Origin of the sequence: Pseudomonas sp. BT-42-2 (genome assembly GCF_025847435.2) — a bacterium.
Lineage (GTDB): Bacteria > Pseudomonadota > Gammaproteobacteria > Pseudomonadales > Pseudomonadaceae > Aquipseudomonas > Aquipseudomonas urmiensis.
The window spans coordinates 287,207-373,394 of record NZ_JAOYTM010000009.1; the positions used below are offsets into that span (position 1 = coordinate 287,207).

At 61.5% G+C, this 86,188-nt stretch carries 80 protein-coding genes and 5 tRNA genes (1 of these 85 only partly in view); 27 read left to right on the forward strand and 58 right to left on the reverse strand.

Features of this window, described 5'->3' with window-relative positions; all coding sequences use genetic code 11:
* From OIU19_RS11355 to OIU19_RS11425, 15 genes are all read right to left on the reverse strand, one after another.
* Positions 1-2,409, reverse strand: the 5' portion of a protein-coding gene (locus OIU19_RS11355) for a glycosyltransferase (RefSeq protein ID WP_264235070.1). It extends 1,161 nt beyond the left edge of the window; only the first 2,409 of its 3,570 coding nucleotides appear in the window; the start codon lies at positions 2,407-2,409; its stop codon lies off the left edge, out of view.
* 76 nt (positions 2,410-2,485) lie between these two features.
* Entirely contained in the window at positions 2,486-4,084 is a 1,599-nt protein-coding gene (locus OIU19_RS11360) for a flagellar hook-associated protein 3 (RefSeq protein WP_264235071.1), read from the reverse strand.
* Between the two features lie 13 nt (positions 4,085-4,097).
* On the reverse strand, positions 4,098-6,131 hold the full coding sequence (gene flgK / locus OIU19_RS11365; protein WP_264235072.1) for a flagellar hook-associated protein FlgK: 2,034 nt from the start codon (positions 6,129-6,131) through the stop codon (positions 4,098-4,100).
* Between the two features lie 12 nt (positions 6,132-6,143).
* Positions 6,144-7,340, reverse strand: coding sequence for a flagellar assembly peptidoglycan hydrolase FlgJ (gene flgJ, locus OIU19_RS11370; protein WP_264235073.1), 1,197 nt, complete (start codon positions 7,338-7,340; stop codon positions 6,144-6,146).
* A gap of 9 nt (positions 7,341-7,349) precedes the next feature.
* Positions 7,350-8,459, reverse strand: coding sequence for a flagellar basal body P-ring protein FlgI (locus OIU19_RS11375; protein ID WP_186555949.1), 1,110 nt, complete (start codon positions 8,457-8,459; stop codon positions 7,350-7,352).
* A gap of 12 nt (positions 8,460-8,471) precedes the next feature.
* Complete coding sequence (gene flgH / locus OIU19_RS11380) at positions 8,472-9,167, reverse strand: flagellar basal body L-ring protein FlgH (RefSeq protein ID WP_186555948.1); 696 nt, start codon at positions 9,165-9,167, stop codon at positions 8,472-8,474.
* 47 nt (positions 9,168-9,214) lie between these two features.
* Positions 9,215-10,000, reverse strand: a complete 786-nt coding sequence (gene flgG / locus OIU19_RS11385) for a flagellar basal-body rod protein FlgG (RefSeq protein ID WP_186555947.1) — start codon at positions 9,998-10,000, stop codon at positions 9,215-9,217.
* Between the two features lie 48 nt (positions 10,001-10,048).
* Positions 10,049-10,789, reverse strand: a complete 741-nt coding sequence (locus OIU19_RS11390; protein ID WP_186555946.1) for a flagellar basal body rod protein FlgF — start codon at positions 10,787-10,789, stop codon at positions 10,049-10,051.
* A gap of 181 nt (positions 10,790-10,970) precedes the next feature.
* Positions 10,971-11,156 (reverse strand): hypothetical protein, encoded by a 186-nt coding sequence (locus OIU19_RS11395; RefSeq protein WP_264235074.1) that lies wholly within the window; start codon positions 11,154-11,156, stop codon positions 10,971-10,973.
* Between the two features lie 57 nt (positions 11,157-11,213).
* On the reverse strand, positions 11,214-12,581 hold the full coding sequence (gene flgE / locus OIU19_RS11400) for a flagellar hook protein FlgE (RefSeq protein ID WP_264235075.1): 1,368 nt from the start codon (positions 12,579-12,581) through the stop codon (positions 11,214-11,216).
* Positions 12,582-12,612: 31 nt separating this feature from the next.
* Entirely contained in the window at positions 12,613-13,323 is a 711-nt protein-coding gene (flgD, locus tag OIU19_RS11405; protein WP_186555943.1) for a flagellar hook assembly protein FlgD, read from the reverse strand.
* A 15-nt stretch (positions 13,324-13,338) separates the two neighbouring features.
* Positions 13,339-13,782 carry a flagellar basal body rod protein FlgC gene (flgC, locus tag OIU19_RS11410; protein ID WP_186555942.1) on the reverse strand — a complete coding sequence of 148 codons (444 nt, stop codon included), beginning with the start codon at positions 13,780-13,782 and terminating at the stop codon, positions 13,339-13,341.
* A gap of 2 nt (positions 13,783-13,784) precedes the next feature.
* Positions 13,785-14,192 carry a flagellar basal body rod protein FlgB gene (flgB, locus tag OIU19_RS11415; protein ID WP_264235076.1) on the reverse strand — a complete coding sequence of 136 codons (408 nt, stop codon included), beginning with the start codon at positions 14,190-14,192 and terminating at the stop codon, positions 13,785-13,787.
* A 304-nt stretch (positions 14,193-14,496) separates the two neighbouring features.
* Positions 14,497-15,324, reverse strand: coding sequence for a protein-glutamate O-methyltransferase CheR (gene cheR, locus OIU19_RS11420; RefSeq protein ID WP_186555939.1), 828 nt, complete (start codon positions 15,322-15,324; stop codon positions 14,497-14,499).
* Between the two features lie 50 nt (positions 15,325-15,374).
* Entirely contained in the window at positions 15,375-16,304 is a 930-nt protein-coding gene (locus OIU19_RS11425) for a chemotaxis protein CheV (RefSeq protein WP_264235077.1), read from the reverse strand.
* A gap of 65 nt (positions 16,305-16,369) precedes the next feature.
* On the opposite strand from OIU19_RS11425, the gene flgA reads away from it, so the two are divergent.
* From flgA to OIU19_RS11445, 4 genes are all read left to right on the forward strand, one after another.
* Positions 16,370-17,122, forward strand: coding sequence for a flagellar basal body P-ring formation chaperone FlgA (flgA, locus tag OIU19_RS11430; protein ID WP_264235078.1), 753 nt, complete (start codon positions 16,370-16,372; stop codon positions 17,120-17,122).
* A gap of 152 nt (positions 17,123-17,274) precedes the next feature.
* Positions 17,275-17,589 (forward strand): flagellar biosynthesis anti-sigma factor FlgM, encoded by a 315-nt coding sequence (flgM, locus tag OIU19_RS11435; protein WP_264235079.1) that lies wholly within the window; start codon positions 17,275-17,277, stop codon positions 17,587-17,589.
* A gap of 47 nt (positions 17,590-17,636) precedes the next feature.
* On the forward strand, positions 17,637-18,104 hold the full coding sequence (locus OIU19_RS11440) for a flagella synthesis protein FlgN (protein ID WP_264235080.1): 468 nt from the start codon (positions 17,637-17,639) through the stop codon (positions 18,102-18,104).
* 80 nt (positions 18,105-18,184) lie between these two features.
* A complete protein-coding gene (locus tag OIU19_RS11445) occupies positions 18,185-18,928 on the forward strand; it encodes a flagellar brake protein (protein WP_264235081.1) in 744 nt (247 codons plus the stop codon).
* Positions 18,929-19,174: 246 nt separating this feature from the next.
* Here the strand turns inward: OIU19_RS11445 and OIU19_RS11450 are convergent, their stop codons facing one another.
* The 3 genes from OIU19_RS11450 to bkdR form a co-directional block, all read right to left on the reverse strand.
* Positions 19,175-20,506 carry an MFS transporter gene (locus OIU19_RS11450; protein ID WP_264235082.1) on the reverse strand — a complete coding sequence of 444 codons (1,332 nt, stop codon included), beginning with the start codon at positions 20,504-20,506 and terminating at the stop codon, positions 19,175-19,177.
* A gap of 128 nt (positions 20,507-20,634) precedes the next feature.
* Positions 20,635-21,876 (reverse strand): glutamine synthetase family protein, encoded by a 1,242-nt coding sequence (locus OIU19_RS11455; RefSeq protein ID WP_264235137.1) that lies wholly within the window; start codon positions 21,874-21,876, stop codon positions 20,635-20,637.
* A 229-nt stretch (positions 21,877-22,105) separates the two neighbouring features.
* On the reverse strand, positions 22,106-22,591 hold the full coding sequence (bkdR, locus tag OIU19_RS11460; protein WP_027593063.1) for a Bkd operon transcriptional regulator BkdR: 486 nt from the start codon (positions 22,589-22,591) through the stop codon (positions 22,106-22,108).
* 197 nt (positions 22,592-22,788) lie between these two features.
* Between bkdR and OIU19_RS11465 the strand changes: the two genes are divergently transcribed.
* The 4 genes from OIU19_RS11465 to lpdA are packed head-to-tail and all read left to right on the forward strand — an operon-like array spanning position 22,789 to position 27,738.
* Positions 22,789-24,021 (forward strand): 3-methyl-2-oxobutanoate dehydrogenase (2-methylpropanoyl-transferring) subunit alpha, encoded by a 1,233-nt coding sequence (locus OIU19_RS11465; RefSeq protein WP_264235084.1) that lies wholly within the window; start codon positions 22,789-22,791, stop codon positions 24,019-24,021.
* A gap of 1 nt (position 24,022) precedes the next feature.
* On the forward strand, positions 24,023-25,081 hold the full coding sequence (locus tag OIU19_RS11470; protein ID WP_264235085.1) for an alpha-ketoacid dehydrogenase subunit beta: 1,059 nt from the start codon (positions 24,023-24,025) through the stop codon (positions 25,079-25,081).
* Positions 25,082-26,356: a dihydrolipoamide acetyltransferase family protein gene (locus tag OIU19_RS11475; protein WP_264235086.1), complete on the forward strand. Its 1,275-nt coding sequence runs from the start codon at positions 25,082-25,084 to the stop codon at positions 26,354-26,356.
* Between the two features lie 2 nt (positions 26,357-26,358).
* On the forward strand, positions 26,359-27,738 hold the full coding sequence (gene lpdA / locus OIU19_RS11480; protein WP_264235087.1) for a dihydrolipoyl dehydrogenase: 1,380 nt from the start codon (positions 26,359-26,361) through the stop codon (positions 27,736-27,738).
* Between the two features lie 58 nt (positions 27,739-27,796).
* On the opposite strand, the gene OIU19_RS11485 is transcribed toward lpdA, so the two are convergent.
* Positions 27,797-28,795, reverse strand: a complete 999-nt coding sequence (locus tag OIU19_RS11485) for a sensor domain-containing diguanylate cyclase (protein ID WP_264235088.1) — start codon at positions 28,793-28,795, stop codon at positions 27,797-27,799.
* Positions 28,796-29,014: 219 nt separating this feature from the next.
* On the opposite strand from OIU19_RS11485, the gene OIU19_RS11490 reads away from it, so the two are divergent.
* Positions 29,015-29,575, forward strand: coding sequence for a hypothetical protein (locus OIU19_RS11490; RefSeq protein WP_264235089.1), 561 nt, complete (start codon positions 29,015-29,017; stop codon positions 29,573-29,575).
* Positions 29,576-29,627: 52 nt separating this feature from the next.
* Here OIU19_RS11490 and ppk2 read toward each other — a convergent pair whose 3' ends face one another.
* The 6 genes from ppk2 to phnN all read right to left on the reverse strand — a co-directional run bounded on the left by ppk2 (position 29,628) and on the right by phnN (position 33,317).
* Positions 29,628-30,437 (reverse strand): polyphosphate kinase 2, encoded by an 810-nt coding sequence (gene ppk2, locus OIU19_RS11495; RefSeq protein ID WP_264235090.1) that lies wholly within the window; start codon positions 30,435-30,437, stop codon positions 29,628-29,630.
* 48 nt (positions 30,438-30,485) lie between these two features.
* A complete protein-coding gene (locus OIU19_RS11500) occupies positions 30,486-30,935 on the reverse strand; it encodes a YMGG-like glycine zipper-containing protein (RefSeq protein ID WP_186555926.1) in 450 nt (149 codons plus the stop codon).
* Between the two features lie 122 nt (positions 30,936-31,057).
* Complete coding sequence (locus tag OIU19_RS11505) at positions 31,058-32,017, reverse strand: HlyD family secretion protein (RefSeq protein ID WP_264235091.1); 960 nt, start codon at positions 32,015-32,017, stop codon at positions 31,058-31,060.
* A gap of 3 nt (positions 32,018-32,020) precedes the next feature.
* On the reverse strand, positions 32,021-32,392 hold the full coding sequence (locus OIU19_RS11510; protein WP_186555924.1) for a DUF3302 domain-containing protein: 372 nt from the start codon (positions 32,390-32,392) through the stop codon (positions 32,021-32,023).
* Positions 32,393-32,515: 123 nt separating this feature from the next.
* Positions 32,516-32,592 (reverse strand) — tRNA-Arg (locus tag OIU19_RS11515).
* A gap of 113 nt (positions 32,593-32,705) precedes the next feature.
* The gene (gene phnN, locus OIU19_RS11520) at positions 32,706-33,317 is read right to left on the reverse strand and encodes a phosphonate metabolism protein/1,5-bisphosphokinase (PRPP-forming) PhnN (protein ID WP_264235092.1); all 612 of its coding nucleotides are present in this window, start codon (positions 33,315-33,317) and stop codon (positions 32,706-32,708) included.
* A 345-nt stretch (positions 33,318-33,662) separates the two neighbouring features.
* Here phnN and OIU19_RS11525 point away from each other — a divergent pair, with 345 nt between their 5' ends.
* Entirely contained in the window at positions 33,663-33,989 is a 327-nt protein-coding gene (locus tag OIU19_RS11525; protein ID WP_003254499.1) for an Arc family DNA-binding protein, read from the forward strand.
* A 65-nt stretch (positions 33,990-34,054) separates the two neighbouring features.
* On the opposite strand, the gene mgtE is transcribed toward OIU19_RS11525, so the two are convergent.
* From mgtE to acs, 21 genes are all read right to left on the reverse strand, one after another.
* Positions 34,055-35,497, reverse strand: coding sequence for a magnesium transporter (gene mgtE / locus OIU19_RS11530; RefSeq protein WP_186555922.1), 1,443 nt, complete (start codon positions 35,495-35,497; stop codon positions 34,055-34,057).
* Positions 35,498-35,909: 412 nt separating this feature from the next.
* Positions 35,910-35,986 (reverse strand) — tRNA-Arg (locus OIU19_RS11535).
* 73 nt (positions 35,987-36,059) lie between these two features.
* Positions 36,060-36,136: transfer RNA gene (locus OIU19_RS11540), tRNA-Arg, on the reverse strand.
* A 72-nt stretch (positions 36,137-36,208) separates the two neighbouring features.
* Positions 36,209-36,285: transfer RNA gene (locus tag OIU19_RS11545), tRNA-Arg, on the reverse strand.
* Between the two features lie 107 nt (positions 36,286-36,392).
* Positions 36,393-36,483, reverse strand: a tRNA-Ser gene (locus tag OIU19_RS11550).
* A 72-nt stretch (positions 36,484-36,555) separates the two neighbouring features.
* The gene (csrA, locus tag OIU19_RS11555; protein ID WP_003254503.1) at positions 36,556-36,744 is read right to left on the reverse strand and encodes a carbon storage regulator CsrA; all 189 of its coding nucleotides are present in this window, start codon (positions 36,742-36,744) and stop codon (positions 36,556-36,558) included.
* A 170-nt stretch (positions 36,745-36,914) separates the two neighbouring features.
* Positions 36,915-38,150, reverse strand: a complete 1,236-nt coding sequence (locus OIU19_RS11560) for an aspartate kinase (protein ID WP_264235094.1) — start codon at positions 38,148-38,150, stop codon at positions 36,915-36,917.
* 85 nt (positions 38,151-38,235) lie between these two features.
* Positions 38,236-40,860, reverse strand: coding sequence for an alanine--tRNA ligase (alaS, locus tag OIU19_RS11565; RefSeq protein WP_264235095.1), 2,625 nt, complete (start codon positions 40,858-40,860; stop codon positions 38,236-38,238).
* Between the two features lie 383 nt (positions 40,861-41,243).
* The gene (gene astE, locus OIU19_RS11570) at positions 41,244-42,251 is read right to left on the reverse strand and encodes a succinylglutamate desuccinylase (protein WP_264235096.1); all 1,008 of its coding nucleotides are present in this window, start codon (positions 42,249-42,251) and stop codon (positions 41,244-41,246) included.
* A 10-nt stretch (positions 42,252-42,261) separates the two neighbouring features.
* Positions 42,262-42,552 carry a topoisomerase II gene (locus tag OIU19_RS11575; RefSeq protein ID WP_264235097.1) on the reverse strand — a complete coding sequence of 97 codons (291 nt, stop codon included), beginning with the start codon at positions 42,550-42,552 and terminating at the stop codon, positions 42,262-42,264.
* Positions 42,553-42,565: 13 nt separating this feature from the next.
* A complete protein-coding gene (gene astB, locus OIU19_RS11580) occupies positions 42,566-43,915 on the reverse strand; it encodes an N-succinylarginine dihydrolase (RefSeq protein ID WP_264235098.1) in 1,350 nt (449 codons plus the stop codon).
* A 23-nt stretch (positions 43,916-43,938) separates the two neighbouring features.
* Positions 43,939-45,402, reverse strand: coding sequence for a succinylglutamate-semialdehyde dehydrogenase (gene astD, locus OIU19_RS11585; protein ID WP_264235100.1), 1,464 nt, complete (start codon positions 45,400-45,402; stop codon positions 43,939-43,941).
* Complete coding sequence (gene astA, locus OIU19_RS11590; protein WP_186557425.1) at positions 45,402-46,430, reverse strand: arginine N-succinyltransferase; 1,029 nt, start codon at positions 46,428-46,430, stop codon at positions 45,402-45,404. The genes astD and astA overlap by 1 nt, the downstream gene beginning before the upstream one ends.
* An 80-nt stretch (positions 46,431-46,510) precedes the next feature.
* Complete coding sequence (aruF, locus tag OIU19_RS11595; RefSeq protein WP_264235101.1) at positions 46,511-47,530, reverse strand: arginine/ornithine succinyltransferase subunit alpha; 1,020 nt, start codon at positions 47,528-47,530, stop codon at positions 46,511-46,513.
* Positions 47,531-47,671: 141 nt separating this feature from the next.
* Positions 47,672-48,880: an aspartate aminotransferase family protein gene (locus OIU19_RS11600; protein ID WP_264235102.1), complete on the reverse strand. Its 1,209-nt coding sequence runs from the start codon at positions 48,878-48,880 to the stop codon at positions 47,672-47,674.
* A 351-nt stretch (positions 48,881-49,231) separates the two neighbouring features.
* On the reverse strand, positions 49,232-50,212 hold the full coding sequence (argR, locus tag OIU19_RS11605; protein WP_264235103.1) for a transcriptional regulator ArgR: 981 nt from the start codon (positions 50,210-50,212) through the stop codon (positions 49,232-49,234).
* 99 nt (positions 50,213-50,311) lie between these two features.
* Entirely contained in the window at positions 50,312-51,076 is a 765-nt protein-coding gene (locus OIU19_RS11610) for an ABC transporter ATP-binding protein (RefSeq protein WP_186557421.1), read from the reverse strand.
* 22 nt (positions 51,077-51,098) lie between these two features.
* Positions 51,099-51,797: an ABC transporter permease gene (locus tag OIU19_RS11615; RefSeq protein WP_264235104.1), complete on the reverse strand. Its 699-nt coding sequence runs from the start codon at positions 51,795-51,797 to the stop codon at positions 51,099-51,101.
* Complete coding sequence (locus OIU19_RS11620) at positions 51,794-52,483, reverse strand: ABC transporter permease (RefSeq protein ID WP_186557419.1); 690 nt, start codon at positions 52,481-52,483, stop codon at positions 51,794-51,796. The genes OIU19_RS11615 and OIU19_RS11620 overlap by 4 nt, the downstream gene beginning before the upstream one ends.
* A 92-nt stretch (positions 52,484-52,575) precedes the next feature.
* Positions 52,576-53,361: an ABC transporter substrate-binding protein gene (locus OIU19_RS11625; RefSeq protein WP_264235105.1), complete on the reverse strand. Its 786-nt coding sequence runs from the start codon at positions 53,359-53,361 to the stop codon at positions 52,576-52,578.
* A 483-nt stretch (positions 53,362-53,844) separates the two neighbouring features.
* Positions 53,845-55,806, reverse strand: a complete 1,962-nt coding sequence (gene acs / locus OIU19_RS11630; RefSeq protein WP_186557417.1) for an acetate--CoA ligase — start codon at positions 55,804-55,806, stop codon at positions 53,845-53,847.
* A 406-nt stretch (positions 55,807-56,212) separates the two neighbouring features.
* Here acs and OIU19_RS11635 point away from each other — a divergent pair, with 406 nt between their 5' ends.
* Positions 56,213-56,470: a DUF2790 domain-containing protein gene (locus tag OIU19_RS11635; protein WP_264235106.1), complete on the forward strand. Its 258-nt coding sequence runs from the start codon at positions 56,213-56,215 to the stop codon at positions 56,468-56,470.
* Positions 56,471-56,509: 39 nt separating this feature from the next.
* Here the strand turns inward: OIU19_RS11635 and OIU19_RS11640 are convergent, their stop codons facing one another.
* The gene (locus tag OIU19_RS11640) at positions 56,510-58,069 is read right to left on the reverse strand and encodes a sigma-54-dependent transcriptional regulator (protein ID WP_186557415.1); all 1,560 of its coding nucleotides are present in this window, start codon (positions 58,067-58,069) and stop codon (positions 56,510-56,512) included.
* A gap of 260 nt (positions 58,070-58,329) precedes the next feature.
* Here OIU19_RS11640 and phhA point away from each other — a divergent pair, with 260 nt between their 5' ends.
* The 4 genes from phhA (at position 58,330) to OIU19_RS11660 (ending at position 61,182) form a co-directional block, all read left to right on the forward strand.
* Entirely contained in the window at positions 58,330-59,118 is a 789-nt protein-coding gene (gene phhA / locus OIU19_RS11645) for a phenylalanine 4-monooxygenase (RefSeq protein WP_186557414.1), read from the forward strand.
* 38 nt (positions 59,119-59,156) lie between these two features.
* The gene (locus tag OIU19_RS11650) at positions 59,157-59,513 is read left to right on the forward strand and encodes a 4a-hydroxytetrahydrobiopterin dehydratase (protein WP_264235107.1); all 357 of its coding nucleotides are present in this window, start codon (positions 59,157-59,159) and stop codon (positions 59,511-59,513) included.
* A 259-nt stretch (positions 59,514-59,772) separates the two neighbouring features.
* A complete protein-coding gene (locus OIU19_RS11655; RefSeq protein ID WP_264082843.1) occupies positions 59,773-59,901 on the forward strand; it encodes a hypothetical protein in 129 nt (42 codons plus the stop codon).
* Positions 59,902-59,994: 93 nt separating this feature from the next.
* Positions 59,995-61,182 carry an MFS transporter gene (locus tag OIU19_RS11660; RefSeq protein ID WP_264235108.1) on the forward strand — a complete coding sequence of 396 codons (1,188 nt, stop codon included), beginning with the start codon at positions 59,995-59,997 and terminating at the stop codon, positions 61,180-61,182.
* Between the two features lie 71 nt (positions 61,183-61,253).
* Here the strand turns inward: OIU19_RS11660 and OIU19_RS11665 are convergent, their stop codons facing one another.
* A complete protein-coding gene (locus OIU19_RS11665; RefSeq protein WP_264235109.1) occupies positions 61,254-64,274 on the reverse strand; it encodes an FAD-binding and (Fe-S)-binding domain-containing protein in 3,021 nt (1,006 codons plus the stop codon).
* Between the two features lie 151 nt (positions 64,275-64,425).
* Here OIU19_RS11665 and OIU19_RS11670 point away from each other — a divergent pair, with 151 nt between their 5' ends.
* Positions 64,426-65,310 carry a LysR substrate-binding domain-containing protein gene (locus tag OIU19_RS11670; RefSeq protein ID WP_186557410.1) on the forward strand — a complete coding sequence of 295 codons (885 nt, stop codon included), beginning with the start codon at positions 64,426-64,428 and terminating at the stop codon, positions 65,308-65,310.
* Between the two features lie 181 nt (positions 65,311-65,491).
* Here OIU19_RS11670 and OIU19_RS11675 read toward each other — a convergent pair whose 3' ends face one another.
* From OIU19_RS11675 to OIU19_RS11700, 6 genes are all read right to left on the reverse strand, one after another.
* Entirely contained in the window at positions 65,492-66,910 is a 1,419-nt protein-coding gene (locus tag OIU19_RS11675) for an amino acid permease (protein WP_264235111.1), read from the reverse strand.
* Between the two features lie 854 nt (positions 66,911-67,764).
* Positions 67,765-68,847 (reverse strand): 23S rRNA pseudouridine(2605) synthase RluB, encoded by a 1,083-nt coding sequence (gene rluB, locus OIU19_RS11680; RefSeq protein WP_264235112.1) that lies wholly within the window; start codon positions 68,845-68,847, stop codon positions 67,765-67,767.
* Between the two features lie 279 nt (positions 68,848-69,126).
* Positions 69,127-69,915 carry an SMC-Scp complex subunit ScpB gene (gene scpB, locus OIU19_RS11685; RefSeq protein WP_264235113.1) on the reverse strand — a complete coding sequence of 263 codons (789 nt, stop codon included), beginning with the start codon at positions 69,913-69,915 and terminating at the stop codon, positions 69,127-69,129.
* 21 nt (positions 69,916-69,936) lie between these two features.
* Positions 69,937-70,635: a ScpA family protein gene (locus tag OIU19_RS11690; RefSeq protein WP_186557432.1), complete on the reverse strand. Its 699-nt coding sequence runs from the start codon at positions 70,633-70,635 to the stop codon at positions 69,937-69,939.
* A gap of 125 nt (positions 70,636-70,760) precedes the next feature.
* Positions 70,761-71,390, reverse strand: coding sequence for an L-threonylcarbamoyladenylate synthase (locus tag OIU19_RS11695; RefSeq protein WP_264235114.1), 630 nt, complete (start codon positions 71,388-71,390; stop codon positions 70,761-70,763).
* Between the two features lie 13 nt (positions 71,391-71,403).
* Positions 71,404-72,264, reverse strand: a complete 861-nt coding sequence (locus OIU19_RS11700; protein WP_264235115.1) for a PHP domain-containing protein — start codon at positions 72,262-72,264, stop codon at positions 71,404-71,406.
* 67 nt (positions 72,265-72,331) lie between these two features.
* On the opposite strand from OIU19_RS11700, the gene OIU19_RS11705 reads away from it, so the two are divergent.
* The 6 genes from OIU19_RS11705 to OIU19_RS11730 all read left to right on the forward strand — a co-directional run bounded on the left by OIU19_RS11705 (position 72,332) and on the right by OIU19_RS11730 (position 76,530).
* The gene (locus tag OIU19_RS11705) at positions 72,332-72,928 is read left to right on the forward strand and encodes a septation protein A (protein ID WP_186557404.1); all 597 of its coding nucleotides are present in this window, start codon (positions 72,332-72,334) and stop codon (positions 72,926-72,928) included.
* Position 72,929: 1 nt separating this feature from the next.
* Positions 72,930-73,229 (forward strand): YciI family protein, encoded by a 300-nt coding sequence (locus tag OIU19_RS11710; RefSeq protein ID WP_186522506.1) that lies wholly within the window; start codon positions 72,930-72,932, stop codon positions 73,227-73,229.
* A gap of 221 nt (positions 73,230-73,450) precedes the next feature.
* Entirely contained in the window at positions 73,451-73,837 is a 387-nt protein-coding gene (locus tag OIU19_RS11715) for a translation initiation factor 2 (RefSeq protein ID WP_264235116.1), read from the forward strand.
* 7 nt (positions 73,838-73,844) lie between these two features.
* Positions 73,845-74,522, forward strand: coding sequence for a response regulator transcription factor (locus tag OIU19_RS11720; protein ID WP_264235117.1), 678 nt, complete (start codon positions 73,845-73,847; stop codon positions 74,520-74,522).
* A 187-nt stretch (positions 74,523-74,709) separates the two neighbouring features.
* Entirely contained in the window at positions 74,710-75,126 is a 417-nt protein-coding gene (locus OIU19_RS11725; protein WP_264235119.1) for a Spy/CpxP family protein refolding chaperone, read from the forward strand.
* A 69-nt stretch (positions 75,127-75,195) separates the two neighbouring features.
* Complete coding sequence (locus OIU19_RS11730) at positions 75,196-76,530, forward strand: HAMP domain-containing sensor histidine kinase (protein WP_264235120.1); 1,335 nt, start codon at positions 75,196-75,198, stop codon at positions 76,528-76,530.
* A 31-nt stretch (positions 76,531-76,561) separates the two neighbouring features.
* Here OIU19_RS11730 and OIU19_RS11735 read toward each other — a convergent pair whose 3' ends face one another.
* Positions 76,562-77,116, reverse strand: coding sequence for a nitroreductase family protein (locus tag OIU19_RS11735; RefSeq protein ID WP_264235121.1), 555 nt, complete (start codon positions 77,114-77,116; stop codon positions 76,562-76,564).
* Between the two features lie 184 nt (positions 77,117-77,300).
* Between OIU19_RS11735 and OIU19_RS11740 the strand changes: the two genes are divergently transcribed.
* Positions 77,301-78,755 (forward strand): TrkH family potassium uptake protein, encoded by a 1,455-nt coding sequence (locus OIU19_RS11740; protein ID WP_264235122.1) that lies wholly within the window; start codon positions 77,301-77,303, stop codon positions 78,753-78,755.
* On the opposite strand, the gene OIU19_RS11745 is transcribed toward OIU19_RS11740, so the two are convergent.
* Positions 78,712-79,767, reverse strand: a complete 1,056-nt coding sequence (locus OIU19_RS11745; RefSeq protein WP_264235123.1) for an AraC family transcriptional regulator — start codon at positions 79,765-79,767, stop codon at positions 78,712-78,714. The genes OIU19_RS11740 and OIU19_RS11745 overlap by 44 nt on opposite strands.
* 156 nt (positions 79,768-79,923) lie before the next feature.
* Here OIU19_RS11745 and OIU19_RS11750 point away from each other — a divergent pair, with 156 nt between their 5' ends.
* Positions 79,924-80,235: a DUF962 domain-containing protein gene (locus tag OIU19_RS11750; protein WP_186557396.1), complete on the forward strand. Its 312-nt coding sequence runs from the start codon at positions 79,924-79,926 to the stop codon at positions 80,233-80,235.
* Positions 80,236-80,291: 56 nt separating this feature from the next.
* On the opposite strand, the gene OIU19_RS11755 is transcribed toward OIU19_RS11750, so the two are convergent.
* Positions 80,292-81,092 (reverse strand): UDP-2,3-diacylglucosamine diphosphatase, encoded by an 801-nt coding sequence (locus OIU19_RS11755; RefSeq protein ID WP_264235125.1) that lies wholly within the window; start codon positions 81,090-81,092, stop codon positions 80,292-80,294.
* A 150-nt stretch (positions 81,093-81,242) separates the two neighbouring features.
* Here OIU19_RS11755 and OIU19_RS11760 point away from each other — a divergent pair, with 150 nt between their 5' ends.
* Together OIU19_RS11760 and OIU19_RS11765 are read left to right on the forward strand one after the other, a co-directional pair.
* Positions 81,243-82,007 (forward strand): AraC family transcriptional regulator, encoded by a 765-nt coding sequence (locus OIU19_RS11760; RefSeq protein WP_264235126.1) that lies wholly within the window; start codon positions 81,243-81,245, stop codon positions 82,005-82,007.
* 233 nt (positions 82,008-82,240) lie between these two features.
* Positions 82,241-83,131, forward strand: a complete 891-nt coding sequence (locus tag OIU19_RS11765) for a DMT family transporter (protein ID WP_264235127.1) — start codon at positions 82,241-82,243, stop codon at positions 83,129-83,131.
* Here the strand turns inward: OIU19_RS11765 and OIU19_RS11770 are convergent, their stop codons facing one another.
* A complete protein-coding gene (locus OIU19_RS11770) occupies positions 83,132-83,413 on the reverse strand; it encodes a SelT/SelW/SelH family protein (protein ID WP_264235128.1) in 282 nt (93 codons plus the stop codon). It abuts the gene before it with no gap.
* A gap of 67 nt (positions 83,414-83,480) precedes the next feature.
* On the opposite strand from OIU19_RS11770, the gene OIU19_RS11775 reads away from it, so the two are divergent.
* Positions 83,481-85,667: a patatin-like phospholipase family protein gene (locus tag OIU19_RS11775; protein WP_264235130.1), complete on the forward strand. Its 2,187-nt coding sequence runs from the start codon at positions 83,481-83,483 to the stop codon at positions 85,665-85,667.
* Positions 85,668-86,188: the final 521 nt, after the last annotated feature.

Here is an 86,188-nt window from a genome sequence, read left to right on the forward strand (position 1 = left end):
TTCACTGGGTAACGCGCGCATGTGCACGTAAGGTGTCCACACCACCAGGTAGCCTTCGCCAGTGACCCTCAGGCACAGGTCAAGCTCACACAAGCCTACGGAGAACTGTTGCGAACGCAAGCCGCCCAGGTCCTGCCACAACGATTTGCGAATGAGCAGGCAGTCGCCGCTGACTGCGCTCCAGTTCTGCACTGACTGCAAGCGCTGCAGATAGCCCCGGGCGTGGGCATCCTCCCCGGCGAACGCCGGGCCTGCGGCCTGACCGACACCCAGCACCCTGCCCGCCTCAAGCACTTGGTCGAAGCGGTCGATGATCTTGGCGCCTACCACACCCACTTCGGGGCGTTGCGCATGTTGGAGCATTTCATCCAGCCAGTCAGGCTGGGTCACACGCAATTGCGCCGATAGCCTGAGCAAGTACTCACCGCCAACTTGCCGGGCTGCACGGTCGAACAGCGCGCACTCGTCACCGCGCATGGGTAAGCGCAGCACCCGTAGGATACCGCCGCCGATATCGGCCATCGCTGCCAGCCAGGCCGCTGTGGCGGGGTCGACTTCGCCCCCGGCAACTACGACCACCTCGTACCGCGGATAGGTGGTTTGCTCAATGATGCTCTGCACACACTGCTGCAGACTTCCAAGGTCGTCCGCGCAAGCCACGACAATCGACACCAAAGGTTTTTCGGCATGCAGATACTGCACGCGGTTGAGCAGCGCCAACGCGCCTTGGTGGAGCTGATGCTCGATGCCAAGACGTGTCAGGTGGGCCTGCACGACCGGGCCGTTGTGCTCCAGCACCACCGCCGAGGACATCCATTGCGCGTAGCCGAACGCGGACTGCACCTGCACTTCGGCAATGTGGCCGATCACCTGGGGACCGCGAGCCTCCATCAAGCGCCAGAGCAGATCATGAGGGGCCAGCTCGGCGAATGCCGGGTCGAATCCGTCCAACGCTTTAAGTGCCGAACAAGAAAATGCCAAGGTGCGCCCCACATAGGGGTAGCTGCGGAACAGGTCGATATTGAAGTCCGGCTTGAACACCGGCTCTTGCGATTGGCCGTCGTGCCAGGTGGCCTCGTCACTGTAGAGGCAAGCCAAGCCAGGGAATAGCGCGATGCGTTCGGCCAACACCAGTAGCGCCGATTCACTGACGCGGTCGCCCGCACGCAGCAGGTAGACCCAGTCGTCCTCGGCCAGCGTTGCCACCTCGTGGTTGAGCTGGGCAACCCAATCTTGTTCAAGCGTCAAGAAGCTTGTCGCAGCGCCGCCGCTACTGACAGGCAACGCAGAGAATACCCGGCAGGCATGACGCTCATAGATCTGCCCGGCAAGGCTGTCCAAGGTCGCCTGCAACTCAGCGCGATCGCCCTCCAGGTCCAGGACCAGCACAACGATCCGCGGCTGCCGTGGCCATGCCGCCAACACTTGTGGCAACTGCCGGCGCTGGGCATCGCTGAAGCGGCGCGCCTGCAGCCACTGCTGGTAGAACTCAGCATAGCTTTCACAATCGCTACCCACGCGACCCTGCATACAGGTTTGCCAGTTGCTCAGCATCAGTTGCAGATTGGTTTCCTGCCATTGTCTCGGCATCTCCCCGGCCTGGCTCAGTGGCAACTGTCGAACCCAGCCCTTCGCCGGGGCGGCTTCGCCACCTCGGGCCTGCAGCATCTGCTGCAGCCATCCCCACTCGACGCTGGCTGCCTGCACAACCTCGGGACGCCTGCTCACCCGCTCGGGATGCAGCCGCTCGACTGCCAGGACGTCAGCGATCACCGCCACATCCCCTCGGCGCATCAGGCAAGTGAACAGCGCCTGGTCCAGCAGCGCGACGAAACCCTGGCCATCCTGGGTCAAGGCCCGTAACAGGTCCAGGGCCGGTTGCCGGCGCATCAAGGCGGCGGAAAAGTTGCCCAGGAACTTGAACGCATGCCCGTCCTGGAAAGCCAGTATGTCGTCCCCTTTGAACACGGTGTCGAAGCTCACGAAACGCGCGTTCGACAACCGCATAGGCAGCATGCAGTTACCTGCGTCGGAGAACACGCGCTGGGCCAGCACCAAACTGATGTCGGCGTGGGCCTGGAGCAACGCCGCCTGGCGCTCGATACACAAGGGGAACAGCCGATCATCGTCACAGAGCACCTTGACCAGCTCGCTGCTAGCCAGCTCTACAGCCTTGACCAGGTTGCCCGCGAAGCCCAAGTGGGTCTCGTTACGCACGTAGCGCACAGCGGCGACGCCGACACCGTCGAAGGAGCGAACGATCGCTTCGATCTCTTCGCCCTGGCTGTCATCGCATACCAGGATCTCCAGGCGTTCATAGGTTTGCGCCAGCGCGCTTTGCAGCGCCATTGCGAAAAAACGCGGATTGTAGGCAGGGATTACGATACTGACGGCGGGATGAGCGTTCACGATATAAGACCTTCGCGGGGCCGTGCATCAGGCCCCGCAAGGGCCTGATGCAGGTGGGATGAGGCAGCAGGAGGGATCAGATGTAGTTGACCAGCGACAACCCGGAGATTTTTACATAGGCCTGTAGCGAAGCTTGCAGCATGTTGGACTGCATCTGCAGACGCAGCATGACCTCGGCGGGATCGCTTTCGCGGATCGAACTCTGCGTCTTGGTGTTCTCAGTACCCAGCGCCTCATTGGTCTCGGCCTGGACATCAAGCGCCGCGCCACGTCCACCGATCGAGCTGATCGAGGCGCTCACCTGGTTCATGGCACTGCCCACGTTGCCAATGGCCGAGTCCAGCGCAGCCTTGAAATTCTGCCGGGCCACCGGATCGGAGTCCACAGGCGTGCTGAGCGCTTTACGCAGTTGGCCGATCGTATCGAGGACGTTCTGGGTCTGGTGCGTGTCGGCCTTGACGGCGAACGAGTCCCCAGCATCCGGCGCTGTGGAAAGCTCGAAAGTCACACCCGCCGCTGTGGCTGTATACGGATCACCAGCGGTACCGGTGCCGGCCAATGTGCCGCTGCCGATCGGCCGACTGTCGGCGCTCATCGGCGCGGCATACAAATCGAACTGGGTCGGGTCGCTGTCGGAGATCTTGAGAATCGCCCCACCGCCGGGGAAAGCTGCGTCGTACAGTGCCTGATCGGTGATGCTGGCGCCGGTTACCTGGCTCGCCGAAGGACCGTTGCCAGGGCTACGAGTACCAGTGATGGTGTCTTGCTTGGCACTGAGGGTGAAGACATGACCGGCGATGGCCGCATCACGGTCAGCATCGTCACCGTCCTTGAAGGAGATATCCAGACGCAGATCGACACCGCGGAAGTTGATCGTAGTGTTTTCACCTTGCGGATCGAACTTGCCACCCTGGCTCGCTTCCAGGGTCACGTCGTTACCGTTGCTATCGGTAATCTTGAATTGAGTGCTGCTGGTGAACTCGATGCTGTACGGCTCGCCGCTGCGGAAGCGGTCGTTGTACAGCGAGCTGCCCGATACCTGGCCATTGGACAGACTGACACGGCCATCGTCGATGGCCGGGGTGGTCAGCTTGGTCTCGCTACGGCTGGTGTTCAAGGCCTGTTCGAAAGCGCTGTAACCGGTCTCGTTGGCCGCCAGGCTGAGCATGTCGCCAACCTGCAACATCAAGTTGCTTTGGTCGCCCTGATAGCTGTAGGTGCCATCAGCATTGCGCACGTACGGCGGGGTATCACCCTTGGAGCCGGAGAACAGGTATTTGCCGTTTTCATCCCGGCTGTTCATCAGCGAGAACAACTGATCTTCCAGCGACGCCAGCTCATCGGCATTGGCTTTACGGTCGGCGTCTGTGAAACCAGCGTTGCCGGAGCTGATGGCCAGTTCGTTGACCCGCTGCAAGATAGTACCGATCGAGTTCAGTGTGCTTTCGGCAGTACCCAGCGCGTTACGCACGTTGGTGATGTTGCCGGAGTATTGCTTGAGCATGTTTTGCTGTTGCTCAAGCTGCAGCAGACGCGCCGCGCCCACCGGATCATCGGCCGCTGTGCGGATTCGCAGGCCGTCGCTGGCATCCTGCTGGCTCTTCACCGCGTTGGCAAAGTTGCGCTGATAGTTGGCACTACTGGTGTTGTAGAACTGCGAAGTGGAAATGCGCACGGTCTACGGCTCCTTAAAGGCTGTTGATCAAGGTGGCGAAGGTTTCCTGGGCCGCCTTGATGATCTGCGACGACGCGGTGTAGTACTGCTGGAACTTGATCAGGTTGCCGGTTTCTTCGTCGATCGAGACGCCCGACAACGAGTTACGGCTGTCCAACGCAGAGGTGTGCAGGGCATTGGTAGCATCGCTGTCCATTTTCGCCTGGCCGGTCTTGCCGCCGACGTTGGAGACCAGCTTGGCGTAGGCGTCGGTGAAGCTGATGCCCTTGCCATTGGCGCCGACGTCGACGGTCGACTTGGTCTGCAGGTCGATCACCGACTGGGCATTACGGTTATCCGCCGAGCCCGCACCGGTCAGCGCCACGGTGTAGCTGTCACCGTTCTTCGGTGCGCCGTTGACGTTCATCTCGAAGGTGAAGTTTTCCCCGGTCGGATTGCCGCTGGCATCGACCATCGGCACCGATAACTGAAGCTTGTTGTCCTGCCCAGGGATGATCGTGCCGCTGCCGATCGGGTCGCCCTTGGCGTTGAACAGGGTGTAGGTCTGCGGTGAGCTCGCATCGTCGCCGAACACCAGTTTGACCGGGGTGGAATTCTTCAGACCGTTCTGCATGGCGCTGAGCTGGGCCGAATCGTAGATGTCCAGTTCAGTGGTCAGGGTCGGCTGGGTGATCACCCCGGTACCTTTGTTGCCCGAGCCACTGGTGGCGGTCAACGGCGAGGCCAAGGCCAGGCGCTTGGGATCGGTCAGCACCGATTCGATGCTCGCTGCAGCATTGCGGGTCGGGGTGATCTTGAAGCTGTCACCGGCCGCCAAGCCGCCGCCATTGAGCGACAGGGTGAAGCCGTCGATCACCGGTGGCGGCGTGGTGGTGAGGTCGAAGCTGCCCATCTCGGTGTTGTCCGGCAGGCGGCGCACGGTGTATTCGGTGGCGCTGGTGAAGGTCACCTGGTAGTCGTTGGTGGTCAGCTTGCCGGTGTCCTTGATGGTCACATCGAGGTTGCCGGAGCCTGTACTGTTGCCCAGCTTGGGCACGCTGCGTTCGCTGATGGCCTTGAGGCTGTTGATGTCGCCGAACAGGCTGGCGCCAAAGTTGCCGTTCTTGTCGATGCCCTGGGCCAGCTGGCTGTTGATCGCATCGGCGACGACCAGGGCCACTCGGCCGAGCTCGTTGAGCGCAGGGTCGAGGGTTTCCTTGCGGTAGCGAATCAGCCCGCCCAGCTCACCACCGGTGGTGCTGTTGGTGATGTCCATCTTGGTCGAGCCGCGATTGAGGATCAGGCTCATGCGGGTCGGATCGGTCGCGCTTGGCTCAACGCCAATGGTCTGGGTGGTACTGCCCAGCACCAGTGCCTGACCGTTCTTCAGGTAGATGTCGTAGTTGCCGTTTTTCTGCTCGACGACATCGGCGCCGATCAGTGCGGTCAACTCACGCACTGCGCCGTCACGCTGGTCGAGCAAGTCATTGGGCTGGCCGGTAATGGCGCCGACCTTGGAGATCTGCTCGTTGAGATCGGCAATGGTCTTGGTCAGGTTGTTCACCTGAGTGGCGAGCGAGGCCATGTTGCTGTTGAGGTTGCTGTTCTGCTGGTTGAGCTTCGACGACAGGGTGTTGAAGCGCTTGGCCAGGGTCTGGGCACTGGTCAGCAGCAACTGGCGCGAAGCATCCTCGGTCGGCTTGGCCGAGGCATCCTGCATGGCGCTGAAGAAGCTCTGCAGGGCGGCGGTAATGCCGGTGTCGGCGCTCGACAGGGCGGTATCGAGCGGCGTGATCTGGTTCAGGTAGGAAGTGGCGTCGCTGGACAGCGAAGTGGTGGTGCGCAGCTGGTTTTCCAGGTAGGCGTTGTACACCCGGCGCACGTCGGCCAGGGTTGTCCCGGTACCGATGAAGACCTGGCCGGTCTGCTGGCCGCCCTTGGTCTTCTGCACGTTCTGCTGGCGCGAGTAGCTCTCGACATCGGCGTTGGCGATGTTGTTACCCAGGGTATACATCCCGGACTGGGCAGCTCCCAGCCCGGACATGCCAATATTGATCAAACTCGCCATGGATCCCTACCCTTAAAGTTGCGTTGTGGTACCGAGCATTGCGTAGCTCTCGTACGACTTCATCTGTCTTGCGATCTGCGAGATCTTGCTGGCGTAGTTCGGGTCGGTGGCGTACCCGGCCTTTTGCAGCTCTCGCACGAACTGTTCTGGGTTATCGGCTGACTTCACCGCATCTTGATAGCGCGAATTGTTCTGCAGCAGGCTGACCAGGTCGTGGAAGCTGTCCTGGTAGGAGTCGTAGGAACGGAACGCTGCGGTCTCCTTGACGAACTGGCCGTCACGGAACTCGCTGGTGATCGCCCGCGCCTCACCGCCCTGCCAACTACCGGTCGCCTTGATGCCAAACAGGTTGTGGCTGCTGCTGCCATCGGTGTTGCGCATGACCGACTTGCCCCAACCCGTTTCCAGCGCCGCCTGGGCCACCAGGTAGCGCGGATCGATACCGATTCGCTTGGCGGCCTGCTCGGCCATCGGCAGCATGGTGGCGACGAACTCGTCGCTGTTGCCAAAGGCTTTCTTCGGCGCCAGCGGTGGCTGGGCCATGGCCCGCCCGAGGATGCGCGTGCCGCCATCGGCAGCAGCGAAGGCTTGCGCCGGCTCCCAGTCGCCCTTGACCACACCATTGACCAATTGCCCATCGCGCGCAGGAATCGCCGCCGTATTGGTTGCAACCGCAGGATTGCCCGCCGACGGCACGATGCCCGCCAGCAACCGATCGGTCAGCTTGCCCGGCAACGACAGGCGCCGCGAATTGAGCGCCGCCACATCGTTGCGCGTGGCGCTGCCGGCATTGGCATGCACAGGCTCGGCCACCCTGTTACCCCACAGGGCCGGGCCAGCGCCCTCGCCACGAGGGAACGGGCTGGTACTGGCTACTGGGCTCTTCTGCTTGGACAGCTGGCGCACCAGCACGTCCTGCAAACCAATACCGCCACCTTCGCGGGACATGCTCACGGCCAGCTGCTGGTCGTACATGTCGCGGTACTGCTTGACCGTCTCGGTGTTCATCGGGTTGTCTTCGGCCAGCACATCGGTGGCCTTGCGCGAGGCTTTGAGCATCTCGCTGATGAACAGCGACTCGAACTCCTGAGCCACCTTGCGCACGTTGGCCTCGCTGTCGCGATCTCCGTGCTTGAGTGACGTCAGGCGATTGAGGTCGGTGTAGGCACCGCTGTCGGCTGGGCTGGAAACCAGGCTCTTGGAGTTCATGCTCGGTCCTCAGATCACGATCAGGTCAGCTTGCAACGCGCCAGCCTGCTTGAGCGCTTCAAGGATCGCCATCAAGTCGCTGGGTGCCGCGCCGACCTGGTTCACCGCGCGGACGATTTCATCCAGCGTGGTGCCCGGGCCGAACTTGAACATCGGCTTGGCTTCTTGCTCGGCATTGACCCGCGAACGCGGTACCACGGCAGTCTGGCCGTTGGAGAACGGCCCTGGCTGGCTGACGATCGGATCTTCGGTAATGGTTACAGTCAGGCTGCCGTGGGTGACCGCCGCAGGCGAAACCTTGACGTTCTGACCGATAACGATGGTGCCGGTGCGCGAGTTGATGATGACCTTGGCCACAGCCTGGCCCGGATCGATCTCAAGGTTCTCCAGGATCGACAGGTAATCGACCCGCTGGCTTGGATCCATCGGCGCAGTCACGCGCACCGAACCACCATCGACCGCCTGGGCGACGCCTGGGCCGAGCAAATCATTGACCTTGTCGACGATGCGCTTGGCGGTGGTGAAGTCAGGGCGATTGAGGTTCAAGGTCAGGCTATTGCCCTGGTTGAAACCGCTCGGCACTGCACGCTCGACACTGGCGCCACCCGGAATCCGACCGGCCGACGGTACGTTGACGGTAATCTTCGAGCCGTCGCGGCCTTCGGCGTCGAAGCCGCCGACCACCAGGTTGCCCTGGGCGATGGCGTAGACGTTGCCGTCGATACCCTTGAGTGGGGTCATCAACAGGCTGCCACCGCGCAAGCTCTTGGAGTTACCAATCGAGGAGACGGTGATATCCACCACCTGGCCCGGCTTGGCAAAGGCTGGCAGGTCGGCATGCACCGACACCGCGGCGACGTTCTTGAGCTGCACGTTACCGGAGCCCGCCGGCACCTTGATGCCGAACTGCGAGAGCATGTTGTTGAACGTCTGCAGGGTGAACGGGGTTTGCGTGGTCTGGTCACCGGTGCCATTCAAGCCCACCACCAGGCCATAGCCAATCAGCTGGTTGGTACGTACGCCGGAAATGCTGGCGATGTCCTTCAGGCGCTCGGCATGAGCGCCGAACGCTGCGGATAAAAGAACGGTTGCGGCAATCAGCTGCCTGAAGTTGAACATGGGCATCCGCACTCAGAAAGGCCAAAGCGGGCTGATGAAGAAGCGATCCAACCATCCGGGCTGGCTGGCGTCGGCAAACGAACCCGTCCCCGAGTAGGTGATGCGCGCATCGGCGACACGGGTCGAGGGCACGGTGTTGTCAGTGGCGATGTCATCGGCGCGCACCAAACCTGCGATACGCACCAGCTCGTCACCGGTATTGAGCGTCATCCACTTCTCACCGCGCACCGCCACGATACCGTTGGGCAGCACTTCAGCCACGGTCACAGTGATGGAGCCGGTCAGGGTATTGCCCTGGGCTGCCTTGCTGTCACCCTTGGTCGCACGGCTGCCGCTGTACCCGGCTTCGAGCGACAGGTCGCCGCTGCCGAACGGATTGTTGGTGTTGGGCACCGCGCCGAACAACGAGGTCAACCCCAGGTTGGCGGTGCTGTCCTTGTCGATCTGCGAGTTGGCACTCTTGCTCGCCGAGGTGCGCTCGTTGAGGGTGATGGTGATGATGTCACCGACCCGGAACGCCTTACGGTCGCTGTACAGGTTCTGCTCGAAACCGGCCTGGTAGATCGAACCGTTGTTGGCCGACGCCGGCAACGGGGTGCGCGGCAATACCGGCGCGTAGTACGGGTCGTTGGGCTTGGGCGTCGGCGCGACGCAACCGGCCAACAACACCGCCCCCCCCAGGGCGAATACGGACAACAGACGATTCATGACGCTTACCTCACGGTGGAACAGACGCTGCGACAGCGACCTTAGGGTTAGAGCTGCTGGGTAACGAACGACAGCATCTGGTCAGCGGTGGAAATGACCTTGGAGTTCATCTCGTAAGCACGCTGGGTGGTGATCATGTTGACCAGCTCTTCCACGGTGCTGACGTTGGAGTTCTCCAGGGTCTGCTGCAGGGTGGTGCCGAAGCCGTTCAGGCCTGGGGTACCGACCTGCGGCGCGCCACTGGCGGCGGTCTCCAGGAACAGGTTGTTACCAATCGCCTGCAAGCCGGCCGGGTTGATGAAGTCGGCGGTCTGCAGGTTGCCGATGATCTGCGCGGCCGGGTTGCCGGCGGTGGTGATCGAGACGGTGCCGTCCTGGCCGACGGTGAAGGTCTGGGCATCGTTGGGCACGACAATCGCAGGCTCCAGGGCGAAGCCATCGGCGTTGACGATCTGGCCGTCGGAGTTCAGGTGGAAGGTACCGTCACGGGTGTACGAAACAGTGCCGTCCGGCTGCAGGATCTGGAAGAAGCCGCGACCGTTGACGGCCATGTCCAGCGGGTTCTCGGTGGTTTGCAGGCTACCGGTCTGGAAATTCTTCTGGGTGCCGACGATGCGCACACCGGTACCGACCTGCAGACCCGACGGCAGCTCGCTGTCCTGGGTCGACTGGGCACCTGGCTGGCGCTTGGTCTGGTACAGCAGGTCCTGGAACTCGGCGCGATCACGCTTGAAGCCGGTGGTCGAGACGTTGGCCAGGTTGTTGGAGATGACCGTGAGGTTGGTGTCCTGTGCGGACAGGCCGGTTTTAGCGACCCAAAGAGCCGGAAGCATTTAGTGTTCTCCTCGTGCGCCTGTTTTACGGCACCCGTTCAAATGTGGTTAGCCGATTTGCAAAACACGCGCCATGGCTTCATCGCCTTCCTTGGCCGTGTTCATCATCTTGACGTGCAGCTCGAACTGACGGGACAGCGCCAGCACCGAGGTCATTTCCTCGACGGCGTTGACGTTGCTCGACTCCAGGAAGCCCGACACAACCTTGACGTTGTTGTCGACATCGGCTGGCTGGCCGTTGGTGGTGTGGATCATGCCGTCCAGACCCTTGGTCAGGCCCTTGGTGTCCGGGTTGACCAGTTTGATCCGGTCGACCTCGGCCATCACCCGCGGGTCTTCACCCATGGCACGGACGCTGATGGTGCCGTCTTCGCCGACCTCAACCTTCTGCTCCGGCGGAATGGCGATCGGGCCACCGTTGCCGATCACCGGCATGCCGTTGCCGGCACGCAGCACGCCAAGGGCGTCGATGTTCAGGCTGCCTGTGCGCACATAAGCTTCGCTGCCATCTGGCGCCTGGACCGCGATAAAACCGTCACCGCTGACAGCGACATCCAACTCACGGCCGGTTTCGACCATGGCACCGGCACTGAAATCAGTGGCTGGACGTTCGCTCATGGCAAAGGCGCGCGCCGGAAAGCTGTCACCGAACACGGGCATCGAACGTGCCTGTTCCAGGTCACGCTGGAAGCCGTTGGTGGAAATGTTCGCCAGGTTGTTGGCATGGGCCTTCTGCGCCAGCGCGTTCTGGCTGGCGCCGGTCATGGCCACGTAAAGCATCTTGTCCACAGTCATCCTCCGCTGCACTGGCGATTGCTTGCCGCTCGCCGTTGCTGTGCAAGCAATAAAGCAAGTTCCGAACCAACTTTTCAAAAGCATGAAAAAGCCCGTGAATACGGGCCTTTGCGGTACATCAGGGAAAGGTCGACGCCGGATATCCGGCGCCTGCTTGCCGATGCCGGCAAACCGATTACATTTCGCGGCAACCGCCGTTGTTGAACGGGCCGGCAAATTTCTTCCACCCCTCCCCTGGCGACCACTGGGAGCAGACCAAACGACCATCGACCTGGCTTTCCCAGCGCCACCAGGGCGCGGTGGCCGCCTGGGCCTGGAGCAGGAAGAAGGCGGCGGCGCAGGTAATGATCAGTTTTTTCATGGGCTATTCCGTAGGCTTGAGTGTCTGGGGTCGCAGCGACCCCAAACACGCCGATCATCAGGTCATCTGAATGATGGTCTGCATGATGGTGCTTTCGGTAGAGATGGTCTTGGCGTTGGCCTGGTAGTTGCTCTGCGCCTTGATCAGCTCGACCAGCTCTTGGGTCAGGTTGACGTTGGAGGCTTCCAGCGAGTTGGACTCAACGCTACCCAGGGTGCCGGTCTTCGGCGCATCGATGCCCGGGATACCCGAGGAGAAGGTCTCGGTCCAGCGCGTACCACCTACCTGCTGCAGACCCTGCTCGTTGGCGAAGCTGGCAATCGCTACCTGGCCAATGGCGCGGGATTGCTGGTTGCTGAAGCTTGCGAACATCACGCCCGTAGAGTCGATGCTCAAGCTCGACAGGATACCGGTGGCATAACCATCCTGGGATTGCGACATACGCGCAGTCTCGGTGTTGTAGGAGGTGGTGCTGTTCATCGACAGACGCATGCCTGCGGCATTGCCTTCAGCGCCATTGGCCGCCCAATTACCCGAGGCATCTTTGGCCGCTGGCACCCAGCCGGTCATGGTGAAGACATTGTTGGTAACGCTGAACGAGGCGCCAGCGGGGTGACCGGTGTTATCTGCGGTCATGGAGCTTACCGAACCGTCGCTGTTGAAGCTGATGGTGCCAGTCAGTGGGGTCTCACTGCTTGGGTCGAACGGGTTGCGACCATCGACCAGGGTGTACATGGTCCACTCGTTGGTACCGGTCTTACGATAGAACTGCTCCATCGTGTGCTCGTTACCCTGGCTGTCGTAGACCTTGGTCGGGAACGATTTGGTATAGGTGGTTTCGTCCGACGGGTCGAAGACCTTGTTAGGCACCAGCACAGGCGGCGTGGAATTACTGCCGTCATCGACCATCAGCGGAATGGAATCAGCCGAGGAGTTGAGGTTGATGCCTTGGTCGATCAGGGTCGTGGACTTCGGCGCCAGCGCCGAGGTGTCGATCTTCAGGTCAGTCAACACGCCCTTCTGGATCTTGCCGCTGGAGTCGGCGGCATAGCCTTGCAGGCGCAAGCCGTCCGAGGTGACCACGAAGTTGTCCTTGTTGGTCTGGAACGCGCCGGCACGGGTATACACCCGCGAGCCGTTGTCAGAAAGAACGAAGAAGCCCTGACCCTGGATACCCATGTCCAACACGTTGCCGGTGTTGTTGATGTCGCCCTGGGAGAACTGCTGGGACACCGCGGCCAGACGCACGCCGTTACCGATCTGGTTCTTGCCCACGCCCAGGCGGTTGGCGCCAGCGTAGACATCGGCGAACTCGGCGCGCGAGGATTTGAAGCCGGTGGTGTTGACGTTGGCAATGTTGTTGCCGGTAACGTCCAGTTGCTTGTTGGCCGCGTACAGACCGCTAAGACCGATATTGAAAGACATATAGCTACTCCTTTTGCCGTTCTAGTCGGCCTTAAATCCCGATGGTTTGGACGTCGGACAGGGAAACTTTCCCCACCCCTGCGAGGTTGAGCACCATCTCGCCATTGGCACTGAAGCTGACGCTGGTGACCTTGGCCGGCAGCAGGGTGTTCATCTGCACCGACTGGCCTTCCACGGTGGTGGAGGCAGTGAAGGTATAGGTACCCGGATCGACCTTCTCGCCCTTGTCGTTGGTGCCATCCCAGATGAAGTCGGCATAACCGGCTTTCTGCTCGCCCAACTCGATGGTCTTGACGGTGTTGCCGTCCTTGTCCTTGATGGTGATTTTCGCTTCGCTGATTGCCTGCGGCACAACGAACTGGGCATTGAAGCTCTCAGCCGTGTCGACCACCGCCTTGTCGTTCTGCACGATCACCGAGCGACCAACCAGCGAAGAGGCCTGCAGGGCCTGGGACGAGCCCAGCGAGTTGGTGATGGTATTGACCGACTCGTTCAACGAAGTGATGCCTTCCAGGCTGCTGAATTGCGCCAGCTGGGCAACGAACTCGCCGTTTTCCTGTGGGTCCAGCGGGTTCTGGTGCTGCATCTGGGTAACCAGCAGCTGCAGGAACGCATCCTTGCCCAAGCTATCGGTACCGGTCTTGGACGCCGTATCGGTCGTGGTCTTTTTAGTGCCGGTGCTGACGCCCGATGCCGAGATCACATCGTTGAGGTTCACACCATTTGAAGTATCGATTGCCATGGTCCGGATTCCTTATCACTGACCCAGGGTCAGTACTTTCTGCATCATGGTCTTGGCAGTGTTCATCAGCTCGGCGTTGGTCTGGAACGAACGGTTGGCGGAGATCATGTCAGCCATCTCTTCAACCACGTTGACGTTCGGGTAGTAGACGTAGCCATCCTTGTTCGCCGCCGGATGATTCGGCTCGTAGCGCGCCTCAAGGTTGCTCTGATCTTCCACGATGCCCATGACCTGCACACCCTGACCGGCTTCACCCTGATCCTGGAACAGCGACTGGCCAACGCCACCCTGGGCCTGCTGGAAGGTGGTGGCGAACACGGGGTGACGCGCACGGTAGGTCTGGTCGATGCTCGAGGACACGGTCTCGGCGTTGGCGATGTTCGACGCCACGGTGTTGAGGCGGGTGTTCTGCGCACTCATGCCGCTACCGGCGATATTGAAAACGTTGGCAAGGGACATGGTCACTCTCCGCGCAGGGCCGATACCAGCCCTTTGAATTTACTGTTGAGCAAGGTGAAGCTGGCCTGGAAACCGATCGCGTTTTCGGCATAGTTGGCCTGCTCGATCTGGGCATCCACGGTGTTCTGGTCGATCGACGGCTGCATCGGCGTGCGGTACTGCAGGGTGTCGTCGGCCATGGCCAGGCCTTCGGCCTCGATATGCCGGGTGTTGGTCCGGTCCAGGGCAATACGCCCCTTCTGCTGCTTGTCGGCCTCGGCAGCCAACACCGAGGAGAAATCCAAGTCGCGCGCCTTGAAGTTGGGCGTGTCGGCGTTGGTAATGTTGTTGGCCAGCACTTCAGCGCGCTGGGCGCGGAAGCTCAGAGCCTTTTCGTGAATGCCAAGCGCCTTGTCGAAACTGATGCTCATGTCTGGAAACCTTCGACGGTTGACCGGAGTGTCGTTGGCCAAGCTATAGCAAGGCCTGTGCCAACCTTAAAAAAGCCCGAAAAGCCTGGGCTTGGGCCAACTCGGCCAACGCTGTCATGCCAGAAAAGCGGCAAAGTGCTTCCGCTCACGCAGCGGCAAGCGGCAATCGATCAGCGGCAAAAGCGGCAAAGCAAAAAATTGACGCCAGGCAAACCTATCAATTAGCCATCAATCCCAGTGCGAGCAACGCAAAAAAGAAAAAAGGCCGGTGTCTCGCGACACTGGCCTTTTTTACATGGGCCAATCACTTGGCCTGATAGATGATCCCCGGACTGCACTGAACCATCTGGTAGTGATCCGGCAAGCCGTTGAGCGCCTCCGAAGCGCCCAGGAACAAATACCCGCCAGGCTTGAGCGTGCTGTGAATACGCAGCAGGATGTCCTTCTTGACCTGGGCCGAGAAGTAGATCAGCACGTTGCGGCAGAACACCACGTCGAACTTGCCCAGGCTCGCGTAACTATCGAGCAGGTTGAACGAGCGGAATTCGACGCGGCTGCGGATTGGCGCCTTGACCGCCCAACGCCCCGGCCCTTTCGGGTCGAAATAACGCTGCAGACGCTCTTGCGAGAGGCCACGGGCAATCGCCAGGCTGTCGTACTCTCCGCTTTTGCAGTTGGTCAGCATCGCCCCGGAAAGGTCGGTGGCGACAATCTGCGCGCCCATTTTCAACTGGCCCAGGTTGCTGCGCTCGAACTCGTCGATGGCCATCGACAGCGAGTACGGCTCCTGCCCGGAGGAGCAAGCCGCCGACCAGATACGCAGACGCTGCCCAGGGTTACCCTTGAGGAACTCAGGGATGACTTTGTTCTTGAGCACTTCGAATGGATAGGTATCGCGAAACCACAGGGTTTCGTTGGTGGTCATGGCGTCGACCACCTGCTCACGCAGGCCGCTTCGCGGTTGGCTCTGAATGCGCTGCACCAGCTCACCCAGAGACTTGATGCCCTGCTGCTCCATCAGCTTGTTGAGACGGCTGGAGACCAGGTACTGCTTATTCTCGCCCAGCAGGATGCCACAGGCTTTCTCCAGGAAGACCCGGAACTGTTCGAAATCCAAATTACCCGTAGACAATGCTGCCGCCTCTTTTCAATCGCTGGGGCCGGGGACGTGCCCCGGCCGTTTCAATGCGTCGCCTTGATCCGGTCGACCACCCGTTGGGCAAGGTCGTCCGGCTTGAACTTGGCCAGGAAGTCGTCGGCGCCGACTTTCTTGACCATGGCCTGGTTGAACACCCCAGACAGGGAAGTATGCAGGACGATGTGCAATTTTTGCATGCGCGGATCGCTGCGAATCTCTGCGGTGAGGGTGTAGCCATCCATTTCTGGCATTTCAATGTCCGAGATCATCATCAGGAACTCATCTTCCGGACGCTTACCCTCATCGACCAGCTTGCGCAGGTAATCCAGCGCCTGACGCCCATCATTAAGCGCCACCACCTCGACCCCGACGGTTTGCAGGCAACGACTGACCTGCTTGCGCGCCACCGACGAATCGTCGACCGTCAGCACTCGCAGCAGTACCGCCTTGTCCTGCACCTCGGCATCAACCACACCGGCAGACACCGACTCCGACGACGGCGCCACTTCGGCCAGCACTTTCTCGACGTCGATGATTTCCACCATGCGGTTGTCGACCCGGGTAACCGCGGTCAGGTAATGGTCGCGGCCGGTACCCTTGGGTGGCGGATGAATCTCTTCCCAGTTCATGTTGACGATGCGCTCGACCGAATGCACCAGAAAGCCCTGGGTCTTGGTGTTGTACTCGGTGATGATCACGAAGCTGTTGCGGGTTTCCTCCTTCAGGCCCGGCAAGCCGGTGGCCATCGACAGGTCGAGAATTGGGATGGTCGCTCCGCGTATGTTGGCAACGCCGCGTACCACCGGATGAGACCTGGGCAACACGGTCAGTTCCGGGCACTGCAGCACCTCCCGGACCTTGAACACGTTGATGCCATAAAGCTGATCGCCATTGAGGCGGAACAGCAAGAGTTCCAGGCGATTCTGCCCAACCAGCTGCGTGCGCTGGTTGACCGAATCCATAACACCAGCCATGCCAGACTCCTTTACATTCTTTGCCTGCCTATAAAGTCGGCACGGGCTTTGCTTTTTTGAGCGCTATGTACACGAAAACGACATTTTTCCGACGACTGACGCGCCTGCTGGCCGGCCCCTTGGCCGTGTTGTGCCTGCTCGCCCCCAGCACTCGCACGCTGGCGGACGCAGTAACCTTGCCTGAACAGCTTATCGGTGTCACCCAAGGGTTTCTTGAATTCACCGTCGAAGATTACCTGGCCACCACCCAGACCCCGGGGCGTTACGAGATCCAGGTCAACACCCTCGACCCACGCCTGCGCATGCCGCTGTGCAGCCAGGCGCTGGACGCCTCGCTGGAAAGCCCGGCACAGCCGCTGGGTCGGGTCACGGTGCGGGTACGCTGTGACAGCAGCGCCCCGTGGACGGTGTTCGTCCCGGCGCAGGTCAAGCTGTTCCGTGAGGTGGTGGTGATGGTCCGTCCGCTCAAGCGCGAGAGCGTGGTGGGCGAAGGCGATGTCGCCCTGCGTGAACGCGACGTCGGCACGCTCAACCAAGGTTTTCTCACTGACCTCGACCAGGCGCTGGGCATGAAGCTGTTGCGCCCGGCCGTGCTTGATCAGGTCCTGACCCCGCAACACCTGGAACAGGCCGAGGTGATCCGTAAGGGCGATCACGTGGTGATCATCGCCCGCAGCGGCAGCCTGAGCGTGCGCATGCCCGGTGAAGCCCTGAGCAAGGGCGGCCTGAGCGAACAGATCCGGGTACGCAATCTGAACTCAAAACGCGTAGTAAAGGCGCGGGTCACCGGACCCGGGCAGGTCGAGGTGGCCATGTAGCAGGGCTGGCGGTAAGGAACCGCTTTACCTAAACTGTGTCAGAAAACGGGTTGCGCGAGCTTGCTGACAAGCGGCTATGCATTTGTGCCTAAAGTTTTTTTCGGGGTGGCCGAAAACAAGGCAAGCGTCCAAATACCCAGAGGTTTCTGATCATGGTCATCGACTTCAGTCGTTTGAATAACTCTCCGTCCGTTACGGGCGGCGTTCGCGGCACTGCCGCGACCGGCAACGCCGAAAAAACCGGCGAAACCAGTGAAGCGCCAGCGCGCTCCAGCGTCAGCGGAGAAGCGGTACACCTCAGCCAAGAGGCCCAGCAGTTGCAGAAGATCAGCGACAAGCTGCGCGATCAGCCGGTGGTCAACAGTGCCCGTGTGGCCGAGTTGAAGCAGGCAATCGCAGATGGCAGCTACCAGGTCGATGCCGGCCGGGTCGCCAGCAAACTGCTAGATTTCGAAGCTCAGCGCTGACCCTTCGTCGCGCTGACTTCTAGGACGCTTTAAGCCAAGAGCCAGCCATGCACGATACTACCCTGCTGCAATTGATCGAAGACGACATCGCCCCTACCCAGGAGCTGCTCGAGCTGCTACAGAGCGAAGCAGTGGCCCTGCATGGCCGGGAAATGGTCGCGCTGGAAGAAATCCTGGCGCGCAAACAGTCGTTGATCATTTTGCTCGAACAGCAGGGCCAGCGGCGCAACAACCTGCTCGCAAGCCTTGGCCTGAGTGCCAATCGTGCCGGCGTGCAGGCACTCGCGGCGCAGTCGCCGAATGGCGACTTGATCCTGCAGCAACTCGATGTGCTGACTCACCTGATGGACACCTGCCAGCAGGTCAACGAGACCAATGGCCGGATCATCCAGATGCAGCAGCAAGTCACGGCCAACCAGATCAGAATCCTCAACGGCGGCGATTCTCCGTCGCTGTACGATAGCCGTGGCGCGACCTCGCCATTGGCCAAGCCTCGGGCGCTCAGCCAAGTGTGATTATTTCTATCAAGGCACGGAACATACTGGCAAAATGCCGTTACTTGCGTGTGTTGTTTTTGCCTGGAGATTGATAACCCGTGTTCAATGAATCCGATGCTCCCCAGCCGCCCAAGGTGCTGAGCACTCCATTGGAGATCGCCGCCAACCTGCGCCAGCTGCTGGATAGCCACGATCCGCTGATCATCACCTTCCATGAGCGCAGCCAGCGATTCCAGAGCTACGTGGTGCATGTGGACCGTGACAGCAACACCCTGGCGCTGGACGAGATGATCCCGCGCGACGGCGAAAAATTCATCGAGAATGGCGAACCCTTCCGCGTCGAAGGCTTTCACGACGGTGTCCGTATAGCCTGGGAATGCAACACCCCGCTGACCATCACCGAAATCGACGGCCACCGCAGCTACCGTGGCCCACTGCCGGAAGAAGTCACCTATCACCAGCGGCGTAATGCCTTCCGCGCTGCGTTGAAGCTGTCGCAACTGGTCGATGTCACGCTCGATGGCACTCACCTCAAGGGCAATGGCGCACTGCGTGGCAAGCTGCTGGATATTTCCGCCACCGGCTGCAAGATGCGCTTTGACGGCAACGTCGAAGAGCGCCTGCAACTGGGGCAGGTGTATGAACGCTTCAAGGCAGCCAGCCCGCTGGGGCTGAACGATGTGATGGTGGAGTTGCGTCACCTGCATTACGAAGAGCGGATCAACACGACGTTTGCCGGTGTGCGCTTCCACAACCTCAATGGTCAGGCGCAGCGCAAGATCGAGAGTTTTGTCTACCAGTTGCAGCGTGAGGCGCGGCGGTTCGACAAAGACGATTATTGATTTTGCTGCAGAAATGAAAAAGCCACCTGAGGGTTAATGCTGTTTACTTAAGATTTTGGGGCCGCTTTGCGCCCCTTCGCGGGCAAGCCCGCTCCCACAGGTACGGCGCCGCTCGGACAGTCGGCGCCGTACCTGTGGGAGCGGGCTTGCCCGCGAAGGGGCGCAAAGCGGCCCCAAACAGGCGACAAGGGCCTTAAGTGAACAGCATTAACCCGAGAGTGGCTTTTCTATTTGTGCGGGCAGGATTCAAGCCGGCTTGTCGACTTGCGCCGCAGGCATGTCCTGCTCTTGCTGCTCATCCTCGGTATCTTCTGCCGCAATCGGCGCCTGCATCACATCTTGCACCGTCTGCTCATCGACCCGTGGGTCAAGGGCTGCCGACAGCGGCGAGCCAGCGGCCGGCATCGCCACGTGGCCCAGCGGTGCGTCTTGCACCTGGTGCAAGCCAGTGACGGCTTTAGGCCGAATGCGCCATACCAGCACCAAGGCGAAGAACAAGAAGAACGCATAGAGCATCTGCGGCCCCAACAGCTTCATCAGCACCCCCGCCGCCAACGGCCCGATACAAGCGCCCACGCCATAGGTCACCAGCAGCATGGCGGTCAGCGAGACCCGCCGCTCACTCTCCACATGGTCGTTGGAAAACGCCACCGCCAAGGGATACAGGCAGAACTGCAGCAAGGAAATCACAAAGCCAATGGCGAACAGGACCTCCAGCGGCACACTGGGCAAGATCGCCAGCGGCGCCGCCGCCAGCGCCAGCCCCACCGCCGCACTGCGGATCAACACCGCACGGTCGTAGCGATCAGACAGCCAGCCCAGCGGCCACTGCACCACCAGCCCGGCAAAGATGCAGCAGCCCATGAACAGACCGATCTGCTCGGTGCTCAAGCCTTGGCTGGAGGCATACAGCGGCGCCAGACCATAGAACGAGCCGACGATCAGCCCCGAGCCGAGCACCGTACTCAACGACTGCGGGACCCGCTTGATGAAGAACTTCGGCTCCATCGGCGCCGGCCGCAGGGGCGCCGGGTGAATCCGCCGGGTCATGGCCACCGGCACCAGGCACAGGGCAAAGCACATGGCGACCAACATCAACAGCTCTGGGCCAAGCTCAGGGTGCACGACCAGGATCAACTGACCGAGCACCAGGCCCAGGTACGAGGCGATCATGTAGCCACTGAATACCGCACCGCGTTGCTTGGCGTCGGCCTGCTCGTTGAGCCAGCTCTCGATCACCATGTACTGGCACATCATCCCCAGGCCGACGATCATCCGCAGGCCCACCCATACCGGTAGCAAGTCGGTCAGGCCATGGCCCAGCACCGCTGCGCCGACGATGCCGGCGCAGGTGGCATAGGCGCGAATATGCCCCACCCGCCCGATCAGCCGGTGACCGATCTTGCCGCCCAGCGCCAGGCCGAAGTAGTTGGCCGCCATCAGCGCACCGACCCACAGGCTGTCGACATGGTCGGCAGCCAGGCGCAGGGCCAGGTAGGTACTCAACAGGCCCGAGCCGATCAGCATCATCAGGGCGGCGAAATACAGCGAACGAAAAGACTTCCAGATCTGTCGCATGCGTCCCGAAGGGCTCCCTGGTCAGGTGGAGGGGGTGCTGGCAAGCATAAGGGCAAATCCGTGGCGGCGCAGGCCCCCACCACGGAAAAAACTCATGCCGGACGTGTCCAGTGTCAGTTGTGTCGCGATCAGGCTTGTGCCGCCAGCACGCGGCGCTCCCACGGGGTGATCTCATCGAAGAAATCGCTCAGCTCCAGGGTCTTGGTCGCGACATAGCCTTCGATGAACTCCTTGCCGAACAGTTCCCGCGCCAGCGTGCTGCGCTTGAGCCGCTCCAGCGCCGCATGCAGGGTACAGGGTAGGCTCAGGTGCTCCGGCACTTCGAATTCACCTTGGATCACCGGCGTCGGCTGCAACTGCCGCTCGATGCCGTGCAAGCCGGCACCCAGGCTGGCGGCGATCGCCAGGTAGGGGTTGGCGTCGGCGCCGGGCAAGCGGTTTTCGACCCGACGCGCCAGCGGCGAACTGGCCGGAATGCGCAGGCCAGCGGCGCGGTTGTCTTGCGACCAGCAGGCGTTGTTGGGCGAGGCGTAGGGATGGCACAGGCGCTGATAGGAATTGACGTTGGGGGCGAACAACGCGGTGAAGTCCGCCATGCACGCCTGCAGGCCGCCGATGAAGTGATGGAAGATCTCGGTGGGCTGCCCTGCCGCATCACTGAAGACATTGCGCCCACTGCCGATCTCGACCAGGCTCTGATGGATGTGCATCGAGCTGCCTGGCGTTTTCGCCAATGGCTTGGCCATGCACACCACGGTCAAGCCATGCTTGAGCGCGACTTCCTTGAGCAGGTGCTTGAACAGGAACGTCTGGTCAGCCAACAGCAGCGGGTCGCCGTGCAGCAGATTGATCTCGAACTGGCTGACGCCCATCTCGTGCATGAAGGTGTCGCGCGGCAGGCCGAGTGCGGCCATGCAGCGGTACACCTCATTGAAAAATGGGCGCAAGCCGTTGTTGGAGCTGACGCTGAACGCCGAATGGCCCAATTCGCGGCGACCGTCCTTGCCCAGCGGTGGCTGGAACGGCTGGCCAGGGTCGCCATTAGGGGCGAAGACAAAGAATTCGAGCTCGGTGGCCACGACTGGCGCCAGGCCCAGTGCAGCATAACGGGCAATGACTGCCTTCAACTGGCCACGAGTCGACAACCCGGATGAGGCGCCATCGAGCTCGTTGGCATCGCAGATGGCCAGCGCCCGCGCCTCGTCGCTCCAAGGCAGGCGGTGGACCTGCGCGGGGTCGGCGACCAATGCCAGGTCGCCGTCGTCACCGCCGTAGAACGTGGCGGCGGGGTAACCGCCCATGATGCATTGCAGCAGCACCCCACGAGCCATTTGCAGGCGCCGGCCTTCGAGGAAACCTTCGGCTGTCATCACTTTGCCGCGCGGGACGCCATTGAGGTCAGGGGTTACGCACTCGATCTCAGCAACGCCCACGAGGTGCTCGGCGAAGGCGCGCAGGGCTTCGGTCGTCATGACTCTATCCTTGTCGTTTTTGTATGCCGGGGACGGCGACAAGCACAACATAGGCTGGGGGTGTTTAAAATATCAAGCAGCTGCTTGCGGATACATGCGGGTTTAGTGAACAGTCGTGGGGGTCAGATCACTCACGCAAGGTCATGCCATTGGCCGGCAGCGGCAAGGCGGTCTTGTAGCGCACCTGCTTGAGGGCAAAGCTGGAGCGAATGTTGGCCACTCCCGGCAAGCGCGTCAGGTAATCGAGAAACCGCTCCAGCGCCTGGATGCTCGGCAATAGCACCCGCAGCAGATAATCCGGATCGCCCGTCATCAGATAGCACTCCATCACCTCAGGCCGCTCGGCGATCTCTTCCTCGAAGCGGTGCAGCGACTGTTCGACCTGTTTCTCCAGGCTGACATGGATGAACACATTCACATCCAGTCCCAGCGCCTCAGGCGAGAGCAAGGTCACCTGCTGGCGAATCACCCCCAACTCCTCCATTGCCTTGACCCGGTTGAAACACGGCGTCGGTGACAGGTTCACCGAGCGCGCCAGCTCCGCGTTGGTGATCCGGGCGTTTTCCTGCAGGCTGTTGAGAATGCCGATATCCGTGCGATCGAGTTTGCGCATGAGACAAAATCACCTGATTTTTGTGTTTATCCGGAATGTTTATCTTCCCCTCAGGACAAACGCAATGAACTTGAGAGAAAAATTCTCCTGAGCTCCCTCTAACATGTAATTAGCGCTGACCTACCAGTCACGAGCCAGTAGTCAGCGGCGACCGCTTCAAAGCTCACAAAAACAACATCCGAGCGAGCGTAAACAGCATGAACGAGTACGCCCCCCTGCGTTTGCATGTGCCCGAGCCCACCGGCCGGCCAGGCTGCCAGACCGATTTTTCCTACCTGCGTCTGAACGATGCAGGCCTGGTACGTAAACCCCCTATTGATGTCGAGCCTGCCGAAACGGCAGACCTGTCCAAGAGCCTGGTCCGGGTTTTGGACGAAAACGGCAATGCCGTCGGCCCGTGGGCCGAGGACATTGACCCGCAGGTGCTGCGCCAAGGCATGCGCGCCATGCTCAAGACGCGCATCTTCGACAGCCGCATGGTGGTTGCCCAGCGCCAGAAGAAGATGTCCTTCTATATGCAGAGCCTGGGCGAGGAAGCCATTGGCAGCGGTCAGGCACTGGCCTTGAACCGCAGCGACATGTGCTTCCCGACCTACCGCCAACAGAGCATCCTGATGGCCCGCGACGTGTCGCTGGTGGACATGATCTGCCAGCTGCTGTCGAACACCCGCGACCCGCTCAAGGGCCGCCAGTTGCCGATCATGTATTCGGTCCGCGAAGCCGGCTTCTTCACCATCAGCGGCAACCTGGCCACCCAGTTCGTACAGGCGGTCGGCTGGGCCATGGCGTCGGCAATCAAGGGCGACACCAAGATCGCCTCGGCCTGGATCGGCGACGGCGCCACGGCCGAGTCGGACTTCCACACCGCCCTGACCTTCGCCCACGTCTACCGCGCGCCAGTGATTCTCAACGTGGTCAACAACCAGTGGGCGATTTCCACCTTCCAGGCCATTGCCGGTGGTGAGTCGACCACCTTCGCCGGACGTGGCGTAGGTTGTGGCATCGCTTCGCTGCGCGTCGATGGCAACGACTTCATCGCCGTCTACGCTGCCTCGCGCTGGGCCGCTGAACGTGCCCGTCGCGGCCTGGGTCCGACTTTGATCGAGTGGGTCACCTACCGCGCCGGCCCGCACTCGACTTCCGACGATCCGTCCAAGTATCGCCCCGCCGATGACTGGAGCCACTTCCCGCTGGGCGACCCGATCGCTCGCCTGAAGCAGCACCTGATCCAGATCGGCCAGTGGTCGGAGGAAGAACATCAAGCGGTGACTGCCGAGTTCGAAGCCGAGATTCTCAAGGCCCAGAAAGACGCCGAACAGTTCGGCACCTTGAGCGATGGACATATCCCAAGCGCCGCCTCGATGTTCGAGGACGTGTACAAGGAAATGCCCGAACACCTGCGCCGTCAGCGCCAAGAGCTGGGGGTCTGAGATGAACGATCACAGCAACAGCATCGACCTGGAAACCGCCATGTCCACCACCACCATGACCATGATCCAGGCCCTGCGCTCGGCCATGGATGTCATGCTTGAGCGCGACGACAATGTGGTGATCTACGGCCAGGACGTCGGCTACTTCGGCGGCGTGTTCCGTTGCACCGAAGGCTTGCAGACCAAGTACGGCAAATCGCGGGTGTTCGATGCGCCGATTTCCGAAAGTGGCATCGTCGGTACCGCCGTGGGCATGGGCGCCTATGGCCTGCGGCCGGTTGTGGAAATCCAGTTTGCCGACTACTTCTACCCGGCCTCCGACCAGATCGTCTCGGAGATGGCCCGCCTGCGCTACCGTTCGGCCGGCGAGTTCATTTCGCCACTGACCCTGCGCATGCCCTGTGGCGGTGGCATTTATGGTGGCCAGACCCACAGCCAGAGCCCAGAGGCGATGTTCACCCAAGTGTGCGGCCTGCGCACCGTGATGCCCTCCAACCCATATGACGCCAAAGGGCTACTGATCGCCTCGATCGAATGCGACGATCCGGTGATCTTCCTTGAACCCAAACGCCTGTACAACGGCCCGTTCGACGGCCACCACGACCGCCCGGTTACGCCCTGGTCCAAGCACGCCCAGAGCGCGGTGCCGGATGGTTACTACACGGTGCCACTGGACAAGGCGGCGATCACTCGCCCGGGTAACGACGTTACCGTACTGACCTATGGCACCACCGTGTACGTGTCGCAAGTCGCCGCCGAGGAAACCGGCGTCGACGCGGAAGTCATCGACCTGCGTAGCCTGTGGCCGCTGGACCTGGACACCATCGTCGAGTCGGTGAAGAAGACCGGCCGCTGCGTGGTGGTCCACGAAGCCACCCGCACCTGCGGCTTTGGCGCCGAGTTGGTATCGCTGGTTCAAGAGCACTGCTTCCATCACCTCGAAGCGCCGATCGAGCGCGTCACCGGTTGGGACACCCCCTACCCTCACGCGCAGGAATGGGCTTACTTCCCAGGCCCTTCACGGGTAGGTGCGGCATTGAAACGGGTCATGGAGGTCTGAATGGGCACGCACGTCATCAAGATGCCGGACATCGGTGAAGGCATCGCGCAGGTCGAGTTGGTGGAATGGTTCGTCAAGGTCGGCGATGTGATCGCCGAGGATCAGGTAGTCGCCGATGTCATGACCGACAAGGCTACAGTGGAAATCCCCTCGCCGGTCAGCGGCAAGGTCTTGGCCCTTGGCGGCCAACCTGGCGAAGTCATGGCGGTGGGCAGCGAGCTGATCCGCATTGAAGTCGAAGGCAACGGCAACCACGTCGACGCACCGCAGGCCAAGCCTGCGCAACAGCCAGCCCCGGCGCCCGCTGCGAGCACGCCTGAGCTGCGCCCCGAGCCAGCCGCCGTGGCCAGCCAGCCGGCCAGTAGCGCTGCTGCGGTGCCTATCGTGCCGCGCCAGGCCAATGAAAAACCACTGGCCTCCCCGGCTGTGCGCAAGCGCGCGCTGGATGCCGGTATCGAACTGCGTTATGTACATGGCAGCGGGCCTGCCGGACGCATCCTGCACGAAGACCTCGATGGCTTCATGAGCAAGCCACACACCAGCGCAGGGCAAGCGCCCAGCGGCTACGCCAAGCGCAGCGACAGCGAGCAGGTGGCGGTGATCGGCCTACGCCGCAAGATCGCCCAGCGCATGCAGGACGCCAAGCGCCGGGTCGCGCATTTCAGTTATGTCGAGGAGATCGACGTCACCGCCCTGGAAGCGCTGCGCCAGCAGCTCAACAAAAAGTATGCCGAAAGCCGCGGCAAGCTGACCTTGCTGCCATTCCTGGTACGCGCCATGGTCGTGGCCCTGCGCGATTTCCCGCAGATCAACGCCACCTACGACGACGAAGCCCAGGTCATCACCCGCCATGGTGCGGTCCACGTCGGTATCGCCACCCAGGGCGATAACGGCCTGATGGTGCCAGTGCTGCGCCACGCCGAAGCGGGCAACCTGTGGAGCAACGCCAGCGAGATCACTCGCCTGGCCCATGCGGCGCGCAACAACAAGGCCAGCCGCGAAGAACTGTCCGGCTCGACCATCACCCTGACCAGCCTGGGCGCCCTGGGCGGCATCGTCAGCACGCCGGTGGTCAACACTCCGGAAGTGGCGATCGTCGGCGTCAACCGCATGGTCGAACGGCCGGTGGTGATCGACGGCCAGATCGTCGTGCGCAAGATGATGAACCTGTCCAGCTCGTTCGACCACCGGGTGGTCGATGGCATGGATGCCGCCCTGTTCATCCAGGCCGTGCGCGGCCTGCTGGAACAGCCCGCCTGCCTGTTCGTGGAGTGAGCATGCAACAGATTATCAACACGACCCTGCTGATCATCGGTGGCGGCCCGGGGGGTTACATCGCCGCCATCCGCGCCGGGCAACTGGGCATCCCTACCGTGCTGGTCGAAGGCCAGGCGTTGGGCGGAACCTGCCTGAACATCGGCTGCATTCCGTCCAAGGCGCTGATCCATGTGGCCGAGCAGTATCACCAGACCTGCCAGCACAGCGCGCAATCAGCGTTGGGCATCAGTGTTTCTGCGCCGCGCCTGGACATCAGCCGCAGCGTGGCCTGGAAGGACGGCATCGTCGACCGCCTGACCAGCGGCGTCGCGGCCTTGCTGAAAAAGAATGGCGTTACGGTGATACATGGCTGGGCGAAGATCCTCGACGGCAAGAGTGTCGAAGTCGATGGCCAGCGCATCCAGTGCGATCACCTGCTGCTGGCCACAGGATCGAGCAGCGTCGAATTGCCGATGCTGCCGCTCGGCGGGCCGATCATCTCCTCGACCGAGGCACTGGCACCCAAGGCGCTGCCCACGCACCTGGTGGTGGTCGGCGGTGGCTATATTGGCCTGGAACTGGGCATCGCCTACCGCAAGCTAGGCGTGCAGGTCAGCGTGGTGGAAGCGCGCGAGCGCATCTTGCCGACTTACGATGCCGAGCTGACTGCACCAGTGGCCGAATCGCTGAAGAAGCTGGGCGTTAGCCTGCACCTGGACCATAGCGTCGAGGGCTACGAAAACGGTTGCCTGCTGGCCCGTGATAGCCAAGGGCAGCAACTGCGGGTCGAAGCTGACCAAGTCCTGGTGGCGGTGGGTCGCAGGCCGCGCACCCAGGGCTTCAACCTGGAAAGCCTGGGGTTGAAGATGAAGGGCGCTGCGGTGGCCGTGGATGAGCGCTGCCAAACCAGCATGCGCAACGTCTGGGCGATTGGCGACTTGGCCGGCGAACCCATGCTTGCCCATCGGGCCATGGCCCAGGGCGAGATGGTCGCTGAGTTGATCGCTGGCCACGCGCGACGCTTCGAGCCCACCGCGATTGCCGCAGTATGCTTCACCGATCCGGAACTGGTGGTGGTCGGCAAAACGCCGGAGCAGGCCAGCGAGCAAGGGCTGGACTGCATCGTCGCGCAGTTCCCGTTCGCGGCCAACGGCCGAGCCATGACCCTGGAATCGAAAACGGGCTTCGTGCGCGTGGTGGCTCGGCGCGACAACCACTTGATCCTTGGCTGGCAAGCCGTGGGCGTAGCCGTTTCGGAGCTGTCGACTGCATTTGCCCAATCATTGGAAATGGGCGCTCGCCTGGAAGACATCGCCGGCACCATCCACGCCCACCCGACCCTGGGTGAAGCGGTCCAGGAAACCGCATTGAGGGCGCTGGGCCAGGCTCTGCACATCTGACACTGAAGCGGCGAAGGCCGATTTGACCCGCTGCGCTAGCTGCTCCGCGGGTCTTTTTTTATTCGCTGATGACGTTCTTACCTGCTGCCTTGGCGCGGTACAGGGCTTTATCGGCTCGCCCGAGCAGCCCAGCTGGGTCTTCGCCTTGCTGGCACTGCACCACACCGTAACTAAGGGTCAGGCGGCAATCGCCGACCGGCTCGATCTGCTCCAGTGCCCGGCGAATCTTCGCAGCGAGCTCAAGCGCTTCATTCAAGGACGTTTGCGCCAGGACCACGGCAAACTCATCACCGCCCCAACGGGCCAGCAGGTCTTGCTCGCGCAAACACAGGCGAATGCGCTCGACCAATTCGATCAATGCCGCATCGCCACGGGCATGGCCATAGCGATCGTTGATCGGTTTGAAATCATCGACGTCCATGGCGAGCAGGGAAAACGGCTGACGAAAGCGTCGCGCCCGTTCACATTCTTGCTGCAAGGCCTTTTCCAGCCGATAGCGGTTGGCGATTCTGGTCAACGCATCGCGTTCAGCCAGTTCTCGGTTTTCATCCAGCTGGCGTTGCAGCTGCTGGTTGACCCAGGACAGCTCGCGGGTGCGCTCGGCGACCTGGGCTTCCAGGCTATGGTTTTTCTGTTCGAGTTCGGCCACCAGGCGCTTGCCCGCATCGATGTTGCGATGAGCACCGAGCATGCGCGCCACCGAGCCATCCGGGTTGTGGGCAATGATATGGCCACTGTCTTCGATCCACAGGTAACTGCCATCCTGGCAGCGGCAGCGGTACTCGATCCGGTAATGTTCATTACGCTGGTTGATGTAGGCCTCGAAGTGCGCCATCACCCGTGGATAATCTTCAGGGTGGATCACGCTTTCCCAGGTCAGCACGCTGTTATCCAGCGAATGGCTCTGGTAACCCAACATGGCGTACCAACCAGGGTTTCTATAGACGTAGCCGCTATTGGCGTCCCAATCCCAGATACCATCGCTGATCAGCTCGAACAGGGTGTGCAACTGCTGTTCACTGAAGCCGGCGGGTACCGGCCTTGATTCCTGACTCATGGACGCTCTCCGTAGTGTCCAGCAACTGCGCCCCTGTGCGGGGCTGCTGAGCAACATTGCTTTTGCCGCTGGCGGCAATCCTGTTCCTGTGCGTGGCAAGCATATTCCTACCGGGGTGGCGGCTGGAATACTCCCGATGGGCTATTTAGCCGTATTCCCAGGCTGGCACAGCTTTTGCCCCTTCTGCCCTGCCTTTGAATATTCCAAGGAGGAGTCACGATGATCAGCCTCAATGGGCTGGGCTGGCAGAATGCTGTACAGCCACAAAGCCGTATCGCTAACGAACAGGCCCTGGCCGAGGTCATGCCGGTACGCCAGACCGTCGCAACCAACACCACCGGCCAGCACAACAGCCAAGCCAACACCTCACAGCAAAACGCTGAAGATGCTCGCGAGGAAGCCTTCGCCAAGCTCAAGGTAGCGCTGCAAAATCCTGATATCAGCGCCCGCCAGCAGGCCAGTATCGGCACGCAGGACGGCAGTAATGCGCTGCAGGAGTTTCGCGACTACATGAGCAAGACCCCGGAGGAGAAAATCCAGGAGAAGATTCTTGCGCAGCTCGGCCTGACCCCTGAGGAGTTCGAGGCCCTGCCGCCAGAACAAAAGCAGAAGATCCTTGACCAGATCGCCCAGCGACTGAAAGAGGACATCGAGCTCAAGACCCAGGCCAAGCTTCAGCAACAGGCCCTGAATACGGCGGCAGCTGATCCGGGATCGAATCCGGCCGCGGCCCGGAGCGCAGAACAACACAAGGATCACCTGCACGTCATGGCCAGCTGATAGGCTGGCCGGGGCAGCGTAAACGGATACGCCCGCCCCTACCCGTTAGCACTCAGAATTTTTCTGCTACGCGCTTGAACTGATAATCCGACTCGCGATAGTTCCCGGGTTTCTGCCGCTTGGGCAACTTCACTTTCTCGCGTGGCACGTCCTTGTACGGGATTCGGCTGAGCAGATCGGCAATGATGTTGAGGCGGGCGCGGCGCTTGTCATTTGAGTCAGCGACAAACCAGGGGGCATGGCCGGTGTCAGACGCTCTGAACATCTCGTCCCGTGCGCGCGAATAGTCATACCAGCGGCTGTAGGACTTAAGGTCCATTGGCGACAGCTTCCATATTTTCCGCCCATCCTCGATGCGCGCCTCAAGGCGTCGGGTCTGCTCCTGCTCGCTGACTTCCAGCCAGTACTTGAGCAGTATCACCCCCGAATCAATGATCGCCCGCTCCACGCTTGGCACGGCATTGAGAAAGCTCTCGGCCTGCTCCTGGGTGCAAAAACCCATGACCCGCTCGACGCCGGCGCGGTTGTACCAACTGCGATCGAAGATCACTACCTCTCCTGCGGCAGGCAAATGCGGCAGATAGCGCTGCAGGTACATCTGGCTTTTTTCCCGGTCGTTCGGTGCTGGCAGGGCCACTACCCGAAACACGCGTGGGCTAACCCGCTCGGTCAGGGCCTTGATGGTCCCGCCCTTGCCCGCACCGTCACGGCCTTCGAAGATGATGCAGACCTTGATGCCCTTGGCTTTGACCCACTCCTGCAACTTGACCAACTCGACATGCAGATGACGCAGGTGTTCGAGGTAGTCCTTGTTCTTCAGTTTCTCGCCCTTCTGCGGTTTGCCTTTCTTGCTCTTGGACATGCCTATACCTCCTGGTGACACGTGGCTGGGTGCTGCGGGTCGCTGCACTCAAGGCGTGACCTGATAGCCCTTGCCTTGCAGGCAGCTGGTGTACGCGCTGGCATTGGTCGATTCAGCGTTATGGCGTTGCTGGCGACGTTCCTGGCGCTGCCTGGCGCCACCCACCACAGCACCGGCAGCCGCAGTCTCGCGTGCGCGGTTTTGTCGGTACTCCTGTTTCACGTCATCGTCGATACGGTCATAGACTTCTTCGTGCTGGTTGCCGCGAACCTGAGCGCCGACTGCCCCGGCCGTGGCGCCGACCGCCGCACCTCTGAGCCGACCACCCGAGGCAGGCGGGGTGCTGCTGGCGCTGTTGGCAATGGAGTGGCATTCACTGATGTCAGCTTGAGTCTGCTGTGAGTTCTGGCCGCGCAAGGGCACCACAGATTCGGCTACCCCTTGGGCACTAGCCAGCAGCAAGGCGATAAAAAGGCTGAGCGACGATGGCCTGAGCATGATGATTTTTGCAACCTGCGCCTGAAAGCGGGTGAGAGGAAACAGCCTGGTTCAGTGTAGGTCGCGCTCCCTACCCTGCCTGCATCTACCGCCCAGCGGTGCGCCGAGGGTCGGCGTTGCCATCAGTGGAACGGGAAGATGTAGTTCATCCAGGCCGACATGCGCAGAAGAATCTTACGCATGGTGCCGATGTGTTCGAAGTGCTTGCTGTAGATCGCCGCCTGGCCATAAGCGCCGCCCGGCATCTGCGCGCTGTACTGGGCAAACGCCGGATCGGTGATTTCGATGATCACCGGCACCCGCCCAGGCGGTGGCGAGCCGGTGTAGCTCACCAGCGTGCCAGAAGGCTGCACCTGGCCTTCGGCAATTACCGTGATGACACTCTTCACCCGGCCTTTGAACACCTTGCCCGGGATGCCATCGAACGCCACTTCCGCTTCATCGCCCGCGACCAGGCGCAGCAGGCTGTTCTGGCGCATCCACGCAGCGAAGTACTGGCCCTCCTGCGGGATGAACACCATCGACGGGCGCAGTGGCAAACGCGTCGCCATCATCCCGCGCCGCAGTGACACATGGGTGACAAAGCCCTTGCTCGGGGCGCGTACCACGGTGTTGTCCAGCTCGAACTGGGCATTGTCGATCTGCGCCTGCAGGTCGCCGACCCGGGCCAGCGCTGCTTCTTGCTCACGCCGGGTGCCGAAATTGCGCTTGATCAGCTCGTTAATGCGAAACAGATCGCCCCTTGCCGCCACCTGCTGGGCCTTGAGCGATTGCAGGCGGTACTGAAAAGGCGCGGGATCGATGCGAAACAGTACATCGCCCTCCTGCAAGAGCTCGTTGCCCTTGACCGGCACATCAATCACCTTGCCGCTGACCACTGGCACCACCGGCACTGAAACGAAATAAGAACGCGCCACCTCCGAATAAGGGTGGTTGTAGTTCATGGTGAAAATCAGTGCGCCGATCATCACCACACCGCCCAATACGGCGGTGGGCACAGTCCACTTGTTCAGCGGAATGTTGAACAGCTTGAAGATTGCAATGCAGATCGCGGCGTAGGTGAGGATCAGCAGCAGGTCCATGGTCTAGATCCCCCCGCCGGACTCGTACTCACTGTCTCGAGGGTTGGCCTGCCTCGCTTCCAGATGCGCCACACGCTGTTGCAGTTCGACGATCTGCTGCTGCAACTCAGCTGCTGGGCTATGGCGATCCAAGCCTGTGCTTGTACCAATGCCCCAGCCGCGATCCTCGCGGTAGAGCATTGCCCAGATCCACAGGAACGGCCATAACGCGTGCAGGGTGAACAAGCTGACCCAACCGGTGGCGTGGATAGCGTCTTGGTGCGGATGGTTGCGATGAACGGCAATTTCGTAAGGGATGTCGTGCAGCACGATGATGCCGTAGAACAACACCAGACCTGCGAAAATCAACACACCGAGTGCGAAGTAATCAAGCATGGCTGCTCCGTACATCCAAAAGAGAGATGTGGTGGAAGCAGTTTAGACAAGCTTGGCCTAACTATTAGGCTGAGTCGCTGGAACCAGCGTCAAAGGCAAAAAAGACGAGCGATAGAGATGATATGGTGTCCCAGGGCAGGTTCGAACTGCCAACCTTCCCCTTAGGAGGGGGATGCTCTATCCAATTGAGCTACTGAGACACAGTTGCCGTCAATGACTGACGAACGGGCGTGACGGCGAGCATGTTAACCAGCAGGCTGGCGTTTGTCATGCTTGATTCGGGCTTTTTGCAGGTAATCCCTTTCTCTGAGTTCTAGCAGGCGTGGCCCTGCTCTACGGCCTCAAGCAAGCCCTGCTGATGCAACAAGTCAAATAATCCCATCACCGCCTTGTGCAACGTCCCCGAGTTATCCAGCACCTGCACACTCTGATCGTCCTGCTTGGCTAACTGGGCATTACGTTGCAGGCGGCGCTCGATCTCTTCGAGCGTTTCCCGACCGCGCGCCAGCAGCCGTTGCCGTAGCACCTGCGGAGCAACATCCAGGCGAATGGCCAGTAGATCAGGGTAGCGCCGACGGGCCTCAGCCAGGTAAGCACGCGAGCCATTGACCAAAACGTGATGCCCCGCCTCCAACCAACGATCAATCTGCGCAGGAATGCCGTACGCAAGGCCATTGGCCCGCCAATGCATGGCAAACTGCCCCGCCTCGCGCATTGCTTCGAATTGGTCCTGGGTCACGCCGTGAGCTGATTCGCCCTTGGCCTCGGCCGAGCGGGTAATGACCCTACGGGCAACTTCGACGCCGTGTGTAGTCAATTTCGCGCGAGCGGCGTCAATCAGGGAATCTTTTCCCGATCCAGAGGGTCCAACCAGGAATATCAGGCGCCCTGTCTTAGTCGGAACGCCGCTTGCGTCATGTTGCATAGCCACTATGCTCTCTAGTAGGGAACCTGCGCATTCTAGGTGTTTTCCCCTGCCTTTGCCGACCGTTACCAGATTTTGACGACAAAGGTCTGACGTCAAAGACCATCCGACTAAAGCAAAACTTTTCAAACCAGTGCTCATTTCTGATAATTGGTACTGGCAAAAAGCCTTTATCCGGATCACTATTTGTCACAGAATTGACGCCAAGGAAACGGCGACATTGAGGCAAGATGAGCACCCAAAATTACATCACGGTTGAACATTTTGTCGTCGCCACGGTCGTACTTCCACCGTGCGGCCAATTTGAGAACCGCTTCCCCTGAACCAGTAAACCGGTCAATTTATATGCGCCCAATGAAACAGGCTATCTATTCGAGCCGCACCGCTGACAAGTTTGTCGTCCGCCTGCCTGACGGGATGCGTGAGCGCATTGCCGAGGTAGCCCGCAACCATCACCGCAGCATGAACTCCGAGATCATCGCCCGCCTGGAACAGAGCCTTATCCAGGAAGGCGCACTGGGCGACGAGCTGAGCATGCGTTTGGATAGCCCCGAGCTGAGCCTGCACGAGCGCGAGCTGTTGCAGCGCTTCCGGCAGCTCTCTCACCGCCAGCAGAATGCCCTGGTGGCACTGATCGCCCACGACGTGGAGATGGCCGCTGACGCGTCCTGACCCCTTCCAGCGATCAAAAAAAGAGCCAGCTTATGCTGGCTTTTTTTCGTCTGGAGTTTGTTCACTCACATGAGGAACAAGGTGGCCAAGCCAAGGAAGATGAAGAAACCACCACTGTCGGTCACTGCAGTGATCATCACGCTCGCGCCCATTGCCGGGTCGCGCCCCAGACGTGCCAGGGTCATTGGAATCAATACGCCCATCAATGCTGCCAACAGCAGGTTCAAGGTCATCGCCCCGGTCATTACCAGCCCGAGGGACCAGCTACCGTAGAGCCAGTACGCCACCGCCCCGATCACCCCACCCCAGATCAGGCCGTTTATCAGAGAAACCGCCAGCTCTTTGCGCATTAGCCGCGCGGTGTTGCCAGGGCTGACTTGGTCCAGGGCCATGGCGCGGACGATCATGGTGATGGTCTGGTTGCCCGAGTTGCCGCCAATGCCCGCCACGATCGGCATCAATGCCGCGAGCGCCACCAGTTTCTCGATGGAACCTTCGAACAGTCCGATCACCCGCGAAGCGAGAAACGCAGTCACCAGATTGATCGCCAGCCACGCCCAACGGTTGCGCAGCGAACGCCAGACCGAGGCGAAGATGTCTTCCTCTTCGCGCAGACCGGCCATGTTGAGGACTTCGCTCTCGCTCTCCTCACGAATCAGGTCGACCATTTCGTCGATGGTCAGACGGCCGATCAGGCGGTCGCTCTTGTCTACCACCGGCGCGGAAACCAAGTCGTAACGCTCAAAGGCCTGGGCCGCATCGTAGGCATCTTCGTCCGGATGGAACGACACCGGATCGGTCGCCATTACTTCGGCCACCTGCTTGTCCGGGTCGTTGACCAGCAGGCGCTTGATCGGCAGCACGCCCTTGAGGATGCCGTCGTAGTCGACTACGAACAGTTTGTCGGTGTGGCCAGGCAGCTCTTTGAGACGGCGCAGGTAACGCAATACCACCTCAAGGCTGACGTCTTCGCGGATGGTGACCATCTCGAAGTCCATCAGCGCACCCACTTGCTCCTCATCGTAGCTCAGGGCCGAACGGACGCGTTCGCGCTGCTGGGCATCGAGGGTTTCCATCAGCTCATGAACGACATCACGCGGCAGCTCAGGAGCGAGGTCCGCCAGTTCGTCAGCGTCCATCTCCTTGGCGGCGGCGAGCAGCTCGTGATCGTCCATGTCGGCGATCAGGGTCTGACGGACCGCGTCGGATACCTCAAGGAGGATGTCGCCATCGCGCTCGGAGCGAACCAGCTGCCATACGGTCAGACGGTCGTCGAGCGGCAGGGCTTCGAGAATGTAGGCGATGTCGGCAGGGTGCAGATCGTCGAGCTTGCGCTGCAGCTCAACCAGATTCTGGCGGTGGACAAGATTTTCCACCAGGTCATGGTGATGACCTTCCTGACGATGAGTCAGGTCTTCAACTACCCGCTGGCGCTGCAATAGATCGATCACCTGAGCCAGGCGATCCTGCAGGCTCTCTTGGGCTTTCTTTACTTCTACTTCGGTCATAGGCGAACTCCACTCCCAGCAGCGGAGCACGCCGGGGGAATCAATCGGTCAGATCTAACTTGGCAAATCGTGTTAGGGAGTAACTACTGGGTAAGTCCATGGTGGTATTCCACAAGCCCCGGCGGGGCTGACGGGCGCAATCATACACTGCAAAAGCTGTCAGATCGCTTAAATTTTTGGCAAGAACAATCGTTTGCGCGATAAAGCTATGACAACGCTCGAAGCCATCAGTGCGACGGCGGCTGCCTATAAAAAAGCACAAGGACAATGCTCAAGCCGTGAGGTAATGATTGCCTGGCTAAGCGCTGCAGCCCTAGTGGGCTTATCTGAGAGTCTAGCTGGACATCACTGACAATTCAGTGAATAGCGGAAAACAAAAAGCCCGCTATAAAAGCGGGCTTTTTGCTGTATATGGTGGACTCAGCAGGATTCGAACCTGCGACCGCTCGGTTCGTAGCCGAGTACTCTATCCAGCTGAGCTATGAGTCCAAGTTGGTAGTTTTAGACCAGGTTACCACTGGTTGAAACAAGGCGACCGTGCAAGCACAATCGCCGTGCTATATGGTGGACTCAGCAGGATTCGAACCTGCGACCGCTCGGTTCGTAGCCGAGTACTCTATCCAGCTGAGCTATGAGTCCAAGTTGGTAGTTTTAGACCAGATTACCACTGGTTAAACAATCCGACCCTGCAAGCAAAATCGTCATGTTGTATGGTGGACTCAGCAGGATTCGAACCTGCGACCGCTCGGTTCGTAGCCGAGTACTCTATCCAGCTGAGCTATGAGTCCAATTCTTGCCGCGCATTATAGTTCGCTTTACCGTTTTGACAAGTGCTTTTTCGTTTAAAATCAACGACTTAGCAATCTTGTCCAGCTGAAGCGCCCTACGCAAATAATGGCGGTGAAGGGGGGATTCGAACCCCCGATACCCTTATGAGGTATACTCCCTTAGCAGGGGAGCGCCTTCGGCCACTCGGCCACCTCACCGCAACACGAGGCGAATATTAAACAGCCTCCTCCTCGTTTGCAACCCTTTTTTTGAAAAAAACTTCAAAAGAATTAAAGGCTTGGCTCCTCATCCTTCTCTTTCTTGATTCGCAGGTAGATTTCCTCGCGGTGAACGGCCACTTCCTTAGGGGCGCTGACGCCAATACGCACCTGGTTGCCTTTGACACCCAGGACCGTAACGGTGATCTCACCGTCACCAATGATCAGGCTCTCGGCGCACCGACGAGTCAGAATCAACATAGCTTTCTCCTTACGCAGTTCAATCAGGGATAACAGTCTGTGGTAGCCGGGCCGTGCACTAGGGACGAAGGCAGGGCCCGTGTGGCTGCCATAGTGAGTAGGACAGGACTCTCCATGGCATCCAGAAACGCGAAGGGCGCGGCAAGCCGCGCCCTTCCCCAGGCAGCGCCTTACTCGCCCTGACGGGCAGGGGCGTCCAGCTCGAATGCGGTGTGCAGAGCACGCACCGCCAGCTCCAGGTACTTCTCTTCGATGACCACCGAGACCTTGATCTCGGAGGTGGAGATCATCTGGATGTTGATGCTCTCCTTGGCCAGCGCTTCGAACATGCGGCTGGCAACACCGGCGTGCGAGCGCATGCCAACACCAACGATGGACACCTTGGCGATCTTGGTGTCGCCGATCACTTCACGGGCACCGATCTCACGAGCGGTGTTCTCCAGTACCTTGAGCGCCGCTTCGTATTCGTTGCGGTGCACAGTGAAGGTGAAGTCGGTGGTGTTATCGTGCGCGACGTTCTGCACGATCATGTCCACTTCGATGTTCGAAGCGCTGATCGGGCCGAGGATCTTGAAAGCAACGCCCGGGGTATCCGGTACGCCACGAATGGTCAGCTTGGCCTCATCACGGTTGAAGGCGATACCGGAAATGATCGGCTGTTCCATGGATTCCTCTTCATCAATGGTAATGAGGGTACCTGGACCCTCCTTGAAGCTGTGCAGCACGCGCAGCGGGACGTTGTACTTGCCGGCGAACTCCACCGAGCGAATCTGCAGCACCTTGGAACCGAGGCTGGCCATTTCCAGCATCTCTTCGAAGGTGATCTTCTCCAGGCGACGGGCCTGGGGCACCACACGCGGGTCGGTGGTGTAGACGCCGTCGACATCGGTGTAGATCTGGCATTCGTCGGCCTTGAGCGCCGCGGCCAGGGCAACACCGGTGGTGTCCGAGCCGCCACGGCCCAGAGTGGTAATGCTGCCGTGCTCGTCGACACCCTGGAAACCAGCAACCACCACCACGCGACCTGCCTTGAGGTCGGCACGGATCTTGTGGTCGTCGATCTGCAGGATGCGCGCCTTGTTGTGCGCGCTGTCGGTGAGGATGCGCACCTGGTTACCGGTGTAGGACACCGCATCCACGCCACGCTTGATCAAGGCCATGGCCAGCAGGGCAATTGTCACCTGCTCGCCGGTCGAGACGATCACATCCAGTTCACGCGGAACCGGCTTGTCGCTGATCTGCTTGGCCAGGTCCAGCAGGCGGTTGGTTTCCCCGCTCATGGCCGACAGCACAACCACCAGGTCATCGCCCGCGTCACGGAATTTCTTGACCTTGTCGGCAACCTGCTCGATTCGTTCGATGGAACCGACAGAGGTGCCGCCAAATTTCTGTACGATCAACGCCATTTCAAAGCTGCCTCTGCCCACGATGGGCACCCAATAATCAATCCAACATGAAGCGGCCCGCTACTAGACAGCGGGCCGCTTCATCTCAAAGCCCCTGTTCGGCGAACGGCACAGCCAGGGCCAGGGCACTGTCCAGCGCAGCGACGTCAACGCCGCCACCCTGGGCCATGTCCGGACGACCACCGCCTTTGCCGCCTACCGCTGCAGCGGCCTGCTTCATCAGATCGCCGGCCTTGAGTTGGCCGGAGAGGTCTTTGGTCACGCCAGCCACCAGCACGACCTTGCCCTCATGCTCGCTGCCCAGCAGGATCACTGCGTGGCCGAGCTTGTTCTTCAGCTGATCGACCAGGGCCAGCAAGGCCTTGCCGTCCTGACCATCCAGGCGTGCGGCAAGAACCTTGGCGCCCTTGACCTCAACAGCCGCGTTGGAGAGATCGTCCCCGGCGGCGCTGGCGGCCTTGGCCTGCAGCTGCTCGAGCTGCTTCTCCAGCTGACGGTTGCGCTCCAGCACAGCCGACAGCTTGTCGATCAGATTGTCACGGTTGCCCTTGACCAGTTGCGCGGCTTCCTTGACCTGCTCTTCGGCAGCGTTCAGGTAAGCCAGGGCCGCGGCGCCGGTGATCGCCTCGATACGACGCACACCGGAGGCCACGCCACCTTCGCTGATGATCTTGAACACGCTGATATCGCCAGTGCGCTTGGCATGGATGCCGCCGCACAGCTCCACCGAGAAATCGCCGCCCATGCTCAACACACGCACGGTGTCGCCATACTTCTCGCCGAACAGCGCCATGGCGCCCTTGCGCTTGGCGGTTTCGATATCGGTCAGTTCGGTCAACACCTCAGTGTTCTTGCGCACTTCGCGGTTGACGATGTCTTCCAGGGCCTTGATCTGCTCTGGCTTGAGCGCCTCAAAGTGACTGAAGTCAAAGCGCAGGCGCTGGCTGTCGACCAACGAGCCCTTCTGCTGGACGTGCTCACCCAGCACCTGACGCAGCGCTTCGTGCAGCAGGTGAGTGGCCGAATGGTTCAGCGAGGTGGCGTGTTGCACCTCGGCGTCGACCTTGGCTTCAACCGGCGAGCCGATGACCAGAGCACCGCTGGCGACCACGCCATGGTGCAGGAATGCCCCACCGGTCTTGGTAGTGTCCTGCACGTCGAAGCGCACAGCGCCGGACTGCAGGTAGCCAGAGTCACCGACCTGGCCACCGGATTCGGCGTAGAACGGCGTGCGATCCAGGACAACCACGCCCTGCTCGCCTTCGCCCAGCTGATCGACCGCCTGGCCATCCTTGTACAGGGCAATGACCTTGCCCTGGCCTTCGGTGGCGTCGTAGCCGAGAAACTCGGTGGCGGTGTCTACCTTGACCAGGCTGTTGTAGTCCATGCCGAAGGCGCTGGCGGAGCGGGCACGCTCACGCTGGGCGTCCATCTCACGTTCGAAGCCAGCCTCGTCGATGCTCAGCTCGCGCTCGCGGGCGATGTCAGCGGTCAGGTCCATCGGGAAGCCGTAAGTGTCGTACAGCTTGAACACCACGTCGCCTGGGACGACAGTGCCCTGCAGCTGCGACAGGTCTTGCTCGAGGATACGCAGGCCCTGCTCGAGGGTCTTGGCGAACTGCTCTTCTTCAGCCTTGAGCACGCGCTCGATATGCGCCTGCTGGCTGGTCAGCTCAGGGAAAGCTTCGCCCATCTCGGCCGCCAGTGCCGCAACGATCTGGTAGAAGAAGCTGCCCTTGGCACCCAGCTTGTTGCCGTGACGGCAAGCACGGCGAATGATCCGGCGCAGCACGTAGCCGCGGCCTTCATTGGACGGCAGCACGCCGTCGGCGATCAGGAAGCCGCACGAGCGAATATGGTCGGCGACGACCTTCAGCGAAGCCTGGCCGTCGTTGCTGCAACCGATGGCCTTGGCCGCAGCTGCCAGCAGGTTCTGGAACAGGTCGATCTCGTAGTTCGAGTGCACGTGCTGCATGACCGCACTGATCCGCTCCAGGCCCATGCCGGTGTCGACCGACGGCGCTGGCAGCGGATGCAGGACGCCATCGGCGGTGCGGTTGAACTGCATGAAGACGTTGTTCCAGATCTCGATGTAGCGGTCGCCGTCTTCTTCTGGCGAACCGGGTGGGCCGCCCCAGATGTCGGCGCCGTGATCGTAGAAGATCTCGGTGCATGGGCCGCACGGGCCGGTGTCGCCCATGGTCCAGAAGTTGTCGGAGGCGTAGGGCGCGCCTTTGTTGTCGCCAATGCGCACCATGCGCTCGGCTGGCACGCCGACTTCCTTGGTCCAGATGTCGTAGGCTTCATCGTCACTGGCGTAGACGGTGACCCAGAGCTTTTCCTTGGGCAGGTTCAGCCACTTGTCGGAGGTCAGGAAGGTCCAGGCGAAGGTGATCGCGTCGCGCTTGAAATAGTCGCCGAAGCTGAAGTTGCCCAGCATTTCGAAGAAGGTGTGGTGACGCGCGGTGTAGCCGACGTTTTCCAGGTCGTTGTGCTTGCCGCCGGCGCGTACGCACTTCTGGCTGCTGACAGCGCGGGTGTAGGCGCGCTTTTCCTGGCCGAGGAAGCAGTCTTTGAACTGGTTCATACCGGCGTTGGTAAACAGCAGGGTCGGGTCATTGCCCGGAATCAGGGAGCTGGAGGCGACTCGGGTATGCCCCTGCTCCTCGAAGAAGCGGAGGAAGGCTTCACGGATTTCTGCGCTTTTCATAGGTTCTTCCACGGAAACGGCGGCCGTTAAGGCAAACGCGTCGAAACGACGGCAAAGGGCCGTATTATATCGGTCCTGCAATCTCGGTGCAGTGTGTTTATGCGATGGAGACCGTCGATTGGACGGAATTTCAGCTCAACGCGGGCAAAAACATGACCGGGATGCTAAGGCGAGCGTTTGGCCGGTGGCAAGCCAATTACCGCTCAGGGGAAGGGAAAATGGAATAGGTGGTGAATTAAAAGGTTTTCATCGGTGTTTGGATCCAAGGATTTGCTTGGGTGCAGTGACAGAACGGGAGGCGAATCGCTAACCGCTATCGCGGGGCAAGCCCGCTCCCACGCTGTTTCTTTCTCTCGTTCTCGCTTTCACGCCAACATGCACGCTCAACCCAGCAGCTGTTCAGAAGTCGGCACGATCAGGATGCCGGCGCGCAAGCCGTTACGCACTTTAGGGTTGGGGAAGATGATCCGCGCGCCCTCCTCCTCAACCACCCAGCGCATCTCGGCCAGGTCTTCGGCCAACAGATAGCCTTTGGCCAACTCGGAGAAGTTTTCGATATCCGTCGGCAGATGCAAGTTGAAAGAGTCGCTGTGCTTGATGATCTCACGCGCCACGCTGAACAGCTGCAAGCCATCGAGCGTCTCATCGGTCGGCGGTTCGTTGCCTTCGATGATCTGCCGCAGGCGAGTCTCGAGCCGGTCGAGATTGACTTGCTGGTTGTGTCGCAATGGCCGCGCCTTGCCCAACTCCAGGGTGAAGGCCTCAGCATCCAGCTGCTCATAGGTAAAGGCACTGAAAGTGATCGAAGGCTTGCTCTGCAGCAGCACCGCTTGCATGCCCGCCGCTGCCAGGCGCGCCAGCTCCCGGCGCGAATGCTTGCGCCCTTCCTTGTACGGATACAGCGCGAACTGCTCGATCTTCGAGCCGCGGATGGCAGTATGCAGGTCGTAATGCAGGCGGGTGCGCTCAGGTTTGCTGAAGAACACCCGGGCGAACTGCTCCAGCTCAGCAGCGCGCAACGCTTCGAAACCACTGGAAAGCTCATGACGGCCATTGAACAGGCGGTTGATATCCTGCTCGATGAAACGCTCGCCCTTGCGGATCGCAGGCGGGTTGCCGAACAGGAATAGCACTCGCGCGCGCGGTCTGATCTCGCCATTGGCCACACCGTGCAGCAGCCTTTCGAGCAGCTCGATCGGGGCAGTCTCGTTGCCATGGATGCCGGCTGACAACAGCAGGTCGAGGCCGCAATCCTCACCTTCAGGCGGGCGCACTTCCAACGCACCCTCGCCCAGCCAGCGCAAACGCACGCCCCGGGTGGTCACTTGGGTCTTCTCGGCCGGTTCGTGATCGGTCAGGGTCAGCTCAAGCAATTTGCCGAGGGCGAGCATAGGCGTTTCCTTAGTGGTGGTGACCGCAGTCAGGACCGTGGACGTGGTCGTCATCGTCGCCGACTTCTGCCGACTCCATTTCCAGCTCCAGGCTGACCAGGTTGGTGGCCATCGGGCGCAGCAGCAGGTTGGCGTACTCGGTGTCGTCTTCGGCGACATCGACGCCGATCAGCAGCTGGCCGCGGCCGTCCTGCTGGATCCACACTTCTTTACCTTGCCAGACCACGGCAAACCGCGTGCAGGAGGTTTCCAGCTGGGTGCCGTCTTCATCTTCAAGGATCAGGTGCAGGGCGTCGGACATTACAATTCTCTCTTCAAGGTTGGCGTTGGAACGGATAGACCGAGCCCAACATGAGGATCTGGGTCAATTCATCCAGGGCCGTACGGCACTCGACCAGCAGTTGCGGGTCGGCAAGGTCGGTCTCGCTCATGCGATCGCGGTAATGCTTGTCGACCCACTGGACCAAGGTGTCGTACAGCGACGGCGACATGATAACGCCTGGATTGACCGCCGCCAGTTCCGATTCCTTCAAGGCCACGCGCAAGCGCAGGCAAGCCGGGCCACCGCCGTTTTGCATGCTCTGCTTGAGGTCGAATACCTTGACCTCCTTGACCGGGCCGCCATTGCGGGTCAGCTGGCCAAGATAACTCCAGACCCGCTCGTTGTTGCGGCATTCCTCCGGCACCACCAACAGCATCGAGCCATCTTCGCGCGAGAGCAGCTGGCTGTTGAACAGGTAGGAGCGCACCGCGTCCTCTACCGCTACCGCCGCCCGAGGCACCCGGATGGCCTGGAAGTTGGCGCCCTTGCTGGCCAGTTTAGCTTGCAGTTGCGCAAGTACCGCATCGGTCTCGAGGAAGGCGTCTTCGTGGTAGAACAGCACCTCGCCGTTGCCCACCGAGATTACGTCGTTGTGGAACACGCCCTGGTCGATCACTGCCGGGTTCTGTTGAGCGTAGACCACCCCGTCGTCGCTGAGCCCATGCAGCCGAGCCACGGCCTGCGAGGCCTCGAGGGTTTGCCGGGCCGGGTACTTTTGCGGCGCCGGGAAGCGGCTGTCAAAGGCACTGCGGCCATAGACAAAGAACTCGACCCCTGGCTCGCCATAGCTGCGACAGAAGCGCGTATGGTTGGCCGCACCTTCGTCGCCGAACTGCGCCACCGCAGGCAGCGCCTGGTGATGAGCGAACACCTGCTCATCGGTAAACATGGCTGCCAATACTCGACTAGTGGTCGGATGCTCGATGCTGCGGTGGTACTTGCAGTTGAGGTTGGCAGCGGTGAAATGCACGCGACCATCGGCGGTATCGGCGCTCGGGCTGACCGTGGCGGCATTGGCCACCCACATGCTCGACGCCGAGCAGCTGGCGACCAGCAGCGGCATGGCCTCTTTCGCGGCGCGGTTGATCACCTCGGCATCGCTGCCAGAGAAGCCCAGCCGACGCAGGGCGGCGACATCCGGCCGCTCCTGCGGGGCCAGTACGCCTTGCTTGAAGCCCAGGTCGCTCAACGCCTTCATCTTGGCCAGGCCCTGGCGCGCCGCTTCACGCGGGTTGGAGCACTGCTGGCTATTGCTCTGCGAGGCCACGTTGCCGTAAGACAGACCGCCGTAGTTGTGGGTCGGCCCCACCAGGCCATCAAAATTCACTTCGTAGGATTTCATCGGCTAGGCTCCGAGACCGTTTGTTATAGGGTGACGCCCGGCGTCAAAGTCGCCGGCAGGGCGAGGCTGGCGGTCTCCAGCGAAGCCACCGGATAGGCACAGTAGTCGGCCGCGTAATAGGCACTGGCGCGGTGGTTGCCGCTGGCACCCACACCGCCGAACGGCGCACTGCTGGCCGCCCCCGTCAGCTGTTTGTTCCAGTTGACGATGCCGGCACGGCTGCGCAGCCAGAAGTACTGGTAGCGCGCACGCGAGTCTGACAGCAGGCCCGCCGCCAGGCCGTACTGGGTAGCATTGGCTTCATCGATGGCGGCGTCGAAATCGCTGTAGCGGATCACTTGCAGCAACGGCCCGAAGAATTCCTCGTCCGGACGCTCAGCCACAGCGGTGACATCGAGGATGCCCGGGGTCAACAGCGCGGCGTCAGGCTGCGGCTGGGTCATTTCCAACAGCGCTACAGCGCCATTGCCGAGCAACGCGTGTTGCGCATCCAGCAATGCCCGGGCGGCCTGCAAGGAAATCACCGAGCCCATGAACGGTGCCGGCTGCTGATCGAACGGGCCAACGCTGATCGTGCGACTCACCTCGACCAGGCGCGCCAGCAGCGCGTCACCCCATGCACCTTGCGGCACCAGCAAGCGGCGTGCGCAGGTGCAGCGTTGCCCCGCAGAAATGAAGGCCGACTGAATGATGGTGTACACCGCAGCGTCCAGGTCCTTGACCTCATCGACCAGCAGCGGATTATTGCCGCCCATTTCCAGAGCAAGGATCTTGTCCGGGCGCCCTGCGAACTGTTGGTGCAGCAGATTGCCGGTACGGCTGGAGCCGGTGAAGAACAGGCCATCGATACCTGGATTGGCGGCCAGGGCGACACCCGTCTGGCGAGCGCCCTGCAGCAGGTTGAGAACACCCGCAGGCAAGCCGGCGGCAATCCAGCATTTGACTGTCAACTCGGCGACCTTGGGGGTCAGCTCACTTGGCTTGAACACCACGCAGTTCCCCGCCAACAGCGCCGGCACAATGTGACCATTAGGCAGGTGGCCGGGGAAGTTATACGGGCCAAACACCGCCACCACGCCATGCGGCTTGTGCCGCAACACAGCCGTAGCGTCCGCCAGCGGACCACTCTTTTCGCCGGTGCGCTCGCGATAGCTCTGCACCGAGATCGCCACTTTGTTGACCATGCTGGTCACTTCGGTGGCCGACTCCCACAAAGGCTTGCCGGTTTCTTCACCGATGCAACGCGCAAGCTCGTCGGCATTGGCCTTGAGCTGATCGGCAAACGCCTCGAGCACGGCAATACGCGCATCCAGGCTCAGTTGCGCCCAGGCCGGGAAGGCCTGCCGCGCGGCTGTCACCGCCGCCTCGACTTGAGCGGCAGTGGCGCCCTGACCTTGCCAAACGACTGCCTGAGTGACCGGATTGAGCGATTGCAGTGGCTCGCCCTGCCCCGCTTGCCAGTGTCCCGCGATGAAATGAGTCGTCATTACTGAGCCTCCCGCGCGGCCGACAGCGGCACCGCCCGCACATGATCGCCTGCGCCCAGGCGCAGGCGCTTGGCGGTCTGCGGATCGACCACCAAGGTGCCCGCTGCCAGGCGAGCGGGCGCGGCGGTGATGCGGCAGTCTTCGCGCTTGCGGTTGTGAATCAGATAAGGCGTAGCGTCGTCGCCCGGCGTACCCACCGCCAACACCAGGTTCTGGCTCTCGCGCACGGCACGGATCTTGGCGGTCTCGCACTCGATCGCCGGGCCTGCGTCGAAGATGTCGACATAGCCTTGATAGTTGAAGCCTTCGCGCTCGAGCATGGCCAGTGCAGGCTCGGTGTCGGTGTGCACCCGGCCAATGACCTCGCGCGCCGCTTCAGACAGGAAGCAGGTATACAACGGGAACTTGGGCATCAGTTCAGCGATGAACGACTTGTTGCCCACGCCAGTGAGATAGTCCGCCTGGCTGAACTCCATCTTGAAGAAATGCCGCCCCAGGCATTCCCAGAACGGCGAGCGACCGGCCGCGTCGGAGATACCGCGCATTTCAGCGATCACCTTCTTGCCGAACAGCTCGGGGAACTCAGCAATGAACAGCATCCGCGCCTTGGACAACAGGCGGCCATTGAGGCCATTGCGATAGTCGCTACGCAAGAACAGCGAGCACAGCTCGGAATTGCCGGTCAGGTCGTTGGCCAAAAACAACGTGGGGATTTCACGATAGATGTTCAGCTCTTGCGAGGCGCTGACCGTCAGCCCGACACGGTAGTTGTACCAAGGCTCACGCAAGCCGACCGCACCGGCGATGGCACTGATACCCACGACCAGGCCTTCGTCGTTCTCCAGCACGAACAGGTAATCGGTGTCACCGCGCCCGGCTTCGCCGTTAAAGCTCTTCTCGGCCCAGCGCACCCGCTGGCCAAGGCGCTCCTCGTTGGCCGGCAAGGTGGTGAGCCCGGTCGTGCCGGTGCTGCGGGCCAATTCGATCAGCGCGGGTAAATCGCTGCTGCGTACAGGACGAACGATCATGCTATCTCCTTGTGCGGCGGTCTGTGCCTGCCGCGAAACTCTGCTGCCGGTCGCGCCCCGTGGCTATCCGGCCACGGCCATCAAACGGCGACCAGACGCACGCTTGCCCCTTCACCGACACCCAGGGCCTCGGCGGCGTCGCTACTGAGGCTGACCGGCTTGCCCGGCACCCAATCGAGCTCGAGCAACACAGCGCGGTAATCCTGCAACTGGCCGTTGCACACCAGGTACGGGCGCCCCCCCTTGGCCGGCACCGGCTCAAGCTTGACTGGCACCACGCGGCTTTGCGCGATGGTGCGGATCCCCGAAGCCCGCGCATGCAGGGTGGGGCCGCCGTCGAAGATGTCGATGTAGTGCTCGGTCTCGAAGCCTTCGCGCATGAGGATGTCGAAGGTGATCTGCGCGCGCGGGTGCACTTGGCCCATGGCCTCTTGGGCCAGGTCCGGCAGCAACGGCACGTAGATTGGGTAGTGCGGCATCAGCTCGGCGAGGAAGGTGCGGCTCTTCAGCCCGCACAGGCGTTCGGCATCGGAATAATTGAGGTCGAAGAAGTTGCGCCCAATCGCATCCCAGAACGGCGACTCGCCGTGCTCGTCGCTGTAGCCGACGATCTCGGTGACCACCGAATCGGCAAAACGCTCGGGGTGAGCGGCCATGAACAGCAAGCGACCCCGCGAATTGAGCTCGGCCCAGCCAGTGCCGACCAACTCGGGCAGCACATAGAAGCTGGTCAGCAGGCTGTTGCCCGTGAGGTCATGGCACAGCGACAGCACGTGGATCTTGTTATGGATCTTCAGCTCGCGCGACGCATGCACGAATGTCTCGTTGCGAAAGCTGTAGAACGGTTCGGAGTAGCCTGCCGAAGCGACGATCGCCGAGCAGCCGGCCAACTTGCCGGTTTCGCTGTCTTCGAGGACGAAGAAATAGCTTTCCTCACCGTTGAAGCTGACTTCAGCGGCGAACGATGTCTCGGACGCGGCGATCTTGTCGCCCAGGCGACCGGCATCATCCGGCAGCGAAGTGACACCAACGGGGCTGTCCGCAGCCATGCGCTGCACTTCATTGAGGTCAGCCATTTGCGCGGGGCGCATTACCAGCATGGTGTCACTCCTTTGGAATACGGGCCGAGTAGCTCGGCACGGAAAAACGGCGGGCGCCGTGATTATTGGCTTGGCAGGCACCCGCACTGGAATTCAGCGATCGCCGGCCCGCGTTACAGACCGGGCCGGCGACAAGAGCGGTCAGCCCTGGGTCAGCTTGGCGATGGCGCGCTCGAAGCGATCCAGGCCTTCATCGATGTCGGCATCTTCGACCACCAGGCTTGGCGCGAAACGCACCACGTCCGGGCCTGCCTGCAGGACCATCAGGCCTTCCTTCTCGGCCGCGTTGAGCACATCCTTGGCCTTGCCTTTCCAGGCATCGACCAGTACGCAGCCGATCAGCAGGCCGACGCCGCGCACCTGGCTGAACAGCTCGATTTTCTCCAAGCGCGCCTTGAAGCGCGCGTGCTTGGCGGTGATAGCCGCCAAGGTCTCGGGAGTATTGACCACATCCAGCACCGCGCAGGCGACGGCGCAGGCCAGCGGGTTGCCGCCGTAGGTGGTGCCGTGGGTGCCAACGGCCAGGTGCTTGGCCAGGTCTTCGGTGGTCAGCATGGCGCCAATCGGGAAACCGCCGCCCAGGCTCTTGGCGCTGGTGAGGATATCTGGGGTGACGCCGTAGTGCTGGTAAGCGTACAGCGAGCCAGTACGGCCAACACCGGTTTGCACTTCATCGAAGATCAGCAAGGCATTGTGCTCGTCGCACAGTTTGCGTGCGCCTTCCAGGTAGGCCTTATCGGCCGGCACTACGCCGCTTTCACCCTGGATCGGCTCGATCACTACCGCGCAGGTCTTGTCGGAAATTTGCGCTTTGAGCGCTTCCAGGTCGTTGTACGGCACGTGGCTAATGCCGGTGATCTTCGGACCGAATCCGTCGGAGTACTTCGGCTGGCCACCGACGCTGACGGTGAACAGGGTGCGCCCGTGGAAGCTGTTGACGGTGGCGATGATCTCGTGCTTTTCAGGGCCGAAACGGTCGTGGGCGACGCGACGGGCCAGCTTGAAAGCGGCCTCGTTGGATTCGGCGCCAGAGTTGCAGAAGAACGCTTTGTCGGCAAAGGTCGCATCCACCAGTTTATGCGCCAGGCGCAGGGCCGGCTCGTTGGTGAACACGTTGGAGACGTGCCAGAGGGTATTGGCCTGTTCAGTCAGGGCCTTGACCAGTGCCGGATGGCAATGACCCAAGGCATTTACCGCGATGCCGCCCGCGAAGTCGATCAGCTCGCGACCCGACTGGTCCCAGACTCGGGAACCCTCGCCTCGCACAGGAATGAAGGCCGCCGGGGCGTAGTTGGGAACCATGACCTGGTCAAAATCGGCACGTTGCACCGGGGCTTGCTCAACGGACATCTGAGTCTCCTGAAGAGGAACGCTGGCCTGAAAGTGGCGAGCGATGGGGGGATTGTAAGGACTGATCAGCGCCTGTCCTTGCGGCCAAGCGACAACTTGTTACAGCGCAAAACCCTGTTTTAGCCAGGCTTTCGGCAATGCGACAAACAGTGTCGCAATCGCGCAGTGTAAAGGAGGCAGGGTGTGTCGGGGAGATGGCAGCCGCAAATGGGTGAACGGTTGTTCACAGCCTATTGCGACAGCTTGGCAGCGAGCGTGACAAGCGAGCGTTTCTCAGTTGGGAGCGGTGTAGGCTCTGCTGACGCAATCGCGGGGCAAGCCCACTCCCACGCAATCTATCCGGGGCAGATTTCAGCCGCGTTCAGCAGGGGCCGAGCTGAGCTCGAACGGGCTGTTGCTACGGCGCTGGTTGCGATCTTCGCGCGGGGTGGCGCCAAAGAAGTTGCGATAGGCGCTGGAGAAATGCGGCCCGGAGGAGAACCCGCACGACAAGCCAATCTGGATGATCGACTTGCTGGTCTGCATCAACATCTGCCGCGCCTTGTTCAAGCGCAACTCCAGGTAATACTGGCTCGGCACCCGATTGAGGTACTGCTTGAAGATCCGCTCCAGCTGTCGGCGAGACACGCACACATGCTGGGCGATCTCGTCAGTGGTCAGCGGCTCTTCGATGTTGGCCTCCATCAGCAGCACTGCCTGAGTCAGCTTCGGATGGCTGGAACCCAAGCGGTTTTGCAATGGAATCCGCTGACGCTCGCCACCCTCACGGATGCGCTCGACCACCAACTCCTCCGACACCGCTCCGGCAAGTTCGGCACCATGATCACGGGCCAGCACCGCCAGCAGCAGGTCAGCCACGGCCATGCCGCCACAGGCGGTCAGGCGGTCGCGATCCCAGTCGAACAGATGGCTGGTGGCGATCACCTTGGGGAAGCGCTCACCGAAATCGTCCTGCCAACGCCAATGCACCGCAGCCCGATAGCCGTCGAGCAACCCCAACAGCGCCAGCGGATACACGCCTGCGGAAAGCCCACCGATCATGCAACCACTGCGCGCCAGCTGCTTGAGTGCGGTAGACAACGCGGCATTGACCGCCGTGGGCGGCTCATCGGCCAGCAGCAACAGTTTGTGCAAACCTTCAAGACGCCCATTCCACGGCTCACCCGGCAGACGCCAGCCCTGTTGCTCGGACGGCTCAGCCTGGAGGAACACCAGCTCATAGACGACATCTGGATGCACCCGCTGGGCCACCAGCAATGCCTCCTCGGCCAACGCCAAGGTCAACGGCTTGGTGCTGGGCCAGATGAGAAAACCGATTCGCTGGGTGGTCATAGGGCGTGGTCCGAAACCTTGGGAAGTTCGAGTCAGTGGCGCCGGGTCAGGCTGCGCTCGCTGCGCAGCATGCCCTATTATGGTGCAAAGATGCAGCCTTTACTTCAGGCTGCCAGAGAGAAACTGCTTGAGCCGCTCCGATTGCGGATTGACCAGCACCTCGCGCGGATTCCCCGCCTCCTCCACTACACCCTTGTGCAGGAACACCAGCTGATTGGACACCTCGCGAGCAAAGCCCATCTCGTGGGTGACCACCACCATGGTCCGGCCTTCCTGGGCCAGCGACTGCATGACCTTGAGCACATCGCCCACCAGCTCTGGGTCCAGCGCCGAGGTCGGCTCATCGAACAGCATCACTTCCGGCTCCATCGCCAGCGCCCGGGCAATCGCCACACGCTGCTGCTCGCCACCGGACATATGCCCGGGGTAGGCGTCCTTGCGGTGCGAAACGCCAACCTTGGCCAGGTAATGCTCAGCTTTTTCCAGCGCGTCTTTCTTACTCATGCCCAGCACATGCACCGGTGCTTCGATGATGTTTTCCAGCGCCGTCATGTGCGCCCACAAGTTGAAGTGCTGGAACACCATCGACAGGCGCGAGCGCATGCGCTGCAGCTGCTTGGGGTCGGCAGCCTTGAGTGCGCCATCCTTGCCAGCGACCAGCTTGAGTTCTTCGTTGTTGAGCAGGATCTTGCCGGCATGCGGCTGCTCGAGCAGGTTGATGCAGCGCAGGAAGGTCGACTTGCCCGAACCGCTGGAGCCGATGATGCTGATCACATCGCCTGCCTTGGCGGCCAGGGACACGCCCTTGAGCACTTCATGGCTGCCATAGCGCTTGTGCAGGTCTTGGACTTCGAGTTTGTACATGCTGTCGGTTCTCACAGAGCGTTCAGTGCTTGCGCGGCGCCAGGTAGCCGAGCCAGCGGCGTTCGGCCATCTTGAACAGGCGCACCAGAATGAAGGTCAGGCACAGGTAGAACACGCCCGCCGTGATATAGGCCTCGAAAGGCAGGTAGTACTGGGCATTGACGGTGCGCGCCGCGCCGGTGATGTCGATCAGGGTGACGATCGAGGCCAGGCTGGTGGTCTGCAACATCATGATCACTTCGTTGCTGTACTGCGGCAGCGCCCGGCGCATGGCCGACGGCAGCAGGATGCGCCGGTACATCTTGAAGCGTGACATGCCCATGGCCTTGGCCGCTTCGATCTCACCATGCGGGGTGGCCTTGAGGCTGCCGGCGATGATTTCTGCAGTGTAGGCACTGGTGTTGACGGCGAAGGCCAGGCAGGCACAGAACGTCGCGCTCGACAGCCACGGCCAGAAGATGCTCTCGCGCACCGCCTCGAACTGGGCCAGCCCATAGTAGATCAGGAACAGCTGCACCAGCATCGGCGTGCCGCGGATCACATAGGTGTACAGCCAGGCGGTCATGTTCACCAGCGGCTGCTTGGAAACGCGCATCAGGCCCAGCGGTACCGCCGCCAGCAGACCGAACAACAGCGACAGCGCCAGCAGCTTGAGGGTGGTCAGCAGGCCGCCAAGATAAAGCGGCAGCGCCTCCCAGATGACGTTGTAGTCGAAGATCATAGTTCTGCCGCCTTAACGCCCACCGAGTAGCGCCTCTCGAGGTACTTCAGCGCCAGCAGCGAGACACTGGTGATCACCAGGTACAGGGCTGCCACCGCCAGGAAGAAGGTGAAGGGTTCGCGGGTGGCATCAGCCGCCTGCTTGGCCTTGAACATCATGTCCTGCAGACCCACCACCGAGATCAACGCGGTAGCCTTGGTCAATACCAGCCAGTTGTTGGTAAAGCCTGGGATCGCCAGGCGAATCATCTGCGGCACCATGATGCGGAAGAACACCTGGCGACTGCTCATGCCATACGCCACGCCTGCCTCGGCCTGCCCCTTGGGAATGCCCAGGAAGGCACCGCGGAAGGTTTCCGACAAATAAGCACCAAAGATGAAACCCAGGGTGCCGATACCGGCCACCAGCGGGTTGAGATCGATATAGTCTTCGTAGCCGAGCAGCGGCGCCACCCGGTTGAGAATGTCCTGGCCGCCATAGAAGATCAGCAGGATCAGCACCAGATCCGGAATGCCGCGAATGACCGTGGCATACATATCGCCCAGCCAGGCCAGCCAGCGCACTGGCGACAACCTTAGCGCCACGCCGATCAGGCCAAGCACGATGGCCAGGGCCATCGACGACAGGGCGAGCTGCAGCGTCAGCCACGCCCCGTCGAGGATGACTGCCCCGTAGCCTTTCAACATGATTGGGATTCCTCTACACCCAGGGAATGAAAAATGGTGCAAACCTCAGAGTCTCTGCTGTTTGCACCATTGCACAGGTGAAACTCGATGCCTTACTGAGCGTCAGGCCCGTAGATGTCGAAGTTGAAGTACTTGTCCTGGATCGCCTTGTACTTGCCGTTGGCGCGAATGGCGTCGATGGCGGCGTTGATCCGCTCAGCGTTGGCCTTGTCGCCTTTGCGCACGGCAATGCCGATGCCGTCGCCGAAGTACTTGGCGTCGGTGAAGGCCGGGCCTACGAAGGCAAAACCCTTGCCGGCGTCGGTCTTGAGGAAACCATCTTCGAGCAGGGTAGCGTCAGCCACGGTGCCGTCGAGGCGACCGGCAGCCACGTCCAGGTAGATTTCGTTCTGGGTGCCGTAAGGCACGACGGTTGCACCTTTAGGCGCCAGGACTTCCTTGGCGAAACGGTCGTGGATCGAGCCGCGCTGCACGCCGATCTTCTTGCCACTGAGCTCAGCCAGGCTGTCACTGACGGTGACGCCCTGCTTCATGACCAAGCGGGCCGGGGTCAGGTAGTAGCGCTTGGTGAAATCGACTGACTTCTTGCGATCGTCAGTGATCGACATCGACGACAGGATGGCGTCGATCTTGCGCACTTTCAGTGCTGGGATCAGGCCGTCGAACTCTTGCTCGACCCAGGTGCACTTGGCCTTCATCTCTTCGCACAGGGCGTTGCCGATGTCGTAGTCGAAGCCGGCGATGCTGCCATCGGGCTGTTTGAAGGCGAAGGGTGGGTAGGCGGCCTCGATACCGATCTTCAACGGTTTCTCATCGGCGTGCGATACCAGGGACAACACGGACAGCGCCAGGGCGCCAAGCAGTGCGAGCTTCTTCATCAGGTAACTCCATCGGTACGGGGCAATACAAGGCAGGGGTAACAGCTGCCCGAATGCGAATGGGTACAACGCGAGCCGCGAGGGGTATCGACCAAGGTCGCAGACCACGAGCGAGTGAGTGGCATTTTAACGACAGCCCGGTAGTCGATATTTCTTCAAAGCGACAACTAGTTACAGAAGCGCTTGAAACCGCGGCGGGCGATATTGACAGCTCTCACTCATTATGCAAGAGCAAAAAGAAAACAACCTGTAAACGAAGCAATAAGTGCGCCTATTATTGGCAAACCCTTGTATTCCGGCAAGTGTAGCGTGCAAACCTGCACGAAATGTCTGCAGGATTGCCCCACAATGGCACAGGAATGTTTCTGACGGCCCCGTTATCGTGCGACCAAGGTGACAGAAAACGGTTACCGATGAATGTCGAGGCAACAGAATGCAAAAACCCCGCCGTTGCTGGCGGGGTTCTGTGCAGACTGGCCGCTATCAAGCCGAAGCGCGGCTCATTTCCTTGTGGGTATCGATCAGGTGCTGCACCACACCCGGGTCGGCCAAGGTCGAGATATCACCCAGCGCGTCGTATTCGGCCGTGGCGATCTTGCGCAGGATCCGCCGCATGATCTTGCCTGAGCGAGTCTTGGGCAGGCCTGGCGCCCACTGGATGACATCCGGCGAAGCGATCGGACCAATCTCCTTGCGCACCCAGTTTTTCAGTTCCAGGCGCAATTGCTCGCTCGACTCGACCCCGGCATTGAGGGTCACATACACATAGATGCCCTGCCCTTTGATGTCATGCGGCACGCCGACCACCGCCGCCTCAGCGACTTTCGGGTGGGCAACCATCGCACTCTCGATCTCGGCGGTACCCATCCGGTGACCGGAAACGTTGAGCACGTCATCCACACGACCGGTGATCCAGTAGTAGCCATCCTCGTCACGGCGCGCACCGTCACCGGTGAAGTACATGCCGCGGAAGGTCTTGAAGTAGGTGTCGACGAAGCGGTCATGATCGCCATACAGCGAACGCGACTGACCCGGCCAGGAGTCGAGGATCACCAGGTTACCCTCGGCGGCGCCTTCGATCAGGTTACCCAGGTTATCCACCAGGGCCGGCACCACGCCAAAGAACGGACGGGTTGCCGAACCCGGTTTCAAGCCCGTCGCCCCTGGCAGCGGGCTGATCAGGATGCCGCCGGTTTCGGTCTGCCACCAGGTGTCGACGATCGGGCAACGCTCCTTGCCGACAGTCTGGTAGTACCAGTTCCAGGCCTCAGGGTTGATCGGCTCACCCACCGAACCGAGCAAGCGCAGGCTGGAGCCATCTGCGCCGGCGACGGCGGCCTGACCTTCGGCCATCATCGCGCGAATCGCGGTCGGTGCGGTGTAGAGGATATTGACCTTGTGCTTGTCGATGATCTTCGACACGCGGGTGATGTCCGGGTAGTTCGGCACACCTTCGAACAGCACGGTGGTGGCGCCATTGGCCAGCGGGCCATAGACGATGTAGCTGTGACCGGTGACCCAGCCAACGTCGGCGGTGCACCAGTAGACTTCGCCCGGGCGGTAGTCGAACACCCGCTCATGGGTCAGCGAGGCGTAGACCATGTAGCCACCAGTGGTGTGCAGGACACCCTTGGGCTTGCCAGTCGAGCCAGAGGTATAAAGGATGAACAGCGCTTCTTCGGCGCCCATCTCTTTCGGTGCGCAGTGGCTGGAGGCGACCTTCATCAGGTCTTCGTACCAGATATCGCGGTGCTGGTGCCAGGCGATGTCGCCACCGGTGCGCTTGCACACGATGATCTTCTGCACGCTGCTGGTTTCAGGGTTGGTCAGGGCCAGGTCGACGTTGCCCTTGAGCGGCGTATGCCGACCGCCACGCACGCCTTCGTCGGCAGTGATGACGATCTTCGATTTGCAGTCGATGATTCGACCGGCCAGGGCCTCAGGCGAGAAGCCACCGAACACCACCGAATGGATCGCGCCAATTCGGGCGCAAGCCAGCATGGCTACCACCGCCTCGGGGATCATCGGCATATAGATGGTCACCACATCGCCCCGGTGCACATCCTGGCCACGCAGGGCGTTGGCGAATTTGCACACCTGCTCGTGCAGCTCGCGGTAGGTAATGTTGCGGCTTTCGGAAGGATCGTCGCCTTCCCAGATGATCGCTACCTGGTCGCCGCGCTCTTCGAGATGACGGTCCAGGCAGTTGTAGGAAACGTTCAGAGTGCCGTCAGCAAACCATTTGATATCGACATGGTGATCGTCGAACGAGGTCTGCTTGACCTTGGTGAACGGCTTGATCCAGTCCAGGCGCTGGGCCTGTTCGCGCCAGAAACCGTCGGGGTTGATCACCGACTGCTGGTACATGGCCTTGTAGGTGGCCTCGTCGGTCAGGGTAGTAGCCGCAACCTCGGGACGAACGGGATACAGTGGAGCCGCACTCATCTGTGTTACCTCGGTGTAATAGTTGTTTTTGTATGGAACCGTTTGTAACTGTACCAGAGCGGCAAAGGCCATTCGACGTTGGTAGTAGCAAGCCCCTCCTTCGCCGCAGAGATTTCGCGCAACCGCTCTAGCCCGCACAACACCGGCATTCGACCAGTAATCAAAAGCTGTTTTCCGGGCGATTGTTACAGATTCTGTCAACAGTCTTTATCAAAACCCCCACTGTTTCAGCTGTAGGCCGGGCCATAAAATTCACCTCGCCAGCAACGGCAAGGCGATTAACTTCTGGTAACAGCCCCCACGAAGGCAACGTTAATCCCCTCTTCATCCCGATAAAACACTCGTTGTACTCGCGGCGTCACAAGCGCCGCGTGCCCCCTCACGACCTTAGACAGGTAAATTGAAAATGAAAGCGTTACTGGTATTGGCACTTGGCGGTCTTTGCAGCGCGGCGATGGCCGACGAAGTTGCAAACGATGTCGAGCAGATTCCGGTTGAACAGTACAGTTACTCGCAGCACTTGGACATTGCCCGTGTTCTGTCCATGAGCGAAGTTCCTAACGTCTGTGAAGTAGTGCCCGCCCGCATGACCTACGAGGACTCCAAGGGCCAGAAGCACATTCTCGAATACCGCGTGATGGGTAACGGTTGCTCCAACGGTTGATCCCTGTGAATGGGGCCGCCTAGCGGCCCCTTCAACTGTTTACTCGGACGATTTGCCCAGGGCGTATTCACGCAACTTGTTGGCAATGGTTGTATGCGAAACACCTAGTCTTTTGCCTAATGCCCGACTACTTGGGTATTCACCAAGCAAACTTTCCAGTACCGCTTTTTCAAAGCGCCCAACAATCTGTGAAAGTTCCCCTTCCAAGGAAAACTCCCCCAGCGGTTGGCGCACGCCATAATCCGGCAGACGGATATGTTCGCTCTTCACCAGTCCGCCCTCACATAATGAAACGGCTTGGAATAAAACGTTTTCCAATTGCCGCACATTGCCCGGCCAATGGTAGTGGCTGAGTTTTTCCATGGCGGCAGGCGCCAGGCGCGGCATCGGGCAGCCAATCTGCCGACTGGCTTGATCGAGAAAGTGCTGCACCAGGCCTTCGAGACCATCCATGCACTCTCGTAGCGGCGGGATGTGCAGCGACAGCACATTCAAGCGGTGGTACAGGTCCTGGCGGAATTCGCCCCGCGCGCACAGCTCGGACAGGTCGACCTGGGTGGCGCAAATGACCCGCACATCCAGATACACCTCTTCATCGCTGCCCACCCGGCGAAAGCAACCATCCTGCAAAAAGCGCAGCAACTTGACCTGTAGACGCGGGCTCATTTCGGCCACCCCATCGAGGAACAGCGTGCCTCCTGCGGTCAGTTCCAGCAGGCCCAGCTTGCCCTCCGCGCGCGCGCCCTCGAAAGCGCCCGGACCATAGCCAAACAGCTCGGTTTCGGCCATCGACTCCGGCAACCCTGCGCAGTTGAGCGCCATCAGCGGCGCCTGCCCACGCGGGCTGGCCAAGTGGCAGGCACGTGCCAGCAACTCCTTGCCAGTCCCTGTTTCGCCCTCGATCAACAACGGCGCATCCAACGGCGCCATGCGCCGCGCTTCGCGCACCACGGCGGCCATCACCCGCGAACTCTGGAAAATACTGTCGAATCCGCGCAGCTCCTGCTTGCGCACGTTATAGATGCGCTCGCCAATGCGGTCGGCGCGATGCAAGGTCAGCACCGCCCCGGCCAACGCCTCGCTTTCGTCATGCTCGGACTGCAACGGGGCGATGTCGGCGAGAAACACATCACCCTTGACCTTGATGCGCAAGCCATTGATGCGCGACTTGTTCGCCCGCACTAGCTCGGGCAGGTCGAAGTCCTCGACGTAGCGCGCCAGCGGCAGGCCTGGCACCTCATCGACCCGCACCCCAAGCAACTGCGCCGCCGCACGGTTGGCTGCCACAATACTGCCGCCCATGTCGATCGACAGCACCGGAAACTCCAAAGCGCCCAATAACGCATTGAGCTCCATATGCCGACGCTCGCTGGGCATCAGGCCGACGCGTTTAACGCCGAACACCCCGGCGATCGCTTCGAATTTCGGCCGCAAGGCTTGGAACTGCAGGTTCACCAGGTTCGGACAATGCAGGTAGATGGCATTGCCGTGGTCGCCGCCAACCTCGCCGCGCAGCACGTTGATGCCGTACTCGACCAACAGATTGAGGATGTCTCGCAAAATGCCGATGCGGTTCTGGCAATGCACTTTGATACGCATGGAAATGTCCCGAAGCCGCCGATTTTTTCATCGGCACGCGCAAAATTCGTAAAGATAAGCTGACAAATTTAGACAAAAAGTCAGCCGGATCTCCGTGATTTTCCGGGATAAGCGGTTTTTTGTAAAATTTACGTTACGAAATCACCCGATTCACTTGCGTAGCAAACATCCCGCACCCAGTGCAAAGCCCGCGTCGAAGGGCTATTCCTAAGGCATGTCGCACCCATAACAAGAAAGACCGCCCTCACCAGGAGAGCCACATGAAACAGACGCAGTACGTGGCACGCGAGCCCGACGCGCACGGCTTTATCGACTACCCGCAGCAAGAGCATGCGGTATGGAACACCCTGATCACCCGTCAATTGAAGGTGATCGAAGGCCGGGCCTGCCAGGAATACCTGGACGGCATCGAGCAGCTCAAGCTGCCCCATGACCGCATCCCGCAGCTGGGCGAAATCAACAAGGTGCTGGGCGCCACCACGGGCTGGCAGGTCGCCCGGGTGCCAGCGCTGATCCCGTTCCAGACCTTCTTCGAACTGCTCGCCAGCAAGCGCTTCCCGGTGGCTACCTTCATCCGCACCCCGGAAGAACTCGACTACTTGCAAGAGCCGGACATCTTCCATGAGATCTTTGGCCACTGCCCGCTGCTGACCAACCCTTGGTTCGCCGAATTCACCCACACCTATGGCAAGCTCGGCCTGGCCGCGACCAAGGAAGAGCGGGTGTACCTGGCGCGTCTGTACTGGATGACCATCGAGTTCGGCCTGATGGACACCCCGCAAGGTCGCAAGATCTATGGCGGCGGCATCCTCTCCTCGCCCAAGGAAACCGTCTACAGCCTGTCGAACGAGCCGGAACACCAGGCGTTCGACCCGATCGAAGCCATGCGCACGCCGTATCGGATCGACATCCTGCAGCCGCTGTATTTCGTTCTGCCGAACCTCAAGCGCCTGTTCGACCTGGCCCACGAAGACATCATGGGCATGGTCCACCAGGGCATGCAGCTGGGCCTGCACGCGCCGAAGTTTCCACCCAAGGTCGCTGCCTGAGCCGCCTTGACGATAACAACTCAAACCGGAATGAACCCATGAATGCCTTGAACCAAGCCCACTGCGAAGCCTGCCGCGCCGATGCGCCGAAAGTCAGCGATGAAGAACTGGCGGAGCTGATCCGCGAGATCCCGGACTGGCACATCGAAGTGCGTGACGGCCACATGGAGCTTGAGCGGGTTTTCCTGTTCAAGAACTTCAAGCACGCGCTGGCGTTCACCAATGCCGTTGGCGAAATTGCCGAAGCCGAAGGTCACCACCCAGGCCTGCTGACCGAGTGGGGCAAAGTCACCGTGACTTGGTGGAGCCACTCGATCAAGGGCCTGCATCGCAACGACTTCATCATGTGTGCGCGCACTGACAAAGTTGCCGAGACGGCTGAAGGCCGCAAGTAACTCGCTACAGCTCTGATCGCGGGGCAAGCCCGCTCCTACGCCCTTGCAATGAAGCAGGCGCGTGGGGGCGGGCTTGCCCCGCGATTGCATTTAGAAGGGCCAAACGGCCCGTTGCCGTCCGGTATCCGCCCGCAAAACCGACAACTGACAGGCAAAAAGTTCAAACTGTCATGCAGACTGCTGTATCCTGCCCCAGCTTTCTAAAGCCATAAACGCGCCTGGCGCAGCCTTTTCACTCACACTTGCGAGGAACGTCGAGATGCATGAAATCCCGAATCTTCCCTTCCCAAGCCTGAACCCCGAAGAGCAAACCGTTGCCGCCCACTCCGAGCCGACGCCTGCCGTCGAGCAGGATGGCGACGATACATCCAGCGCTGATCAGGAATAACCGCGCACGACAGTGTGAAAACGGCTGACCTTCGGGAACTCCCACGTCATCACGTTTTCACACCGTCCAGATCCCCTGCCACGAAGACCCTCCATGCCCGATTCACCGCGCCCCCTTGCGGTCACCCTGCAAGTCGTCTCGATCGTCATCTTCACCTTCATCGGCTACCTGAATATCGGCATCCCCTTGGCCGTACTGCCGGGCTATGTGCATAACGAACTGGACTTTAGCGCAGTAGTCGCGGGCCTGGTGATCAGCGTGCAGTACCTGGCCACCTTGCTCAGCCGCCCCACGGCCAGCCGCATCATCGACAACCTGGGCAGCAAAAAAGCGGTCATGTATGGCCTGTTCGGCTGCGGCCTGAGTGGCGTGTTCATGCTCGCCTGCAGTTTTCTCAACCACATGCCATGGCTCAGCCTGACCTGCCTGTTGATTGGCCGACTGGTATTGGGCAGCGCAGAGAGCCTGGTCGGCTCTGGCTCGATCGGCTGGGGCATCGGCCGAGTGGGCTCACAGAATACCGCCAAGGTGATCTCCTGGAACGGTATCGCCAGCTACGGTGCGCTGGCCGTCGGCGCCCCGCTGGGGGTGCTGATGGTCAAGCAGTGGGGGCTGTGGAGCATGGGTGTGAGCATCATCCTGCTGGCAGTGATTGGCCTGCTGCTGGCATGGCCCAAGCGCGCCGCGCCCATTGTCAGCGGTGTGCGCCTGCCGTTTTTGCAGGTGCTGGGCAAGGTATTCCCGCACGGCTCGGGGCTGGCCCTGGGCTCGATCGGTTTCGGCACCATCGCCACCTTCATCACCCTGTACTACGCCAGCCGCGACTGGCCTAACGCGGCGCTGACCCTGAGCCTGTTTGGCGCCAGCTTCATCAGTGCTCGACTGCTGTTCGGCAACCTGATCAACCGCATCGGTGGCTTCCGAGTGGCAATTGCCTGCCTGTCGGTGGAAACCCTGGGGTTGCTGATGCTTTGGCAGGCGCCGAGTGCCGAGATTGCCTTGGCGGGCGCTGCGTTGAGTGGGTTTGGCTTCTCGCTGGTCTTCCCGGCACTGGGGGTCGAGGCGGTGAATCAGGTATCAGCAGCCAACCGCGGCGCTGCGGTGGGGGCATATTCGCTGTTCATCGACCTGTCGCTGGGCATTACCGGGCCGCTGGTGGGCGCCGTGGCATCTGGGTTCGGCTTTGCCTCGATGTTTCTGTTTGCCGCAGCGGCGTCGGCTTGCGGACTGGTGCTGAGCCTGTATCTGTATCGCCAGGCGCGGCGGTTGCGCCAAGCCTGAATGACCATCGCGGGGCAAGCCCGCTCCCACAGATCTGTGGGAGTGTGCTTGCCCCGCTCTGCGCTTGAGGGTCAGCGCAGGGCGTACTGCAACACCACCTCCAGCGGATGGCGCATCTGCTTGTCGGCCATGCGCTTGACCTGGCTACGGCACGAATAGCCAGTCGCCAACGGCTCCCCTTGTTTATCCAGCTTGGTCGCCCACGACTGCTCGAAGATGGTCCGCGACGTCTGCTGATTACGCGCCTCATGCCCATAAGTGCCGGACATCCCGCAGCAGCCGGTCGCCTCGGTCACCAGCTTCAGCCCCATGCGGGCAAACACCTGCTCCCACTGCTTGGTACTGGCCGGCACGTTGGTCTTCTCGGTGCAATGAGCCATCAAGCGGAAGTGGCCAGCATCCGCCACCGCCTGCTCAGGCAGCACATCGATCAACCACTCCTGCGGTAGCAACACCTTCGGGCAATCTTCCAGGCCAGGCACCTTCTGATACTCCTGGCGATAGACCAGCGTCATCGCCGGATCCAGGCCCACCAAAGGCACGCCGCAGTCGGCCAGCGCCTTCAACTGGCTAGCATTGCGGATCGCCGCCTTGGCGAACGCACCGAGAAAGCCTTGCACGTGCAGCGGCTTGCCGTTGGCGCTGTAGGGCGCCAGGAACACGCGATGCCCCAGCCGATGGGCAAGCTCGATGAACGCGGCCAGCAGCGGCGTCTCGAAGTAACGGGTAAAGGCATCCTGGACCAGCACGATGCTGCGCTCACGCTGGGCCGGGGTCAGCTCGCGCAGCGCCGGCACGCTGGCAACACCGACCCGGCAACGGCTCAGGGTGGCCTGGAAGTTGAAACGGCTGATCAGTGGGCTGTCGACCATGCCGATCTTGTCCGCCAGCAGTTTGCTCACCCACGTCGAGCCCATCACCGCGTTGTACAGGCCCGGCGCATGGGCAAGATAGGGAATGCTGAACTCCAGCGAGCCGATCAGGTAATCGCGCAGCGGGCGCTGGTAGCGACCGTGGTACAGCTCAAGGAAGCGCGAACGGAAGTCCGGGACATTGACCTTGATCGGGCATTGCCCTGCGCACGACTTACAGGCCAAGCAACCCGCCATGGCCTCGTACACCTCGTGGGAAAAGTCCGCTTGGCCCTGCTTCTGCGCTCGGTTATTGCGCAGGCGGGTCGGCAGCCCTTTGAGCCAGGACACTTTGCTGCGCGCCGCCGCCAATACATCGATATCCGCCGCACCTTGCAGGCGCAGCCACTCTCGGATCAGCGAAGCGCGACCTTTGGGTGAGTGTTGCCGTTCACGGGTGGCCTTCCACGACGGGCACATGGCGTCGTTGGGGTCGTAGTTGTAGCAGGCGCCATTACCGTTGCAGTGCACAGCGCTGCCAAAACTCTGCCAGACGCGCTCATCGATGGTTCGATCAAGATCACCGCGCAGGGTCACGCCATCGACCTTGGTCAGGCCCTCCGAGCTGTTCGGTGGCGTGCAGATCTTGCCCGGGTTGAGCTGGTTATACGGGTCGAACGCGCCCTTCAGGCGTTGCAGCGACGGGTACAGCTCGCCGAAGTAATCCGGCACGTATTCCGAACGCAGGCCCTTGCCATGCTCGCCCCACAGCAGACCGCCGTAACGCTGGGTCAGCGCCGCCACCGCATCCGAGATTGGCTTGACCAGCGCCGCCTGGGCCGGGTCTTTCATGTCCAGGGCCGGACGCACGTGCAACACCCCGGCATCGACGTGGCCAAACATGCCATAGGCCAGGCCGTAGCTGTCGAGCAGCGCACGGAAGTCAGCGATATAGTCAGCCAGTTGCTCGGGCGGCACTGCCGTGTCTTCGACAAACGGCTGCGGCCGCACCTCGCCCTCGACGTTGCCCAGCAGGCCCACCGAGCGTTTGCGCATGGTGTAGACCCGCGTCACGGCCTCGGCCCCCTCGGCCAGGGTATGACCCAAGCGCTCGACACCCTTGTCGCTCTGCAGATGCGCGATGAACGCCTGCACCCGCGCGTTGACCTCGCCCGGCTCGTCGCCGCAGAACTCGATCAGGTTGATACCCAGGGTCGGCCGCTCAGGGTCAGCCGGGAAGTACTCGGCAACGCTGTGCCAGACGATGTCTTTCATCGCCAGCATGAGCACCTTGGAGTCGACGGTTTCGATCGACAGTGGCTTGTGCGCCATCAGCGCATTGGCGTCTCGCAGGGCATCCATGAAGCTGGTGTAGCGCACATTGACCAGCACTGCGTACTTGGGGATCGGCAGCACATTGAGCTTGGCCTCGACCACGTAGCCCAGCGAGCCCTCGGCGCCGCACAGTACGCTATTAAGGTTGAAGCGGCCCTGCTCGTCGCGCAGGTGCGCCAGGTCGTAGCCGGTCAGGCAGCGATTGAGCTTGGGGAAGATGCTTTTGATCAGCTCGGCCTGGCCCTGCTGGATGTCGCGGGCAACCCGATAGACCTCGCCAGCACGACCGGGCGCAGCGCAAGCCTGCTCCAGCGCCGCATCGTCGATCGGCAGGCTATGCAGGCGCTCGCCACCGAGCAACACGCTGTGCAGTTCAAGCACGTGGTCGCGGGTCTTGCCGTAGGTGCAACTGCCCTGGCCGCTGGCGTCGGTGTTGATCATGCCGCCCACGGTAGCGCGGTTGGAGGTGGACAGCTCCGGGGCAAAGAACAAGCCGTGTGGCTTGAGCGCCGCATTGAGCTGATCCTTGACCACCCCGGCCTGGACGCGCACCCAGCGCTGCTCGACGTTGATCTCCAGGATCTGGTTCATATGCCGCGACAGGTCGACGACGATGCCGTCAGTCAGCGACTGGCCGTTGGTGCCGGTACCACCGCCACGCGGGGTCAGCTTGATCTGCTGGAAACGCGACTCGCCCATCAGTGCGGCCACCTTGGCCACATCGTCGGCATCCAGGGGGAACACCGCCGCCTGCGGCAGGCGCTGATAGATCGAGTTATCGGTGGCAAGCACCGTACGGGTGGCGTAGTCGGCACTGATCTGGCCGCGGAAACCGCTGCTGCGCAGGGCTTCGAGAAATTCCGGGTAGTTGACGGCAGGGGCGCTGGTCGACAGCTGGGCGATCATCGTTGGATGGCCTCTTGATATGGGCTGATTCACGGTAAACCTGTCTTCCCGGCATAGGTTACACAGCCAGGGATGACGAATATGCCAATGTTCCTGTACTTTCCGGCCAGGGGCAAACGGATATTCCTGCCGCTATTGATGAGCTTTATGAATGAATTACCGCCACCTGACCCCATCGATGTCGCTGCTGCTGGCGTTCGAGGCCGCCGCTCGGCATGAAAGCTATACCCGCGCCGCTGCCGAACTGTCGCTGACCCAGAGCGCGGTTAGCCGCCAGGTGCAGGCACTGGAGCAGCAGTTAGGCCTGACCTTGTTCCGCCGCGAAGGGCGCCAGGTGCAGTTGACCGACGTCGGGCGCCTGTACCAGCGCGAGCTCAGCGAAGCCCTCGGGCGGATCCGCAGTGCCACCTTGCAGGCACTGGCCTACCAGACAGGCGTCGGCACTTTGCGCCTGGCCACCCTGCCGACGTTCGGGTCGAAATGGCTGCTGCCGCGCCTGCACGCTTTCTACGCAGCCCATCCTGGGATGCTGGTACATATTCATTCACGCATTGAAGCGATCAACTTCGACACCAGCGAGATCGACGCCGCCATCGGCGTGGCCAGCCATGACCTGCCAGGGCTGATCTGCCATCGCCTGCATGCCGAAGAGCTGGTGGTGATTCTGCCGCAGGAGGCCGCCAGTGAGGCGCAGGGCTGGAGCCCAGCGCGCATCAGCGAACAGGTACTGCTGAATGTGGCCAACAACCCGCACGCCTGGGGCGAGTGGTTCTCCCACCATGACCTGCCGCACCGAGCGATGCGCCTGGGGCCAAGCTTCGAGTTGACCTCGCACCTGATCCAGGCGGTGCGGGCGGGGATCGGCATTGGCCTGGTGCCGCGGGTTCTGGTCGAGGAAGAACTGGCCAAGGGCGAGCTGTTCAGCCCGGGCGTCGCGTTCGCCAGTCAGCGCAGTTACTACCTGATTTATCCGCCGCGTAATGAGGCATTGCCGTCGTTGCGGGCATTTCGTGGCTGGCTGCTGGAGCAGATTTAAAGCCCAGTGGGCGCTATCGCGGGCAAGCCCGCTCCCACGCAGTCATGCCTGGCCGTCATGCCTGGCACGTATGCTTGGCGGCCTGCGTGGGAGCGGGCTTGCCCCGCGATAGCACCCGGACAGACAACAAAAAACCCGATGCCAGTCACGGTCATCGGGTTTCAAGTAACACGCTCAGCGCTTACTTGGCTACAGAGCTTGCCGCCCGGTTAGCCTGCGTCCCACGTCTGCCCTTGAGCATGTAGGCCACGAACATCGCGAACAACCATACCGGGATCGCATACACCGATACCTGAATCCCCGGGATCATCAGCATGATGCCCAGGATCAGCATCACGAAGGCCAGTACCACATAGTTGCCATAGGGGTACCACAGTGCCTTGAACAATGGCTTCTGCCCGGTACGGTCAAGGTGCTGACGGAATTTCAGGTGCGAGTAGCTGATCATCGCCCAGTTGATCACCAGCGCCGCTACCACCAGCGACATCAGCAGCTCCAGGGCATGCTGCGGCATGAAGTAGTTGAGCAGCACGGCAACCAGGGTGACCACTGCCGAAGCCAGAATCGAACGCACCGGCACGCCGCGCTTGTCGATCTTGGCCAGCGCAGCCGGGGCATCGCCCTGCTCGGCCATGCCATAGAGCATCCGCGCATTGCAGTAGGTACCGCTGTTGTACACCGACAGCGCCGCAGTCAACACCACGAAGTTCAGCAAGTGCGCAGCCACGTCGCTACCGAGCAGCGAGAACACCTGCACGAACGGGCTGCTGCCATAGCTGCCACCGGAGGCATCGATGCTGGCGACCAGGCTGTCCCATGGGGTCAACGACAGCAGAATCACCAGGGCGCCGATGTAGAAAATCAGGATCCGGTAGATGACCTGGTTGATCGCCTTGGGAATCACGGTCTTTGGCTTGTCGGCCTCGGCTGCGGTGAAACCGAGCATTTCCAGGCCACCGAAAGAGAACATGATGATCGCCAGCGCCATGACCAGGCCGCTCACGCCATTAGGGAAGAAGCCGCCATGCGCCCACAGGTTGGTCACCGAGGCTTCAGGGCCACCGCTACCGCTGGTCAGCAGGTAGGCGCCCAGGCCGATCATGCCGACGATCGCTGCGACCTTGATGATCGCGAACCAGAATTCGGCCTCGCCGAAGACTTTCACGTTCATCAGGTTGATGGCGTTGATCAGCAGGAAGAACGCCGCGGCGGTGACCCAGGTGGGGATCTCCGGCCACCAGTAATGGACGTACTTGCCGACTGCCGAAAGCTCCGACATGCCGACCAGGATATACAGCACCCAGCAGTTCCAGCCCGACAGGAAGCCGGCGAAACCGCCCCAATATTTGTGCGCGAAATGGCTGAAGGAGCCGGCAACCGGCTCTTCGACGATCATCTCGCCGAGCTGGCGCATGATCATGAAAGCGATGAAGCCGCAGATGGCATAGCCAAGGATCATCGACGGACCGGCAGACTTCATCACACCGGCCGAGCCCAGGAACAATCCGGTACCGATCGCGCCACCCAGGGCGATCAGCTGGATATGGCGGTTTTTCAGGCCCCGCTTGAGCTCGCCTGACTGCATGTTTTGTCCACTCATGAACGAAGTCACCTGCTTGTTTTTATCTGTGACGGAATCGGACCCACCGCGCTCGTGGCGCAGCGGAATGGGCAAGGTGATTACCTTGGATTTTTCTTGGACTCGGGCGACACGACAGGCACTGGGCCAGGACGGTCAACCGGGAGTCAGCAAGAGTGCGCGGTACGCAAAGGGGTCACAGGTAAAACGCGGCGCATTGTATACCCCTGCAAACGCGCAGGCGTCAACGCGTTGCGTCATTTCCTGATGAAAAAACGCAGCGGTCCTGGGGCGAAGGCCTGAAAAGGCGCAGTGATCGGCGTACATGGCGCCTCCATTTGTTGTTTTGATGCCCGGCGCTGTGGCCAGGCTGTGCACACGGCATGGCGCTATATCAGCGTGCTGCGGGGGGTTGGGCAAGAGGGGGTGGGGCTGAGGGGCGGGGCTCAAGTGCGCAGTACTTGGCAAGTTTCATTTACAACGAAGAGAAAGAGCAGTTTAAACGGGCAATAGCGTAAACATTTCCTTACGCAGCGGTTCGAAATATTGCCATTTGGTAAAAATTTCTGATGAATCAGTATGTTGGAACGTACACATCATTTGAGGGGGCTAACCCAGCCTCTGTCTAACGGACACAAAAAAGCCAGCCTTCGGGCTTAATGCTGTTCACTTGAGATTTTGGGGCCGCTTTGCGCCCCTTCGCGGGCAAGCCCGCTCCCACAGTTATAGCGCCGCTCGGACGGTCGGCGCCGTACCTGTGGGAGCGGGCTTGCCCGCGAAGGGGCGCAAAGCGGCCCCAAAGCAGGCGACAAGGGCCTTAAGTGAACAGCATTAAGCCTTCCGGCTAGCTTTCTGAGCTACGGCTGGCGGCTTGATCAGCCGCGAGGCTTGCCGCGACCGGTGCCGGCAGGCTTGCCACCCGCAGGCTTACCGCCTTCTGGCTTGCTGGTGCGCTTGCGCATATCGCTCGGACGCTCGGCAACGGTACTGCTGCTACGGCCACCCTTGCGCGCAGCACCGTCTTCACGGGCCGCCCGCGCCGGGCGCTCAGCTTGACCTTCCTGAGCCGGACGCAAGGTACGCACGCGCTCGCCACGGCCCAGCGGACGGGTCGATTTGCGCTGCATACGCTCCATCTTGTCCTTGGCCTTGAGGTTCATGGTCGGCAGCGCTACCGGCTGCAGGCCCACTTCAGCGGCAAGGATATCGATTTCGCCCTGGCTCATTTCGCGCCAGCGGCCCATCGGTAGGTCGGAGTTGAGGAACACCGGGCCGAAACGCACGCGTTTCAGACGGCTGACGATCACGCCCTGGGATTCCCACAGGCGACGAACCTCACGGTTACGCCCTTCCATCACCACGCAGTGATACCAGTGGTTGAAGCCTTCGCCACCAGGCGCTTTCTGGATGTCGGTGAACTTCGCCGGGCCATCTTCGAGGACCACGCCAGCCTTGAGCCGATCGACCATCTCGTCGTCGACTTCGCCACGCACACGCACGGCGTACTCGCGATCCATCTCGTAGGACGGGTGCATCAAGCGATTGGCCAGCTCACCATCGGTGGTGAACAGCAGCAGGCCCGTAGTGTTGATGTCCAGACGGCCGATGTTGATCCAGCGGCCTTCTTTCGGACGCGGCAGGCGGTCGAACACAGTCGGGCGCCCTTCTGGGTCGTCACGGGTGCAGATCTCGCCATCAGGCTTGTTGTACATGATCACCCGGCGGGTGGCCTCGGCAGCCTCCACGCGCTTGATCAGCTTGCCATCGACGGCAATTGCGTCGTGCAGGTCGACGCGCTGACCGAGGGTGGCGGCGACGCCGTTGACCTTGATCCGGCCTTGGCTGATCCAGGCCTCGACGTCACGCCGCGAGCCCACGCCAATGCGCGCGAGAACTTTTTGCAGTTTCTCGCCGGATGGGGGGATGGCTTGGGTTTCTTGCAGGTCTTGCTCACTCATCTGGGCACCTCCCGGTGTAGGAATGAAATTGGCTATTGGCGACGAATGCGCCAAAGGGGCGCGCATCATACGCGCTTCGCAGGGCGAACGCACTGCAGAGTAGCGGGTTTTGTGCAGGGGGCTGGGGTTTGCGCTGAACGGTCGACCTGTGGTGTGTCAATTTCGGCCTCATCGCGGGGCAAGCCCGCTCCCACGCAGCCCGAGCCACCCAGCCAAATGAGCCGCATCAGCGTGGGAGCGGGCTTGCCCCGCGATGAGGCCAGCACTGACACCGCTAAATCAGGACTTCACCCCAGGCTCATCTTCAACCGAGGACTCTGCTTGATCGTCCGGCGTCTCATCGCGCAGATCATCGAAATCAGTCTTCAACCCCTCTTCCATGGCATCCAGCTCCACCAGCAAGGTGCGGAAGCTGGTCTCTTCCCGTGGCTCCCCCCCTTCGCCCAGCTCTTCATCGCCAAGACTGGCATCGGCCAGCGCCTGCAAATGCGCCGGCATTGGAGCGTCATCGGGGTCAACCAGCGGCTCCGGCTCCATCTCGCGCAGCTCGGCCAACGCCGGCAATTGATCGAGACTGTGCAAGTTGAAGTGATCGAGAAACGCCTTGGTGGTGGCAAACATCGCCGGCCGCCCGGGTACTTCGCGGTAGCCGACGATGCGAATCCACTCGCGCTCCATCAAGGTCTTGATGATATTGGTGTTGACCGCCACGCCACGCACATCTTCGATCTCGCCGCGGGTGATCGGTTGGCGATAGGCGATCAATGCCATGGTCTCGAGCAGTGCCCGCGAGTAGCGCTGTGGTCGCTCTTCCCACAGCCGACCGACCCACGGCGCGTAGGTTTCACGGATTTGCAGGCGGTAGCCGCTGGCCACTTCCTTGAGTTCGAAAGCCCGGCCATTACACGACTTGGCCAGCACATCGAGGGCTTTCTTGAACACGGCGGGCGCCGGCCGCTCGGCTTCTTCGAGCAGCTCATACAGGCGTTCAAGCGATTGCGGTTTGCCCGAGGCCAGCAGAAATGCCTCGATCAGCGAGGCCAGGTCGCGCGGTTCATTCAGGTTCATGGGTCTTCAGGTCTGCTTGTTTCACTCGGTCCGGGCGCGGACATGGATCGGGGCGAACGGCTCATTCTGCACCAGTTCGATGAGCGATTCCTTCACCAGTTCGAGAATCGCCATGAAGGTGACCACCACACCCAGCTTGCCTTCCTCGGCGCTGAACAGCTCGACGAAGGGCACGAAGGCACCACCCTTGAGGCGTTCGAGCACTTCGCTCATGCGCTCGCGGGTCGACAGGGTCTCGCGGGTGATCTGGTGACTTTCGAACAAGTCATTGCGGCGCATGACTTCGGCCATCGACAGCAGGATCTCCTCCAGGCTGACCTGCGGCAACAGCTTGCGCACCTTGGCCTGCGGGGCTTCCAGGCGCGGGATAAGCACATCGCGGCCAACTCGCGGCAGTTCGTCGATGCCCTCGGCGGCAGCCTTGAAGCGCTCGTACTCCTGCAAGCGGCGGATCAACTCGGCACGCGGGTCGCCCTCTTCTTCCTCGACCTCGGTGGAGCGCGGCAGCAGCATGCGCGACTTGATCTCGGCAAGCATCGCGGCCATTACCAGGTATTCCGCCGCCAGCTCCAGGCGCACCGACTTCATCAGCTCGACGTAGGACATGTACTGGCGAGTGATCTCCGCCACCGGGATGTCGAGGATGTCGATGTTCTGTTTGCGGATCAGGTACAGCAGCAGGTCGAGCGGCCCCTCGAAGGCTTCGAGGATCACTTCCAAAGCGTCTGGGGGGATGTACAAGTCAAGCGGCAGCTCGGTAACGGCCTCGCCATACACCAGCGCCAGTTGCAACTGCAGGGGGACGTCGCTGTCGCTCGGCGGCGCTGCTACTTCGATCACCTGATTCACGCAGGGGCCAGGAATGGCGCGGGATCACCACAACCGACGCGGATCACTTCCGGCTCGTCGCCGGCCAGGTTGATCACTGTCGAAGCTTTGAGGTCGCCAAAACCGCCATCGATGATCAGGTCGACGTGGTGCTCCAACGCCTGGCGGATCTCGTAGGGGTCGGTCATCGGTTGTTCTTCGCCAGGCATGATCAGACTGACGCTCATCAGCGGCTCGCCCAGCTCTTCAAGCAAGGCCAGCACGATGGGGTTGGAAGGCACTCGCAGGCCGATGGTGCGGCGTTTTTCATGCAGCAGCAGGCGCGGCACTTCGCGGGTGGCGTTGAGGATGAAGGTATACGGCCCTGGGATATGCGCCTTGAGCAAGCGGAAGGTGGCGGTGTCGATCTTGGCGAACAGCCCCATCTGCGACAGGTCACAGCACAGCAGGGTGAAGTTGTGATGCTTGTCCAGTTGACGCAGCCGGCGCACCCGCTCGACTGCGTTCTTGTCGCCGATCTGACAGCCCATCGCGTAGGCCGAATCGGTCGGGTACACCACCACCCCGCCCTTGCGGATGATTTCGACGGCCTGTTTTATCAGGCGCGCCTGCGGGTTTTCCGCATGAATCTGGAAAAATTGGCTCACGAAGTCGTCCTGTTCATATCGCCATAGGCTGTTCATGCTTGAATCGGCGCCACAGAGGTGGCAGGTCCTCGGGCAATGGCCGGTAAGCACCGATTTCGCCCCAGGTGCCAGGGCCGTGGAAATCACTGCCAGCGCTTGCCAGCAGGCCGAACTCACGGGTGAGGATGGACATGGTGCCCACCTGCTCGGCCGGCATCATCCCATTGACCACTTCAAGTGCCTGCCCGCCTGCCTGAATATAGTCGGCAATCAGCCGTCTGCGCTTGCTGCGGGTCAGTTCGTAGTGCATGGGATGGGCCAGGCTCACCCAGGCATTCGACCGGCGCAGGGTCGCGACAGTTTCCTCAAGGGTTGGCCAATGCAGCTTGACGTCGCCCAGCTTGCCCGCCCCCAGCCACTTGCGAAAGGCTTCGCCACGGTCCTTGACGTGCCCGGCGCGCACCAGGTAGTCGGCAAAGTGCGGCCGCGCCGGGGCGTTGCCGCTATCGCCCAGCGCTTGTTGCAGCGCACGGGCGCCGTCAAGCGTGCCCGGCATGCCCTTGGCCGCCAGACGGCGGTCGATTTCCTCGGCGCGCAACCAGCGCCCCCGGTGCAGCGCCTCGATAGCCTCCAGTAGCGGCGGTGCATCGAGGGGAAAATCGTAACCCAATATGTGAATGGTCGCGCCGCCCCAGGTGCACGAAAGCTCCACCCCGCTGACCCAATGCATACCCTTGGCAAGGCAGGCCTGGCGGGCTTCGGCCAGCCCTTCAAGGGTGTCGTGGTCGGTCAGGGCCAATGTCTGCACACCGTGCTCGTGGGCGCGGGCGACCAGTACCGAGGGCGACAGGGCGCCATCGGAGGCCGTGCTGTGACAGTGCAGATCAACATTCATGGAGGAGCGCTACCGCTGGAATCGATGTTTGATATTATGCCGTCACATCCCGCTTCTGGCTGCCATTGTGAAACAATTCATCGATTTCATCCCGCTGCTGCTGTTCTTCATCGTCTACAAGCTCGACCCGCGCCCCCTGGAATTCGCTGGCCACAGCTTCGAACTGGGCGGTATCTACAGTGCCACGGCGGTATTGATCGCAAGCTCGCTGGTGGTCTACGGCGCGCTATTCATCCGTCAACGCAAGCTGGAAAAAGGCCAGTGGCTGACCCTGGTCGCGTGCCTGGTGTTTGGCGGCCTGACCCTGGCATTCCATAGCGAGACTTTCCTCAAATGGAAGGCGCCGGTGGTCAACTGGCTGTTCGCCCTGGCCTTCGCCGGTAGCCATATCATCGGCGACCGGGTGTTGATCAAGCGCATCATGGGCCACGCGCTGAGCTTGCCCGATGCCATCTGGACGCGGTTGAATCTGGCCTGGATCGGCTTCTTCCTGATCTGCGGCGCGGCCAACCTGTTCGTCGCCTTCACCTTCCAGGACTTCTGGGTCGACTTCAAAGTGTTCGGCAGCCTTGGCATGACAGTGTTGTTCCTGGTCGCCCAAGGTGTTTACCTGTCGCGCCACCTGCACGACAGCGACCCTACCACCCCCAAGACCGAGGATTGACATGCTCTACGCCATCATCGCCAGCGACGTCGCCAACTCCCTGGAAAAACGCCTGGCCGCCCGCCCTGCGCACATCGAGCGCCTGCAGCAACTCAAGGCTGAAGGCCGCGTGGTGCTGGCCGGCCCACACCCGGCCATCGACAGCAACGACCCGGGCGAAGCAGGTTTCAGCGGCAGCCTGATCGTTGCCGAGTTCGACTCGCTGGGCGCCGCGCAAGCCTGGGCCGATGCTGACCCGTACATTGCCGCGGGCGTGTACGACAAAGTGGTTGTGAAGCCGTTCAAGCAAGTCCTGCCTTGATCTGACACCGCGTTGCACTTTTCGCGGGCAAGCCCGCTCCCACAGGTTTGTGCATACCTCGTTCGTGGGGTTGACCCAGCGCTTTGTGGGAGCCTGCGATTGGGCTGCCAAGCAGCCCCAATTACAGGCCCTGGGTCTTACTGACTGGCATTGGCCCCCACCCTCATTAATTCCGACCAGCGGCCGACAACCTCCTGAATCGATACCAATCAGGAGTTCCAATGCGCCAAGGTCCGTTGTTCCTGCTGCTTTGCCTACTGTTGCTGAGCCCGTTGGCCTGTGCCGAACAAGCGCTGTCGCTGGAAGCCGGCGCCCGGATCACCGAGCTGCAACAGCGCCTTGAAGAGAGTGAAAAGCAGCGTGCAGCCCTCACCGAGCAATTGCACAACGCCGACAGCGAGCGAGAAAGCGCCCAGCTCACGCGCCTGCGCCAGGATAACCAGCGCCTGAAGCTGTCGATCAAGCAAATGCAGGCCGATACCGCGCAATCGCCACTGAGCGATCGACAATTATGGTTCCTGATTGGCTCAGGCGTTGCACTGTTCTCGGTACTCTGCGGTATCTTTGCCAGTGGCGGACACAGAAGACGCCGTCAATGGTTGAATTGAGTGAGTCATGAGCGAGCTGTTACTGATTGATGATGACCAGGAACTCTGCGAGCTGCTCGGCAGCTGGCTGACCCAGGAAGGTTTTGCAGTGCGCGCCTGCCACGATGGCCTGAGCGCGCGCCAAGCCCTGGCTGCCCACGCCCCGGCAGCCGTGGTACTGGATGTAATGCTGCCCGACGGCAGCGGTCTGGAGCTGCTCAAGCAGTTGCGCAGCGAACATGCTGAACTGCCGGTGCTGATGCTCTCAGCGCGCGGCGAGCCGCTGGACCGGATTCTTGGCCTTGAACTGGGCGCCGACGATTACCTGGCCAAACCGTGCGACCCGCGTGAGCTGACCGCCCGCCTGCGCGCGGTGCTGCGCCGCAGCCACCCCGCCGCGACCACCACCCAAGTCGAAATTGGCGACCTGGCGTTCAGCCCGGCCCGCGGCGTGGTCAGCATCGAGGGCCGCGAGATGACCCTGACCCTTTCGGAAAGCCGCATCCTTGAAGCCCTGCTGCGCCAACCTGGCGAGCCGCTGGATAAACAGGAACTGGCGCAGATCGCCCTGGGCCGCAAGCTGACCCTGTACGACCGCAGCCTGGACATGCATGTCAGCAACCTGCGCAAGAAGGTTGGGCCGCACCCCGATGGCCGCCCGCGCATCGTCGCCCTGCGCAGCCGCGGCTACTACTACAGCCTCTGAGCAGCGACCAGCCATAAGCGACAAGAGCATGCAATCGGTGCACGATCCGCGTGCTCTTGACGCTTGAAGCTTACAACTTGCAGCCAAGGTCTTTACCCAGCCTTTACCCTCACCTGACCGCGCTTGACCTTGATCTCCCTAAACTGGGCTCATCCGGTAAACACCGGCCCATGAAAGGAGAGACACCATGCGCAAGACCCTTATCGCCCTGATGTTCGCCGCCGCCCTGCCGACCGTTGCCATGGCCATGCCTGAAGGCGGCCCGCGCCACGACGGCCCGCATCACCGCGGTGACGCGCCTTTCGCCCAACTGGATTTGTCCCGCGAACAGCGCCAGCAGATCGGCAAGCTGATGGGCGAGCAGATGAATCAACGCCGCGATATCACCGAGCGCTACATCGCCAAGCTGCCGGCCGCCGAGCAAAAGGCCATGAAGGACGAAATCAAGGCCAGCCGCGACAAGGCCGATGGCCAAGTGCGTGCCCTGCTCAAGCCTGAGCAGCAGAAGAAGTTCGACGAACTGAAGAAGGAGCGCGAAGCGCGCAAGGCTGAATGGAAGGAGTTCCAAGCCTGGAAAGCTGAAAAAGCCGGCAAGGCCCAGTAAGCTGACCGCCCCATGCCCGGCCCGCTCTTGAGCGGGCCGGGCTTTTCCCGCTTGTAGGAGGTGCGTGTCTTGCGTTCACTGTTCTGGCGCATCCTGGCCAGTTTCTGGCTCGCCATCACCCTGGTCGCCGGCCTGTCGATCCTGCTCGGCCATATGCTCAACCAGGACAACTGGATACTCAGTCGCCACCCGGGCCTGAACACCCTGGCCAGCCGCTGGACCCAGCATTACGAGCAAGAGGGCATCGGCTCGGCCCAGCGCTTCCTGGAACGACGCAAGCAACGCTTCAAGGTTGATGTGCAGGTGCTCAACGATGCCGGCGATGCCGTGGTGCCAGGCACCTTCCCGCGTCGCGCGGCCGACTTCGAAGCCCGCCAGCACAATGATCAACGCCGCCTGCCATGGCGCCGGCTGACCGAGGAATACACCAGCCCGACCACCGGCGAGACCTACTTGCTAATCTATCGCATTCCCCATCCCGAGCTCGACGCCTGGCACCGCGAGAGCCTGCTCTGGCCACTCAGTGCGCTGGGGATTGCCCTGGTCGTGCTGACCCTGTTCAGCCTGTTGGTAACGCTGTCGATCACTCGCCCGCTCAGCCGTTTGCGCGGCGCGGTGCACGACCTCGGCCAGACCAGCTACCAGCAGAACAGCCTGGCCCGCCTGGCGGCCCGGCGTGACGAATTTGGCGTGCTGGCCAACGACTTCAACAAGATGGGCGCGCGCCTGCAAAGCCTGATCGGCAGTCAGCGCCAACTGTTGCGCGATGTCTCCCACGAACTGCGCTCGCCGCTGGCACGCCTGCGTATCGCCCTGGCCCTGGCCGAACGTGCCGAGCCCGAGCAGCGCCAGGCGCTGTGGCCGCGCTTGACCCGTGAGTGCGATCGGCTAGAGGACTTGATCAGTGAAATCCTCGCCCTGGCGCGCGTCGACGCCGAGCAGGCACTGGCCGAACCGGTCGACCTCAATGCGCTACTGGGCAGTGTGCGCAAGGATGCCCAGCTCAGTGCCCCGGATCAGGAGATTCGCCTGGAGGCGGCGCCAGGGCTGACCTTGCAAGGCTGGCCGACGCTGGTCGAGCGTGCCGTCGACAACCTGGTACGCAATGCACTGCGCTTTAATCCGGCTGGGCAACCCATCGAGATCAGTGCCAGCGTTGATCAGGACCGAGTGCTGGTGACTGTGCGCGATCATGGCAAGGGCGTGGCGCCGGAGTACCTGGGCCAGCTGGGCGAGCCGTTCTTCCGCGCACCGGGGCAGGAAGCAGCGGGGCATGGCCTGGGCCTGGCGATCGCCCGGCGGGCGGCGGAGCGCCATGGCGGCAGCTTGAGCCTGGGCAATCATCCGCAGGGGGGATTTGTTGCGCGCTTGGCGTTTCCGGTGACGGCGGTGGTGGGCAGTTGATCTTGGGGGCCGCGCTGCGGCCCCACAGCACTTATTCCCAGGCGCTAACGAACTCGGCAGTGGCCAAAATCGGCGCCGTACGCGGCTCATTTACCGGCGTCCCCACATACAGATAGCCAATCAACTCCTCATTGGCCTGCAACCCCAAGCCCTGATGCACATGGGCATCGAATGCCATGTCCCCGGTCCGCCACACCGCGCCAATGCCCTGGGCATGGGCAGCAATCAAAATCCCGTGGGCGGCACACCCCGCCGCCAGTCGCTGCTCGGACTTGGGCACCTTGAAGTGATCCTGCAACCGGGCAATCACCACGATCAGCAGCGGCGCACGCAGCGGCATGGCGCGGGCTTTGTCCAGTGCCGCCTGGCTTGCGTCGCCTTTTTTCGCTACAGCGCTTGCAAACAGCTCACCGAGCTTTTCCCGCGCCTGACCCTCGATGGTCAGGAAGCGCCAGGGGCGCAGCTGACCGTGATCCGGGGCGCGCAACGCCGCCTGGAACAGCGCCTCGCGTTGAGCTGCATTGGGCGCAGGGTCAGTCAGGCGAGGAACGGATACACGGTTGAGCAATGCGTCGAGAGCCTCCATCGGCTACCCTCCTGGCAGATAAAATGTGTGCCCATTCTCAAGTTGCCGGCCGCAAGCTGCAAGCGCCAAGAAATCTCGGACGCATGCCGAGCCACTGTTTCTTGCAGCTAGGCGCTAGAAGCTTGCAGCTCGCCGACCCACAGGTAGAATGGCGCCCTTTCCGTTGCGAGTCAGAGCAGATCACATGGCGTTGCCGACCTTAAGGATCATTGGTTTCATCATCGGCATCTTCCTGATCACCCTGGCGGTCAGCATGGTCGTTCCCATGACCACCCTGGTGATCTTCGAACGCACCGGCGACATGCCGTCGTTCCTCTGGTCGAGCCTGATCACCTTTATCGCGGGCCTGGCCTTGGTCGTTCCCGGCCGCCCCGAACATGTGCACCTACGCCCGCGCGACATGTACCTGCTGACGGTCAGCAGCTGGCTGGTAGTGTGTGTGTTCGCCGCCCTGCCGTTCCTGCTGACCCAGCACATCAGCTACACCGATGCTTTCTTCGAAAGCATGTCGGGCATCACCGCCACCGGCGCCACGGTGCTCAGCGGGCTGGATAACATGTCTCCGGGGATCCTGATGTGGCGCTCGATGCTGCACTGGCTCGGCGGCATCGGCTTCATCGCCATGGCGGTGGCGATCCTGCCGCTGCTGCGCATCGGTGGCATGCGCCTGTTCCAGACCGAATCCTCGGACCGCTCCGAGAAGGTCATGCCGCGCTCGCACATGGTCGCCAAATCGATCGTGCTGGTGTACATCGGCATCACGTTCATCGGCAGCCTGGCCTTCTGGTGGGCGGGAATGAAGCCGTTCGATGCGGTCAACCATGCCATGTCGGCGATTTCCACCGGCGGCTTCTCCACCTCCGACCAATCGCTGGCCAAGTGGGACATCCCCGCCGTGCACTGGGTCGCGGTGGTGGTGATGATCCTCGGCAGTGTGCCATTCACCCTGTACGTGGCCACCCTGCGCGGCAATCGCCGTGCCCTGATCAAGGATCAACAGGTGCAAGGCCTGCTCGGCCTGTTGGTGGCCACCTGGCTGGTGCTGGGCACCTGGTATTGGGCCACCACCGATCTGCACTGGCTGGATGCCTTGCGCCACGTCGCACTGAACGTCACCTCGGTGGTCACCACTACCGGCTTCGCCCTGGGTGACTACAGCCTGTGGGGCAACTTCTCGCTGATGCTGTTCTTCTACCTGGGGTTCATTGGGGGTTGCTCGGGCTCCACCGCAGGCGGGATCAAGATCTTCCGCTTCCAGGTCGCCTACATCCTGCTCAAGGCCAGCCTTAACCAGTTGATCCACCCACGCGCGGTGATCAAGCAGAAGTACAACGGTCACCGCCTCGACGAAGAGATCGTGCGCTCGATTCTGACCTTCTCGTTCTTCTTCGCCATCACCATCTGCGTCATCGCCCTGCTGCTGTCGCTGCTCGGCGTGGACTGGATGACAGCGCTGACCGGCGCCGCCGGTACTGTCTCGGGGGTCGGCCCAGGCCTGGGCGAGGTGATCGGCCCGGCGGGTAACTACGCGACCCTGCCGGATGCCGCCAAGTGGATCCTGGCCGGCGGCATGCTGCTCGGCCGGCTGGAGATCATTACGGTGCTGGTGCTGTGTATGCCGGCGTTCTGGCGTCACTGACCGGCTCGCCACCCAGCCGCGCGCGATATTCGCTGGGCGTGGCATCGAACCAGCGGCGAAACGCCCGGTAGAAGTTGCTGGGGTCGGCGAAGCCCAGCAGGTAGGCGGTTTCCAGCAAGGTCATGCCCGGCTGGGCCAAGTACTGCTCGGCCAGCTCCCGACGGGTATCGTCGAGCAGGGTCTGGAAGCTGGTGCCCTCCTCCTGCAACCGGCGCTGCAAGGTACGCTGCGACAAGTGCAGGGCCTGGGCCACGGTTTCCCGCTTGGGCTCGCCCTGCGGCAGGATGCGGCACAACACCTGGCGCACCCGATGGGTTACCCGGCTTTCGGAGAAACGCGCCAGGTATTCACCGGCAAATCGGTCATGCAGAATCGCCATCGCCTCGTTGGCGGTGGGTAGCGGCGCCTCCATGTCGGCGCGTTCGAACACCAGCGCGTCATGCGGTGCGTCAAACACCAGGGGCGAATGGAAGGCCACTTTGTAAGGTTCGACGTTTTTCGGCTGTGGCCCCTGGATCAGCACCCGGCGCGGCTGGATCGGCCGCCCGCTGAGCCAGGTACACAACGACAACGCGCATGCCAGCGACGCCTCGGCGCTATGCCGGGTCGGCGGTAAGTGGTCGCCATGCACGGTCAGTACCAACGCGTAGCCTTCAGGCCCGAGACGAAAACTCAGGTCGGAGCTCTCGGCAATGATCCGTTGATAACGCACCAGGCGCTCGAAACCCTCAGCCAAGGTGCGGCTGGACATCAGCGCATAGCCCACGACATGAAACGACGCCGGGCGCACCACCCTGGCCATGTTCAGACCGATCGCTTCGTTGCCCGACAGCTCGACTGCCAGCTGCCACAGCCGGGTCATCGAGTCCTGCGGGAAGCGCGCATCGGGGTCATCGAGGGCAGCGAAGTCCAGCCCTAGCTGTTTGAACATGGCACGGCAATCGAGCCCTTCCAGCTCGAGTGCCTTGACGATCCCTGATGCCCAGCTCGCTGACGTGGTTCTTTCGCTCATGACAGGCTTCTTGTGCTGACCGCTCCTGCGGTGAATGCCAAGGATACTCAAATGGCGCTTATTGTCACTGGCCCGCTGTGCTAATCACTCTAGACTCGATTCAGGCTCCACGCCGTGTATCCTTCATAAATGACAGGCAGCTCCGGGAGCACAGCCATGAACCGCACAGCGCAGTTTCGCAGTTTTGCCGAGTTCTATCCCTACTATCTCGGGGAGCACAGCAATCCCACCTGCCGGCGCTTGCATTTCGTTGGCACCAGTCTGGTGATTGCGCTGTTGGCTTATACCATTGCCAGTGGCAAGTGGCTGTTGCTGTTGGTCGTGCCGTTTGCCGGCTATGGGTTTGCCTGGGTTGGGCACTTTTTCTTCGAGAAAAACCGGCCGGCTACGTTCAAGCACCCTTGGTATAGCCTGATCGGGGATTTTGCGATGTTTCGGGATATCTTGCGGGGCAAGGTCAGCCTTTAGGGTTTGCGGCATCTGGTCGGTCTTGGGGCCGCACAGCGGCCCAAAGATCCCCCGTCCTAGGCGGCCGCTAAACGCTCACTTTCCCGCGCCTGGGCCTCTGCCAGCCGATACAACTCGATGCTGCCATCCCAGTGCTCGATCAACGCGCTGCATGATTCCACCCAATCCCCACAGTTAAGGTACTCAACCTCGCCCACCTGACGAATCTCGGCATGGTGGATGTGCCCGCATACCACCCCATGAAACCCGCGCCGGGTGCATTCGTGGGCAATGGCATCCTCGAAGTCGCTGATGAAGTTCACCGCCCCTTTGACCTTGTGCTTGAGATAGGCCGACAACGACCAATAGCCGTACCCATAGCGGGCGCGCCAGTGGTTGAGCCAGCGATTGAGCACCAGGGTGAACTCATAGGCGCGGTCCCCGAGAAACGCCAGCCAGCGGTGATAGCGGGTAATCACGTCGAACTGGTCGCCATGGATCACCAGCAAGCGCCGACCATCGGCGGTCAGATGCTCGGCTTCGTCGACCAACTGGATATTGCCCAGGATCAGCTTGGAATAGCGGCGCAGGAACTCGTCATGATTGCCGGTGACATAAATCACCTCGGTACCGCGCTTGCTCATGGTCAGCAGGCGGCGAATGACGTTGGTGTGTGCCTGCGGCCAATAGATGCCACCGCGTAGTTTCCAGCCATCGATGATATCGCCAACCAGGTAGATGCGGTCAGCCTGAAAGCCCTTGAGAAACTGCGACAAGTGCTCAGCCTGGCAATCACGCGTGCCCAGGTGCACGTCGGAAATCCACAGGGTGCGCACGCGCTGCTTGCGTGACGGGCGGGCGAGTTCGGCGTGGGTCATGGCAGGCTCCGGCGCTGTTTGCTGGAGACTGGCAGTTGCAAGTGACAGGTTGGTGGCAGCGCCGTGACGACTGATCGCAGGGCGATGGAGCGCACAACCGCAGCGAGCAACGATGTGTACAATGCCCCTCTGCCCCGCGAGGAAGCCCCTATGAGCACCGGCCCAGTCCTTTCTCTGCGCCACTACCGCGATGACCTGATCGCCCACAGTCACGACCACCCTCAGTTGGTGTTCGGCCTGCATGGGCGCCTGGATTTTGAAGTGCAAGGTCACGGTGCGCGGGTCGACCGCCAGCAACTGATGGTGGTTCCGGCCGGCGCTCATCACACCTGTGGCAGCGCAGCCGGTAGCCACTGCCTGGTGCTGGACGTCCCCGGCGAGCATTGGCTGCGCGAGCAGCTGGGCGAACACGCCGAGGCCAGCCGTCGCCTGCTCGATCGTCCCGGGGCCGTTGGCCTGGACAGTCGCCAGCAGCAACTGGTCGATTGGCTGGCGGCAAGCCCGGTGGATGATCCGCTGATTGCCCGCCAGGGCGCGAGCCTGTTGCTTGCCAGCCTCAATGCTCAAGCCACACCCCACCAGGCTGACCGGCGCCTGCCCTATTCGGCCTTCGATGCGCACATCGAGCGCTACGCCGCCTACCCGCTGCAGGTGGCCGATCTGGCGCGGCTGGCCGGGTTATCCAGTGCTCGCCTGCATGCACGCTTTGCTGACGAGTGTGGCGTAACGCCGATGGACTATATCCGCCAGCGCCGCTTGCTCAAGGCTCGACAACTGCTCAAGCAGACCTGCTTGCCGATTGGCGAAGTTGCCGCACAGGTCGGCTACAGTTCGCAGAGCGCTTTTGCGGCCGCGGTGCTGCGCGCCTTCGGGCGCTCACCGATGGCGCTGCGACGCGAGTCTGGCGACAACTGACGCGAGGTGGGCGACAGACAGCGGCGGCGCTAGGCCGTACAGTTGCCGTATCGCGCTTTTGGGTCCGCTGCGCGGCCCTTCGCGGGCAAGCCCGCTCCCACAGGGTATGCGTCGTTCACAAATGGTGTGGTGAGCACAATTCATGTGGGAGCGGGCTTGTCGGAGCGCCGAACCGCCGCGAAGGGCCGCGCAGCGGACCCAAAGCAGGCAACAGAATTTATCAAGGGACACCCATGAACCACCGCACCGCCCTCGGCGCCCTGCACATCGGCGCGCTGTTCTTCGGCCTGACCGGCGTGTTCGGCAAACTCGCCGCCAGCGCCAGCCCCACCATCATCGTATTCGGCCGCGCCGCCTTCGCCGTGCTTGCCCTGGGCCTGTTCGCCAGCCTCGCCCGCCAAGCCTGGCAGCCGCTCAAAGCAGCAGACCTACGCCGCCTGCTACTGGGCGGGGTACTGCTGGCAGGGCACTGGGTGAGCTTTTTCGTCGCAGTGAAAGTGGGTGGCGTGGCCATCGCCACCTTGGGCTTTACCAGTTTCCCAGCGTTCACGGTAATCCTCGAAGGCCTGTTGTTCCGCGAACGCATCCGTCGTAACGAGGCAATCTTGGTGGTGCTGGTCAGCATTGGCCTGATCCTGGTCACCCCCGAATTCGACCTGGCCAGCGAAGCCACCACCGGGCTGCTCTGGGCACTGCTTTCAGGCCTGCTGTTCTCGCTGCTGTCGCTGATCAACCGCGCCGGCTCCGGGCGCCTGCCCGCGGTACAGGCAGCGCTGTGGCAGAACCTGGTGGTTGGCCTGTGCCTGTTGCCATTTGCTGCGCCAGGCCTTAGCGGCGTGACGCCGATGGATTGGCTATGGATTGCCCTGCTCGGCATTTTCTGCACCGGCATCGCACACAGCCTGTTCGTCGCCGCCCTGGCAGTGATCAAGGCGCGCACGGCTGCGGTCGTGTTCGGCATGGAGCCGGTATATGGCATCGCCGTGGCCTGGGTGGTGTTCGCCGAAACGCCCACCTTGCGCATGCTCGCCGGCGGTGCACTGATCATCTTTGCGATCGTCTTGTCCAGCCGCTTGGCCGCCGAGCAGCCAGCCAAGCAACGGCCTGTGGCGCAGGGCGCCTGATCAGCGATCGTTGTGGCCCAGGTCGCGCTGCGGGTCGATCTGGTCGCGCAAGCGCTGCTTGAGCACCTTGGCCTCGGGGAAGCCACCATCAGCCTTGCGTTCCCAAATCTGCACACCATCGCAGGTGATGCGAAAGATCCCGCCGGTGCCCGGTTCCAGGGCGACGCGGCCAAGATCGTCGGAGAAGGTGCTGAGCAGCTCCTGGGCCAGCCAGGCTGCGCGCAGCAGCCACTGGCATTGCGTGCAATAGGTGATGACAATTTCCGGCTTGGCGTTGGACATGATCAAGCAACTCCTGGTAGGTGGCCGCTTATACTAGCGGCCTTTCTTCCTGGTTTTGAGACTCACGATGCGCCGCTTGCTGTTCTGCTTGTTGCTGACGCTTACCACCTTTGGCGCGCTTGCCACCGAACACGCTCGGCCCAAAGTCGGCCTGGTACTGTCCGGCGGTGCTGCCCGTGGCCTGGCGCACATTGGCGTGCTCAAGGCGCTTGAAGAACAAGGCGTGCGCATCGACGCCATTGCGGGCACCAGTATGGGCGCGGTGGTCGGCGGCCTGTATGCCTCAGGCTACAGCGTCGAAGAGCTGGAAAAGCTCGCCACCACCCTCGACTGGCAGCAGGCGCTGTCCGATGCCCCGCCACGCAAGGACGTGCCGTTTCGGCGCAAGCAGGATGACCGCGATTTCCTGGTCAAGCAGAAGCTCAGTTTTCGCGACGACGGCAGCCTCGGCTTGCCACTGGGTGTGATCCAAGGGCAGAACCTCGCCTTGCTTTTGGAAAGCAAACTGGCCCACACCGCCGACACCCGCGACTTCGACAAGCTGCCGATCCCCTTCCGCGCAGTGGCCACCGACATCGCCAGCGGTGAAAAAGTGGTGTTCCGCCGCGGCCACCTGCCCCAGGTGATCCGCGCCAGTATGTCGATCCCGGCGGTGTTCGCCCCGGTCGAAGTCGACGGTCGATTACTGGTGGACGGTGGCATGGTCGACAACATTCCGCTGGATGTCGCCCGCGAAATGGGCGTAGACCTGGCCATCGTGGTCGATATCGGCACCCCGTTGCGCGACCGCAAGCAACTGAACACGGTGGTCGATGTGCTCAATCAGTCGATCACCCTGATGACCCGGCGCAACTCCGAAGAACAGCTGGCCAGCCTGCGCAGCGAAGACGTGCTCATCCAACCGCCGCTGGCCGCCTTTGGCGTCACCGATTTTGGCCGTACCAGAGAGATGATTGAAGCCGGCTACCGCGCCACCCGCGCCCTCGATGCGCGCCTTGCCGTCCTGCGCCAGAGCGAAGGTGATGCGGGGCTGGCGGTAGCCCGCTCACCGCGCCAGCGTACCCCGGTGATCACTGCAATCAAGGTCGAGAACGACTCCAAGGTCAGCGACGACGTGATCCGCTATTACATCCGCCAGCCCATCGGCGAGCCGCTGGAGCTGGAGCGGCTGCAAACCGACATGGGCACGTTGTATGGCCTGGACTACTTCGACGGCGTGCAATACCGCGTGGTGCACAAGGGAGACAACAATACCCTGGTGATCAACGCCCGCGGCAAGCGTGGCGGCACCGACTACCTGCGCTTGGGCCTGAACCTGTCGGACGACATGCGCGGCGACAGCGCTTTCAACCTGGGCGCCAGCTACCGAGTCAATGGCATCAATCGTCTGGGTGCGGAGTGGCTGACTCGCGCCCAGATCGGCGATCAGCAGGAGCTGTACAGCGAGTTCTACCAACCCCTGGACGTCGGCTCGCGCTACTTCATCGCGCCCTACCTGGACCTGGGGTCGCAGAACATCGAAGCCACCCTGGACAATGACCCGATCGCCGAGTATCGCCTGGAGCGCTATGGCTTCGGTCTTAACCTGGGGCGCCAGATCGGCACCTACGGTGAAGTTCGCGCAGGGGTGGGCAAGGCGTGGGGGGAGGCCGAGGTACGCATCGGCGACCAGGACCTGCCCAAGGTCAGTTTCAACGAGGGTTTCTATGAGCTGAAGTACTCGTTCGATACCTTGGACAACGTCTACTTCCCCCACAGCGGAGAGGATATCGGCCTAACCTTGCGCAAGTACGATGCTTCGCTGGACTCCGACACCGATTACCGGCAATGGGAAGTGAATGTCGACAAGGCGTTCAGCAGCGGGCCGAATACCTGGGTACTGGGGGGGCGTTACGGGCGCACCCTGGATGAGACGGAGGTGGTGACGTCGAGCTTCGTACTGGGTGGGGCGCGGCAGTTGTCAGGGTTCCGCCAGGATTCGGTGTCGGGGCAGAACGTGAGCCTGATGCGGATGGTGTATTACCGGCGCTTGACGCCTCGGGCTTACTTGCCATTGGACTTTCCGCTGTACATCGGTGGGTCGTTGGAGCGTGGGCGGGCTTGGAACAACGATAATGAATTCGACAGTGGCTATATCAATGCGGCGAGTGTCTTCCTGGGGCTGGAGACGCCGTTGGGGCCTTTGAATTTGAGTTATGGGGCCAATAGTGAGCATCAGAAGGCGGTGTATCTGAATTTGGGGCACACGTTCTGATTTTTGGGTTTGGGTTTGGGGCTTGGGTTTGGGCTTGGGTTTGGGTTTGGGCTTTTAGAGGTTTGAGCATATCCATTGGCGTGGGTGGCGCTGAATCACCTTTCCGCCCTTACGGCGGGTCACTTTTTGGCAAACGCCCCAAAAAGTAACCAAAAAAGGCTGCGCTCCACCATCCGGCCCTACGCTGCGCTCCGGGTTCCCTCGCTTCTGTGCCTTCCGGGCCCGCGCGGCCTACGATTTGCTGCGCAAATCTACATCTCGCGCCTTCGGCTGCGCCGAAGGGTGCTGACGCACCTGGCCCTACAGGCACCTACGCTCGGCCTCCTGAAGTCGCGAAGTTAGTGGCGGCGCCTGGACTGGCGTTATCTGGCGAAAGTGACAGGTGTGGTGGATGCTCTGGCCTCTTCGCGGGCAAGCCCGCTCCCACAGGTACCGCGTAGTTTAAGTCCAGCGTTGAACCAGCACTGACACCACGCAGATACTGTGAGTCCCACAAACCCTGTGGGAGCGGGCTTGCCCGC

Bases quoted from the DNA above. Each gene is read 5' to 3' on its own strand.
- flgK (WP_264235072.1), bottom strand. From the start codon at position 6,131: ATGGCGAGTTTGATCAATATTGGCATGTCCGGGCTGGGAGCTGCCCAG.
- flgJ (WP_264235073.1), bottom strand. From the start codon at position 7,340: ATGAACTCCAAGAGCCTGGTTTCCAGCCCAGCCGACAGCGGTGCCTAC.
- OIU19_RS11375 (WP_186555949.1), bottom strand. From the start codon at position 8,459: ATGTTCAACTTCAGGCAGCTGATTGCCGCAACCGTTCTTTTATCCGCA.
- flgH (WP_186555948.1), bottom strand. From the start codon at position 9,167: ATGAATCGTCTGTTGTCCGTATTCGCCCTGGGGGGGGCGGTGTTGTTG.
- flgG (WP_186555947.1), bottom strand. From the start codon at position 10,000: ATGCTTCCGGCTCTTTGGGTCGCTAAAACCGGCCTGTCCGCACAGGAC.
- OIU19_RS11395 (WP_264235074.1), bottom strand. From the start codon at position 11,156: ATGAAAAAACTGATCATTACCTGCGCCGCCGCCTTCTTCCTGCTCCAG.
- flgE (WP_264235075.1), bottom strand. From the start codon at position 12,581: ATGTCTTTCAATATCGGTCTTAGCGGTCTGTACGCGGCCAACAAGCAA.
- flgD (WP_186555943.1), bottom strand. From the start codon at position 13,323: ATGGCAATCGATACTTCAAATGGTGTGAACCTCAACGATGTGATCTCG.
- flgC (WP_186555942.1), bottom strand. From the start codon at position 13,782: ATGTCCCTTGCCAACGTTTTCAATATCGCCGGTAGCGGCATGAGTGCG.
- flgB (WP_264235076.1), bottom strand. From the start codon at position 14,192: ATGAGCATCAGTTTCGACAAGGCGCTTGGCATTCACGAAAAGGCTCTG.
- OIU19_RS11425 (WP_264235077.1), bottom strand. From the start codon at position 16,304: ATGGCTGGTGTTATGGATTCGGTCAACCAGCGCACGCAGCTGGTTGGG.
- flgA (WP_264235078.1), top strand. From the start codon at position 16,370: ATGTACACGAAAACGACATTTTTCCGACGACTGACGCGCCTGCTGGCC.
- flgM (WP_264235079.1), top strand. From the start codon at position 17,275: ATGGTCATCGACTTCAGTCGTTTGAATAACTCTCCGTCCGTTACGGGC.
- OIU19_RS11440 (WP_264235080.1), top strand. From the start codon at position 17,637: ATGCACGATACTACCCTGCTGCAATTGATCGAAGACGACATCGCCCCT.
- OIU19_RS11450 (WP_264235082.1), bottom strand. From the start codon at position 20,506: ATGCGACAGATCTGGAAGTCTTTTCGTTCGCTGTATTTCGCCGCCCTG.
- OIU19_RS11455 (WP_264235137.1), bottom strand. From the start codon at position 21,876: ATGACAGCCGAAGGTTTCCTCGAAGGCCGGCGCCTGCAAATGGCTCGT.
- bkdR (WP_027593063.1), bottom strand. From the start codon at position 22,591: ATGCGCAAACTCGATCGCACGGATATCGGCATTCTCAACAGCCTGCAG.
- OIU19_RS11465 (WP_264235084.1), top strand. From the start codon at position 22,789: ATGAACGAGTACGCCCCCCTGCGTTTGCATGTGCCCGAGCCCACCGGC.
- OIU19_RS11470 (WP_264235085.1), top strand. From the start codon at position 24,023: ATGAACGATCACAGCAACAGCATCGACCTGGAAACCGCCATGTCCACC.
- OIU19_RS11475 (WP_264235086.1), top strand. From the start codon at position 25,082: ATGGGCACGCACGTCATCAAGATGCCGGACATCGGTGAAGGCATCGCG.
- lpdA (WP_264235087.1), top strand. From the start codon at position 26,359: ATGCAACAGATTATCAACACGACCCTGCTGATCATCGGTGGCGGCCCG.
- OIU19_RS11485 (WP_264235088.1), bottom strand. From the start codon at position 28,795: ATGAGTCAGGAATCAAGGCCGGTACCCGCCGGCTTCAGTGAACAGCAG.
- OIU19_RS11490 (WP_264235089.1), top strand. From the start codon at position 29,015: ATGATCAGCCTCAATGGGCTGGGCTGGCAGAATGCTGTACAGCCACAA.
- ppk2 (WP_264235090.1), bottom strand. From the start codon at position 30,437: ATGTCCAAGAGCAAGAAAGGCAAACCGCAGAAGGGCGAGAAACTGAAG.
- OIU19_RS11500 (WP_186555926.1), bottom strand. From the start codon at position 30,935: ATGCTCAGGCCATCGTCGCTCAGCCTTTTTATCGCCTTGCTGCTGGCT.
- OIU19_RS11505 (WP_264235091.1), bottom strand. From the start codon at position 32,017: ATGGACCTGCTGCTGATCCTCACCTACGCCGCGATCTGCATTGCAATC.
- OIU19_RS11510 (WP_186555924.1), bottom strand. From the start codon at position 32,392: ATGCTTGATTACTTCGCACTCGGTGTGTTGATTTTCGCAGGTCTGGTG.
- phnN (WP_264235092.1), bottom strand. From the start codon at position 33,317: ATGCAACATGACGCAAGCGGCGTTCCGACTAAGACAGGGCGCCTGATA.
- OIU19_RS11525 (WP_003254499.1), top strand. From the start codon at position 33,663: ATGCGCCCAATGAAACAGGCTATCTATTCGAGCCGCACCGCTGACAAG.
- mgtE (WP_186555922.1), bottom strand. From the start codon at position 35,497: ATGACCGAAGTAGAAGTAAAGAAAGCCCAAGAGAGCCTGCAGGATCGC.
- csrA (WP_003254503.1), bottom strand. From the start codon at position 36,744: ATGTTGATTCTGACTCGTCGGTGCGCCGAGAGCCTGATCATTGGTGAC.
- OIU19_RS11560 (WP_264235094.1), bottom strand. From the start codon at position 38,150: ATGGCGTTGATCGTACAGAAATTTGGCGGCACCTCTGTCGGTTCCATC.
- alaS (WP_264235095.1), bottom strand. From the start codon at position 40,860: ATGAAAAGCGCAGAAATCCGTGAAGCCTTCCTCCGCTTCTTCGAGGAG.
- astE (WP_264235096.1), bottom strand. From the start codon at position 42,251: ATGCTCGCCCTCGGCAAATTGCTTGAGCTGACCCTGACCGATCACGAA.
- OIU19_RS11575 (WP_264235097.1), bottom strand. From the start codon at position 42,552: ATGTCCGACGCCCTGCACCTGATCCTTGAAGATGAAGACGGCACCCAG.
- astB (WP_264235098.1), bottom strand. From the start codon at position 43,915: ATGAAATCCTACGAAGTGAATTTTGATGGCCTGGTGGGGCCGACCCAC.
- astD (WP_264235100.1), bottom strand. From the start codon at position 45,402: ATGACGACTCATTTCATCGCGGGACACTGGCAAGCGGGGCAGGGCGAG.
- astA (WP_186557425.1), bottom strand. From the start codon at position 46,430: ATGATCGTTCGTCCTGTACGCAGCAGCGATTTACCCGCGCTGATCGAA.
- aruF (WP_264235101.1), bottom strand. From the start codon at position 47,530: ATGCTGGTAATGCGCCCCGCGCAAATGGCTGACCTCAATGAAGTGCAG.
- OIU19_RS11600 (WP_264235102.1), bottom strand. From the start codon at position 48,880: ATGTCCGTTGAGCAAGCCCCGGTGCAACGTGCCGATTTTGACCAGGTC.
- argR (WP_264235103.1), bottom strand. From the start codon at position 50,212: ATGACCACCCAGCGAATCGGTTTTCTCATCTGGCCCAGCACCAAGCCG.
- OIU19_RS11610 (WP_186557421.1), bottom strand. From the start codon at position 51,076: ATGTACAAACTCGAAGTCCAAGACCTGCACAAGCGCTATGGCAGCCAT.
- OIU19_RS11615 (WP_264235104.1), bottom strand. From the start codon at position 51,797: ATGATCTTCGACTACAACGTCATCTGGGAGGCGCTGCCGCTTTATCTT.
- OIU19_RS11620 (WP_186557419.1), bottom strand. From the start codon at position 52,483: ATGTTGAAAGGCTACGGGGCAGTCATCCTCGACGGGGCGTGGCTGACG.
- OIU19_RS11625 (WP_264235105.1), bottom strand. From the start codon at position 53,361: ATGAAGAAGCTCGCACTGCTTGGCGCCCTGGCGCTGTCCGTGTTGTCC.
- acs (WP_186557417.1), bottom strand. From the start codon at position 55,806: ATGAGTGCGGCTCCACTGTATCCCGTTCGTCCCGAGGTTGCGGCTACT.
- OIU19_RS11635 (WP_264235106.1), top strand. From the start codon at position 56,213: ATGAAAGCGTTACTGGTATTGGCACTTGGCGGTCTTTGCAGCGCGGCG.
- OIU19_RS11640 (WP_186557415.1), bottom strand. From the start codon at position 58,069: ATGCGTATCAAAGTGCATTGCCAGAACCGCATCGGCATTTTGCGAGAC.
- phhA (WP_186557414.1), top strand. From the start codon at position 58,330: ATGAAACAGACGCAGTACGTGGCACGCGAGCCCGACGCGCACGGCTTT.
- OIU19_RS11650 (WP_264235107.1), top strand. From the start codon at position 59,157: ATGAATGCCTTGAACCAAGCCCACTGCGAAGCCTGCCGCGCCGATGCG.
- OIU19_RS11655 (WP_264082843.1), top strand. From the start codon at position 59,773: ATGCATGAAATCCCGAATCTTCCCTTCCCAAGCCTGAACCCCGAAGAG.
- OIU19_RS11660 (WP_264235108.1), top strand. From the start codon at position 59,995: ATGCCCGATTCACCGCGCCCCCTTGCGGTCACCCTGCAAGTCGTCTCG.
- OIU19_RS11665 (WP_264235109.1), bottom strand. From the start codon at position 64,274: ATGATCGCCCAGCTGTCGACCAGCGCCCCTGCCGTCAACTACCCGGAA.
- OIU19_RS11670 (WP_186557410.1), top strand. From the start codon at position 64,426: ATGAATTACCGCCACCTGACCCCATCGATGTCGCTGCTGCTGGCGTTC.
- OIU19_RS11675 (WP_264235111.1), bottom strand. From the start codon at position 66,910: ATGAGTGGACAAAACATGCAGTCAGGCGAGCTCAAGCGGGGCCTGAAA.
- rluB (WP_264235112.1), bottom strand. From the start codon at position 68,847: ATGAGTGAGCAAGACCTGCAAGAAACCCAAGCCATCCCCCCATCCGGC.
- scpB (WP_264235113.1), bottom strand. From the start codon at position 69,915: ATGAACCTGAATGAACCGCGCGACCTGGCCTCGCTGATCGAGGCATTT.
- OIU19_RS11700 (WP_264235115.1), bottom strand. From the start codon at position 72,264: ATGAATGTTGATCTGCACTGTCACAGCACGGCCTCCGATGGCGCCCTG.
- OIU19_RS11710 (WP_186522506.1), top strand. From the start codon at position 72,930: ATGCTCTACGCCATCATCGCCAGCGACGTCGCCAACTCCCTGGAAAAA.
- OIU19_RS11715 (WP_264235116.1), top strand. From the start codon at position 73,451: ATGCGCCAAGGTCCGTTGTTCCTGCTGCTTTGCCTACTGTTGCTGAGC.
- OIU19_RS11720 (WP_264235117.1), top strand. From the start codon at position 73,845: ATGAGCGAGCTGTTACTGATTGATGATGACCAGGAACTCTGCGAGCTG.
- OIU19_RS11725 (WP_264235119.1), top strand. From the start codon at position 74,710: ATGCGCAAGACCCTTATCGCCCTGATGTTCGCCGCCGCCCTGCCGACC.
- OIU19_RS11735 (WP_264235121.1), bottom strand. From the start codon at position 77,116: ATGGAGGCTCTCGACGCATTGCTCAACCGTGTATCCGTTCCTCGCCTG.
- OIU19_RS11740 (WP_264235122.1), top strand. From the start codon at position 77,301: ATGGCGTTGCCGACCTTAAGGATCATTGGTTTCATCATCGGCATCTTC.
- OIU19_RS11745 (WP_264235123.1), bottom strand. From the start codon at position 79,767: ATGAGCGAAAGAACCACGTCAGCGAGCTGGGCATCAGGGATCGTCAAG.
- OIU19_RS11750 (WP_186557396.1), top strand. From the start codon at position 79,924: ATGAACCGCACAGCGCAGTTTCGCAGTTTTGCCGAGTTCTATCCCTAC.
- OIU19_RS11755 (WP_264235125.1), bottom strand. From the start codon at position 81,092: ATGACCCACGCCGAACTCGCCCGCCCGTCACGCAAGCAGCGCGTGCGC.
- OIU19_RS11760 (WP_264235126.1), top strand. From the start codon at position 81,243: ATGAGCACCGGCCCAGTCCTTTCTCTGCGCCACTACCGCGATGACCTG.
- OIU19_RS11765 (WP_264235127.1), top strand. From the start codon at position 82,241: ATGAACCACCGCACCGCCCTCGGCGCCCTGCACATCGGCGCGCTGTTC.
- OIU19_RS11770 (WP_264235128.1), bottom strand. From the start codon at position 83,413: ATGTCCAACGCCAAGCCGGAAATTGTCATCACCTATTGCACGCAATGC.
- OIU19_RS11775 (WP_264235130.1), top strand. From the start codon at position 83,481: ATGCGCCGCTTGCTGTTCTGCTTGTTGCTGACGCTTACCACCTTTGGC.